This is a genomic window from Asanoa sp. NPDC049573 (genome assembly GCF_040676615.1).
In the GTDB taxonomy this organism is placed as follows: domain Bacteria; phylum Actinomycetota; class Actinomycetes; order Mycobacteriales; family Micromonosporaceae; genus Asanoa.
Window position 1 is genome coordinate 231,881 of sequence record NZ_JBFAPI010000001.1, and the last position, 113,100, is coordinate 344,980.

Annotated in this window: 107 protein-coding genes and 2 pseudogenes (2 of these 109 only partly in view); 70 read left to right on the forward strand and 39 right to left on the reverse strand. The window is 70.8% G+C overall.

Features of this window, described 5'->3' with window-relative positions:
- The 3 genes from AB0J74_RS01065 to AB0J74_RS01075 form a co-directional block, all read right to left on the reverse strand.
- A protein-coding gene (locus AB0J74_RS01065) for a TIGR04222 domain-containing membrane protein (protein ID WP_363442937.1) crosses the window boundary here: on the reverse strand, positions 1-235 show its beginning. 698 nt of this gene lie to the left of the window's left edge; 235 of the gene's 933 nt are visible here — the first part of the coding sequence; the start codon lies at positions 233-235; its stop codon lies off the left edge, out of view.
- 76 nt (positions 236-311) lie between these two features.
- Complete coding sequence (locus AB0J74_RS01070; protein ID WP_363442939.1) at positions 312-893, reverse strand: helix-turn-helix domain-containing protein; 582 nt, start codon at positions 891-893, stop codon at positions 312-314.
- A 62-nt stretch (positions 894-955) separates the two neighbouring features.
- Positions 956-1,750 carry a thioesterase family protein gene (locus AB0J74_RS01075; RefSeq protein WP_363442941.1) on the reverse strand — a complete coding sequence of 265 codons (795 nt, stop codon included), beginning with the start codon at positions 1,748-1,750 and terminating at the stop codon, positions 956-958.
- Between the two features lie 29 nt (positions 1,751-1,779).
- Here AB0J74_RS01075 and AB0J74_RS01080 point away from each other — a divergent pair, with 29 nt between their 5' ends.
- The 6 genes from AB0J74_RS01080 to AB0J74_RS01105 all read left to right on the forward strand — a co-directional run bounded on the left by AB0J74_RS01080 (position 1,780) and on the right by AB0J74_RS01105 (position 6,516).
- A complete protein-coding gene (locus AB0J74_RS01080) occupies positions 1,780-2,631 on the forward strand; it encodes a carbon-nitrogen hydrolase family protein (RefSeq protein ID WP_363442943.1) in 852 nt (283 codons plus the stop codon).
- Between the two features lie 84 nt (positions 2,632-2,715).
- Complete coding sequence (locus tag AB0J74_RS01085; protein WP_363442945.1) at positions 2,716-3,075, forward strand: GntR family transcriptional regulator; 360 nt, start codon at positions 2,716-2,718, stop codon at positions 3,073-3,075.
- The gene (locus AB0J74_RS01090; RefSeq protein WP_363442947.1) at positions 3,072-3,950 is read left to right on the forward strand and encodes an ABC transporter ATP-binding protein; all 879 of its coding nucleotides are present in this window, start codon (positions 3,072-3,074) and stop codon (positions 3,948-3,950) included. Before AB0J74_RS01085 ends, AB0J74_RS01090 begins: the two co-directional genes overlap by 4 nt.
- Positions 3,947-4,645, forward strand: a complete 699-nt coding sequence (locus tag AB0J74_RS01095) for an ABC transporter permease (protein ID WP_363442949.1) — start codon at positions 3,947-3,949, stop codon at positions 4,643-4,645. The genes AB0J74_RS01090 and AB0J74_RS01095 overlap by 4 nt, the downstream gene beginning before the upstream one ends.
- A 121-nt stretch (positions 4,646-4,766) precedes the next feature.
- Positions 4,767-5,411: an HAD family hydrolase gene (locus AB0J74_RS01100; protein ID WP_363442951.1), complete on the forward strand. Its 645-nt coding sequence runs from the start codon at positions 4,767-4,769 to the stop codon at positions 5,409-5,411.
- Between the two features lie 175 nt (positions 5,412-5,586).
- A complete protein-coding gene (locus AB0J74_RS01105) occupies positions 5,587-6,516 on the forward strand; it encodes an RIO1 family regulatory kinase/ATPase (protein ID WP_363442953.1) in 930 nt (309 codons plus the stop codon).
- A 295-nt stretch (positions 6,517-6,811) separates the two neighbouring features.
- Here the strand turns inward: AB0J74_RS01105 and AB0J74_RS01110 are convergent.
- A pseudogene (locus AB0J74_RS01110) lies at positions 6,812-7,513 on the reverse strand (hypothetical protein); the annotation flags it as partial.
- Positions 7,514-8,072: 559 nt separating this feature from the next.
- Positions 8,073-8,927, reverse strand: a complete 855-nt coding sequence (locus AB0J74_RS01115; RefSeq protein WP_363442955.1) for a hypothetical protein — start codon at positions 8,925-8,927, stop codon at positions 8,073-8,075.
- Between the two features lie 129 nt (positions 8,928-9,056).
- On the opposite strand from AB0J74_RS01115, the gene AB0J74_RS01120 reads away from it, so the two are divergent.
- On the forward strand, positions 9,057-9,833 hold the full coding sequence (locus AB0J74_RS01120) for a cyclase family protein (protein ID WP_363442957.1): 777 nt from the start codon (positions 9,057-9,059) through the stop codon (positions 9,831-9,833).
- Positions 9,834-9,835: 2 nt separating this feature from the next.
- Complete coding sequence (locus AB0J74_RS01125; protein WP_363442959.1) at positions 9,836-11,461, forward strand: thiamine pyrophosphate-binding protein; 1,626 nt, start codon at positions 9,836-9,838, stop codon at positions 11,459-11,461.
- Positions 11,462-11,467: 6 nt separating this feature from the next.
- Here AB0J74_RS01125 and AB0J74_RS01130 read toward each other — a convergent pair whose 3' ends face one another.
- Both AB0J74_RS01130 and acnA read right to left on the reverse strand, forming a co-directional pair.
- Positions 11,468-11,713 (reverse strand): DUF2630 family protein, encoded by a 246-nt coding sequence (locus AB0J74_RS01130; protein ID WP_363442961.1) that lies wholly within the window; start codon positions 11,711-11,713, stop codon positions 11,468-11,470.
- 56 nt (positions 11,714-11,769) lie between these two features.
- On the reverse strand, positions 11,770-14,544 hold the full coding sequence (gene acnA, locus AB0J74_RS01135; RefSeq protein WP_363442963.1) for an aconitate hydratase AcnA: 2,775 nt from the start codon (positions 14,542-14,544) through the stop codon (positions 11,770-11,772).
- Positions 14,545-14,690: 146 nt separating this feature from the next.
- Between acnA and AB0J74_RS01140 the strand changes: the two genes are divergently transcribed.
- Positions 14,691-15,200, forward strand: a complete 510-nt coding sequence (locus AB0J74_RS01140; RefSeq protein ID WP_363442965.1) for a hypothetical protein — start codon at positions 14,691-14,693, stop codon at positions 15,198-15,200.
- Here the strand turns inward: AB0J74_RS01140 and AB0J74_RS01145 are convergent.
- Complete coding sequence (locus AB0J74_RS01145; RefSeq protein WP_363442967.1) at positions 15,193-15,348, reverse strand: hypothetical protein; 156 nt, start codon at positions 15,346-15,348, stop codon at positions 15,193-15,195. The two genes, AB0J74_RS01140 and AB0J74_RS01145, sit on opposite strands and share 8 nt — an antisense overlap.
- Before the next feature lie 18 nt (positions 15,349-15,366).
- Here AB0J74_RS01145 and AB0J74_RS01150 point away from each other — a divergent pair, with 18 nt between their 5' ends.
- Together AB0J74_RS01150 and AB0J74_RS01155 are read left to right on the forward strand one after the other, a co-directional pair.
- Complete coding sequence (locus AB0J74_RS01150; RefSeq protein ID WP_363442969.1) at positions 15,367-16,023, forward strand: hypothetical protein; 657 nt, start codon at positions 15,367-15,369, stop codon at positions 16,021-16,023.
- Positions 16,020-17,279: an alpha/beta fold hydrolase gene (locus tag AB0J74_RS01155; protein ID WP_363442971.1), complete on the forward strand. Its 1,260-nt coding sequence runs from the start codon at positions 16,020-16,022 to the stop codon at positions 17,277-17,279. The genes AB0J74_RS01150 and AB0J74_RS01155 overlap by 4 nt, the downstream gene beginning before the upstream one ends.
- Positions 17,280-17,489: 210 nt before the next feature.
- Here AB0J74_RS01155 and AB0J74_RS01160 read toward each other — a convergent pair whose 3' ends face one another.
- On the reverse strand, positions 17,490-18,725 hold the full coding sequence (locus tag AB0J74_RS01160) for a hypothetical protein (protein ID WP_363442973.1): 1,236 nt from the start codon (positions 18,723-18,725) through the stop codon (positions 17,490-17,492).
- Between the two features lie 62 nt (positions 18,726-18,787).
- On the opposite strand from AB0J74_RS01160, the gene AB0J74_RS01165 reads away from it, so the two are divergent.
- Positions 18,788-19,177 carry a hypothetical protein gene (locus AB0J74_RS01165; protein ID WP_363442975.1) on the forward strand — a complete coding sequence of 130 codons (390 nt, stop codon included), beginning with the start codon at positions 18,788-18,790 and terminating at the stop codon, positions 19,175-19,177.
- A gap of 28 nt (positions 19,178-19,205) precedes the next feature.
- Positions 19,206-21,836: pseudogene (gene pulA, locus AB0J74_RS01170) on the forward strand (pullulanase-type alpha-1,6-glucosidase); the annotation flags it as partial.
- 195 nt (positions 21,837-22,031) lie between these two features.
- On the opposite strand, the gene AB0J74_RS01175 reads toward pulA, so the two are convergent.
- The 5 genes from AB0J74_RS01175 to asnB all read right to left on the reverse strand — a co-directional run bounded on the left by AB0J74_RS01175 (position 22,032) and on the right by asnB (position 28,804).
- On the reverse strand, positions 22,032-23,915 hold the full coding sequence (locus AB0J74_RS01175; RefSeq protein ID WP_363442977.1) for a hypothetical protein: 1,884 nt from the start codon (positions 23,913-23,915) through the stop codon (positions 22,032-22,034).
- Positions 23,916-23,920: 5 nt separating this feature from the next.
- Positions 23,921-24,499, reverse strand: a complete 579-nt coding sequence (locus AB0J74_RS01180) for a LemA family protein (protein WP_363442979.1) — start codon at positions 24,497-24,499, stop codon at positions 23,921-23,923.
- Between the two features lie 60 nt (positions 24,500-24,559).
- Positions 24,560-25,033, reverse strand: a complete 474-nt coding sequence (locus AB0J74_RS01185) for a hypothetical protein (protein WP_363442981.1) — start codon at positions 25,031-25,033, stop codon at positions 24,560-24,562.
- A gap of 8 nt (positions 25,034-25,041) precedes the next feature.
- Positions 25,042-26,784, reverse strand: a complete 1,743-nt coding sequence (locus AB0J74_RS01190) for a RyR domain-containing protein (protein WP_363442983.1) — start codon at positions 26,782-26,784, stop codon at positions 25,042-25,044.
- Between the two features lie 76 nt (positions 26,785-26,860).
- Positions 26,861-28,804 carry an asparagine synthase (glutamine-hydrolyzing) gene (gene asnB / locus AB0J74_RS01195; RefSeq protein WP_363442985.1) on the reverse strand — a complete coding sequence of 648 codons (1,944 nt, stop codon included), beginning with the start codon at positions 28,802-28,804 and terminating at the stop codon, positions 26,861-26,863.
- 155 nt (positions 28,805-28,959) lie between these two features.
- Here asnB and AB0J74_RS01200 point away from each other — a divergent pair, with 155 nt between their 5' ends.
- From AB0J74_RS01200 to AB0J74_RS01225, 6 genes are all read left to right on the forward strand, one after another.
- On the forward strand, positions 28,960-30,441 hold the full coding sequence (locus AB0J74_RS01200; protein ID WP_363442987.1) for an aminopeptidase P family protein: 1,482 nt from the start codon (positions 28,960-28,962) through the stop codon (positions 30,439-30,441).
- Positions 30,442-30,603: 162 nt separating this feature from the next.
- Entirely contained in the window at positions 30,604-31,428 is an 825-nt protein-coding gene (locus AB0J74_RS01205) for an SIR2 family protein (RefSeq protein ID WP_363442989.1), read from the forward strand.
- Complete coding sequence (locus AB0J74_RS01210) at positions 31,373-32,014, forward strand: GTP cyclohydrolase II (protein ID WP_363442991.1); 642 nt, start codon at positions 31,373-31,375, stop codon at positions 32,012-32,014. Before AB0J74_RS01205 ends, AB0J74_RS01210 begins: the two co-directional genes overlap by 56 nt.
- Positions 32,015-32,024: 10 nt before the next feature.
- Positions 32,025-32,468, forward strand: a complete 444-nt coding sequence (locus tag AB0J74_RS01215) for a rhodanese-like domain-containing protein (RefSeq protein WP_363442993.1) — start codon at positions 32,025-32,027, stop codon at positions 32,466-32,468.
- A gap of 27 nt (positions 32,469-32,495) precedes the next feature.
- The gene (locus AB0J74_RS01220) at positions 32,496-33,476 is read left to right on the forward strand and encodes a phosphoribosyltransferase family protein (protein WP_363442995.1); all 981 of its coding nucleotides are present in this window, start codon (positions 32,496-32,498) and stop codon (positions 33,474-33,476) included.
- Positions 33,477-33,670: 194 nt separating this feature from the next.
- On the forward strand, positions 33,671-36,523 hold the full coding sequence (locus AB0J74_RS01225; protein ID WP_363442997.1) for an SUMF1/EgtB/PvdO family nonheme iron enzyme: 2,853 nt from the start codon (positions 33,671-33,673) through the stop codon (positions 36,521-36,523).
- Between the two features lie 10 nt (positions 36,524-36,533).
- Here AB0J74_RS01225 and AB0J74_RS01230 read toward each other — a convergent pair whose 3' ends face one another.
- Genes AB0J74_RS01230 through fabG form a run of 4 tightly spaced genes read right to left on the reverse strand, consistent with a single transcriptional unit; the run spans position 36,534 to position 39,887 of the window.
- Positions 36,534-37,313, reverse strand: a complete 780-nt coding sequence (locus AB0J74_RS01230; RefSeq protein WP_363442998.1) for an HAD-IIA family hydrolase — start codon at positions 37,311-37,313, stop codon at positions 36,534-36,536.
- Positions 37,310-38,350 (reverse strand): ferrochelatase, encoded by a 1,041-nt coding sequence (locus AB0J74_RS01235; RefSeq protein ID WP_363443000.1) that lies wholly within the window; start codon positions 38,348-38,350, stop codon positions 37,310-37,312. The genes AB0J74_RS01230 and AB0J74_RS01235 overlap by 4 nt, the downstream gene beginning before the upstream one ends.
- 22 nt (positions 38,351-38,372) lie before the next feature.
- Entirely contained in the window at positions 38,373-39,155 is a 783-nt protein-coding gene (fabI, locus tag AB0J74_RS01240; protein WP_363443002.1) for an enoyl-ACP reductase FabI, read from the reverse strand.
- A gap of 27 nt (positions 39,156-39,182) precedes the next feature.
- Positions 39,183-39,887 (reverse strand): 3-oxoacyl-[acyl-carrier-protein] reductase, encoded by a 705-nt coding sequence (gene fabG, locus AB0J74_RS01245; RefSeq protein WP_363443004.1) that lies wholly within the window; start codon positions 39,885-39,887, stop codon positions 39,183-39,185.
- 167 nt (positions 39,888-40,054) lie between these two features.
- Here fabG and AB0J74_RS01250 point away from each other — a divergent pair, with 167 nt between their 5' ends.
- The 4 genes from AB0J74_RS01250 to AB0J74_RS01265 all read left to right on the forward strand — a co-directional run bounded on the left by AB0J74_RS01250 (position 40,055) and on the right by AB0J74_RS01265 (position 44,242).
- Positions 40,055-41,320, forward strand: coding sequence for a sensor histidine kinase (locus AB0J74_RS01250; protein WP_363443006.1), 1,266 nt, complete (start codon positions 40,055-40,057; stop codon positions 41,318-41,320).
- Positions 41,317-41,982: a response regulator transcription factor gene (locus AB0J74_RS01255; RefSeq protein ID WP_363443008.1), complete on the forward strand. Its 666-nt coding sequence runs from the start codon at positions 41,317-41,319 to the stop codon at positions 41,980-41,982. The genes AB0J74_RS01250 and AB0J74_RS01255 overlap by 4 nt, the downstream gene beginning before the upstream one ends.
- A gap of 83 nt (positions 41,983-42,065) precedes the next feature.
- Positions 42,066-42,953, forward strand: a complete 888-nt coding sequence (locus tag AB0J74_RS01260) for an alpha/beta hydrolase (RefSeq protein WP_363443010.1) — start codon at positions 42,066-42,068, stop codon at positions 42,951-42,953.
- Positions 42,950-44,242, forward strand: coding sequence for an acyltransferase family protein (locus AB0J74_RS01265; protein WP_363443012.1), 1,293 nt, complete (start codon positions 42,950-42,952; stop codon positions 44,240-44,242). Before AB0J74_RS01260 ends, AB0J74_RS01265 begins: the two co-directional genes overlap by 4 nt.
- Before the next feature lie 253 nt (positions 44,243-44,495).
- Here the strand turns inward: AB0J74_RS01265 and AB0J74_RS01270 are convergent, their stop codons facing one another.
- The 3 genes from AB0J74_RS01270 to AB0J74_RS01280 all read right to left on the reverse strand — a co-directional run bounded on the left by AB0J74_RS01270 (position 44,496) and on the right by AB0J74_RS01280 (position 47,691).
- On the reverse strand, positions 44,496-45,446 hold the full coding sequence (locus AB0J74_RS01270) for a VWA domain-containing protein (RefSeq protein ID WP_363443014.1): 951 nt from the start codon (positions 45,444-45,446) through the stop codon (positions 44,496-44,498).
- Positions 45,443-46,375: a DUF58 domain-containing protein gene (locus AB0J74_RS01275; RefSeq protein ID WP_363444015.1), complete on the reverse strand. Its 933-nt coding sequence runs from the start codon at positions 46,373-46,375 to the stop codon at positions 45,443-45,445. Before AB0J74_RS01275 ends, AB0J74_RS01270 begins: the two co-directional genes overlap by 4 nt.
- 167 nt (positions 46,376-46,542) lie before the next feature.
- A complete protein-coding gene (locus AB0J74_RS01280) occupies positions 46,543-47,691 on the reverse strand; it encodes a MoxR family ATPase (protein ID WP_363443016.1) in 1,149 nt (382 codons plus the stop codon).
- Positions 47,692-47,966: 275 nt separating this feature from the next.
- On the opposite strand from AB0J74_RS01280, the gene AB0J74_RS01285 reads away from it, so the two are divergent.
- The 5 genes from AB0J74_RS01285 to AB0J74_RS01305 all read left to right on the forward strand — a co-directional run bounded on the left by AB0J74_RS01285 (position 47,967) and on the right by AB0J74_RS01305 (position 51,481).
- Entirely contained in the window at positions 47,967-48,164 is a 198-nt protein-coding gene (locus AB0J74_RS01285; protein ID WP_363443018.1) for an acetone carboxylase, read from the forward strand.
- A 19-nt stretch (positions 48,165-48,183) separates the two neighbouring features.
- Positions 48,184-48,696: a PH domain-containing protein gene (locus AB0J74_RS01290; protein ID WP_363443020.1), complete on the forward strand. Its 513-nt coding sequence runs from the start codon at positions 48,184-48,186 to the stop codon at positions 48,694-48,696.
- An 18-nt stretch (positions 48,697-48,714) separates the two neighbouring features.
- Positions 48,715-50,100, forward strand: a complete 1,386-nt coding sequence (locus tag AB0J74_RS01295) for a PH domain-containing protein (protein WP_363444018.1) — start codon at positions 48,715-48,717, stop codon at positions 50,098-50,100.
- A gap of 74 nt (positions 50,101-50,174) precedes the next feature.
- Complete coding sequence (locus tag AB0J74_RS01300) at positions 50,175-50,594, forward strand: hotdog domain-containing protein (protein ID WP_363443022.1); 420 nt, start codon at positions 50,175-50,177, stop codon at positions 50,592-50,594.
- Positions 50,591-51,481, forward strand: coding sequence for an MBL fold metallo-hydrolase (locus AB0J74_RS01305; protein ID WP_363443024.1), 891 nt, complete (start codon positions 50,591-50,593; stop codon positions 51,479-51,481). Before AB0J74_RS01300 ends, AB0J74_RS01305 begins: the two co-directional genes overlap by 4 nt.
- Positions 51,482-51,524: 43 nt before the next feature.
- Here AB0J74_RS01305 and AB0J74_RS01310 read toward each other — a convergent pair whose 3' ends face one another.
- Positions 51,525-52,586 carry a lytic polysaccharide monooxygenase gene (locus AB0J74_RS01310; protein WP_363444021.1) on the reverse strand — a complete coding sequence of 354 codons (1,062 nt, stop codon included), beginning with the start codon at positions 52,584-52,586 and terminating at the stop codon, positions 51,525-51,527.
- A 242-nt stretch (positions 52,587-52,828) separates the two neighbouring features.
- Here AB0J74_RS01310 and AB0J74_RS01315 point away from each other — a divergent pair, with 242 nt between their 5' ends.
- Genes AB0J74_RS01315 through AB0J74_RS01325 form a run of 3 tightly spaced genes read left to right on the forward strand, consistent with a single transcriptional unit; the run spans position 52,829 to position 55,073 of the window.
- Entirely contained in the window at positions 52,829-53,761 is a 933-nt protein-coding gene (locus tag AB0J74_RS01315) for a carbohydrate kinase (protein ID WP_363443026.1), read from the forward strand.
- Positions 53,758-54,402 (forward strand): hypothetical protein, encoded by a 645-nt coding sequence (locus tag AB0J74_RS01320; protein ID WP_363443028.1) that lies wholly within the window; start codon positions 53,758-53,760, stop codon positions 54,400-54,402. The genes AB0J74_RS01315 and AB0J74_RS01320 overlap by 4 nt, the downstream gene beginning before the upstream one ends.
- A 53-nt stretch (positions 54,403-54,455) precedes the next feature.
- Positions 54,456-55,073: a hypothetical protein gene (locus AB0J74_RS01325; RefSeq protein ID WP_363443030.1), complete on the forward strand. Its 618-nt coding sequence runs from the start codon at positions 54,456-54,458 to the stop codon at positions 55,071-55,073.
- Here the strand turns inward: AB0J74_RS01325 and AB0J74_RS01330 are convergent.
- The gene (locus AB0J74_RS01330; protein WP_363443032.1) at positions 55,070-56,044 is read right to left on the reverse strand and encodes an aldo/keto reductase; all 975 of its coding nucleotides are present in this window, start codon (positions 56,042-56,044) and stop codon (positions 55,070-55,072) included. The two genes, AB0J74_RS01325 and AB0J74_RS01330, sit on opposite strands and share 4 nt — an antisense overlap.
- Before the next feature lie 124 nt (positions 56,045-56,168).
- Between AB0J74_RS01330 and AB0J74_RS01335 the strand changes: the two genes are divergently transcribed.
- The 5 genes from AB0J74_RS01335 to AB0J74_RS01355 all read left to right on the forward strand — a co-directional run bounded on the left by AB0J74_RS01335 (position 56,169) and on the right by AB0J74_RS01355 (position 59,426).
- A complete protein-coding gene (locus AB0J74_RS01335) occupies positions 56,169-56,915 on the forward strand; it encodes an SDR family oxidoreductase (protein WP_363443034.1) in 747 nt (248 codons plus the stop codon).
- A gap of 90 nt (positions 56,916-57,005) precedes the next feature.
- Complete coding sequence (locus AB0J74_RS01340; protein WP_363443036.1) at positions 57,006-57,434, forward strand: hypothetical protein; 429 nt, start codon at positions 57,006-57,008, stop codon at positions 57,432-57,434.
- Entirely contained in the window at positions 57,428-57,661 is a 234-nt protein-coding gene (locus AB0J74_RS01345) for a helix-turn-helix transcriptional regulator (RefSeq protein ID WP_363443038.1), read from the forward strand. The genes AB0J74_RS01340 and AB0J74_RS01345 overlap by 7 nt, the downstream gene beginning before the upstream one ends.
- Positions 57,658-58,632 carry an NAD(P)-dependent alcohol dehydrogenase gene (locus AB0J74_RS01350; RefSeq protein WP_363443040.1) on the forward strand — a complete coding sequence of 325 codons (975 nt, stop codon included), beginning with the start codon at positions 57,658-57,660 and terminating at the stop codon, positions 58,630-58,632. Before AB0J74_RS01345 ends, AB0J74_RS01350 begins: the two co-directional genes overlap by 4 nt.
- Before the next feature lie 41 nt (positions 58,633-58,673).
- Entirely contained in the window at positions 58,674-59,426 is a 753-nt protein-coding gene (locus tag AB0J74_RS01355) for a maleylpyruvate isomerase family mycothiol-dependent enzyme (RefSeq protein WP_363443042.1), read from the forward strand.
- Here the strand turns inward: AB0J74_RS01355 and AB0J74_RS01360 are convergent, their stop codons facing one another.
- Positions 59,427-60,209: a hypothetical protein gene (locus AB0J74_RS01360; protein WP_363443044.1), complete on the reverse strand. Its 783-nt coding sequence runs from the start codon at positions 60,207-60,209 to the stop codon at positions 59,427-59,429.
- 162 nt (positions 60,210-60,371) lie between these two features.
- Between AB0J74_RS01360 and AB0J74_RS01365 the strand changes: the two genes are divergently transcribed.
- The gene (locus tag AB0J74_RS01365) at positions 60,372-61,175 is read left to right on the forward strand and encodes a DUF3097 domain-containing protein (RefSeq protein ID WP_363443046.1); all 804 of its coding nucleotides are present in this window, start codon (positions 60,372-60,374) and stop codon (positions 61,173-61,175) included.
- On the opposite strand, the gene AB0J74_RS01370 is transcribed toward AB0J74_RS01365, so the two are convergent.
- Positions 61,172-62,515, reverse strand: coding sequence for a serine hydrolase domain-containing protein (locus tag AB0J74_RS01370; protein ID WP_363443048.1), 1,344 nt, complete (start codon positions 62,513-62,515; stop codon positions 61,172-61,174). The two genes, AB0J74_RS01365 and AB0J74_RS01370, sit on opposite strands and share 4 nt — an antisense overlap.
- Positions 62,516-62,643: 128 nt before the next feature.
- Here AB0J74_RS01370 and AB0J74_RS01375 point away from each other — a divergent pair, with 128 nt between their 5' ends.
- The 3 genes from AB0J74_RS01375 to AB0J74_RS01385 all read left to right on the forward strand — a co-directional run bounded on the left by AB0J74_RS01375 (position 62,644) and on the right by AB0J74_RS01385 (position 67,643).
- Positions 62,644-63,117: an NfeD family protein gene (locus AB0J74_RS01375; RefSeq protein ID WP_363443050.1), complete on the forward strand. Its 474-nt coding sequence runs from the start codon at positions 62,644-62,646 to the stop codon at positions 63,115-63,117.
- A 2-nt stretch (positions 63,118-63,119) separates the two neighbouring features.
- Complete coding sequence (locus AB0J74_RS01380; RefSeq protein WP_363443052.1) at positions 63,120-64,232, forward strand: SPFH domain-containing protein; 1,113 nt, start codon at positions 63,120-63,122, stop codon at positions 64,230-64,232.
- Between the two features lie 201 nt (positions 64,233-64,433).
- Positions 64,434-67,643 (forward strand): hypothetical protein, encoded by a 3,210-nt coding sequence (locus AB0J74_RS01385; RefSeq protein WP_363443054.1) that lies wholly within the window; start codon positions 64,434-64,436, stop codon positions 67,641-67,643.
- 59 nt (positions 67,644-67,702) lie between these two features.
- Here the strand turns inward: AB0J74_RS01385 and AB0J74_RS01390 are convergent, their stop codons facing one another.
- Positions 67,703-68,395 carry an SDR family NAD(P)-dependent oxidoreductase gene (locus AB0J74_RS01390; RefSeq protein WP_363443056.1) on the reverse strand — a complete coding sequence of 231 codons (693 nt, stop codon included), beginning with the start codon at positions 68,393-68,395 and terminating at the stop codon, positions 67,703-67,705.
- A 7-nt stretch (positions 68,396-68,402) separates the two neighbouring features.
- The gene (locus AB0J74_RS01395) at positions 68,403-69,320 is read right to left on the reverse strand and encodes an NADP-dependent oxidoreductase (RefSeq protein WP_363443058.1); all 918 of its coding nucleotides are present in this window, start codon (positions 69,318-69,320) and stop codon (positions 68,403-68,405) included.
- 105 nt (positions 69,321-69,425) lie between these two features.
- Between AB0J74_RS01395 and AB0J74_RS01400 the strand changes: the two genes are divergently transcribed.
- Together AB0J74_RS01400 and AB0J74_RS01405 are read left to right on the forward strand one after the other, a co-directional pair.
- On the forward strand, positions 69,426-70,034 hold the full coding sequence (locus AB0J74_RS01400) for a helix-turn-helix domain-containing protein (protein WP_363443060.1): 609 nt from the start codon (positions 69,426-69,428) through the stop codon (positions 70,032-70,034).
- Between the two features lie 43 nt (positions 70,035-70,077).
- Positions 70,078-70,878 (forward strand): RNA methyltransferase, encoded by an 801-nt coding sequence (locus AB0J74_RS01405; RefSeq protein WP_363444024.1) that lies wholly within the window; start codon positions 70,078-70,080, stop codon positions 70,876-70,878.
- Here the strand turns inward: AB0J74_RS01405 and AB0J74_RS01410 are convergent.
- The gene (locus AB0J74_RS01410) at positions 70,875-72,218 is read right to left on the reverse strand and encodes a hypothetical protein (RefSeq protein WP_363443062.1); all 1,344 of its coding nucleotides are present in this window, start codon (positions 72,216-72,218) and stop codon (positions 70,875-70,877) included. The two genes, AB0J74_RS01405 and AB0J74_RS01410, sit on opposite strands and share 4 nt — an antisense overlap.
- Before the next feature lie 60 nt (positions 72,219-72,278).
- On the opposite strand from AB0J74_RS01410, the gene murD reads away from it, so the two are divergent.
- From murD to AB0J74_RS01470, 12 genes are all read left to right on the forward strand, one after another.
- Positions 72,279-73,616, forward strand: coding sequence for a UDP-N-acetylmuramoyl-L-alanine--D-glutamate ligase (gene murD / locus AB0J74_RS01415; RefSeq protein ID WP_363443064.1), 1,338 nt, complete (start codon positions 72,279-72,281; stop codon positions 73,614-73,616).
- A gap of 36 nt (positions 73,617-73,652) precedes the next feature.
- Positions 73,653-74,945, forward strand: coding sequence for an aspartate aminotransferase family protein (locus tag AB0J74_RS01420; protein WP_363443066.1), 1,293 nt, complete (start codon positions 73,653-73,655; stop codon positions 74,943-74,945).
- A gap of 330 nt (positions 74,946-75,275) precedes the next feature.
- A complete protein-coding gene (locus AB0J74_RS01425) occupies positions 75,276-76,202 on the forward strand; it encodes a MurR/RpiR family transcriptional regulator (protein WP_363443068.1) in 927 nt (308 codons plus the stop codon).
- Positions 76,203-76,237: 35 nt separating this feature from the next.
- A complete protein-coding gene (locus AB0J74_RS01430; RefSeq protein ID WP_363444027.1) occupies positions 76,238-76,984 on the forward strand; it encodes an SIS domain-containing protein in 747 nt (248 codons plus the stop codon).
- 30 nt (positions 76,985-77,014) lie between these two features.
- Entirely contained in the window at positions 77,015-78,442 is a 1,428-nt protein-coding gene (gene ngcE / locus AB0J74_RS01435) for an N-acetylglucosamine/diacetylchitobiose ABC transporter substrate-binding protein (RefSeq protein WP_363443069.1), read from the forward strand.
- Between the two features lie 14 nt (positions 78,443-78,456).
- Positions 78,457-79,398 carry a sugar ABC transporter permease gene (locus tag AB0J74_RS01440; RefSeq protein ID WP_363443071.1) on the forward strand — a complete coding sequence of 314 codons (942 nt, stop codon included), beginning with the start codon at positions 78,457-78,459 and terminating at the stop codon, positions 79,396-79,398.
- An 8-nt stretch (positions 79,399-79,406) separates the two neighbouring features.
- Positions 79,407-80,360 (forward strand): carbohydrate ABC transporter permease, encoded by a 954-nt coding sequence (locus tag AB0J74_RS01445; protein WP_363443073.1) that lies wholly within the window; start codon positions 79,407-79,409, stop codon positions 80,358-80,360.
- Between the two features lie 78 nt (positions 80,361-80,438).
- The gene (locus AB0J74_RS01450; RefSeq protein WP_363444030.1) at positions 80,439-82,064 is read left to right on the forward strand and encodes a bifunctional 3'-5' exonuclease/DNA polymerase; all 1,626 of its coding nucleotides are present in this window, start codon (positions 80,439-80,441) and stop codon (positions 82,062-82,064) included.
- Complete coding sequence (locus AB0J74_RS01455; protein WP_363443075.1) at positions 82,061-82,831, forward strand: alpha/beta hydrolase; 771 nt, start codon at positions 82,061-82,063, stop codon at positions 82,829-82,831. Before AB0J74_RS01450 ends, AB0J74_RS01455 begins: the two co-directional genes overlap by 4 nt.
- Positions 82,828-83,499: an HAD-IA family hydrolase gene (locus AB0J74_RS01460; RefSeq protein ID WP_363443077.1), complete on the forward strand. Its 672-nt coding sequence runs from the start codon at positions 82,828-82,830 to the stop codon at positions 83,497-83,499. The genes AB0J74_RS01455 and AB0J74_RS01460 overlap by 4 nt, the downstream gene beginning before the upstream one ends.
- Positions 83,500-84,273: 774 nt before the next feature.
- Complete coding sequence (locus AB0J74_RS01465) at positions 84,274-84,876, forward strand: nucleotidyltransferase family protein (RefSeq protein ID WP_363443079.1); 603 nt, start codon at positions 84,274-84,276, stop codon at positions 84,874-84,876.
- Positions 84,877-84,908: 32 nt separating this feature from the next.
- Positions 84,909-85,118 (forward strand): hypothetical protein, encoded by a 210-nt coding sequence (locus AB0J74_RS01470; protein ID WP_363443081.1) that lies wholly within the window; start codon positions 84,909-84,911, stop codon positions 85,116-85,118.
- Here AB0J74_RS01470 and AB0J74_RS01475 read toward each other — a convergent pair.
- Positions 85,115-86,098 (reverse strand): MBL fold metallo-hydrolase, encoded by a 984-nt coding sequence (locus tag AB0J74_RS01475; protein ID WP_363443083.1) that lies wholly within the window; start codon positions 86,096-86,098, stop codon positions 85,115-85,117. The two genes, AB0J74_RS01470 and AB0J74_RS01475, sit on opposite strands and share 4 nt — an antisense overlap.
- A 26-nt stretch (positions 86,099-86,124) precedes the next feature.
- Positions 86,125-88,779 (reverse strand): glucosidase, encoded by a 2,655-nt coding sequence (locus tag AB0J74_RS01480; RefSeq protein ID WP_363443085.1) that lies wholly within the window; start codon positions 88,777-88,779, stop codon positions 86,125-86,127.
- A 226-nt stretch (positions 88,780-89,005) separates the two neighbouring features.
- On the opposite strand from AB0J74_RS01480, the gene AB0J74_RS01485 reads away from it, so the two are divergent.
- The 5 genes from AB0J74_RS01485 to AB0J74_RS01505 all read left to right on the forward strand — a co-directional run bounded on the left by AB0J74_RS01485 (position 89,006) and on the right by AB0J74_RS01505 (position 94,382).
- Positions 89,006-90,340: a glycosyltransferase family 4 protein gene (locus AB0J74_RS01485; protein WP_363443087.1), complete on the forward strand. Its 1,335-nt coding sequence runs from the start codon at positions 89,006-89,008 to the stop codon at positions 90,338-90,340.
- A 104-nt stretch (positions 90,341-90,444) separates the two neighbouring features.
- Positions 90,445-92,118, forward strand: coding sequence for a serine/threonine-protein kinase (locus AB0J74_RS01490; protein ID WP_363443089.1), 1,674 nt, complete (start codon positions 90,445-90,447; stop codon positions 92,116-92,118).
- A complete protein-coding gene (locus AB0J74_RS01495) occupies positions 92,118-92,693 on the forward strand; it encodes a hypothetical protein (RefSeq protein WP_363443091.1) in 576 nt (191 codons plus the stop codon). Before AB0J74_RS01490 ends, AB0J74_RS01495 begins: the two co-directional genes overlap by 1 nt.
- Positions 92,694-92,796: 103 nt before the next feature.
- Positions 92,797-93,669 (forward strand): hypothetical protein, encoded by an 873-nt coding sequence (locus AB0J74_RS01500; RefSeq protein ID WP_363443093.1) that lies wholly within the window; start codon positions 92,797-92,799, stop codon positions 93,667-93,669.
- Positions 93,666-94,382: a hypothetical protein gene (locus tag AB0J74_RS01505; protein WP_363443095.1), complete on the forward strand. Its 717-nt coding sequence runs from the start codon at positions 93,666-93,668 to the stop codon at positions 94,380-94,382. The genes AB0J74_RS01500 and AB0J74_RS01505 overlap by 4 nt, the downstream gene beginning before the upstream one ends.
- Here AB0J74_RS01505 and AB0J74_RS01510 read toward each other — a convergent pair.
- Positions 94,363-94,698 (reverse strand): hypothetical protein, encoded by a 336-nt coding sequence (locus AB0J74_RS01510; protein WP_363443097.1) that lies wholly within the window; start codon positions 94,696-94,698, stop codon positions 94,363-94,365. The genes AB0J74_RS01505 and AB0J74_RS01510 overlap by 20 nt on opposite strands.
- Before the next feature lie 114 nt (positions 94,699-94,812).
- On the opposite strand from AB0J74_RS01510, the gene AB0J74_RS01515 reads away from it, so the two are divergent.
- From AB0J74_RS01515 to rox, 3 genes are all read left to right on the forward strand, one after another.
- The gene (locus AB0J74_RS01515; RefSeq protein WP_363443099.1) at positions 94,813-96,078 is read left to right on the forward strand and encodes an MFS transporter; all 1,266 of its coding nucleotides are present in this window, start codon (positions 94,813-94,815) and stop codon (positions 96,076-96,078) included.
- Between the two features lie 91 nt (positions 96,079-96,169).
- Positions 96,170-96,718 carry a hypothetical protein gene (locus AB0J74_RS01520; protein WP_363443101.1) on the forward strand — a complete coding sequence of 183 codons (549 nt, stop codon included), beginning with the start codon at positions 96,170-96,172 and terminating at the stop codon, positions 96,716-96,718.
- A gap of 159 nt (positions 96,719-96,877) precedes the next feature.
- Complete coding sequence (gene rox, locus AB0J74_RS01525; protein ID WP_363443103.1) at positions 96,878-98,302, forward strand: rifampin monooxygenase; 1,425 nt, start codon at positions 96,878-96,880, stop codon at positions 98,300-98,302.
- 174 nt (positions 98,303-98,476) lie between these two features.
- On the opposite strand, the gene AB0J74_RS01530 is transcribed toward rox, so the two are convergent.
- On the reverse strand, positions 98,477-99,328 hold the full coding sequence (locus tag AB0J74_RS01530) for a sigma-70 family RNA polymerase sigma factor (RefSeq protein ID WP_363443105.1): 852 nt from the start codon (positions 99,326-99,328) through the stop codon (positions 98,477-98,479).
- An 83-nt stretch (positions 99,329-99,411) separates the two neighbouring features.
- On the opposite strand from AB0J74_RS01530, the gene AB0J74_RS01535 reads away from it, so the two are divergent.
- Positions 99,412-99,861 (forward strand): carboxymuconolactone decarboxylase family protein, encoded by a 450-nt coding sequence (locus tag AB0J74_RS01535; protein WP_363443107.1) that lies wholly within the window; start codon positions 99,412-99,414, stop codon positions 99,859-99,861.
- A gap of 125 nt (positions 99,862-99,986) precedes the next feature.
- Here the strand turns inward: AB0J74_RS01535 and AB0J74_RS01540 are convergent, their stop codons facing one another.
- Both AB0J74_RS01540 and AB0J74_RS01545 read right to left on the reverse strand, forming a co-directional pair.
- On the reverse strand, positions 99,987-101,000 hold the full coding sequence (locus AB0J74_RS01540) for an alcohol dehydrogenase catalytic domain-containing protein (RefSeq protein ID WP_363443109.1): 1,014 nt from the start codon (positions 100,998-101,000) through the stop codon (positions 99,987-99,989).
- Positions 101,001-101,039: 39 nt separating this feature from the next.
- The gene (locus AB0J74_RS01545) at positions 101,040-102,176 is read right to left on the reverse strand and encodes an erythromycin esterase family protein (RefSeq protein WP_363443111.1); all 1,137 of its coding nucleotides are present in this window, start codon (positions 102,174-102,176) and stop codon (positions 101,040-101,042) included.
- Positions 102,177-102,235: 59 nt separating this feature from the next.
- On the opposite strand from AB0J74_RS01545, the gene AB0J74_RS01550 reads away from it, so the two are divergent.
- A complete protein-coding gene (locus AB0J74_RS01550) occupies positions 102,236-102,928 on the forward strand; it encodes a MerR family transcriptional regulator (protein WP_363443113.1) in 693 nt (230 codons plus the stop codon).
- Here AB0J74_RS01550 and zwf read toward each other — a convergent pair.
- Both zwf and pgi read right to left on the reverse strand, forming a co-directional pair.
- A complete protein-coding gene (gene zwf / locus AB0J74_RS01555; RefSeq protein ID WP_363443115.1) occupies positions 102,925-104,304 on the reverse strand; it encodes a glucose-6-phosphate dehydrogenase in 1,380 nt (459 codons plus the stop codon). The two genes, AB0J74_RS01550 and zwf, sit on opposite strands and share 4 nt — an antisense overlap.
- 5 nt (positions 104,305-104,309) lie before the next feature.
- On the reverse strand, positions 104,310-105,929 hold the full coding sequence (gene pgi, locus AB0J74_RS01560) for a glucose-6-phosphate isomerase (RefSeq protein ID WP_363443117.1): 1,620 nt from the start codon (positions 105,927-105,929) through the stop codon (positions 104,310-104,312).
- Between the two features lie 427 nt (positions 105,930-106,356).
- Between pgi and AB0J74_RS01565 the strand changes: the two genes are divergently transcribed.
- A complete protein-coding gene (locus AB0J74_RS01565) occupies positions 106,357-108,162 on the forward strand; it encodes a DUF262 domain-containing protein (protein ID WP_363443119.1) in 1,806 nt (601 codons plus the stop codon).
- Entirely contained in the window at positions 108,162-109,184 is a 1,023-nt protein-coding gene (locus AB0J74_RS01570; RefSeq protein WP_363443121.1) for a CBS domain-containing protein, read from the forward strand. Before AB0J74_RS01565 ends, AB0J74_RS01570 begins: the two co-directional genes overlap by 1 nt.
- A 427-nt stretch (positions 109,185-109,611) precedes the next feature.
- Here the strand turns inward: AB0J74_RS01570 and AB0J74_RS01575 are convergent, their stop codons facing one another.
- Both AB0J74_RS01575 and AB0J74_RS01580 read right to left on the reverse strand, forming a co-directional pair.
- Entirely contained in the window at positions 109,612-110,220 is a 609-nt protein-coding gene (locus tag AB0J74_RS01575; protein WP_363444033.1) for a CatB-related O-acetyltransferase, read from the reverse strand.
- A gap of 29 nt (positions 110,221-110,249) precedes the next feature.
- A complete protein-coding gene (locus tag AB0J74_RS01580) occupies positions 110,250-110,462 on the reverse strand; it encodes a DUF2007 domain-containing protein (protein ID WP_363443123.1) in 213 nt (70 codons plus the stop codon).
- 204 nt (positions 110,463-110,666) lie between these two features.
- Here AB0J74_RS01580 and AB0J74_RS01585 point away from each other — a divergent pair, with 204 nt between their 5' ends.
- Entirely contained in the window at positions 110,667-110,960 is a 294-nt protein-coding gene (locus AB0J74_RS01585) for a hypothetical protein (RefSeq protein ID WP_363443125.1), read from the forward strand.
- A gap of 4 nt (positions 110,961-110,964) precedes the next feature.
- Positions 110,965-111,783, forward strand: coding sequence for an enoyl-CoA hydratase/isomerase family protein (locus AB0J74_RS01590; RefSeq protein ID WP_363443127.1), 819 nt, complete (start codon positions 110,965-110,967; stop codon positions 111,781-111,783).
- Positions 111,784-111,811: 28 nt separating this feature from the next.
- Here the strand turns inward: AB0J74_RS01590 and AB0J74_RS01595 are convergent, their stop codons facing one another.
- Entirely contained in the window at positions 111,812-112,405 is a 594-nt protein-coding gene (locus AB0J74_RS01595) for a CGNR zinc finger domain-containing protein (protein ID WP_363443129.1), read from the reverse strand.
- 56 nt (positions 112,406-112,461) lie between these two features.
- On the opposite strand from AB0J74_RS01595, the gene AB0J74_RS01600 reads away from it, so the two are divergent.
- Both AB0J74_RS01600 and AB0J74_RS01605 read left to right on the forward strand, forming a co-directional pair.
- Positions 112,462-112,851, forward strand: a complete 390-nt coding sequence (locus tag AB0J74_RS01600; protein WP_363443131.1) for a RidA family protein — start codon at positions 112,462-112,464, stop codon at positions 112,849-112,851.
- 188 nt (positions 112,852-113,039) lie between these two features.
- Positions 113,040-113,100 carry the beginning of a GNAT family N-acetyltransferase gene (locus tag AB0J74_RS01605; protein ID WP_363443133.1) on the forward strand. Its footprint extends 869 nt past the window's final position, so the window shows 61 of its 930 coding nt (coding positions 1-61); it begins with the start codon at positions 113,040-113,042; the stop codon falls past the right edge of the window.

Sequence of the window (113,100 nt, forward strand, 5' to 3'; positions counted from 1 at the left end):
CGATCGCCTCGGCCCGCCGCAGCGCGGCCAGGGCGGCGTACACCGCGAGCCGGCGGCCGCCGGCGAGGAACGCCAACCGTCGCGGGTCGAGGCCGTCGAGGTCAGGAGTGGTGCCACCGCGCCTGATCGCCGCGCGCACCCACCGCGTGGCCAGGACCGCGGTCGCGGCCAGCGCGACGTACCCCACCAGGAAGGCGGGTCCGGGAATCCCCCAGGTCGACGCGGCCATCACCATGGCGCCCATTGTGGAGTTGCCGCACCACCGTGCGTAAGGCCGCTGGGAGCCGCCGGAGGTAACGGCGACGTGACCGCTAGGGCCGGCTGGCCCGGCGGACCGCCTCTTCGACCAGGTCGAGCACCCGGCCCAGGTCGCCGGCCGGCCGGCCCATGGCCAGGTGCAGCACCAGGCCGTCGTAGGCCAGCTCGAGGAACTGGGCCAGCACGTCGAGGTCGACGTCGTCGCGCAGCACGCCGGCGGCGCGCTGGCGGGCGAGCCGGTCGCGGGTGGCCTCGGCGATCGCCGCGGAGTGCACCGCCCAGCGCTTGGCGAACTCGGGGTCGGTGCGCAGCCGGCGGGAGACCTCGAGCTGGCTGCCCAGCCAACCGGTGGTGTCGGGCGACGCGGCCTGGTCGAGCAGGTCGCGCATCACCTGGACGAGGCCGTTGCGGGCGACCGTCGCGACCATCGCGGCGGCGTCGTCTTCCGCGACGGCGAGAAAGAGGGAGTCCTTGTCACGGAAATGGTGGAAGATCGCACCCCGGCTCAGCCCGGTTTCCTCTTCCAGCCGCCGCACCGTGGCACCCTCGTAGCCATAGCGCGCGAACGCGGCGCGCGCCGCCGTCAGGATCTCGTGGCGGCGGGCGTCGAGCTGGTTCTGGCTCACGCGGGGCACGTGTCGATCGTGTCAGGTGGCCCTCGGTCATGCAATCCGTACGTACGGCTTGCGTGTCACGGTCATGGCCGCGGACCGACCAGCAACGCCTGTGCCCCCTGCCCGACCGGGCCGTGGTCGTCGTAGAGCAGGGTGGTCGCCAGCCCGGTGCCGCCCTCAGAGAGCGTGGTGCGGGCCCGCACACAGACCCAGTCGCCCACCGGCGGCCGGTGCAGGTGCACCGTCAACTCGGTGTTGATGAACCACCAGGTGGCCATGTCGAGCACCCGGCTCAGCCCGTTGCCCGAGTCGGCGAGCGCCACCAGTCGCTGCGCCGGTGACATCTTCTCGCCCGCCACCAGCGCGATCCTCGGCCGGGCCCACACCAGGGCGGGCCCGGGCTTCTCGAAATGCCCGGAGATGAACCGCCACTCGACCGCGCCGAGATAGCCGATCCGCCACGCCGGGTCGGTGAACGCGGTGGCCACCGACGGGCGCATCGGGGCCTTCTCGTGGTGTGGCAGCGCCGGGCGCGGCAGGTCGAGGTCGGTGCGCCGGATCCGCCAGCCCCGCGCGACCATGACCGGCCGGCCGCCGGCCGACGCGGCCGCCTCGACCAACTCGACCGAGCGGCCGGGCCGCAGCACCGTGGCGGTGACCGTCAGTTCCTCGACCGGCACCGCGCCCAGGATGTCGACGGTCAGCCGGGCCAGGTGTGCCTCGCCGGAGACGGTGCTGGGCAGCGCCTCGATCGCCCGGACGAGCAGCGCCGACGGCGGACCGGCGTGTTGCAGGCCGGGCCCCCACGGCCCCTGGGTGTGCTGGGTCGACTCGAACCGGGACGGGTCGCCGGTCGGCCGGTAGAACGAGTCATCCACGGCACCGATTCTCGCCGTAGGATGCCGCCGTGGACACCCCGCCGGCGACTCCGTTGACGGTTGCCGCCGTGCAGGCGACGCCGGTGCCTGGCGAGATCGCGCACAACGCGTCGCTGGCCGCCCGCCTCGTCGGCCAGGCCGCCGACGCCGGCGCCCGGCTCGTGGTCCTGCCCGAACTGTTCCTCTGCGCCTACCACCCACCGACCCTGCACGCCGATCCCGCGGCGAGCGACCTGCCCGCGACCGAGGCCGGCGGGATCAGCGACGGCCGCCTCGACCCGTTGCGGGCCGCGGCGCGCGAGCACTCCGTCGTGGTCGTCGTCGGCGCGTCGGTGCGCCACGTCGACGGCCGGCGGACCTGCTCGGCGGTGCTGGTGGAGCGGACCGGGAACACCGTTTCCGCGTACGACAAGCAACTGCTCTGGGGTCCCGAGGAGAACGCCCTGTTCACGCCCGGCACCAGCGGCGCCACGCTGCTGGTCGACGGCTGGCGGCTGGGTCTGGGGATCTGTTACGACGGCTGCTTCCCGGAGCACGGCCGGGCCGCCGCCGACGACGGTGCGCACGGCTACCTGGTGCCCAGCGGCTACGTGGTCGGCTCGGCGCACCGGCGCGACGTCTACTACGCCGCCCGGGCCCTCGACAACACCATGTACGTGGTCTTCGCCAACTCGGTCGGCGGCGACCGTGACTGGTCGTTCAACGGCGGCGCGGCGATCTACGACCCGGAGGGCCGGCCGCTCGTCCGGGCCGCCGACGAGGGCGAGACGGTGGTCGTGGCCACCCTCGACCCGGCCGAACTGGCCCGCGTGCGGGCCGCCCACACGATGCTGCTCGACCGTCGTGAGCTGGGCGAACGCCGCATTCTCGCGGCCAACTGACCCACCGCGTGATGCCAACCACTTGACTTCCCGGGTTTGTTGGTTGCATGGTTAGTTACATGAGTAATGAACCAACGAGGCCCGATGGATGACGACCGCCCGATCTTCGTACAGATCGCGGAGCTGATCGAAAACTCGATCATCGACGGGACGCTCGCCGAGGAGACCCAGGTGCCCTCCACCAACGAACTCGCGGCGTTCCATCGGATCAACCCGGCCACCGCCGCCAAGGGGATCAACCGCCTGGTCGATGACGGAACTCTCTACAAACGCCGGGGGATCGGAATGTTCGTGGCCACGGGGGCACGCGAAACGCTCCGGGAGCGTCGCCGGCTCGACTTCTCCACCCAGTACGTGCGTCCGCTCATCGAGGAAGCCCGGAAGTTGGGCATCGGCACCGATGAGCTCAAGAAGCTGATCGAAACGTGGGAGGACGTGCGATGACCGTGGTGACGGCATCCGGCCTGACCAAGCGGTACGGCGACGTGACCGCGCTCGACGACGTGAGCTTCACGCTCACCGAGAACGTCATCTACGGCCTGCTCGGTCGCAACGGCGCCGGCAAGACCACGCTGATGCAGCTGATCACCGGTCAGAACGCGGCGACCTCGGGAGAGCTGCGGCTCTTCGGCGAACACCCCTACGAGAACGAGCGCGCTCTGTCGCATGTGGCCTTCGTCAAGGAGAGCCAGAAATACCCGCAGGCCTACAAGGTCTGGCACGTGCTCAGCCTGGCGAGCCACCTGTTCCCCAACTGGGACAGGGACTTCGCGGAGTCCCTTGTCGACGAGTTCAAGCTGCCCCGCAAGCGCGACGTGCGCAAGCTGTCCCGCGGCATGCTCTCCGCGCTCGGCGTCACCGTCGGCCTGGCCGCCCGGGCGCCGCTGACCTTCTTCGACGAGCCCTACCTCGGCCTCGACGCGGTGGCCCGGCAGCTGTTCTACGACCGGCTGCTGGCCGACTACGCCGAGCACCCCCGCACGGTCGTGCTCTCCACCCACCTCATCGACGAGGTCGCCGACCTCATCGAGCACGTGCTGCTGCTCGACGGCGGCAAGCTGGTGCTCGACGCCGACACCGAGGAACTGCGCGGCGAGGTGATGGACGCGACCGGCCCGGCCGCGGCGGTCCAGGACCTCGCCGAAGGCCGCGACGTGCTGCATCGGCAGCGACTCGGCGGCACGGTCCGCGCGACGATCCGCGGCACGTTCGACAACGCCGAGCGGCTGCGGGCCAAGAAGCTCGGCGTCGATCTGGAGCCGGTCTCGCTCCAGCAGGCGGTCGTGCGCCTGACGATGGAAAGGAACGCCGCGCGATGAACCGCATCCTGGACGCGACCCGGCTGCACACGATCGTCTGGAAGCAGACCATGCTGTGGCCCTGGGCGATCATGGGCATCTCGTTCGTCGTCAACATCCTGATCTTCGCCTCGATCGGTGACGCCGGGCGGCCCGGTGGCAACACCACCGGCGGGCTCGCCAGCATCTACTCGGTCGTGGCGATCGTCGGGGCGATCGCGATCAACCAGGTGTTCCCGTTCGCGCTCGGCATGGGCATCACCCGGCGCACCTTCTACCTCGCGACCGCGCTGGTGATGGTGTTCCAGGCATTCGCGTACGCCATCGTGCTCTATCTGTTGAAGTTGCTCGAAGGGGCGACCGACGGGTTCGGGGTCGACCTGCGGTTCTTCCGGGTCCCGTTCGTCGACGTCCACAACGGATTCCTGCAGATCCTGGTCTTCGCCGTGCCGTTCCTGTTCGTCAGCTTCCTGGCCATCTTCGCGGCGACCACCATCGTCCGCTGGGGCGCCAACGGGTTCTTCGCCGCCGGCGCGGCCGCCCTGCTGCTCGTCGGCCTGCTCGCCGCGCTGATCACCTGGCAGGACTGGTGGCTCGCGATCTGGCACTGGCTGAGCGACCAAACGCCCACCAGCCTGCTGGTCGGCTGGCCCGCGTTGGTCGCCGGGATCGCCGCCGTCGGGGGGCTGGTGGTGATCCGTCGGGCCAACGCCTGACGCCCGCCACCACGGCGATCGCCGGTCCGCGCCCGCGGCCCGGCGATCGTTCGTCGCCGGCCCAAGATTGTTTACATTGCGGGGGTTTTGAGAGATCGGCGCTGTCCCGTACTGTGCGCGGGTGCCCCTCATGTTCCTCGACGTGGACAACACTGTTCTGGACCGCACAGGCGCCTTCCGCACCTGGGCCGAGGGGTTCCTGACCGGGATCGGCGCGCCGCCGCCCGACGTCGACTGGCTGCTGTCCGTCGACGCCGACGGCCTCACCGACCGCTGGGACGTCGCCGACCAGATCCGCGAGCGCTACCGGCTCAGCACCTCGTCCGTCGACCTCGTCGACGAGATGCGCGAGGGTGTCGTGGCCAACAGCAAGCTCGACCCGCTGGTCGCCTGCGCGCTGCGGATCGCCGACGACGCGGGCTGGGTGCCGGTGCTGGTGACCAACGGGGCCACCCGGCAGGAAGACACCACCATCCGGCGTACGGGCCTCGACCGCTACGTCGCCGATTGGGTGATCTCCGAGGAGGTCGGGGTCAGCAAGCCCAACCCGCGCATCTTCGCGCTCGCCGCCGAGCGGGTCCGGATGCGGATGCGCGGCGCCTGGGTGGTCGGCGACAGTCCCGAGACCGACATCGGCGCGGCTGCCGAGATGGGCCTGCCCAGCGTGTGGCTGCACCGCGGCCGGCGCTGGATGGAGTCGCGCTTCGAGCCGACCGCGACGGCGGGCGGATTCCTGCCGGCGATGGCCGCGGTGCTCGCCGGATAATTCGGTTGCGTCGCCGGCTTCGCGCCGGGAGACTCCCGATCTAGTTGGAACCAGACCTGGCCGCGCCTGACCCGCGCCGGCCGGTCGTCGAGATGGAAGGGGTGAGTTCTGTGGCTGTCGTTGTCGCTTACTTCTCGCGGCCTTCTTCTTCCTTCTCGATCCAGGAGTTCCTCCGTTGCGTGAGCACGATTCCGAGCCGGCACCGCGTGGCCGTTCCGGCAAGCGTCGTTTCGACGACGACGATCCGCAGTTCCTGAAGCGCGCGCGGCACCGCACGCCCGTCGCCTTCGACACCAACGCCGACACCGACGTCCCCGAGACCGGCGACGCCTGGTCCACCTGGGACGACGCCCTGCACGGGCCGTTGCCGCGGCCTGACTGGGTGGTCACCGAGCTGGCCGCCGTCGACGTCGAGCTGGGCATTCTCAAGACCGGCAAGGAAGCCGACGTCTACCTGGTCCGGCGCGGCATCCCCGACACCGACCGCAGTTGCCTGCTCGCGGCCAAGCGCTACCGCGAGCCGGAACACCGGATGTTCCACCGCGACGCCGGCTACCTGGAAGGGCGCCGGGTGCGGCGATCCCGGGAGAACCGGGCCATGTCCGGGCGTACGTCGTTCGGCCGGCAGCTGATCGCCGGCCAGTGGGCGGCCGCCGAGTTCGACGCCCTGTCCCGCCTCTGGGAGGTCGCCACCAGCTACGGCGCGATCTCCGTGCCCTATCCGGTGCAACTGCGCGGCACGGAGCTGATGCTCGAGTTCATCGGCGACGCCGCGGAGGGCCTGGCCGCCCCGCGACTGGCCCAGCTACGCCCGGAGCCGGCCGAACTCAAGTCGCTGTGGGACCAGCTGCTGGACGCCCTGACGGTGCTGGCCCGCGCCGGCTTCGCACACGGCGACCTGTCGCCCTACAACCTGCTGGTGCACGACGACCGGCTGGTGGTGATCGACCTGCCCCAGGTGATCGACGTGATCGCCAACCCCAACGGCCCGGCACTGCTGGCCCGCGACGTCAAGAACGTCACGACCTGGTTCGCCGCCCGCGGCCTACCCCAGGACCACGACGAGATCACCCGCCGCCTCCTCGACGAGGCCGGCGTCCGTTGACGGCCGCCGCCGCTGGGGCCGCTTCCCGCACGACCGGGAAGCGGCCCGCGCCGCGCCCGCTCAGGTCCGGACGGCGGCCGGTCGGGCTAGCCTGGCCCAGGCCGTTGTCGGTGATCCGCTAGGAGGAAACGATGGGCGCCATCCGCCCGTGGCACCTGGTCGTCCTGTCGTTCTGCTGCCTGGGCTCCACCGCCATCATCGCCGCCGTCGTCCTGCTGGTCGCCCGCCGCCGCAAATAACAGACGTGGGTGGCAACGGCACACGGCGACCGCGACCCTCGGCGATGGCGGCTGGATCAACCCATGACGGCCGCGTCGGTCGCGTCGACCAACACCACGCCGGCCAACCCTGACCACCGCTCGAGAGTGCGTAGGTCGCGACGAAACCATGCCTCGATTTGGGGCGGCGGTTCTTCCGCCGGTGGTGGACCTGCATCTGGCCGGTCGGCGTCGTCGGTCAGCGCTGCCGTCAGGCTCCGCCAGAGTCCACGGACGCCGGCTGCAATGCCGTTGATCGGTGCGTGACAGACCAGCTGGTACGACGGCGCCCCGGCGGCGAGGATCGCCGCGGTGCGGAACTCTCTGCGGCCCAAGAAGTCCAACGCCGTTTCCGCCGGCACAATGGCGCATCCCCATTGGGCGAGATCGACGGGCCCATGCGGACACGGCCCCGGCCGAGCGGCGCCGAGCCGCCATGTCGTCTGAGCATCGCTGTAGACGCAGTAGAAACCCGCGATGCGATCAGAACGGCAACGGTCGGCAAAGACCTCGACCTGGTATCCAGAGGAAGTGTTGGATGCCGCCTGTTGGTCGAGGCGGACGCGTCGCGTTGTGGGGTCTGCCCGCTTCGCCTGGATACGGAATCCGACATATCCGCGTTCGTCACGGATCCACCACTCCCAGTCCGCGCCGGTTTCTGCCTCGCCGCGGGAGGCGAATCGCTGGATCTTCATCTGTCTCCGGTGGCTGATGGCGAGTTGGAGCAGGGCGTTGTCGGTGAAGGTCGTCTCCTAAGGCGTAAGACCTAGGTCTCGGCCTTGTTGAGTGCGCCAGGTGACATCTGTGGCGATCGATCGGAATGTGGGACACAAGAACGGGTCTCTGCGAGCGCGCAATGCGTTCGACTCGCGCTCACCTTCGGGGGTCAGCGTCCAGACCCCTCGCCCGGAAATGGCGGGTGGAAGAAGCAATCCTTCGCTGGCAAGGCGGAGCCGGGCGAAGTCCGCCTTGTTTTCCTAAGCGATGTCGCCGCGGCTCGGTCGTCGTGCAAGGTCGTCGACTGTCAACCGGCCCGCGAGCTTGCCGCGCATGACGCGAAGAACTTCTACCCTAGAGCTGGCCCCACCGAGTTCCCCAAGGCCACCAAGATCCAAAGGGCAAGTTCACCTTGGTCGATCATGTCACGTCCATTCCGCTACTCGCGCTCTAAGGGGCCGGGCTCGACCGTGACCGCGAACTCGCCGTGCGGGATTCTGGCGACGAAGGCGGTGCCCGCTCGCCGGCCGAGAAATCAGCTTCCACCTTCCCAACCTCGATCGCGAAGGTGGAGCGGCATTTTTAGCGGGTGACGAGCGGGCGCAGGGTGTCGAGGATGACCCGGTTGCTCACCTTGGCGTAGATTTTCTTGTCGGGGCCGTACAAGGTCACGAACGGGCAGGTCTGGTCGTCGCCGCTCATGCGCTTGTCGAGCAGCTGGCGCCGGGTGGCCGCCTCGAACACGCGGAGGCGCCAGGTGGATCGGTGCAGCGCCAGGGTGTCGGGGTTCGGGTCGTCGAACTTGCAGGAGCGGATCTTCGTGCCTTTGCCGGCCTGGTCAAGGCAGGCGACCAGCTGGACCTTTCGCGGGTCTGGCGCGGCCCAGGTCTGCTTGTCCTGGTTGGACAGACCCTCGTCGTAGTAGTAACCCTCGTCCTGCGTGCGCAGGCCCGGGGTGTCGGATACGAGCAGCACGACCGGGTGCGGCGCCTTACCCGCGCGCTTGGGCGACTGTGGATAGTAGACGTCTTCGTCGCAGACCCGCTCGAGATCGCCGCGCTTCGTCGCCGGGTAGGCGCTGGCTTGCGGCCCGTCTTCCACCGGCTCCTCGCCGGCGGACGGCTCCGCGATCGGGTTGCGGCCGGACGACGGCCGCGACGCCGCGTCGGACGCGGTGCCGGCGGGCGCGGGGGTGTCGTCGGAGCGCAGCGCGAGGACGGTGCCGCCCACACCGAGACAGGCGCCCAGCAGTAGCACCGCCGCGACGGCCGCCGCGATCAGGCCGGCGCGGCCCCGCCGCGGCTTCTCCGGCGGTGGTGGCGGGTAGTAGCCCGGCGTGATGGCGGACCATCTGTCGCCCGCGGGCGGTGGCGGCGACGGCACCTCCGGTGTCGGGTCGAGTGGTCCTGGTGCAGATTCGGCCCCCGTGCCGCTCATCCGCATTCCTTCCGATCGAAGCGAAGCGCGAATCTATCAAGACATTCGTCTTTCCTGGGGGGTGGTTATCGCGGCCCGTGGTGGCAGGATGACGCGCATGACCAGAAAGATCATCGAAGGGCGCCTGCCATGACTTCTGTCGCAGATCTGGTCGCCGCGCTCGGGTCCGGCGCGATCCGGGTCGTCGATCTCACCAACCCGCTCTCGGCCAGCACGCCGACGCTGCGGCTGCCGGAGCCGTTCGCCAACCTGGTCGACTTCAGCCTCGAGCAGGTGAGCGCCTACGACGCGCCGGGGCCGTTCTGGAAACACCACAACATCAGGACCGGCGAACACATCGGTACGCACCTCGACGCGCCCGTGCACTGGGTCACCGGGCGCGACGGGCACGACGTGTCGCAGATCCCGCCGAGCCGCCTCGTCGGCCCGGCCGCGGTCATGGACTTCACCACCGAAGCGTCGGCCGACCCCGACTTCCTCCTCGACGTCGACCACGTCGAGGCGTGGATCGCCGAGCACGGCGCGCTCGCCGAGGGCACCTGGCTGCTCTACCGCACCGGCTGGGACAAGTACGCCCACTCACAGGAGCAGTTCCTCAACGCCGACGAGAACGGGTCACACACGCCCGGCATCACCGCCGCCTGTGCCGAGTGGCTGGCGAAGAACACCCCGATCTCCGGCTTCGGCGTGGAGACCGTCGGCATCGACGCGGGCAACGCGGGCGGGCTCGAGCCGCCGTTCCCGGCCCATTTCCACCTGCTCGGCAACGACAAGTACGGCATCACCTCGCTGCAGAACCTCGCCCAACTGCCGCCAACCGGCGCCCTGCTCGTCGTGGCGCCGCTGCCGATCGTCGGCGGCACCGGCAGCCCGACCCGGGTCCTGGCCCTTGTGGATGGTCGATAGCGATGACCGGCACCGTCGCCGACGTGGTCGGCCAGACGCTGGCCACGCTCGGCGCGGGCCACTGCTTCGGTGTCGTCGGCAGCGGCAACTTCCGGGTGACCAACGCCCTGCGGTCCGGCGGCGTGCCGTTCACCGCCACCCGGCACGAGTCCGGCGCGGCGACGATGGCCGACGCGTACGCCCGGATGTCGGGTCAGGTCGCCCTGCTCTCCGTGCACCAGGGTTGCGGCCTCACCAACGCCGCGACCGGGATCTGTGAGGCGGCCAAGAGCCGCACCCCGCTGGTCGTGCTGGCCGCGGAGGCGGGCGGCCGCACCTCCAACTTCGCCATGGACCAGTCCGGTTTCGCGCAGAGCCTCGGCGCCATCGCCGAGCGTGTCCACAGTGGTGAATCGGCGGTCGACGACACCGTCCGGGCCTGGCGTCGGGCCCGCGACGAGCGCCGCACCGTCGTGCTCAACCTGCCCTTGAACGTGCAGGCACAACAGGCCACCGGGGGGCCACGGCCGGCGGAACCGCGCCCGGCACCGGTCCAACCGGCGAGCGAGGCGGTGGCGGCGCTCGCGGCACTGTTCCAGAGCGCGCGAAGGCCGGTCATCGTCGCCGGCCGCGGCGCCCGGGACGCCGGACCGCAGCTGCGCCGGCTGGGCGAGCTGACCGGTTCGCTGCTGGCCACGTCGGCGGTGGCGAACGGGCTGTTCCACGACGACCCGTACGCGCTGGGCATCTCCGGCGGGTTCGCCTCGCCCACGGCCGCGAGCCTGATCTCCCAGGCCGACCTGATCGTCGGCTTCGGGTGCGCCCTCAACATGTGGACGATGCGGCACGGCCGGCTCATCGCCGACGACGCCACCGTCGCCCAGGTCGACCTCGACCCCGCCGCCCTCGGCGTGCACCGCCCGATCCACCTCGGCGTCGTCGGCGACAGCGCCGCGACCGCCGACGCACTGGTCGCGCGGCTGGGCGAGAACCACGGCTACCGAAGCGACGAGATCCGCGACCGCATCGCCCGCACCGGCCGCTGGAACGACGAGCCGACCGAGGACCTCTCGACCGGCGACCGGATCGACCCCCGCGTGCTGAGCCGCGAACTCGACGCCATCCTGCCGGCCGAGCGGATCGTCGCGATCGACTCGGGCAACTTCATGGGCTACCCGAGCGCCTACCTGCGGGTGCCCGACGAGTTCGGCTTCTGCTTCACCCAGGCCTTCCAGTCGATCGGCCTGGGCCTGTCGACCGCGATCGGCGCGGCGCTGGCCCGACCCGACCGCCTCCCGGTGCTCGCCTCGGGCGACGGCGGCTTCCTCATGTCGATCGCCGAACTCGAGACCGCCGTGCGCCTGCGCCTCCCGCTGATCTGCGTCGTCTACAACGACGCGGCCTACGGCGCCGAGGTGCACCATTTCGGCCCGGACGCCGACCTGGGCACGGTGACGTTTCCGGACACCGACATCGCCGCCCTGGCGACCGGCTTCGGCGCGGGTGGCGTGACGGTCCGGACGACCGAAGACCTACACGGCATCACCGACTGGCTCCGGGAAGGGCCGAGCCGGCCGCTCGTCGTCGACGCGAAGATCGTCTCCGACGGCGGCTCGTGGTGGCTCGCGGAGGCCTTCAAGGGCCACTGACGTGGGTTACTGCAGGTAGCCCTCGACCTCGGAGACGGGCTCCGCGTTGACGGCGTCGGGGTCGGCGCCGGCCGCGCGGGCGGCCCGGCGGCGGCGGAGCAGGTCCCAGCACTGGTCCAGGGACTCCTCGAGCTCGCGCAGTCGCTGGCGCTCGTCGTCGGAGGAGATCTTGCCGGACTGCACCTGGGTGCGGAGCTGGTGCTCCTCGGTGACCAGGTCGTTGATCCGGCTCATCACGGTCTTGTCGTCCATAGCACCGAGCCTTGCACAGCGAAGGGCCCCCTGCGATCCAGGGGGCCCCAGCCGGTTCAGCTCGCCAGCATCTTGCGCAACACGAACTGCAGGATGCCACCGTGCCGGTAGTAGTCGGCCTCGCCCGGTGTGTCGATCCGGACGACCGCGTCGAAAGTGACGCCGGTGTCGGTGGTCACCTTCACCGTGCGCGGGGTCGATCCGTCGTTGAGCGCCTCGACGCCGGTGAACTCGAACGTCTCCGTGCCGGTCAGCCCGAGCGACTCGGCGGTCTGGCCCTGCGGGTACTGCAGCGGCAGCACGCCCATGCCGATCAGGTTGGAGCGGTGGATCCGCTCATAGGACTCGGCGATCACCGCGCGCACGCCGAGCAGCATCGTGCCCTTCGCGGCCCAGTCACGGGACGAGCCCGAGCCGTACTCCTTGCCCGCCAGCACGACCAACGGCACACCCGCTTCGGCGTACGCCACGGAAGCGTCGTAGATGGTGGTCTGCTCGCCCGTCAGGTGGTTGACCGTTGCGCCGCCCTCGACGCCGGGCACCAGTTGATTCCGCAGCCGGATGTTGGCGAACGTGCCGCGGATCATCACCTCGTGGTTGCCGCGCCGCGAGCCGTACGAGTTGAACTCGTGCCGGGCCACCCCGTGGTCGGCGAGGTAGCGGCCCGCGGGCGAGTCCGGCTTGATCGAACCGGCCGGCGAGATGTGGTCGGTGGTCACGGAGTCGCCCAGCTTGGCCAGCACCCGCGCGCCGTGGATGTCGGCGACCGGCTGCGGGTCGCGCGCCATGCCCTCGAAGTAGGGTGGCTTGCGCACGTAGGTCGACTCGCCGTCCCAGGCGAACGTGTCGCCGCTCGGGGTCGGCAGGCTCTGCCACTGCTCGTCGCCGGCGAACACGTCGGCGTAGTCGCGGGTGAACATCTCGCTGGCGATCGCCCGGCCGATGACCTCTTCGATCTCGGCGGCCGACGGCCAGATCTCGCTCAGGTAGACGTCCTTACCGTCGGCGCCCACGCCGATCGGCTCGTTGACCAGGTCGACGTCCATCGAGCCGGCGAGCGCGTAGGCGACCACCAGCGGCGGCGACGCCAGGTAGTTCATCTTGACGTCGGGGTTGATCCGGCCCTCGAAGTTGCGGTTGCCGGAGAGCACCGAGACCACCGAGAGGTCGTGCTCGGCGACGGCGGCCGAGATGGTCTCCGGCAGCGGGCCGGAGTTGCCGATGCACGTCGTGCAGCCGTAGCCGACCAGGTGGAAACCGAGCTTCTCCAGGTAGGGAGTGAGGCCGGCCCGCTCGTAGTAGTCCATGACCACCTTGGAGCCCGGCGCCAGCGTGGTCTTCACCCACGGCTTGCGGTTGAGGCCCTTGTCGACCGCGTTGCGGGCGAGCAGTGCCGCGCCGATCATCACCTGCGGGTTGGACGTGTTGGTGCAGGAGGTGATCGCGGCGATCACGACGGCGCCGTGGTCGAGCTCGTATTCCGTGCCGTCGTCACCGGTGACCCGCACCGGCTTCGAGGCCCGCCCGTCGGCGCCGCGCGCGGCCGACTCGTAGTCGGTCGGCTGGTCGGCAGGGTCGTCGACCTCGTTGGCCGGCGGGTCGCTGGCCGGGAACGACTCCTCGGACGCCTCGTCGGCCGGCCCGCTCTGCCCGACGTAGTCGGTCAGCACCGAACGGAAGATCGGCTTGGCGCTGGCCAGCGGGACGCGGTCCTGCGGGCGCTTGGGGCCGGCCAGCGAGGGCTCGATGGTGCCCAGGTCGAGCTCGAGGCGCTCCGAGTAGGCCGGCTCGCGCTCCGGGTCGTGCCAGAGGCCCTGCTCCTTGGCGTACGCCTCGACGAGCGCGACCTGCTGGGCGTCCCGGCCGGTCAGCGTCAGGTAGTTGATCGTCTCGGCGTCGATCGGGAAGATCGCGATGGTCGAGCCGTATTCCGGGCTCATGTTGCCGATGGTTGCCCGGTTGGCCAGCGGCACGGCGGCCACGCCGGGGCCGTAGAACTCGACGAACTTGCCGACCACGCCGTGCTTGCGCAGCATCTCGGTGATGGTCAGCACCAGGTCGGTCGCCGTGGTGCCGGCCGGCATCTCGCCGGAGAGCTTGAAGCCGACCACCCGCGGGATCAGCATCGACACCGGCTGGCCGAGCATCGCGGCCTCGGCCTCGATGCCGCCCACACCCCAGCCGACGACGCCCAGGCCGTTGACCATCGTGGTGTGCGAGTCGGTGCCGACGACCGTGTCGGGGTAGGCCTGGCCGTTGCGCTCCATGATCGTACGAGCCAGGTATTCGATGTTGACCTGGTGCACGATGCCCGTCCCGGGCGGCACGACCTTGAACTCGTTGAACGCGGTCTGGCCCCAACGGAGGAACTGGTAGCGCTCGCGGTTGCGCTGGTATTCGAGCTCGACGTTGCGGGCGAACGCGTCTTCGCGGCCGAACAGGTCGGCGATCACCGAGTGGTCGATGACCAGCTCGGCCGGCGCCAACGGGTTGACCTTGGTCGCGTCGCCGCCCAGGTCGCGGACCGCCTCGCGCATGGTGGCCAGGTCGACCACGCAGGGCACGCCGGTGAAGTCCTGCATCAGCACCCGGGCCGGGGTGAACTGGATCTCCACGCTCGGATCGGCGTCGGCGTCCCAGCCGGCCAGGGCCCGGATGTGGTCTTCGGTGATGTTGGCGCCGTCTTCGGTCCGGAGGAGGTTCTCCAGCAGGATCTTGAGGCTGTAGGGCAACCGCTCGTGCCCGTCGACCGTCGTGATCTTGAAAATCTCGTAGCTCGCGTCGTTGACGCGCAGCTGGCTCTTCGCACCGAAGGTGTCGAGGCTCGCCACGTCGTACTCCTTCTCCGCCTGTGTATGCACCAGTGTTTCGCAGCTGGCTACGCGGGGCGCCCTTAGGTTCGGCTAACCGCATTCATTTAAACCGTACGTCCGTCTTGTTTTCCGGTCAACCCGGGGCCGGTGATATCGTGCGGCCCGTGACCGACGTGCATCTTCAGGCCCAGCCGCGCATCGACGTCCTGGTGACGGACTTCGAGACCGAAGACCGGCGACTGCGCACCGACTATGTCGGCGTGGCCTGGATCGGCGACGAGCCCGACCCGGAGACCGGCCGGATGGGCGGCGAATACTCCCGCCGGCAGGTCGACACCCGGCTGTTCCTGCCCGACACCCACTGGTACGACGGCGACCAGCTGGACAGCGTCGAGGTGCAGGTCACGGCCGGCGTGCTCCAGGTCGCGCTCACCGAGCGCGGCACACAGGGCCTGCTCGGCGCGCTCAGCAGCCCCGAGGTCGAGTTCTACGAGCACCCCGAGGGTGAAGACGGCGTCGGCGTCTGCCTGTGGATCCGGGGCGAGATCCTCTCCAACGTCGCGCTGTCCTACCGCGTGACGGTGGTCTGCGACCCGATCGCCCTCAAGCGCAAGGGTGCCGTCGACGAGGGCGACCTGGCCGACGACCTCGAAGGCGTGCCGGCGGTCAGCTGACCTCGGTCTCCGCGAGCCTCTGTCGCAGCCGCTCGCGGACCTCGTCGGGCGTGTAGGCCCGCCGCTTGCGTTCGGCCCGCGCCAGCACCACACCGGTCGCCGCGACTCCGACCAGCCCGGCCACGCCCAGCACCTTCCACCACCGCATTCCACATAGGGTAGCGGGATGGCCATCACCCTCGATGCGGCGGTGGAGCTCGCGCGTACGGGCGACGTGTGGCTGTTCCGCGGCAGCTCCGTGCCCGACCGCGCGATCCGCATCGCCACCAACAGCCCGGTCAACCACGTCGGCATGTCGGTGGTGATCGAAGACCTGCCGGCCCTGATGTGGCACGCCGAGCTGGGGAAATCGCTTCGCGACCACTGGACCGGCGGCTTCCAGCGCGGCGTCCAGCTGCACGACCTGCGGGCCGCGGTGCTGCTCTGGGGCCGCCGCTACGGGCAGCGGGCCTGGCTGCGCCAGTTGCGTACGCCGGTCACGGCCGACATGGAGAACGCGGTGCTGCGCACGGTCGCCCGGCTCGACGGCACACCCTTCCCGTCGACGGCCCGGCTGGCCTGGCGCTGGGCCCGTGGCCGGGCGCCCGACCTGCGCACCGGCTTCTTCGCCGGCGACAAGCAGATCGCCGGCCCGGAGCGCGACGCCCGGCTGGAGACCGCCTACTGCGCCGAGGTCGTCGCGGTCACCTACGAGGCGATGGGCCTGCTGCCCGGCGGGAAGCGCCCCAACTGGTACGACCCCGGCCGGTTCTGGAGCGGCGACGAGTTGCGCCTCGAGGGCGGCGCCGAACTGGGCGACGAGATCGCCGTGGAGATACCGTGACGCGCGTACCCGGCCTGGTGCTGACCGACCACACGTTCACCGTCCCGCTCGACCACGCCGACCCGGCCGGCACGACGATCGAGGTCTTCGCCCGCGAGGTGGTGGCCACCGACCGGGCCGGCGACGACCTCCCCTGGCTGCTGTTCCTGCAGGGCGGCCCGGGCGGCAAGTCACCCCGGCCGTCGGCGCCCGACGAGCGGTGGCTCGGCCGGGCACTGAAGACCCACCGGCTGCTGCTGCTCGACCAGCGCGGCACCGGCCGCAGCACGCCGATCAGCGCGCGCACGGTCGCCGGCATGACCGACCGCGCGCTGGCCGACTACCTGCGCCTGTTCCGGGCCGACAGCATCGTCCGGGACGCGGAACTGATCCGGCGCCGGCTGCTCGGCGACGTGCGGTGGGAGACGCTCGGCCAGAGCTATGGCGGTTTCGTCACGCTGACCTACCTCAGTCTCGCACCGGCCGCGTTGCGGGCCTGCTACGTCACCGGCGGGCTGCCCGGGCTCTCGGCAACGGCCGACGACGTCTACTCGCGCACCTACCCGCGGGTGGCGGCGAAGAACGCCGGGTACTACGCGCGCTATCCCGACGACGTCGCCGCGATCCGGCTCCTGGCCGACGTGCTCGCGTCGTCCGACGTGCGGCTGCCCGACGGCGACCGGCTCACCGTCGACCGGTTCCGGGTGCTGGGCAACGCGTTCGGGATGGGCGACGGCTACGAGCGCGTGCACTGGCTGCTCGACGACGCCTGGCACGGCGACGAGCTGTCGGACCTGTTCCGGCACGAGGTGATGGCCCGCACCGGGTTCATCGACAACCCGCTGTTCGCGTTGCAGGAATACTGCTACGGCCAGTCCGGGCGGCCGACGGGCTGGGCCGCCGACCGCGCGATCCGCACCCGTCCGGAGTTCGCCACCGACGCCACCCCGCTGCTGCTGACCGGCGAGATGATGTACCCCTGGATGTTCCGCGACATCGCCGCGCTGCGCCCGTTCGCCGGGGCCGCCGACCTGCTGGCGACCGACGACTGGCCCGACCTCTACGACCCGGCCCGGCTGGCGGCCAACGAGGTCCCACTGGCCGCGGTCGTCTACTTCGACGACATGTACGTCGACGCCGACCTGTCGCTGGAGACGGCGCGCGCGGTCGGCAACACCAGGGTCTGGGTCACCAACGAGTACGAACACGACGGCAGCGCCGCCTCCCGCGGCCGCGTCCTGGCCCGCCTGATGGACATGGCCGCCGGCCGCATCTGAAGGCCAGCCTCGTCCATTAGTCTGATTGAGATGCGCGCTGTATTCAAGGAATGGCGAGATGAGATAACGCTTCTGCGTGACCTCGGAATCGTTAATTAGTCCAATGCCGTCGAGTGATTCGTGTTAGTGGAGTTCTGTGGATGGAGCGCACTAGCTGTGGACAGCCGCGGCCTATTGGGAGCAGGCGATTGTTGGTCCAGTTGCAGCGGTCTAATGCGCCTCGGCGGGTTCGGCGACCCAGGCCGAGAAGACCGGCAGGCTCATCCATGCCGCGCCCTCGGCGGTGTCGGGTTGCCAGCCGTCGCGCCAGGGGCGGTCGGCGACCGCGACCACCGCGTAGGGATGCCCGAACCGCAACTCCGCCGTCCGCCGCAGCCCGTCCTGCGGGATCGGCATGCTGACCCCGGCCATCATCGCCGAGACGGCCGCCGCCTCGAAGCCGAGGCGGGTGTAGCGGGCCATCGCCACCTGTGACGCCTCGTGCCAGCCGTCGGGGATGCCCAGCGCGTGCTTGGCCGCCGTCGCCGCGGCCGGGATGCCGAGGTCGGGGCGGTTGAGGTCGTGCCGGCTGAAAACCGACCAGGCCGGCAGCACCGCCCGGTGCACCTCTTCGCGGCCGCGCGGTGCCGCCGTCCGCACCTGCTCCTCGGTGATCGTCCACAGCGGACCCTCGCCGAGCGGCAGGTCGAAGAGCGAACGCCGGTCGACCGTGCCCCGGGTGGCCGAGGCGACCGCGAGCTCGTACGCGGCGGCGATCACGTCGACGGGCGCCGTGCCGGACGGTGCGATCACCGACGTGACCCGCAGCCCCTCGGTGGCGTAGCCGGTGTGCACCGCCACGTCGCCGATCGCGGGCACCCGGGCGACGAACGTCTCGTGGCCGTGCGAAGGGGTCTCCAGCACCTGCTCGACCGCGCCGAGCCACGGCGACGCCGCGCCGAGCCGGGCCGCCGGGGCCAGCGTGAACGGCCACGCCCAGGAGACCCGGGTCGCCAGCGCGGTCACCAGCAGCAACAGCGTCTCGGGGTTGATCTCGAGCGGCAGCTTCTTGATCAGGCCGAGCGTGTGCTCGTCGGCCCACGCGTCGGCCTCGGACTGTGACGGCAGTGGGCCCGTCTCGACCGACGCCGGCAGCTCGGCGATCCACTCGTCGACGGCGGGAATCGGCGGACCGGCCAGCCAGAGCGCGCCGGCCGAGAGCACCGCGGGGTGCGGGTCGTCGAGCAGCGCCGTCGCCACCTCGCGGGCGCTGATCAGGTCGACGCCGAGCGCGTCCTCCAGCTCCCGGGCGACGTCGCCGCCGACGGTGGCGGCCGGGGGAGCGCAGAGGGCGGCGAGCAGCCACGCACCGAGCGGGGAGGCCACGTGATGGTGGTCGCCGGCGGCGGCGTGCAGCCGTCTCGCGTAGCGGACCAGCGGCGCGCGCAGGTCGACGGCGGTGGTCATGCTGACCACTCTGCCAGGCGTGGCGGGTTTGCGCGGGCGTCGTACCGGCAACTTATCGGTCCGTGAACGCCAAGACCGACCTTGACGTCCTGTCCGACTTCTTCGACCGCTACGGCTCGGCCCTGACCACGGGCGACGTGGCCGCGCTGGCCGGCTGTTACGCGCTGCCGGGCAGCGTGGTGGCCGACGCGTACACGTTCACCTTCTCCTCTCCTGCCTCGGTCGCGCTCTCCTTCATCGGTGCCGCGCCCGACTATCAGGAGCGCGAGTTGATCGCGGCGCACGCCGGGATCGACGACGTCCAGCGACTGAGCGCGGCGCTGGCGCTGGTCACCGTCGAATGGGAGTTCCTCGACAGCCAGGGGCGCTCGGTGCCGGGGGAGCGCTACGTCTACCTGGTCCGCACCACCGCCGAGGGACCGGCCATCTGCACGGTCATCCACGCGGCCTGAGGGGCCCCGCGGGTGAGAGGATCTTCGGATGGATCTGACCCGGCAGCGGGCCTATTGGATCGACCGGTCCACGCTCGTCTGGCGCTTCGAGGGGCCGGTCGGCGACCGCCGCTGTGACCTGGTCTGGTCGCCGGACGCCGCGCTGGAGATCATCGACGGCGCGCTCACCGGGCCGCACGAGACCGTGCCGCTGCGGGTCCGGCCCGGCGGGCTGAGCACCCAGCAGCGCGCGGCATGGCCGCACCTCGCCGACCACACCGCGTTCACCGTCGAGGCCGACGTCGACACGATCAAGACGGCGCTGCGCGGCCAGGTCGTGGTCACCGCGCGCGACGAGGGCGGCTGGCTGTTGGTCGCGACCGGGGCACAACTGCCAGGCGTCCTCGACGACGTGTACGCCGACGCGGTGCACGCCGACCTCGGCTGCCGCTTCCACGACGACGGCGGTGTCACGATCTCCGTCTGGGCGCCGACGGCCCACTGGGTCGCCCTGGAGTGGTGGCCACCGGGCGGCACCGGCGCCGACCCCGAGGTGCTCGGCATGTGGCGCGACGACCACACCGGCGTCTGGCGGGTCGACGGCGACTGGGGCTGGACGGGCCGGCGCTACCGCTTCCGGGTCGAGGTCTACCACCCGGCGACCCAGCGCATCGAGACGATGAGCGTCACCGACCCGTACTCCGTCGCTCTGACCGCCAATTCCACCCACAGCGTCGTCGCCAACCTGCTCGACCCCCTGCTGATCCCGGCCGACTGGTCGGCGCTGCGCAAGCCGCGCGCGGTGACCCCGGCGCGGGCCCAGGTCTACGAGGTCTCGGTCCGCGACTTCTCGATCTACGACCAGACCGTGCCGGAGCCCAGACGCGGCACGTTCGCGGCGTTCGCCACCCCGAACAGCGCCGGCATGCGACACCTGCGACGCCTCGCCGACGCCGGCGTCACCCACCTGCACCTGCTGCCCGCCTTCGACTTCGCGACCGTGCCGGAGATCCGCGCCGACCAGGCGGTGCCGGCCGGTGACCTCGCGGCGCTGCCCCCGGACTCGGCCGACCAGCAGGACCGGATCGCCGAGGTCCGCGACCGCGACGGCTACAACTGGGGTTACGACCCGCTGCACTACTCGGTGCCAGAGGGCAGCTACTCGACGGACCCCGACGGGCCGCAACGGATCACCGAGTTCCGCGAGATGGTCGCCGCGCTCAACGGCGCGGGCCTACGCGTGGTGATGGACGTGGTCTACAACCACACGGTCGCCGGCGGGGTCAACCATCACGCGGTGCTCGACCGGATCGTGCCCGGCTACTACCACCGCCTGCTCGCCGACGGCCGCGTCGCCGACTCGACCTGCTGCGCCAACACCGCGCCGGAGCACGCGATGATGGGCAAACTGGTGGTCGACTCGGTGCTGCGCTGGGCGGTGGACTACAAGGTCGACGGCTTCCGCTTCGATCTGATGGGCCACCATCCGAAAGCCAACATCCTCGCCGTACGCGCGGCGCTCGACCGCCTGACCCCACAGCACGACGGCGTCGACGGCCGGGCGGTGCTGATCTACGGAGAGGGCTGGGACTTCGGCGAGGTGGCCGGCAACCAACGTTTCGTCCAGGCCAGCCAGCATCAACTCGCCGGCACCGGAATCGGCACCTTCAACGACCGCATGCGCGACGCGGTCCGCGGCGGCCAGGCGTTCGAGACCAACCCCCGAGCACAGGGGTACGCGACGGGCCTGTTCACCGACCCCAACGGCGACGGTGTCAACGGCCTCCCGGAGCACCAGCGGGCCCGCCTGCTCTTCCAGCAGGACCTGATCAAGATCGGCCTGACCGGAAACCTGTCCGCCTACCATTTCGTGGCCAGCAGCGGCGTGCAGGTCTCCGGCGGAACGTTCTATTACAACGGCTCACCCGCCGGCTACTGCGCGTCGCCGGGGGAGTGCGTGTCCTATGTGGATGCCCACGACAACGAGATCCTGTTCGACACGCTCGCCTTCAAGCTCCCGCCGTCCCTGTCTTCCCTGGACCGGGCCCGCATGCAGTTGCTGGCCCTGTCCTTCACGGTGCTGGGCCAGGGCATGGGCTTCCTGGCGGCGGGCTCCGAGCGCCTGCGCTCGAAGTCCCTGGACCGCAACTCCTTCGACTCGGGCGACTGGTTCAACGCGATCCGCTGGGACCCGTCCGAGGGCAACGGTTTCGGCCTGGGCCTACCGCCTGCGTGGGACAACCACGACAAGTGGCCCTTCGCGGCCCCGCTGCTGGCGGACCCGTCGCTGATCCCTTCGCCGGACGTGATCGAGTGGACGGTCGAGCGCTATCTCGAACTGCTGCGCATCCGCCGCGACTCACCGCTGTTCGGCCTGGACACGGCCGTAGAGGTGCAGGACCGGGTCTCGTTCCCGCTGTCCGGCCCGGCCGAAACCCCAGGCGTGGTGACGATGCGCCTGTCCGGCGTGGAAGACCTGGTGGTCGTCTTCAACGCCGTACCGGCCACCGTCACGCAGAAGATCCCCCGCCTGCGCGGCGGCGCCTTCGCCCTGCACCCGCACCAACGCGCCGGCGCCGACGAACGCCTCCTCCAGTCGGCCTTCGACCCGGCAACCGGCATCTTCACCGTGCCGGCCCGCACGGTGTCCGTCTTCACCGGCACGTCGCTGCGGGGGTAGGTGTCTCTCGGCGCCTACATGCCAAAACATGTCGCCACACGCTTTGGCATGTACGCCGTGTGCGCACCCTCCCCCCGGGGCGCGCGGCTCACGTCAGCCGTCCACCCGTCGCTCCAGGCCGTTGACAGGGAGTGGTCCGGGCCGCGCCCGCGGATTCGTCCCGCCGAGAGGCGGGCGCGGGCGGCGGGTGTTTGGTCAGAGTCGGGTGGCGACCTGGCCCATCAGCCACGGCAGGTGGGGTGCGGCCGCGCGGCCGCTGCGGTGCAGCACCAGGATGACGACCGCGTCGCCGCGGCGGATGGCCGCGCCCGACTCGCTCAGATAGGCCTCGTCGCCCAGGCCCGGCAACGGTGTGCCACGCTTCGCCGCCGCCCACCACAGCTTCGCCATCGGGCCGCGTTGCATCTGGATCATCGCTACCGGCTTGCCGTCCAGGGTCTCGTACAGGCCGTTGATGGGGCCGATGTCGCGGACCTGGATCGGGGCGCCAACCGCACGCGCGACCTCGTCCGCGGTGAGGACCGCGGTGGCGACCTGGGTGCGCAGCGCGACCGGCGCCTTCCTGCCCTCGCCCAGCGCCTCCGCGACCAGGTTCTCCGTGTTGTCCTCCGTGTCGAACCCGCGGTGCAGGGCGTGTCCGCCGCCCTCGCGCAGGACCTTGATCTCGGTCACCCGGCGGGTCCACCGGCGCACCGAGATCCGCACCAGGTCGCCCGGTGACGAGCGGCTCGACCACTCCGAGGGCAGGCCCCAGGCCACCGTGCGGTCGGTCGTGCCGTCGTCGACGGCCAGGTGGTGCAGCCACGGGATGGACGGGCGGTCTTCGCCCTGCGAGGCGGTCTTCCATACCGAGACCCAGAGCACCTCGCCGGTGATCTCCACCGGGGTGTAGTGATCGACGGCGGCGCGGATGATCCGGTAGAGGCCCCAGACGATCAGCAGGGTGGCCAGCAGCGCGGCGCCGAGGCGGGTCGGCGAGGTGAAGGTCGAGATGTCTTCGCCGGCCCAACTGCTGTTCAGGGCGCCGACCTTGTCCGGCACCGCGTCGGGCAGGGTGCGGCTGACGAGCGCCAGGCCGAAGCCCAGCGCGAGCCGCCACACGCCGCCCTTGACCAGGGTGCCGGTCGCTTGGCCGTAGCGGTCGAAGAAGCGCGGGTAGCGCACCTTGACCCGGCGCCAGGAGCCGCCGTAGGAGGACCAGACCAGGTACTTCGAGCCCATCCCGAGGTCGAGGGCCGCGGTGGCGGCGTGCGCGACGTGCACGGCGGCGCCGTACCCCAGGTAGCGGTCCCAGACCATCACCGCTGCGGGCGGCAGGTCGGCGAACGCGTCGTGGCCGGCCAACCAGTCGCGGACGCCGAGCCAGCGGGCGGCGGCCTCGCGACCCGCGGGGGTGGAGCGCTCACCGCGGTAGCGGCCCGAGAAATAGCCGAACACCGAGATCAGGATGGGAACGACCGCGAACATCGAGCCATAGCCGCCGCCCTTGTCCTCCGGCGCGGCGCTGCGCTCGATCTGGAGGGCGAGCGCGAACGCGAGCGACAGCGCCGGCGCGATGGAAGCGGTGGTCAGCAGCGTCACCTGGGCCTTGCTGATCCGGCGCCGGGACAGGCCCAGGCGGCGGGCGTGCGCGACCACCTCGGCGTTGAACCGGCGGGCCCAACCCTTGGCCTGGCCGGCGTCGCGGAACGTGAGCGCGGTCAGTGGGACCACGCCGCCGACCGCGGCGGCCCGGATGCGCGACAGCAGGCGCTGCTCGAAGGGCAGCAGGTCGGGGCCGGCCGGCGGCTGGGGGTTGACGTGGATGGTGCTGTGCACCGGGTCGTCGGACGCCTGCCGGATCTCGTAGTAGCGCCGGCCGGCCAGGTCGAGCAGGGTCGCCTCGGCGGCGTCCTCGTCAGGCCGGCCCCAGCGGTTGGCGAGCAGGTTGACCACGGCCGGCGGCTCGGGGCCCAGGTCCATGGTGGCCGGCGCCGGCGAAGGGAGCGACGACCGGGTGAACAGCAGGATCAGGCCGTAGAGGCCGGCCCAGGCCGCCGTCGCCAGGACGGCGACGGCGATGGCGATGGTGAGCGACATGGAGGTCAGAAACGGACCTGAACCGGGGCCTGCTCGGCGCCCGAGGCCTGGAAGTAGCCGGCCGGCTTGATCCCGGCGATGGGGGCCACGAACATGCTCGGGAACGAGTGCGCGGTGTTGTCGAGCGTCTGTACGGCCGTGTTGTAGAACTGCCGGGCGTACGCGATCTTGTCCTCGGTGTTGGCCAACTCGCTCTGCAGGTGCAGGAAGTTCTGGCTGGCCTTGAGGTCCGGGTAGGCCTCGACGAGCGCGAACAACCGGCCCAGGCTCTGCGTCAGCAGGCCCTCCGCGGCGGAGCGCTGCTCGACCGACGGGCTCGCACCGGCCGCCATCGCGCCGGCCCGCGCCGCCACCACCGCCTCGAGCGTCGCGCGCTCGTGGCCGGCGTACCCCTTGACGGTCTCGACCAGGTTTGGCACCAGGTCATGACGGCGCTTGAGCTGCACGTCGATCTGCGCCCAGGACGCACGGACCTGGTTGCGCTGGCGGATCAGGACGTTGAACGTGTGCACCGCCCAGAACAGGACCAGCACGGCGATGACAGCGACCACGATGATCGCGATGACCAGGGGACTGAGGTTCATGGCGCATGGTGAACCGGGTTTCATGAACAAGGGGCAAACCTGTCAGGCAACTGACAGAAGTCACCCGCGCCGTGCACCTTCGGGCCAGAGCACGGTCACCGGCAGGCCACGCGCCCGAGCGGCGCGCACCACGTTGGCGGTGCTGCTGACCACGTCGGACGGTGCGCCGTCCCAGACCGCGATGAGCAGGTCGACCCGCCCGAGCAACTCGGCGCTGGCGGCGAAGTAGGCGTCGGGCCCCGACTCCGGAAAAGGCAGGTAGTCGACCCGGATCGCCTTGCCCAGCAGGTCGTCGAAGGCTTTCGGGTCGGCCACCATGCTGCGGTAGTCGGCGGCCGGCAACACGACCTCGTAGGTGCCGCCGAGCGCGGCGACCGCCCGGGCGAAGAGTTGGTCGGCCCCGTCGGCAAGGCAGGTGACACCGTGCGGCGGCGAGTCCCCGTGTGCGGCGAGGGCTGCGGTGAGGCTGGCGTAGACCAGCTCGGCGGTGCCAGCCGCGAGCCGAACGTGCCCGGTGACCCCGATGCGGGGCATGCCTCCTCCTACGTCCGCAGCCGGACTATGCGGAAGCCGGCATCCGCGAGAATAGCCGGCAACTGCCGGATCTCGTCGAGATTGCGGTCGCGCATCTCGTCGTGGAGTGCGGGCCAGCCGGCCATCGCGGGGTGCAGCTTGTGCTCGTCGTCGCGGACGGCCGCGAAGCGCCAGCCGTTGGCGGCCCGGTCGGTGCGCCAGCGCTCGTGCTCCATGATGGCCAGCCGCTCGACCTCGTCGTCGTCCAGCGTGTGCTCGCGACCCGGCCCGACCCGGGGCGATAGCGTGCAGCCGATCGCGCGCAGCTTGCGGCCGATGTCGTCGGCCTGCGCCCGGTTGGTCACCCGCAGCCGGTCGGGCAGCTCGTGCCAGGGCACCAGGGCCGGGTTGTCGTCGGGCCGGGCGCCGCGGCGGACGAGGTCGAGCACGTAGCGTTCGTGGATCACCCGGGCCAGCCGCTCGACCAGGTCGTCACCGATCAGGGCCGGATCACATGCCGCGTGTACGACGCCGAAGAGCCGCAACGTGCCGGACAGCTCGTCGAGCACCCGGTCGCCGCCGTCGAACGCCTCGCGCAGGCTGGCCAGCCGGTCGAGCCGGACGACCACCGAGCCGGGCTCGCCCGGCCACACCTGCTCGGCGGTCAGGGCCGCCTTGAGCGCCTGCTGCTCGTCGTCGTAACAGATGAACACCCGGTCGGGCACCGGCCCGTCGCTCGGGGTCGCCAGCAGCCGGTCGAAGCCGACGTCATGCGGCGTGATCTTGCAGACCTTGGTCAGGAACGGGTAGCGGTCGGTCAGGTGGGTCACGGCGGCGGCCGCCTCCGGGTCGACGATCTCGATCGGCAGCGGCTGGGCCGCCGGGTCGCGGATCCGCCACTGGCGGGCCAGTTCGACCAGGACGGCACGGCCGAACGCGGTGGCGCCGAGGATGGCGATGGTCGGCGGCCGCTCCCCGGGCAGCGCCAGCGGCTCGCGGGCCACGAGGTGGCGGGCGGCGAGGTCGTCGATGTTGAAGAAGTCGAGCCGGGTGCCGCGCGGGGTCGGCGCGCTGAGCAGCCGGGCCTGCAGGGCGGCGCAGACTTCGGGGTCGGCGACCTGGGCGTACACGGCCAGGGTGTCGCCGTTGCGCCGCGGCCGGGCGGCGGCCAGCGCGATCGCGGTGTTGGCGGCGCTGTCATCGGTGCAGGCGTAGACCGCCTTGGCCCGCCCGACGCTGGCGGCCCGCAGGATGTCGGGGTCGCGCGCGGCGCCGGCGACCCGCGGCGCCGGCCCGGTCTCGGCGACCCGGCTCGGCACGGTCACCACCTGACGGCCGGCCTGCCGCAGCCGCCGCGCCAGCGTGGTGGCGACCAGGGTGTCGCCGACGACGATGACATGGCCGCGGGCCGTGCGCGCCTTGAGCCGCTTGATCTCCGCGGCGAAGAGCAGGCGAGAGGCTTCGATCAGGGCGTACGCGGTGACGGTGGGCGCCGCGAACCGGGCGAAGTCGAGGATCGTCGGGAACGGCCCGCCCGCGTCGAGGGGCGGCGAGCCGAGCACGAACAGTTGCAGCGCGTAGTAGAGGACGTCGAGCGGCTGGCCGCTGTAGCCGAGGTCGGGATTCTCCCGGAGGTATTGCTCGAGCCCGATCAGCCCGCAGCCGAACGAGATGACGGCCAGGATCGCGAAGGCGAGCCAGAGCACGGGCGCGACCGGCGGCCGGGGCAGGTCACTCAACCCGCCGGTGCCACTCCCGCTCCGGCCCGCCATGCCGCCATGTTATCGGCCACAGTAGATGTTGATCGCATTCACTCAACGCGTTGTGTGCCTCCGCGGGTCCGGTCGATCAGGCCACCATCGAGCCGACGACCGGCTTGGTCAGCAGGGCCGACTGGTTGCGCTGGATGCCCGGGTCCAGGGTGCGGGCCACGTAGATGGCGTGCCAGATGCAGAAGACCAGGACCGTCCAGACCTTGCGGCTGTAGTCGACGTCGCCCTTCTTGTGTTCGTCCAGCAGGCGTAGCGCGTAGTTGAGGTCGATCAGGTCGCCGGCGCCCGAGGTGGCGATGATGTGGCGGGCCCACTCGTACATCTCGCCGGCCAGCCAGACCCTTGTCGGGGTCGGGAAGCCCAGTTTCTTGCGGTTGACGATCGCCGGCGGGACGACGCCCTGCAGGGCCTGGCGCATCGCCCATTTCGTCGCGTCGGAGCGCGGCGGGAGCTTCAGGTCGACCGGCAGGCGGGCGGCCACGTCGAAGACCTCGCGGTCCAGGAACGGGACGCGCACCTCCAGCGAGTGGGCCATCGAGATGCGGTCGGCCTTGACCAGGATGTCGCCACGCAGCCAGGTGTAGAGGTCGATGTATTGCATCTTCGTGACGTCGTCCAACTCCGCCGCCTCGGCGTAGAACGGCGCGGTGACGTCCGTGTAGCGCACCGACGGGTCGTACCGGCGGAGCAGGCTCTGCTTCTCTTCCTCGGTGAACATCCGGGCGTTGCCGTAGTAGCGCTCCTCGATCGGCGTCGTGCCCCGTTCCAGGAAGCTCTTGCCCTTCACGCCCTGCGGGATGACCTTGGAGACGGCCCGCAGGCCCTTCTGCATCGGGTCGGGCAGGGAGTTGACCGCGTTGAGGGACAGCGGCTCGCGGTAGATCGTGTAGCCGCCGAAGAACTCGTCGGCGCCCTCGCCGGACAGGACCACCGTGACGTGTTCGGCGGCCTTGCGGGCCACGAAGTAGAGCGGCACCAGGGCCGGGTCCGCCACCGGGTCGTCGAGGTGCCAGATGATCCGGGGCAGGGCCTCCATCATGTCCTGCGGCCCGATCTTGGTCGGGATCGTGGTCACCTCGAGGTGCCGCGCCGAGTCCTGGGCGACCTCGATCTCGGAGTAGCCGGGTACGTCGTACCCGACGGTGAAGGTCAGGATGTTGGGGTTGAACTCTCTGGAGAGCGCGACCACCGCGGTGCTGTCGATGCCGCTGGACAGGAACGCGCCGACCGGCACGTCGGAGCGCATGTGCAGGCGCACGCTCTCGCGGAGCGTCTCGCGGATCTCGGTGAACACCCGCTCCTGGTCGGAGACCGGCGCCGGGGTGAAGACCGGGCGGTACCAGCGGCGGATCTCGGGCTGGTAGCCGGGCGTCCAGGTCAGGTACTCGCCCGAGCCGATCCGGGAGATGCCCTGGTGGAGCGTGCCGGGCTCGGGCACGTACTGCAGGGTCAGGTAGTGCGACAGGTTGGCGGTGTCGACGCCCGCGTCGCCGGCGTGCGCGGCGGGGGCGAAGGGGAGCAGCGCCTTCTTCTCGGAGGCGAGGTAGATCCCGTCGACCGTCTGCAGGAAGTGCAGCGGCTTGATGCCGAAGTAGTCGCGGGCGGCGAACGCCCGCCGCTCCTGGCGGTCCCAGATCACGAACGCGAACATGCCGCGCAGGCGGGTGAGCACCTTCTCGCCCCAGAAGTGATAGCCGGCGGCGATCACCTCGCCGTCACCCTGGGTGGCGAAGGTGGCGCCGTAGTCGCGGGCCAGCTCCTCACGCAGCTCGATGTAGTTGTAGATCTCGCCGTTGAAGGTCAGCAGGTAGCGCCCGCCCGCATAGGGCAGCGGCTCGTGGCTGAACGCCACGTCGATGATCGACAGCCGCTTGTGGGCGAACACCGCGTCGTTGCCGATGACCTCGACGCCGGTCTCGTCAGGGCCACGGTGGTGTAGGCACTCCAACGCGCCGGCGATCGCGTCGCGGTGGGCGCCGGCCGCCCCGTGCGCGCTGAAGAAGGCCAGGATTCCGCACATGGCGGCCATCTTTTCATGGGTCGCCCAGTGGCCGGCCGCCTCCCATCGGATTGGGCTGGCGTGGCGAGGTAGCTTGTCTGCTGGAGCGCGATCAATGGGGAGGCGTGATGGGTGAGTCTGCGGCGGCTGTGGGTGGGGAACCGACCGAGCCGGTCATGAGCGAGAGCACCGCGAAGGTCGAGGCGCACGACCCAGCCTTCCCGGCCAAGTTCCTCGAGTTCATGCGCACCGGCTGGGCCGAAGACTCGCTCGCCGTCCAGCCGTCGCCGGGCACGCCGCGCTATGCCGAGCGCCGGGCCGCGCTGTCGGCGCAGTTCCCCGGTGAGACGTTGATCATCCCGACCGGGCGTGAGAAGACCCGGGCCAACGACACGGAATACCCGTTCCGCGCGGGCAGCGACTTCGCCTACCTGACCGGCGACCTCGACCCCGACAGCGTGCTGGTCTTCCACCCGGTCGGCGACGGCCACGACGCGGTGCTCTACACGAAGCCCCGTAACTCGCGGGAGACCGACGATTTCTTCCGCAGCCGCGACGGTGAGCTGTGGGTCGGCCGCCGGGCGACGCTGACCGAGAAGTCGGCCGAGCTGGGTGTCGAGACGACGGTGTTGACCGACCTGGAGCGGGTGCTGGGCGACTGCGCACCGCGCCGCACCCGGGTGTTGCGCGGCTTCGACCCGGAGGTCGACGCGGCCGTCCGACCGTGGACAGAACGGGACGAGAAGGATCAAAAGGCACGAGACGGGCGTACGCGCGATCAGGAGCTGGCGACCGCGATCTCGGAGCTGAAGCTGGTCAAGGACCCGTGGGAGATCGAGCAGCTGCAGGACGCGATCGACGCGACGGTGCGCGGTTTCGAGGACGTCGCCCGGATCCTGCCGGCCGACCGCGGGGTGCGGGAGCGCCTGATCGAGGGCGTCTTCGGGCTGCGGGCCCGGTACGAGGGCAACGACGTGGGCTACAGCTCGATCGTCGGCGCCGGCCGGCACGCCACCACGCTGCACTGGGTCCGCAACGACGGCGTGACGGTGCCCGGCGAGCTGCTGCTGATGGACATGGGCGTGGAGAACCGCAACCTCTACACGGCTGACGTGACCCGGACGGTCCCCGTCTCGGGGTCGTTCAGCGCGTTGCAGCGCGATGTCTACGACATCGTGTACCGCTCGCAGCAGGCCGGCATCGACTTCATCAAGCCGGGCGTCAAGTTCGAAGACATCCACCTGACCTGCATGCGGGTGCTGGCCGAGGGCCTGGCCGACCTGGGTGTGCTCCCGGTCAGCGTCGACGAGGCGATGGACAAGGAATCGACGATCTACCGCCGCTGGACGCTGCACAGCTTCGGCCACATGCTCGGCATCGACGTGCACGACTGCTCGAACGCCCGCAAGGAAAACTACCGCGACGGCGTGGTGGCCGAGAACTACGTGCTCACCGTGGAGCCGGGCCTCTACTTCCAGGCGGAGGACGAACTGGTGCCGGCTGAGCTGCGCGGTATCGGCGTCCGCATCGAAGACGACGTCCTGGTCACCGCGACCGGCACCCGGGTGATGTCAGAAGGGCTGCCCCGCTCGTCGGCCCAGGTCGAGGAATGGATGGCCGCCCAGCGCGCCGCCGGCCCCCGCCTCCCTGGCGCCTGATCAGCCCCGGTCGACGATTCGACATTGACCTGTTGCCGGCGAGTCTGTGCAGACGTCCCCGGAGCGGCAAGTCAAAAGGCAGGTGTGTCGAAGCATGTGATCAAGCGATGACGACCTATAAGATGACGCCTGAGCATCCGGCCCATGGGCGGAGGAGGCGTCGTGACAAAAGACGTGATCCTTAAGCGCATGGCGGCCGAGATCAAGCAGAACAACTTGGTCCTGTTCGTCGGAGCCGGCATGTCGGCAGGCGCCGGACTGCCCGGCTGGGCCGACCTTATTGGTCCGCTCGCCGTCGATATCGGCCGAGCCGTGCCCGTCCCAGGTCCCGGATTCGGGGAACAACTGTTAGAGATAGCGGCCGAATTCGAAGCGTCGCATGGCAGAAACGCGCTAGTTCGTCATCTGCGACAAGAGCTCGCCGGGCCACTTCCTCTGCCGACAACAACCCACGAATACCTACCCAGGCTCTTGCCTAGGGGAGTGCTTGTTACCACGAATTACGATGAACTAATCGAACGTGCGTACTTCAATGCGACGGTGCCCGCGCAAACGATGATCTCGGATTCAGACCTTCCTTACTGGAACGGGGCCGGTGCACAACTGATCAAGCTACGAGGGGACATCAACCGGCCGGAGGGGCTGGTAGTCACCCGTCGCGATTACGACAATCACCCGCTGAAACAGCCGGTCCTACACCAGCAACTCACGGCCATTCTGGCCACGCGCACGGCACTATTTGTTGGATACAGCCATTCCGACCCTGACACCACAATGCTACTCCATCGGTTACAACACCAGCTTGGTGTGCACATGCGTACGTGGTACACAGTTCAGTTCGACATAAGCACGACTGCGGCCCAAGCATGGTCGCGGAGCCACCAGGGAGTTCTTCCATTCGTGCTAAGCAGTTCCGGATCCACGAGAACCGATGCCCTGTGCAGCTTTCTGTCTGACCTCCACGACGAAGTCAAGAAGGGTCCCTGACGTGGACGCATCTCCGACGGCTCGGTTTCACACGCGATTCGGCGAGTTCAGCCTCGCCGCGTTCCGCGGAGGCACAGACGATGTACACACTGCCATGTGGACAGGAGAACTGGCTACTGCGGATCCCGTAACGCTTCGAGTCCAGTCGAGTTGTATCACAAGCACCGCACTGCTGGGCGACGTCTGCGACTGCGCTGAGCAGATCGGATTGGCCTTGAGCTACATCGCCAGACAAGGCCGAGGCATCTACATCTACCTGGATCAGGAGGGAAGGGGGCTGGGGCTGTACGAGAAGGTCACCGGGATTGCCCAGATGAACGCGGGAGCAGATACGGTAACAGCCTATACGGACCGCGGGTTCGCGCCGGACGCGCGCACCTACGAAGACGCCGCGCAAATTGTTCGGGCTTTGGGGGTGCACTCGGAGCTTCTGTTGATGACAAATAACCCGCACAAGCTGCGCGCCTTCGCTGAGGAGGGTTTCTCGGTGCAGCGGGTGCCTCTTGAAGTCAATCCAACGGCACGTACGCGCGCCTACCTTTCCAGCAAGAAGACGAAGCTTGGTCATTTGCTCGACCTCGTTTAGAGGAGATATCGTGACTCGACCAGACGAAGGCCTGTTGGCGGCCTGTCGCAGCTTCCTGTCGCGCATCCCGCAGAACCTCAACTACCTGACGGCCCCCGAGCTCCAGGATTTGCTTGAGGCTCGGCCCGAATCGGTGTTTCTTCTCGACAACCGCACTCCTGAGGCGTTCGCGCGCGGCCATATCCACGGCGCCGTCAACATCTGGATCAAGGAAGCCTTGACTGACGAGAACATTGCAAGGATTCCCACGGACCGCACAATCGTAGTTTGTTGCTGGGTCGGCCACACTGCCAGTCAGCTGTTAACGGTCCTCCAGCTGCTTGGGTACGACGCGATCGGGCTCAAGTACGGAATGGGCGAGCCCGCCAATCCGAGCGAGCCTCGGCTCGGCTGGACCGACTACCAGTTCGACACGGATCGGCTGGAACCGGCTCAGACTAATGACGAGCCCTGACTTGGGTGCCTAGACAGGAGATGAAGGTTGGATTCATATGAAGTTGGAATCGGTGAGTTGCGGCGACGCCTGCCGATCCGCGAACTGAACTCCAGGACACGGATCGCCTACGTTCAGCTTCACGGAGACATCGAGTTGTGCGAAACCGCAGCCCGTGCCCTTGCTAAGCGCGCGGCGGGGCCCTGTGACATGATCGTCGCGCCCGAGTCGAAGGCCATTCCACTCGCCCACGAGGTCGCCCGGCTGATTGACCGGCCTTATATTGTACTCCGGAAGGCCGACAAGCAGTACATGGACGCAGCCATGACCGAACCCGTCCAAGCGTTTACGTCGAGGACGAGAGAGGGCCTCTGTCTCGACGCTGCAGACGCTGAGAGGTTGCGCGAAATGCGCGTGTGGATCGTCGATGACGTGGTGACGACGGGCAGCACGATGCGCGCCGCACGTCGACTGGTTGAGCGCGCCGGCGGTGCCGTGGTCGATCAACTTGCGATTTTCAAAGAGGGCACATTGTCTGTCTCCGACAGAGTCTCGGTGCTAGCCGAGCTTCCCATCTTCCAGTCTCCGACGCCTATGCAAGCTGAGAGCTTCGTGGATTCGGGCTTTCACCACAACGCACTCAAGCTGCGCGACGAATGGCCGACAGTATATACCGCTCTTTCGAAGCACAGCTTTTGCTATCGGGTTTTTGTCACGAAGTACGTTCTTGATGGCCAGAGGGTGCCCTTGAATCCCGCGATGAACTTTGACTTCGCGTTTCACGGTTTGTCCGAGAAGTCAGAGGTCATAACCGCTAACAACAACCTGATCAGGCTCGCTGACGAGGTGTGGGTCTTTGGCCCGATAAGCGATGGCGTGCTCGCGGAGATTCTTATTGCAGAAGAGCTCGGCAAGCCGGTCCGCTTCCACCGCGTGGGGTTCGAGGTGGCGGAGATATCGCGGGATGACTGCGACTACGAGGACGACGTCGCGCCTTACGTGCGAAAGTCGGATCTTACGGTGAGTTAGGAATCATTGGCGTGTCCCGAAAAACGCGCAACGTGGATAGCTCCGTTCGTCGGCAAATCGCGACGGAGATTAGTCGTGACGGGTGCATTTTTGTAATAGGCGATCTGATCTACCAGGGTTCCGGGGTACCCACCCGCGGGGATTTGGCCGAGCATCTTGCCCAACTGTCGGGTGCGCCCAACAGTCTGACGACGATGCCAGACGTGGCTCAATTCTTTGCGACCGAGCTCGGTGACGTTGAGCTGCGTCGAGAGGTCCGGGCCTTTTATAACGAAGCCGCCCAGAAGGTTGCCGCCGTGCCGCCCGTACTGAGGGCGATCGCCGAGCTTCCGGGGTCTGTGATCGCCACCACCAACGTCGACGGCATGCTCGACCGGGTCCTCGGAGCGGGCAGCTTCGACAGTATCGTCGGCAATACCGATGTGGCTTACCACGAGCTGATGAGAAAGCTCGTTGTGCCATTACACGGCAAGCTGGAGCGACCTGAGTCCCTGACGCTCACACGCGACGACCACTACAACTTCGTAGAGCGCTACGAGTTGCTCGATGAGGTGCTCCGCGCTCACCTCGTGCTGCGGACGCCGATCTTAATCGGTTGCGACCTGCAGGACCCGTTCCTTGCACCGTTCTATCGTAGAGTCGCCAAGGGGATGGGCGAACACGCTCGCCGAGCATACGCGATCCAGTCAACAATCCCACCGCATGAAGAGAAATACTGGCGAACCCAAAACCTTGTCGTGGTCCGAGAAGACCCAGCATCTTTCCTCGAATCGATTAGGACGATGGTGGGCGCTGGCAGGAATCCGGCGAATGGTGGTGTGGCGTCGGAGCCCAGTGTGCAGCGTCAGATTTTCAAGTTCTTGGCTCCCTTTGAAGAGACCGACGCGGAGCGGTTCTTTGGGCGGAGAGTCGAAGTCGATGCAGTCATGCAAAAGATTGCGTCGCGCAGCTTCGTCGTGTTGCATTCACGCAGCGGCGCCGGAAAAACGAGCCTGATACGCGCCGGTTTGATCCCCAACCTCGTGCGCCAACAGTATAGGGCCGTCTACCTGACAGCGTGGCGGGACCCGATCGCCCAGTTGGCCGAGGTCCTCGCGGCTAATAGGAACGGAGGTCGTGCGGCGCTTCGGCGCCGGGTCTCTGACGAACTAGTCAGATTGAGCTCAGCCGGTACCCACGTAGTTATATTCATCGATCAATTCGAGCAATTCTTTCTTTCGACGAACATTACTGAGCAGCAACGGGCGGACCTCACTGCGTTGTTGGAAGACTGCGTGTCGGGCAGGCTTGCCAATGTGCGCTTCGTGGTCTCAGTACGCGAAGATTTCCTCGCGGATCTCCATGACCTTCAGCAAACGCTGCGGACCACGTTTGCGAACTACTATCGGCTCGGTAACCTGAGCTCAGTGCAGGCCCGGGAGGCGATCGAAGGTCCGCTTGGTCTCGCGGGGATCAAGGCGCCTTCGGCGCTGGTTGAGCAAATTCTTGACGAATTGCAGCAAGGCGCTGGGCAGATCTTTCCTCCGCAATTGCAGATAGTCTGCGATCGCCTCTTCAGTCAGGAGCGCGACGCGGGGTGGGTTGCAACGCAAGTCCCAGGCGACCTGGAGGCTCTTGGTGGGGTGCGTGGAATCCTTGCCAATTATGTAAGCGACGTGCTTCGCTCGATGACCGCAGTGGAGCGGAGCGGCGCTCAGACCGTCTTGAAAGCGCTGGTCTCATCGCGAAAGACCCGCTCGAAGGTGGGCTTGGAAATCCTCGCAGCGCGCACCGAAGGTGCTGTGGACCTGCGGCATGTATTAGAGGCGCTGGAGGATCATCGTTTGATCCGGCGCGACGACGAGGCGGGCGCCCTCCACTTCGAGCTGACTCACGAATACATGATTGACGAGATTTCGAGCTGGATCACCGAGGACGAGTACAACACTCGGCGAGCACAGGAGTTGGTTGAGCGAGAGTTCTTTAACTGGATGGAGGACCCCACCGTCCATATGACAGTCGAGCGCTTCGCATTTATCAATGGCGAACGGTCGGCGCTTCAGTTGACGCTACGCCAGCGCGAGTTTCTGCTAACGACGTCATTGAATGTTCAGTCGGACATCGGATATTGGCTGGATCAGGTTGATCTGGGCGCGGCCGAGATACAGGATCGATTGGCAACGGATCTCGCGTCGCCAAGCGCTGGGCAACGTAGGAACGCGGCTGTGCTACTTCTGGTCCACGGCGCGCGGTCTAGCAATGATAGGCTGCTGTCTGAGGTCCTAGCCGTGCTGGCAGCGGTCGGCAATCCACGCACGCTGGAGCTGCTGTCGGAGGTGCCGATCAGCGGGGGGATCCGAGAAGAAGTCGCAAGGGTTGTTCGCGAGCGGTATCGCTCGGGAATGGCCTCCGTCGAAGCAGGGCCGTTCGTCATGGGCAGCACCCCTGCAGAAATTGACTGGGTCTCCGGCCACTTCGACATACCACGTGGCTGGATCGAGAAAGAAATGCCGCAGAGTAGGATTAATCTTGAAACCTACCTGATCGATCGCCACCTGACGACCAATGGCGAATTCGTTGAGTTCGATCCCTCTCATCGTTTCCCGGCTGGCCAGGATGACCATCCGGTAGTCAACGTGACCTGGAGACAGGCGGGTGATTACGCAGCGTGGGTGGGCAAACGTCTACCTACCGAGGCTGAATGGGAAAAGGCCGCGCGTGGTGTAGATGGACGGCGCTACCCCTGGGGAGACCAGTTCGACGTCCAGTTAGCGAACAGCAAAGAGTCGGGTATCGGGACAACCACGCCGGTCGGCTCGTTCCCAGAGGGCGCGAGCCCGTACGGTTGCCTGGACATGGCTGGAAATGTTTTCGAATGGACGAGCACGTTAGCCGCTCCCTATCCCTACGAAGTCGATGATCGGGAGGATCCCGATCGCGCTGGTGTACGGATTCTTCGCGGAGGCGCTTTCTCATATAACTACAGCTTGTTGCGTTGCGCTCTTCGCTATGACTATTACGACCCTACCCACGCGAGCACTAGCCTTGGCTTTCGGTGCGCGGCTTGACTGAGACCCGTCAGAGCTCGTCGATCAGGTCGGCGACCGAGTCGACGATCCGGCTGGGGCGGTAGGGGTAGCGTTCCGCCTCGGCCCGGGTGCTGATGCCGGTCAGCACCAGGATCGTCTCCAGACCGGCCTCCAGGCCGCACAGGACGTCGGTGTCCATGCGGTCGCCGATCATGGCTGTGCTTTCCGAGTGGCCGGCGATCGTGTTGAGGGCCGAGCGCATCATCATCGGGTTGGGCTTGCCGACGAAGTAGGGTGTGACGCCCGTCGCTTTTTCGATCATGGCGGCCACTGAGCCCGCCGCCGGCAGCGCGCCCTCGGTGGATGGGCCCGTCGGGTCGGGGTTGGTGCAGATGAAGCGGGCGCCGTCGTTGATCAGGCGGACGGCCTTGGTCAGGGCCTCGAAGCTGTAGGTGCGGGTTTCGCCCAGGACGACGTAGTCGGGGGCGTAGTCGGACAGGACGTAGCCGACCGCGTGCATCGCCGTGGTCAGGCCGGCCTCGCCGATCACGTAGGCCGAGCCGCCGGGGCGCTGGTCGCTGAGGAACTGGGCCGTGGCCAGGGCCGCGGTCCAGATCGACTCCTCGGGCACGTGCAGGTCCATCCGGGCCAGGCGGGCCTGGAGGTCGCGCGGCGTGTAGATCGAGTTGTTGGTCAGCACCAGGAACGGCTTGCCGCTCGCGCGCATCCTGCGCAGGAACTCTGGCGCGCCGGGGACCGGCTGGCCCTCGTGAATGAGCACGCCGTCCATGTCGGTCAGCCAGCTCTCGATCGCCTTGCGGTCGCTCATGACGGTCTCCTGGCTGGTGGCGTGCAGCAGTCGGCGGGACAGGTGTCCCAGAAGGGAAGGCTACCGAGCCGCGGCCGGGTCTCGGCGCCCTCGACCCGCTCCAGCACCAGCTCGCGGACCATCGCCACGAAACGGGGATCGGTGCCGGGGGTGGCGGCCCGGACGAAGTCCAGGTTGCGGCTCTTCGCCGTCGCCGCGGCCTCGTTGTCGAGGTCCCAGATCACCTCCAGGTGGTCGGAGACGAACCCGATCGGGCTGACCACCACCCCGGTGACCCCGGTGTCGGCCAGCGCGGCCAGGTGGTCGTTGACGTCGGGCTCCAGCCACGGCACCTGGGGCGGGCCGGAGCGGCTCTGCCAGACCAGGTCCCACGGCAGGTCGGGTGCGGCCGCCGCCGCGACCAGGGCGGCCGTCTCGCGCAGTTGGGCGACGTAGCGGCCGGGCGGGGCCACCGGCGGCGGGCCGGCCGTGACGGCCATCCCGGTCGGGATCGAGTGGGCGGTGAAGACCAGGCGGGTGGTCGAGCGGCGGGCCGGGTCGAGCGTGCCGAGCGCGGCGCGGACCGCGTCGGCGTGCGGCTCGACGAAGCCGGGGTGGTCGGCGAAGTGCCGCAGCTTCTCGATCACCGGGGCGCCGGGGCCGACGGCGGTGCGGGCCCGGGCGATGTCGTCCTGGTATTGCCGGCAGGACGAGAAGCCGCCGTACGCGCTGGTCACGAACGCCAGCGCGTGCTCGACGCCGTCGGCCTTCATGGTCGCGACCGTGTCGGTCAGCATGGGGTCCCAGTTGCGGTTGCCCCAGTAGACCGGCAGGTCGAGGCCATGGGCCGCGAAGTCGGTGCGGATCGCGGCCAGCAGCTCACGGCACTGCTGGTTGATCGGGGAGACCCCGCCGAAGTGGTAGTAGTGCTCGGCGACCGCGGCGAGGCGTTCCGGTGGCACGCCCCGGCCCCGGGTGACGTTCTCCAGGAATGGAATCACGTCTTCCGGGCGTTCCGGGCCGCCGAACGAAACCAGGACCAATGCGTCGTACGGCATCAGACGATTGTGCCTTGTGGGTCTAGACCGGTGCGCTCTCGGCACCCAGCGCGTGATATCCGCCATCGACGTGGATGATCTCGCCCGTCGTCGCCGGGAACCAGTCGCTGATCAGCGCCAGCACAGCCCGGGCGGCCGGCTCCTGATCCTGCAGGTCCCAGCCGAGCGGGGCCCGCCTCGTCCAGGCGTCTTCGAACTGCTCGAAGCCGGGAATGGACCTGGCCGCCATCGTGCGCAGCGGCCCCGCCGACACCAGGTTGCTCCGGATCCCCTGCTTGCCCAGGTGCAGCGCCAGGTAACGGGACGCCGACTCGAGGCCGGCCTTGGCGACGCCCATCCAGTCGTAGACCGGCCAGGCCTTGGTGGCGTCGAAGGTCAGCCCGACCACCGACGAACCCCGCCGCATCAGCGGCAGCGCGGCCATCGCCAGCGACTTGTAGGAGTAAGTGGAGACGTGCAGCGCGGTCGCCACGTCTTCCCAGGAGGTCTCCAGGAAGTTGCCACCGAGCGCGGTCGCCGGGGCGAAGCCGATCGAGTGCACCAGGCCGTCGACACCGTCGATGTGCTTGCCGACCTTCTCGGCGAGCGTGTCGAGGTGCTCCTGATTGGTCACGTCAAGCTCGATCACCGGCGCCTCGGCGGGCAGCCGCTTGGCGATCCGCTCGACCAGCGACATCCGGCCGAAACCGGTCAGCACCACGGTCGCGCCGTTCTCCTGGGCCAGCTTGGCCACCGAGAACGCGATCGACTGGTCGGTGATCACGCCGGTGACCAGGAGTCGCTTGCCCTCCAGCAGTCCTGCCACGGTGCAGCCTCTCTCTTGATTCGAAGATCAGTGACCCATGCCCAGGCCGCCGTCGACCGGGATCACGGCGCCCGAGATGTAGCCAGCGTGGTCGCTGGCCAGGAAGGTGACCGCCGCGGCGATGTCGTCGGTCGCACCGAACCGGCCGGCCGGGATCGACTCGACGTATTTCTTCTTGAGGTCGTCGGGCAGGTTTTCCGTCATGTCGGTCGTGATGTAGCCCGGCGCGACCACGTTGGCGGTGATGTTGCGCGTGCCCAGCTCGCGGGTGATCGAGCGGGCGATGCCGACCAGCCCGGCCTTGCTGGCCGCGTAGTTGACCTGGCCCGGGTTGCCGGACAGCCCGACCACGGAGGAAATGAAGATCATCCGGCCGAAGCGGGCCCGCAGCATCGTCTTCGAGGCGCGCTTGGCGACCCGGAACGCGCCGGCCAGGTTGGTGTCGACGACGCTGGTGAACTGCTCCTCGGTCATCCGCAGCAGCAGCGTGTCGGCGGTGATGCCGGCGTTGGCGACCAGCACCTCGACCGGGCCCAGCTCCTGCTCGACCTGGGCGAAAGCCTCGTCGACCGAGTTGGCGTCGGTGATGTCGCATTTGACGCCGAGGACCCCTTCGGGCGCGCCCGTGCCGCGGTGCGTCACCGCCACCTTGTCGCCCTGCGCGGCGAAGGCCAGCGCGATGGCCTTGCCGATGCCGCGATTTCCGCCGGTCACCAGCACCGTGCGCGCCATCTCAGATCTCCCCACTGCCAACTCCGTCAACGGATGGGACATTACGGCCTACCCGGGGGTACGGCTAATTCGCCTCGCCCGGTGTGATTCTCATACCCCGGTATGACACCCGGGATGGCTCCCCAGCGGCACGCGCCCGGTCGTACGGGCCGCGTAGCGTCCTGGTGGTGACCGACAGCCTCGCCCGCACCAGCCCGCGCGACCTGGCCCGGGTGCTGATCGGGAAGGACTTCCCGCCGCCGCCCGAGCGGCGTCCGCTGGCGCCCCGGCTCGACCGCTGGTGGCGGCGCTGGCGCTCGCTGGTCGTGCCGCTGATGGTGCTCGCCGTCATCGGCCTCGGCGCGGCCGCCACGCAATACCTGATCGGCGCCCGCCACATCCAGGGTCAGGTCGCGGTCCTGCTCGGCTACGCCACCGCGCTGCCCATCCTGCTCGCCTACCACCGCCCGCTGTGGGCCTGGCGGCTCTCGTTCGTGATGCTGTTCTTCGGCACCATGCAGGCCCCGCCGACCGACGGCTGGCCGTGGAACCCGGTGCAGATCTTCTTCTTCCTGATCGTGCTGCTGGCCCTGGCGCTGCGGGCACCTTCCGGCGTGGTGGCCTGGGCCGGCCTGTTCACGCTGATCCCGGTCCTCCTCTACGTCAACAGAGCCAACGCCTGGGGTGTCTCGGTCCTGTTCCTGCTCGTGCTGATCGTCGGCGACCAGATCCGCCGCCAGCGCGAGCGCTCCCGCACGCTCACCGCCCAGCTCGCCGAGCAGGAGGAGCAGTCCGAGCTGGAGAAGGCCCGCCGGGCGGTGCTGGAGGAGCGCACCCGGATCGCCCGCGAGATGCACGACGTGGTCGCGCACCACATGTCGATGATCGCCGTGCAGGCCGAGACCGCGCCGTTCCGGCTGCCGGGGATGGCCGAGCCGGTGCGGGGCGAGTTCGTGTCGATCGCCGGGTCGGCGCGGGCCGCGATGACCGACATGCGCCGGCTGCTCGGCGTGCTGCGCAGCGAGACGGCGCCCGCACCCACCGCGCCCCAGCCGGGCCTGGCCGACATCGCCGAACTCGTCGAGACCGCCCGCCGGGCCGGGGTCCCGATCACCCTGCACGGCACCGTCCCCGACGAGGAGGGCCCGGTCGCGCTGGCCGCCTACCGGATCGTCCAGGAGGCACTGGCCAACGCGGCCCGGCACGCACCCGGCGCCGCCGTCCGGGTCGCCGTGACCCGCGACGCCGGGTCGGTGGCGCTGCGGGTGGAGAACGACCCGCCGGCGACGCCGACCGAGCCCGGCGAGGGCCACGGGATCGCCGGCATGCGCGAGCGGGCGACGCTGCTCGGCGGCACGTTCGAGGCCGGGCCTACCGTGTTCGGTGGGTTCGCGGTCGCCGCGACACTGCCGGCGATGGCCCGCGAGGTGATACCGGAAGGGCAGGACGCGTGATCAAGGTCCTCATCGCCGACGACCAGGCGATGGTCCGCGAGGGATTCGGCGCGTTGCTCGCGGCCCAGGCCGACATGGTGGTGGTCGGCGCGGCCGCCGACGGGGCGCAGGCGGTCGCCGAGAGCCGCCGGCTCGACCCCGACGTGGTGCTGATGGACATCCGGATGCCGGTGCTCGACGGCCTCGAAGCCACCCGCCGGCTGCTCGACGGCCGGCCGCCGGGCGCGCCGCCCCGGGTGCTCGTGCTGACCACCTTCGACCTCGACGACTACGTCTACGACGCGCTGCGGGCCGGCGCCAGCGGCTTCCTGCTCAAGGACGCGCCCGCCGCCGACCTGGTCAACGCGGTGCGGGTGGTCGCCGGCGGCGAGGCGCTGCTGGCACCCTCGGTCACCCGGCGGCTGATCGCCGAGTTCACCGCCCGCCCGGGCCGGGCCCGGCCGCGGCCGACCGCGCTGTCGGCCCTGACGCCGCGGGAGACCGAGGTGCTCCGGCTGATCGCCCGCGGCCGGTCCAACCAGGAGATCGCCGCCGACCTGGTCGTGGCCGAGCAGACGGTGAAGACCCACGTCGGCCGGATCCTGGCCAAGCTGGCCCTGCGCGACCGCGCCCAGGCGGTGGTGCTGGCCTACGAGACGGGTCTGGTCGCCGCGGGGGAGTAGCCCCCGTCAGACCCAGGTAGTACGAACAAGACCACGCTCCGGTACGACGATTCACCACCGTCCACACCGGCATCGTTCGCCGCATGATGCGACGGACACTCATCTACGGCGGCATCGCCGCGACGCTCGGCGCCGGCCTGCTGGTTCCCACCTCGACACCGGCCGTCGCCGCGCCCGCGGCCGGTGCGACCCCCGCGGCGGCCTACCCGGCGGCAGCGAGGGCGATGACGACGGCCGGCGGCCCGTACGCCGCCTGGGTCCGGGCCGGACGGCGGTTCCTCGAGTTCGACCCGAGCGGCGACGGCACCGCGGTCGAGGTGGTCGGCGACCTGGCCACCGCCGACCGGATCGCCGTCGTGGTGCCCGGCGTCGACACCACGCTGGCCACGTTCACCAGCGGGCTCGGCGGCGTCGAGCGGCGTGCACCGGCGACCCAGGCCCGCGAGGTCTACGCCGCCGCCCGTGCGGCGGACCCCGACGCGGACGTCGCGGTGGTCGCCTGGCTCGGCTACGACCCGCCGGAAGGCATCGGCCTGGAGGCGGCCCGCGAGGTGCGGGCGAAGGCCGGCGCGCGCAACCTCGACGCGTTCACCGGCTGGCTGGCCGACCGCCGGCCGGACGCCCGGATCACGCTGATCGGGCACAGCTACGGCGCGGTCGTGGTCGGGCTCGCCGCGCGGCACCTGCCGCCGCAGGTGACCGCGCTGGTCGCGCTCGGCGCACCGGGCATGGGCGCCGACGACGTGGCCGGCCTGCACACCCGGGCGGCCGTCTACAGCGCGCTGGCGCCCACCGACTGGGTCCGCCGGCTGCCCCAGGTGCGCCTGCTCGGCCTGGGCCTGGGCACCCGCCCGTCGAGCGGGTCGTTCGGCGCCACCGCGCTGCCGACCGCGGGAGTGGACGGGCACGACTACTACTTCTCACCGGGTACGGCCAGCCTGGCCGCCGTCGCCGCGGTGGTGACCAGGTGACCGCCCGCCGGGACGCCGGGATCGACGCCGTGCGGGCGATCGCCATCGCCGGGGTGGTGCTCGGGCACTGGCTGGTCACCGCGCTCGTGCTCGGCGACGACGGCGCGCTGCACGTGAACAGCCCGCTGGCCGCCCTGCCCGCCCTGCAACCGGTGAGCTGGCTGTTCCAGACGCTCGGCCTGTTCTTCCTGGCCGGCGGGTATGCCGCCGCGGCGTCGGCCGCCCGCCCGAAAACCGTCCCCGCGCCGTCGAGCCCGGTGCCGGCAGCCCGCCGCCGCTTCCCGCCGCTGCCGCGCCGCCTGCGCGCCCTCGGGCTGCCGGTGCTCGCCCTGCTGGCCCTGCTCGGCCTCGCCCTCACCGCCGGCGCGCTGGCCGGCGTGCCGGAGGCCACCCTGCGTACGGTCGGCAAGCTGGTGCTGAGTCCATTGTGGTTCCTGTTGCCATTCCTGGTGTTGACCGCGCTGGTCGGCCCGATCGCCCGGCTGGTGCGCCGGTTCGGCCCGGTGCCCCCGGTCGCGGCCGCCGCGGCGGTCGTGCTCGCGGCCGACGCCGGCTTCGGCTTCCTGCCCACCACCCTGGTCGCGGCCTGGTCGGTGCCGTTCGTGCTCGGCGTCGCGCTGGCACAGGGCCGGCTGGGCGGCCGGCGCACCGGCTGGGCGCTGCTGGCCGGCGGCGCGCTCGCGGTGGCCGCGCTGGTCCTGTTCGCGGGCTACCCGGCCAGCGCGGTCGGCGTGCCCGGCGCGGGACGCTCCAACCTGGACCCGCCCTCGCTGGCCGCGCTGGCGCTCGCGTTCGCGCAGACCGGCGCCGTGCTCCTGCTGCTGCCCCGGCTGCGCCGCCTCGGGGCACGGCGGCCGGTGCGCGCGCTCAACCAGGCCGCCCTGCCGGTGTACCTCTGGCACCAGGCCACCATGATCTCCGTCACGGTCCTCGTCGCCTGGCTCGCCGGCCGCCTGCCCGGCCTGCTCGTCGCGCCCGGGGGCTACGCCTGGGCGGCGGCCCGGTTCGCCTGGCTTCCGCTGTTCGCGGCCGCTCTCGTGCTGGTCGTCCGCCTCACGCGGGTCGGACCGGGCCGGCCGGCCGCCGGCGCGCCCCAGCGTCCGGCGGGCGGTCGGCGGCGGCGACCATATCGGACGGTGCCCGGCCAACCTTCCGGCCTATGGCACGGCAGCGGCGGGCACAGGATAGAATCAGCGACGGTTCGTGTGCCCGGCCGACGTGTGGAGGTGATCGCCGTGCGAGACAGCGATCCTCCGAGTCGCAGCCGGGCCGCCGTCCGGTCCCGCTGACCCGCGACCGACGACAGCCAGAAATCCGCCTGCCGGCACTCCGCCGTGCCGTGCCCGCTTCGGGCCCGGCCCCGGCGTGACGCCGTCCGGCTGCGACTCTCCTCCGCCGCGATTCCCCGCACTCCCAGTCCCACCGTCGCATCGGAGAGCAGTGATGAATGGTCGTCTGATGGCCCCGCTGGGCTTCACCCTCGCCGCCGTCTGGGTTGTCGTCGTCGTGATGCTCGTCAACAACACCGCGAGTTGACGAGCATCAGGGCAGCCGCGACGACCAGATCAGGCTGAGGCCGGCCGCGATCAGGCCGAAGAGCAGCGCGAAACCCGCATACCAGTGGGTGACCTCGCGCGGCTCGACCCGGTGGCCGATCGAGCTGCCCATGTCTTCGTAGACCCGCTTGAGCTCGGCCACGCTCGCCGCCTCGTAGAAGAACCCGCTCGTCGACTCGGCCAACTGCGCCAGCGCGAGGCGGTCGACCGGCACCCGCTGGAGCTGCCCGCCGATGTCGACGGTGCCGTTGTCGGTGCCGAACGCGATCGTCGACACCGGCACGTTGGCCGCCTGCGCCGCGCCGGCCGCCTCCTCCATCGGGCGGCCCGTGGTGCGGTAGCCGTCGGAGAGCAGCACGATGCGGGCCGGCGGTGCCCCGTTGGCGCCGTCGGCGGGCACCGTGCGGATCGCGTCGAGACAGGTGAACACCGCCTCGCCCGTCGCGGTCGCCTCGGCCAGGGTCAGCCCGTCGATCGCCGCGGTGATCGCGGAACGGTCCTTGGTCGGCGCCACCAGCACGTTGGCCGACTTGGCGAACGAGACCAGGCCGAGGTTGTAGGTCGCCGGCAGCTCCTCGACGAACTGCTTGGCCGCGACCTGGGCCGCCTCCAGCCGGGTCGGCGCCACGTCGCTGGCCTCCATCGACAGCGAGACGTCGATGGCCAGCATGATCGTGGCGCGTTCCAGCGGCAGCTCGCGGTCGACCGACGGCCGGGCCATCGCCAGGGCCAGCGCCAGCAGGCTGAGCAGCAGCGCGCCCGCCGAGACGTGCTTGCGCCAGCCGAGGCCGCGCGGCGCGAGCGACCGGAGCAGCTCGACGTTGGTGAACCGCAGCGCGTAGTCGCGGCGGCGCAACTGCCGCCAGACGTAGGCGGCGGCGACCAGCGCGACCGGCAGCAGGGCGAGCAGCCACCAGGGTTGCAGGAAACGGATCATCGTGTCGTACCCCGGGTGCGTGCGTGTCGCTGTGCGGCGACGAACCTGACGATGTCGAGGAGCCAGTCGGAGTCGGTGCGCAGCCGCAGGTGTTGGGCGCCGGCGGCGCGCAGTTCGTAGGCGATCGCGGAGCGCTGGGCGGCGGCGCCGGCGGCGTAGCGGGCGCGCAGCTTGGCGTCGCCGGTGTAGACCTCGTGCAGCGCACCGGTCTCCGGGTCGGCCAGCACGAGCACGCCGACGTCGGGCAGTTCCAGCTCGCGCGGGTCGACCACCTCGATCGCGAGCACGTCGTGCCGGACCGCCAGCTTGCGCAGCGGCCGGCCCCAGTCGGCCGGCGGCGCCATGAAATCGGAGATCACCACGGCCATACCCCGGCGGCGCGGTGGGCGGTTGAGCATGTCGATCAGGTCACCCAGGTCGGTGCGTCCGGGCTTGATGGGTGTACGCGCGACCGCGCGCAGCAGACCCTGCGCCTCCTTGCGGCCGGGGCGGGCCGGCAGCCGGGCCGTGTAGCCGCCGCCGGTGCCGACCACCGCGCCGATCCGGTTGCCGCCCCGCACGGTCAGGTGGGTGACCGCCGCGGCCGCCGCCACCACCAGGTCGCTCTTGAGCATCTGGGCGGTGCCGAACGAGAGGCTGGCCGACAGGTCGATCGCGAGCCAGGTCTCCAGCTCGCGGTCGGCCACCGTCTGCCGGGTGTGCGGCACGGTGGTGCGGGCGGTGACCGGCCAGTCCATCCGCCGCACGTCGTCGCCGGGCCGGTATTCGCGGGACTCGCCGGGCTCGGTGCCCGGCCCCGGCAACAGCCCGATGTAGTCGCCCTGGAGCAGCCCGTCGAGCTTGCGGGTGATCAGCAGTTGCAGCCGGGAGAGCACCTGCTCGGCCCGGGCCGTCGCGACACCGCCGCTGGCGCCCGCCGCGTCGTGCACGCCGGCCGTGTCGGCGATCCGGTCGGCCCGGGTGCGCCCGGAACCGGACCGCCGCGGCGCGCCACCGGCCGCACCGGTCGACGGTGACCCCGGCCCGGCCGGGCCGGACCACGACGCCGGCCCGGCAACCCCCGGCTCGCCGTGGCCGAGCGGTTCGGCGGGTGCGGTCACGGCAGGCGGCCAGGCCAGGCACCGGCGGGCTGCGCGGGCGGCTGCGGTTGCGGGCCCGCCGTCGCGTGCTGGCGGGGCGCCACCGAGGGCAGCGGGACGGCCTGCATCAACCGCGCCACGATCTGGTCGGCCGGCACGTCGTCGGCGAGGGCGTCGTAGCTGAGCACCAACCGGTGCCGCAGGATGTCGGGCGCGATGTCCTGCACGTCGTTGGGCAGCACGTAGTCGCGGCCGCGGAGCAGGGCCAGCGCCCGGGCGGCGCGGACGATGCCGAGCGACGCGCGCGGGCTGGCGCCGTACTGGATCAGTTGCGCGACGTCGGGCACGCCCGACTCGGTCGGGTTGCGGGTGGCCAGCACCAGCCGGACCGTGTAGTCGACCAGCGCGTTGTGCACGAACACGCCGTCGGCCTTGGCCTGCAGTGCCACCAGGTCGGCGGGGCTGAACACGACGGCCGGCTGGGGCGCCTTGACGCCCATCCGGTAGACGATCTCGCGCTCTTCGGCGTCGGACGGGTAGCCGACCAGGATCTTCATCAGGAACCGGTCGCGCTGCGCCTCGGGCAGGGGGTAGACGCCCTCCTGCTCGATCGGGTTCTGGGTGGCCATCACCAGGAACGGGTTGGGCACCCGGTGTGTCACGCCGCCGATCGAGACCTGCTGCTCCGACATCACCTCGAGCAGCGCCGACTGCACCTTGGCGGGCGCCCGGTTGATCTCGTCGGCGAGCAGGAAGTTGACGAACACCGGGCCGAGTTCGACGTCGAACTTCTCGCTCGACTGCCGGTAGATCCGGGTGCCGATCAGGTCGGCGGGCACCAGGTCGGGGGTGAACTGGACCCGGGCGAAGGTGCCGCCGACGACGGTGGCGAGCGTCTCGACGGCGAGCGTCTTGGCCACACCGGGCACGCCCTCCAGCAGGCAGTGGCCGCGGGCGAGGAGCGCGACGAACATCCGCTCGACCATCCGGTCCTGCCCGACGATGACCCGCTTGACCTCGAAGAGCGCGCGTTCGAGCAGCGTCGCGTCCTGCGCGGGGGTGGTGGCCGGCGGGTCACCGGGCTGCCCACCGGTCGGCATGACCGGGCCCGCGCCGTTGGTGACGGCTTCGGGTTGCGGGGAGTCGGGTGCGGTCGGCTGGGCCACGGGTCCTCCACAGACGCGTTGCGTGGGTCGGCGGCGGCGCCCCCGGCGGGTCGCCACGCCAGAGTCTGGCGGTCGAACCTGGGAACGCCGCAACAAGCCTTGCATGCCGGCCGGCGCGGCGTGCGCGCAGAACCGGATTCGCGTCGTGAATGCCGCTCCGCGACGCTCGGCAAACACGGGTAGACAAGCAGGGGAACGTGACGTGTACGATTCCTCCACGCCGGGCGACTTCCCCCGTGGTCGCCCGGCCCTACCTCGCTCGTAGACTTCGGCGGGTGGAAGCCGAGATCGAGCCCGTGTGCTCGGCCAAGGGCTGCCGCCGCGAGGCCAGCTACGAGATCCGCTGGAACAATCCCCGGATCCATCCGCCCGAGCGGCGCAAGGTCTGGCTGGCCTGTTCGGAGCATCGCGAGAGCCTCGCCGACTTCCTCGACCGCCGCGGCTTTCTTCGCGAGGTGGCGCCGTTCCGGTGATCCCCTACGCTCTACAGACGTGGATATCGCCGCGGCCGAGCCGAGCAGCCCTCTTGAACCGTGGCCCGAGACCGTGCGGTGGCAGCCGGTCTCGCGTGACCTGATCTGGGTTGAGCTGATCCGGTGGGGCGCGTCCGCCGCGATGCTGCTGCTCCCGCTCGGCATCCTGTGGGCGATCTTCGGCGGCTGGCCGCTCGGCCTGGCCTTCGGCGTCGTGCTGGTGCTGATGTTCTGGCGGTTCTGGGCGATCTTCCGAGCCGTCCGCGCGTGGGGCTACGCCGAACGCGACCACGACCTGCTCGTGCGCCACGGCCTGCTGGTCCGCCGGCTGTCGATCGTGCCCTACGCCAGGATGCAGTTCGTCGACGTCAGCGCCGGCCCGCTGGAGCGCGCCTTCAAGCTGGCCACCGTGCAACTGCACACCGCCGCGGCGGCCAGCGACGCCAGGGTGCCGGGGCTGCGGCCGGCGGAGGCGTCGCGGTTGCGCGACCGGCTGACCGCGCTCGGCGAAGATCGCGCCGAAGGGCTCTGAGCCGTGGCCACCCCACCGATGGCGCCGCCGCCCGTGGCCACCCCGCCGGTGGCGACCGCGGGCGGGGAACCGCGCCGCCGGCTCCATCCGCTCAGCCCGCTGCTGCACGGCGCGCGGGCGTTGGTGGTGATCGTCGCCGCGCTGTCCTGGTCGTCGTTGCGCGAGTTCGGGCTCGGCTGGTTCGCGCTGGCGGTGCTCGTGCTGGCGTTCGGTGCCACGATCTGGTCCTTGATCAGCTGGGCCAACACCGGCTACCACGTGGTCGGTCACGAGCTGCGGGTGTACGAGGGCCTGCTCTGGCGCCGCACCCGGGCCATCCCGCTCGAACGCTTGCAGTCGGTCGAGGTCGTGCGCCCGCTGCTGGCGCAGCTCACCGGCCTGGCCGAGCTGCGGCTCGAGGTGGTCGGCGGCGGCAAGACGGAGGCGCCGCTGGCGTTCCTGTCGGTGGCCGACGCGGTGGCGCTGCGTGACCGGCTGCTCGCCATCGCGGGCCGGTCGGCTCCCGCCGCGGAGGCCGCACCGGCCGGCAGCCCCTCCTTGGTCGAGGGCGCCGCACCGCCGCGCGTATCCGATGAGCTTCTGGCGGTTTCCAATCGGGATCTGGTGATCAGCCAGTTGCTCACGCCCCAGGCGATCTCGCTGCCGATCGGTGTCGCGTTCGTGGTGCTCCAGTTCGGGTTCGACCCGTCGTGGTCGTTCATCGGCGTGGCCAGCACGCTGACCGCGATCGCCGGGGTGCTGCTGCAGCCGGTCCGGCGGGTGCTCAGCGACTGGAACTTCCGGCTGGCGCGGGACGCCAGCGCGCTGCGCCTGCGCTTCGGGCTCACCGAGACCCGCGCGCAGACCGTGCCGGTCCACCGGGTGCAGGGCGTGACCGCGACCTGGCCGTTGCTCTGGCGCACCCACAACTGGCTGCGGCTGACTCTCGACGTGGCCGGCGTCGCCGGCGAGGGCGGCGCCAACCGCGCCGAGACCGACCGGTTGCTGCCGGTCGGCACGCCCGAGGAGGCGGACGTGGTGGCCGCCGCGGTGCTGCCCGGCGTGCTGCTCGGCGCGCTGGTTTTCGCGCCCCCGCCGCCGCGCACCCGCTGGTTCCACCCGCTGGCCCGGCCCAAGCTCGGCGTGACGCTGACCGACCGCGTCGTCGCGACGCGGGAGGGGCTGCTGACGCGAACCGTGCTGATGCTGCCGTATGCCCGGATCCAGAGCGTCCGGGTCGTTCAAGGCCCGCTGCAACGCCTGCTCGGTGTCGCCACGGTGTATGCCGACTCCGCCCGCGGGCGGTCGGCCGCCCTGCGCGACCGCGACCTGGCCGAGGCCTGGTGGCTGGCCGGCGAGCTGGCCGAGCGCGGCCGGGCGGCCCGGCTGGCCGCACCCGACCGCGGCCCGTCGGTCAGGGTCTAGCTGCGCATTCACGGTTATCCACAGGTTGGCGGGGCTCGTAGCTTGAGCGTGGTCGAGCGCCTACGCTGAGAGTCATGGAGCAGCAAGCAGACGCGCCCTTCGCGCCGGGCTTGAGTGCGCGGGTGGAGCTGACGGTCACCGACTCCGACACCGCACAGGCATTCGGCTCCGGCGACGTGCCGGTGCTCGCCACCCCGCGGGTGTTGGGGCTGGTCGAGACCGCGACGGTCGCCGCGACGGCGACCCGCATGCCGGCCGGCATGACCACCGTCGGCACCCGGGTCGAGCTCGACCACAAACTGCCGACCGCGATCGGCCGCACCGTCTACGCGGTCGCCACGCTGGCCAAAGTCGACGGTCGCAAGCTGCTGTTCGAGGTCACCGTCACCGACGCGCCCGGCGGCGAGGCCGCGGCCGTGGTCGCCGAGGGCCGAGTGGAGCGGATCTTCCTTGATCGGCACCGGTTCGTCGAGCGCGCCGTCGGCGGGTCATGACCCAGTCCCAGCCCGGCTTCGTCGAGGTCGCCGACCGCGTCTTCCTGCTGCGCTACCCGGTCTACGACGTCAACGTGACGCTGATCGTCGGCGACGAGGCGGCCGTCGTGGTCGACACGCTCTCGACCGCCACCCAGGCCGCCGAGCTGCTCACCGCCGCCCGGCGGGTGACCGGCGCGCCGTGGGCCATCGTCAACACCCACCACCACTTCGACCACGCGTTCGGCAACGCCACCCTGGCCCGCCAGTTGCCGCCGCCGGCCGAGCAGTTCCCGGTCTTCGGTGACCCGGCCGCCGCGGCGGTCGCCGAGACGCGGATCTGGGCCCACGAGGAGACCGCCCGGCTGCTCGGTCACGAGGAGACGGCCCGCCGCGAGGCGTGGGAGGCGGTGCAGGCCGGTTCCTGGCCCGAGCTGGCCGACGAGGTGGCCAAGACCGAGCTGCTGCCGCCCAACGCGATCGTGCTCACCGACGCGGCTCTCGACCTGGGCGGCCGGGTGGTCACGCTGGCCCACTTCGGCCGCGGCCACACCGCCGGTGACCTGGTCGTGCACGTCCCCGACGCCGACGTGGTGATCGCCGGCGACCTGGTCGAGGAGAGCGGCCCGCCCGCGTTCGGCGACGCGTTCCCGCTGGAGTGGCCGGGCACGGTGGCGGCGCTGTTGCGGCTCACCACGCCGCAGACGCTGGTCGTCCCGGGCCACGGTGCCCCCGTCGGCCAGGGCTTCGTCACCGGCCAACACGAAGAGCTGACCGAGCTCGAGTGGCTGATCCGCAACGGGCACGCCGAGCGGGCCCGGGTCGACGACCTGGCCCGCCGCGCCCCGTTCGGCGACGCCGCGCACATCGCCATCAAGCGCGCCTACGCGCTCCTCGACGGCGAGTGAGCGGTCCCGGCGACGCGCTCGCGCCGCCGGGACACGCCCTTCTTCAGGAGCCGACGCAGCTGACCACCGGGATGGCGTTGGTGCTGCCGGTGTAGGTGCCGAGGAAGCCGAACGTCGTCGTGCCCTCCGGCGCGATCGTGCCGTTCCAGGTGGCGTTGCGCACGGTCACGTTCGTTCCCGAGCCGCCGGAGGTGCCGTTCCAGACCTGCGCCAGCGTCTGTCCCGACGGCCAGGCCCACGAGGCGGTCCAACCGCCGTACGTGCGGGTGCTGTGGTTCATGATCGTGACCTCGCCCTGGAAACCGCCGCTCCACGCGCCGACCACCCGGTAGACCGCCATGCAGTCACCGCTCGGTGCGGGCGTGGTCGGGTTGGTCGTGGGTCCGGTGGTCGGGCCGGTGGTCGGGCTCGGGCCCCCGGGGTCGCCCGGGTTCTCGCTGCCCGGACCGACGCCGGTGACCTGGCCGGTGCCGCCGTCGAAGACCACGTCGGAGCAGCCGAAGAAGTTCTCGTTGCTGTCGGAGCGGACCCAGCGCGAGTAGATCAGGTGCCGTCCGCTCTTGCCGGCCGGCAGATTGCCGCTGAAGTAGTAGTGCCCCTCGGTGGTGCCCGGCCCGCCGCTCTGCGGCGGGTTGGTCACCGTGAGGAACGGCTGCGTCTCCAGGTCGGCCCAGGCCAGCGGCCGGGTCGGGCTCCAACTGTCGCGGGTGACGTAGAAGTAGAAGGTGCCGGGATGGTGCGCCCAGTTGCTGTACTTGAAGTCGAACCGGGCGCCCGAGGTCAGGTGGGTCAGTGGCCAGTCGTTGCGGGCCTGGTTGTAGGCGGCGAAGGTCGGGTTGCCGCCGCCGCACAACTCACCGTCGTTGATGAACCCGACGGTGCGGCCCGCGGCGTCCGAGCGCAGCACGCTGAACCAGTTGTAGAGCGGGTTGGTGCCGCCCTGCTGGACCGCGGCCGCGCAGGCCGGGTTGTGCGGTTGGATGTCGCCCTGCGGTGACAGCCCGTCCTTCCAGCACAGGTAGGTGCGGCTGCCCGGTGCGATCGGGGTGCCGTGCCCTTCGGCGGGCAGTTGGCTGACCACGGTGACGAGGCCGGCGGCGAGCATGGCGGCGGCGCCGAGCACCGCGGCCCTGCGGATGAGTCTCACGATTGCTCCTCGGGTTAGGCACGCCCATGGGCGTGCCGTCGTCGACTCGGGGAGCGCGGGCTCGCGGGCGTGCCGCGGCGCGCGCGTGACCCACCTGTGCCTCCACCTGGTGGGCGGCGCCAATCGCGAATTGCCCGGCATCGATATCGCACCACGACGGGGTGCGCGGCGGCAAGAGCGGCGCTGATTAGATGCACAGCATGGGATACGCGGTGGTGCTCGGTGAGGCGTTGATCGACCTGCTCGACGGCGAGTGCGCCGGCGACCGGGTCTTCCGGCAGGCGATCGGGGGCGGGCCGTTCAACGTCTCGGTCGGCGTCGCCCGACTCGGCGGCGAGGTGTCGTTCGCGGGCTCGATCGGCGACGACGCGCTCGGCACCCGCATCGTCGACTTCCTTACCGCCGCCGGTGTCGACGGCCGGGCCGTGGTGCGCGCTGCGGTGCCGACCACCCTCGCGGTGGTCACGTTCGCCGGGGCCGATCCCGAGTTCCGCTTCTACGGCTCGCCGCCGTCCTACTCGCTGCTGACCGAGGTGCCGCACGACCTGGTGGCCCGCTCCGCTGTCGTCTACTGTGGATCGATCGTGCTGCTGCACGCCGAGTTTCTGGCCGCGGCCCGGTCGGCCTGGTCGGCGGCCGGCGGCCTGCGCGTCTTCGACCCCAACGTGCGACCGTCGCTGCTGCCCACGCCCGCCGACGTCGACCACCTGCGGTCGGTGGTGGAGGAGTTCTGCGCCACGGCCGACCTGGTCAAGCTCAGCCACGCCGACGCGGCGGTCCTCTACCCGGGCCTGTCGCTCTCGTCGGTCGCCGGCGACCTGCTCTCGCTGGGCGCCGGCGCGGTGGTGGTGACCCGCGGCGCCGCGGGCGCGCTGGTCGCGTTCGGCGACGCGCGGGTCGAACTGCCGGCACCGGTGGTCGAGGCGGTCGACGCGACCGGCGCCGGCGACTCGGTGATGGCCGCGCTGATCGCCGGCCTGCTGGCCGAGGGCCGCCCCGGCGACGTCGAGACCTGGTCCCGGCACGTGTCCTTCGCGCTGCAGGTCGCCGGCCTGGTCTGCGAGCGGCCCGGGGGAGCGGTGGCGATGCCTGACCGCGGCGAGGTGGCCGCGCGCTACGGTGCGCAGGTATGAACCAGTCCCTGTTCTCGGATCCCGGCCCGCACGCGGCGCTCCTCGACGACCTGCCCGGCGACGTGACCACCGTGGTCGGTGCCGCCGGCCCCGACTGGCGCCGGGTCGCCGACCTGCTCGATGCCGACCAGCGCCGCCATCCGGGCCGGCCGCTGAGCGCGCCGCGCACCCGTCCGGTCGGCGCGTCGACCCGCGCGGCCGCCCTGCTGACGGTGGCCGCACTGCGCCGGCGCGGCGTGCCGGCCCGCTGCCGGGTCGGTTTCGCACCCCGCCTCGGCTACGCGCCGCGGGTGATCGCGACCCCGCTCGCGACCGACGACGACGGTTTCGTGCTGGCCGGCGAGGTCTGGTTGGCCTACCGCGAGGGCGTGGTCGACGCCGCCCGCTACGGCGGCGGCGCCGCGGTCCGCGACGCCGTCCTGCGCGACCTGGCCCACGCCAACGCCGACGAGGTGCCGCTGGCCGAGACCTGGGGCCCGATGGGCCCGGACCTGGTCGGCGATCTCGACGTGGTCGACGAGGTGGCGGCCCTGCTGGTCGCCACCTTCCTGGGCGACGAGGTGGCCGAGCGGGAACTGGCCGAGCGCTACGCCAGCGACCACCGGATCAGGCCGCCCGGCGCGACAGCCCGGGCGGCCTAGCGGGCCCGAACGGGGGACGCGCCGCACTGCCGCATCAGCGAGGATCTGATTCCGTGGACCTCCTCTGCCGGCTGGGCTGGCACCGCTGGGTCAGCGCCGACGGCCGCGTCGGCTGCCCGCGCTGCCACGCGGTGGCCGTCGCGGAGCGACCCTTCCAGGTGCGGATCGTGTGGTGGCTACTGGTCGGCATCGCCGTCGCGTCGGTCGGGCGGGCGCTGGCTGCGCTGGCCGTGCGCGACGACGTGGAGGCGTTCGCCGCGCGGTGGTGGCCGCTGCACGTCTACCGCCAGCAGATCGCCGACGCGCGGTCGGTTGTCTCCTACAGCATCGCGGTCGGCCTGACCCTCGCCGTCGTGCTCGTGCCGCTCCTCGTCGCGCTGCGCGGGCCGCTGGGCCGGGCCCGCTGGACGGCGTTCGGGGTGCTCTGCGCGTCGCTGCTGTCGCAGGTGGTCTACATCAGCAGCGACGTGTCCGAGGCGACGCCGGGCTGGTACCCGCTCACCCAGCAGGGACTCGAGTTCCTCGTGCTGGCGGCCTCGGTCGCGGTGCTGGTGCTGCTGCTGCAGGGCTCGAGCGCGCACTACTTCGACGAGGGCGTGGGCGTCCGCGCCGCCGGCGACGACGCCTTCGACCGCGCGGTGGCCGCCATCCGCCGCCAGCGGCAGGCCTAGCGCGGCCCCTCCGGTGTCGCACCCAGAACGGGGACGGCGCCGGCGGTGATCTTGTCGAGTTCGGTCAGGTCCTCGTCGGTCAGCGTGAGGTCGGCCGCCTCGGCCGCGGCCTGGATGTTCGCCGGCCGGCGGGCGCCGACGATCGCCACGTGTACGCCCTCCTGCGCCAGCACCCAGGCCACCGCGAGCTGGGCCACCGTCATCGACCGGCGCGCCGCGAACGCCGCCAGGTCGTCGACGATCGCGAGGTTGCGGGCGAAGCTGTCGCCGATGAACGCGGTCGCGTCGGCCCGCCAGTCGGACTCGGGGAACCGGGTTGACGGGTTCAGCGCGCCGCTGAGCATGCCGCTGCCCAGCGGGCTGTAGGCGAGGAAGCCGATGTCGAGGCCGCGGGCGTACGGCAGGATCTCGTCCTGGACCTCGCGCTGGAACAGGTGCAGCGGCGACTGCAGCGTCTCCACCGGCCGCACCGCCTCGAACGCGGTCAGCTCGGCGACGCCGTAGTTGGACACGCCGACGTGCCGGATCTTGCCCTCGTCGACCATTCGCTGCAGCGCGGTCGCGGTCTCCTCGGCCGGCGTCGCCGGGTCGGGCCAGTGCACCTGGTAGAGGTCGATGTGGTCGACGCCGAGCGCCCGCAGGCTCGCTTCGACACCGGCGCGCAGGAAGCCGGCGCGCGCGTCGCGGGTCCGTTCGCTGTTGGGGTTGATGCCGCCCTTGCTGGCTAGCACCACCGAGTCGCGGTCGGTGCGCAGGGTCGAGCGCAGCGCCCGGCCGAGCAACTCCTCGGCGCTGCCGAAGCCGTACCCCTGCGCGGTGTCGAACAGGTTGATCCCGAGGTCGTGCGCGCTCCGGATCGCTTCGATGACGGCGGACTCGTCGAAGTCGCCCCAGTCGCCGCCGAGCTGCCAGGTGCCGTAGGCGACCCGGGAGACGTCCAGCCCCGACCGCCCGAGTGTCGTGGTCCGCATCAACCCAGCCCACACCCGCGCCGCCCGGCCGGTGACCCGTTCACGGGTATTGAGAAGCAGATCACCGAACGCGACGTCCGATCGTCGCCAGACGCGGCTGCCCCGGCCGACCAGGCTCTTGGGCATGGAAGACAACACACTTGATGGCAAGGTGGCCCTGGTGACCGGCGGTAGCCGCGGGATCGGAGCCGCGGTCGCGGTGCGGCTGGCCCGGGAGGGCGCGGCGGTGGCGCTGACGTTCCAGCGCGACCAGGAACGCGCCGACGAGGTGGTCCGGGAGATCACCGCCGCCGGCGGGCGGGCCACCGCCGTGCGCGTCGACAGCGCCGACCCGATCGCGCTGATGGCGGCCGTCGACCGGGTGGCGAAGGAGCACGGCCGGCTGGACATCCTGGTCAACAACGCCGGTGCGTTCCTGCTCGGTGCGCTCGACGAGCTGAGCCTGGCCGAGTTCGACCAGACCGTGGCGGTCAACGTCCGGGCACCGTTCGTGGCGTCGCAGGCCGCGGCCCGGCACATGGCCACCGGCGGCCGGATCATCAACATCGGCAGCAACATGGCCGAGCGGGCGGTCTTCCCGGGCTTCGCGCTCTACTCACTGAGCAAGACCGCGTTGATCGGGCTGACCAAGGCCCTCGGCCGCGAACTCGGTCCCCGGGCGATCACCGTCAACCTGGTCAACCCCGGCCCGACGGACACCGACTCGAACCCGGCCGACGGTCCCAACGCCGCCGTCATCAACGGCTTCACCGCCCTCGGCCACTACGCGGCGCCGGCCGACGTGGCGGCTGCGGTCGTCTTCCTGGCCGGCGGGGGAGGCCGCTACATCACGGGCGCGACGGTCAACGTCGACGGCGGGTTCACCATCTGAGCGATGTAAAACATTCTCGACATGAGGTCAAAGATTTGCTACCTTCGTGGTGTCAAAGATTCTTAACACACACCTCGAAGGAGCGGGTCGATGACCCTCGAACAGCGACGAGCCTGGATCAGGTTGGTGGTCGCGGTCCCGGCCTACGCCGCCTACCTGATCGTCGTGCTCAGCCAACTCGGCGGCCGCCCGCTGGCCGACGCCGACTACACCGGGCCGCTGCTCTGGACCGTCGGGGCGGCCGTGCTCGCCTCGATCATCGGCGAGATCGTGGTGGCCGCCCTCAACCCGAAGGCGAGCCAGGTCAAGGACGACCGCGACAAGGAGATCGGCCGCCTCGGCGACCAGGTCGGCCAGCCGTTCGTGGTGATCGCCGCGGTCGCCGCGATGCTGATGGCGCTGGCCGACTGGGCCCCGTTCTGGATCGCCAACGTGATCTACCTGGGCTTCGTGCTCTCCGCGGTGGTCGGCGGCGTGGCCAAGGTCGTCGTCTACCGCGCGGGCGTCCCCGAATGGTGAAGGCCACCCGGGTCACCAACCGCATCCGCGCGCTGCGCTTCGCCAACGCCGAGATGACCCAGGCCGACCTGGCCGACCGGATCGGCGTGACCCGGCAGACCGTCATCGCCATCGAGCAGGGGCGCTACTCGCCGTCGCTGGAGATGGCCTTCCGCATCGCACACGTTTTCAAGGTTCCGCTCGACGACGTCTTCCAATACCCCGACCAGGAACAGGAGACCCGATGAAGGCGATCGCACAGACGGTGTACGGCCCGGCCGACGTGCTCGAACTCCGCGAGGTGGCCCGACCGGCCATCGGCGCCGGCGAGGTGCTGGTCGAGGTCCGGGCGGCCGGCGTCGACCCCGGCGTGTGGATCGCGATGACCGGCCGGCCCTGGGGCGTCCGGGTCGCGTTCGGGCTGACCCGCCCGAAGGTCCAGGTGCGCGGCCGGGCGCTGGCCGGCGTGGTCGCCGCCGTCGGCGCGCAGGTCACCGGCTTCGTTCCCGGTGACGAGGTCTACGGCACCTCCAGCACCGGCACGTTCGCCGAATACGTCGCCGCGAAGCCGGGGCGGCTCGCCCGCAAGCCCGCCGGCCTCACCTTCGCGCAGGCCGCCGCGGTGCCGATCTCGGCGGTGACCGCGCTGGAGGCGGTCCGCGACGGCGCCCGGGTCCGACCTGGACAGAAGGTGATGGTGATCGGCGCGGCCGGCGGCATGGGTGCCTACGCCGTGCAGATCGCGAAGGCCTACGGCACCACGGTGACCGGTGTCTGCGGCGCGGGCAAGGCCGCGCTGGTGCGCTCGCTCGGCGCCGACGACGTCATCGACTACACCCGGGCCGAGGTCGACCGCGACGGCGGGGTCTACGACGTCATCGTCGACACCGCCGGCTGCCGGCCGCTGTCGCTGCTGCGGCGCGCGCTGACCCCGCGCGGCACCCTGGTCATCGCCGGCGGCGGCCATGACAGCCCGGGCCCGGTGGGCGGCTACACCCGGCAGATGCGGGCCCCGTTCGTCTCGCTGTTCACCAGCCAGCGGCTGCGCGGGATCACCTCGAAGGAGCGGGCGGCCGAACTCGACGACCTGACCCGGCTGATCGACGACGGCGTGGTCACCCCGGTCATCGACCGCACCTACCCGCTCGCGTCGGCGGCGGATGCGATCCGCTATGTCGCCGAGGGCCACGCCGCCGGCAAGGTCGTCGTCACGGTCTGACGGGCCACCACGTCGCGGTCGGCGGGCGAATAATGCGCCGCATGGAGAACTCCCGCTATCTCGACTGTCTCGCCGCCGATTTCGGCCGGCTCCGGGCGGTCGCGGGGATCGATCCCGCGGCCTCGGTCCCGACCTGTCCGGGCTGGACGGTCGCCGACCTGACCCGCCACGTCGGCGAGGTCTACCTGCACAAGACGCTCGCCATCCGGGAAGGCGCCGAGCCCGAGCCGTGGCCGCCGGCGGCGCTGGCCGCCGAAGAGCCGATCGCGCTGCTCGACCGGGCCTACGCGGCCCTGCGCCACGAGCTCGGGTCGCACGCGCCGACCGACCCGGCCGGCTCGTGGTACGCACCCGACCAGACGGTCGGCTTCTGGATCCGCCGGATGGCGCAGGAGACGGTGATCCACCGCATCGACGCCGAGCTGGGCGCCGGCCAACCCGTCGCGCCGCTCCCCGCCGACCTGGCTGTCGACGGCGTCGACGAGCTGCTGAAGATCTTCGTCGGTTACTGCGTCGGCGTGTGGACCGACGACTTCAAGGAGATCCTCGACGCCTCGCCCGGCCGCAGTTACGCGCTGCGCACCGACGGCGCGGCGTGGCGGGTGCGCATCGCGCCCGGCACGTTCACGGTGGAAGACGGCGACGCGGCCGACGCCGACGTGACGGTCGGCGGCCCGCCCGCGGCGTTGCTGCGCTGGGTCTGGCACCGGCAGCCCGGCGGCGAGGTGACGGTCGACGGCCCGGCCGGCGCGCTGGACCAGCTGCACGCCTGCATCACCAAGGCGACCCAGTAGCTAGATGAGTGGGGCGTTGCAGGCGGCGACCAGCGCGCCGCGGCACGCCGCCGCCAGCGGGCGCAGCGCCGCGTCGCGGGCCTGCGCCTCGAACCCGTTCACCGCGCCGCCCGGCGCGACCTCGTCGGCCAGGGCGAGCACCCGGTCGAGCACGCTGGCCCGGGCGTAGAGCCGGCGCGACCGTGGGTCGAACCCCGGCGGCAGCTCGTTGGCGCTGTCGGGCCGGCGGATCGCGGCCAGCGCGCCGGCCAGCTCGGGCCGCCACTGTGCGATGTCGAGCCGGGCGAGCGTGTTGGTCGCCTCGGCCAGCACCAGGTTGAGCTCGCCCTCGGCCTCGCTGACCGTGATCGGCACCGCCGGCGCGCTGCCGGCCGGCAGCGGGAAGACCCGCCACAGCACCGTCTCGAACGTCATGCCGGAGCCCGACGTGTGGCTGCGCACCTCGGGGATCAGGCCCAGCTCACCGGCGATCACGGCCTCGCCCGCGATCAGCGCCGCGCCGGTGAAGTCGCCGGGGCCGGGCAGGCCGCGCGGGTCGCCGGGCGCCGGCAGCACCAGCCGGATCTGGTCGGGGGTCAGTTTGGAGAAGGCCGTCAGGCCCTCGCGGAGCGGGACATCGGTCCAGGCCCCGGGGGCATCGGCGACGAGGTGCTCCTCGTCGCGGGCGACTTCTTCGGCGACCTCGTCGTAGGGGACCAGGCCGGCGCGCCACGAACGCACCCAGGCCACGAGCCGGCTGGACCGGCGCGTCGCGAGGGTGGTGGCACCCGCTGCGGTGGACATGCAGGAAAGGGTACGTGCTGACCGCGCCGCTGTCTCGATCGTGCGGGGTGCGCTACCCGCGAGGAACACCACAGCAGGCCGACCTGGACACCTACCCCGGAACGGGTCGATCCGGCGCGTCGGGTGAGGACGGTGCCGGCCGGGCGGCTAACGTCCGGACGCATGTATGGGGAGGACGTGCTGGCGGGCGATTGGCGCCGCCGGAAGGTGACACCCGAGGTCGACGCCGAGCCCGACCTGGTCGTCGAGGACGCCGATTCCGGCTTCTGCGGCGCCGTGGTGGGCTTTGAGATGGGCGCGGTCGTGCTGGAGGACCGGTTCGGCAAGCGCCGCAACTTCCCGCTGCTGCCGGCCGCCTTCCTGCTCGACGGCCAGCCCGTGACGCTGCGGAGGCCGGCGCCGGCCGCCGCGGCGCCGAAGCAGGCCCGCACGGCCAGCGGCTCGGTCGCGGTCGCCGGCGTCACCGCGCGGGTCGCCCGGGCCAGCCGGATCTGGGTCGAGGGCATCCACGACGCCGCGCTGGTCGAGCGGGTCTGGGGCGACGACCTGCGGATCGAGGGCGTGGTCGTGGAGCCCCTCGACGGCATCGACGCGCTGGCCGCCGAGGTCGCCGCGTTCCGGCCCGGCCCGGGCCGCAAGCTCGGCGTGCTGGTCGACCACCTCGTCCCCGGCTCCAAGGAGAGCCGGATCGTCGCCGGGGTCACCTCACCGCACGTGCTGGTGACCGGCCACCCCTACGTCGACATCTGGCAGGCGGTCCGGCCGGCCGCGGTGGGCATCCGGGCCTGGCCGGTGGTGCCACCGGGACAGCCGTGGAAGGAGGGCATCTGCGCGGCCCTCGGTGTCGCCGAGCCGGCCGACATGTGGCGCCGGATCCTGCGCACGGTCCGCTCGTACAAAGATGTCGAGACGCCCTTGATCAACTCGATGGAGCGGTTGATCGACTTCGTGACGGTCGACGACTAGGGCCCCAGCCGGTCGGGGTGCCGGGTGAAGATGAAGGTGGCGATCTCCAGCGCCGCCGGCACGCCGTGCTCGTCGCGGCGCACGGTCAGCACCTCGCCGTCGTTGGGGCCGCCGCGACCGCGCCACCGGTCGGTGCCCTCGGCGGTGAACCGGGTCGGCCGGGGCGCGCCGGTGCGCAGTTGCGACAGCACCAACTCGCTGGTCTCGTCCTGCCATGCCAGGTCGTACTCGATGCCCATCCACCACCAACGGCCGGTCAGCGGCGCGAGCGGTGGCGGTGGCGCGCCGGCCGGGCGCCACGGCTCCGGCAGGTCCGGCTCGCGGTCGAGCACGTCGGTCAGCACCGCCCGGCCGAGTTCGCTGATCGAACCCTGCCGGAAGCTGTAGGCGTTGGCGAAGCTGACCACCCCGGTGCGCGACTTCCGGTGCACGGCGAGGCAGGCCAGGTAGCCGGGCATCGAGCCGCCGTGTCCGACGTAGACCCGCTCGCCGACCCGGTAGAGCTCCAGCCCGAGGCCGTGCCCGGCGGTCCACGCCTCCAGGTCGCTGATCACCACCGGCGCCGACATCTCGGTCATCGTCTCGGGCGCCAGCACCTCGGGGCGCGGCGCCGCCAGGAAGGCGGCCCAGCGCGCCAGGTCGGTCACCGTCGACCAGAGCTGCCCGGCGGGCGCCATCGCGCCGGTGTCGGTCCGCGGTTCCTCACGCAGGGTCGACGACCACGGGTGTACGACGTAACCGCGCGCGAACGGCTCCACCGGATGGTAGGTCGTGGCGCGCATCCCCAGCGGATCGAAGAGCCGCTTGGTCAGCAGCGTCGTCCAGTCCTCACCGGTCGCCCGGCGCAACACGGCACCGAGCAGCCCGTACGCCAGATTGGAGTAGTGATAGGTGCGGTGCGGCGGGAACGCGATCTTGTCGGGGGTGAGTCCCGCGAGCAGCGCGTCGATGTCGTCGCCCTCGTGCCGCTCCCACCAGGAGCCCTCCGGCTCGCGCTGCAGCCCGGCGGCGTGCCCGAGCAACTGGCGCAGCGTCACGCTGCCCACCGGCGTGCCGGGCAGGTGCCGGTAGAGCAGGTCGTCGAGCGCCAGCCGGCCCTCGTCGCGCAGTTGCAGCACCAGCGTCGCGGTCATCGTCTTCGAGATCGAGCCGATCCGGTAGCGGGTGTCGGGGCCGGGCGGCGCGTCGCCGGGCGCGGCCGGGCCGCCGGCGGTCGCGACGTGCACGAGTTCGCCGTCACGGACGACGCCGAGGGAGATCGATGGGACCCGGCCGGCGGCCTGGGCGTGTGCGACGGCGGCGTCGACCGCGCGGGCGGTCTCCGGCAGCAACGACGTCATCTCGGGTGGGCTCCTCGGACTGGCGGCGGGGCGGTTCCGGAGGGTCAACTGCTGCCCTCGTCACGACGTTACCGTCGTGGGACCCGCGCCCTGTCGCAATGGGTGCGCCGCCGTGACACGCTAGATGTGTGGATGTGGTTCTCTGGGTCGTTCTGGGAGTGGTGCTCGCGGTGGCGGAGATGTTCACCGCGACCCTTTTCCTCCTGATGATCTCGGTGGGTGCGCTCGCGGCGGGGGCCTCGGCGGCACTGGGCGCGCCCGCGATCGTGCAGGCGATCGTTTTCGCCGCCGTTTCGGGGCTGACCGTTTTCGCGGTTCGCCCCGTTATCCAACGGCACCGGCTTTCGGCCGCGGACAGCAGTTCGGCGCCGATCGGCCTCGAGGCACTTGAAGGTTCGAGCGCCCTGGTGCTCGAGCAGGTCGACGCCGAGCAGGGCGTCGTCAAGATCGACGGAGAGACGTGGCGTGCCCGTTCGTACGACTCGCTTCAGGTGTTCGCGCCAGGAGAGCGCGTACGCGTGATCGAGGTGAAGGGTGCTACCGCCATGGTGTGGCGGGATGAGGTGCCACACGGGGACAACACCGGAGAAAAGGTGAACTGAGGATGGAAATTGCCATTGCGGTCGTGGTAGCGGCGATTGTGCTCGTCGCGATCATCACGATCGTGCGCTCGGTGCGAATCGTGCCGCAGCAGCGGATGGACGTCATGGAGCGGCTCGGCAAATACAAGCGGACGCTGTCGCCCGGGCTGAATCTGCTGGTGCCGTTCATCGACGCCGTCCGCACCAAGGTCGACATGCGGGAGCAGGTGGTCAGCTTCCCGCCCCAGCCGGTGATCACGTCCGACAACCTGGTCGTCTCCATCGACACCGTGCTCTACTTCCGGGTCGTCGACCCGGTCCGGGCCACCTACGAGATCGCCAATTTCCTGCAGGCGATCGAGCAGCTCACCGTGACCACGCTGCGAAACGTAATCGGCTCCCTCGACCTCGAGAAGGCGCTGACCAGCCGCGAGGAGATCAACCGCCACCTGTCCGGCGTGCTCGACGAGACCACCGGCCGCTGGGGCATCAAGGTCACCCGGGTCGAGATCAAGGCCATCGAGCCGCCGCCGAGCATCCGCGACTCCATGGAGAAGCAGATGCGCGCCGAGCGTGACCGGCGGGCCGCGATCCTCAACGCCGAGGGCCACAAGCAGGCGGCGATCCTGACCGCCGAGGGTGAGAAGCAGTCGCTCGTGCTCCGCGCCGACGGTGACCGGCAGTCCCGGATCCTCCAGGCCGAGGGCCAGGCGAAGGCGATCCGCACCGTCTTCGACGCGATCCACACCGCCAACCCGAGCCAGAAGGTGCTGGCCTACCAATACCTGCAGGCGCTGCCGCAGATCGCCAACGGCTCGGCCAACAAGGTCTGGATCATCCCGACCGAGCTGACCAAGGCGCTCGAAGGCATGGGCGGCGCGCTGGGCGGGCTGGCCGGCATGGTCGGCGACCAGCCGACGCAGGGTGTCGACTCGAGCGCCGTCGAGCGCGAGGCCGACGAGGCGGCGAGGGCTGCCGCGGAGGCCGCGGCAGCGGTCAACCACGAGGTACGCGCCGCGGAGGAGCAGGTCTCCGGCACGTCCGGTCTCCCGCCGCAGACGCCCGGGATCACCGCCGGGGAACCGGTGCCACCGTCCACGGTGCTCGGCGAGGAACGCGACCGCGAACGCGGTTAGCACGCAACGGGAAGGGCCCCTTCTGGTATGGAAGGGGCCCTTCCTGGCGTCCAGTGAAAGTTCCTCACGGTTTCTCCGATCCAACGCGAAAGCCCCTCGCAAGCTGTCACGATTCGCGTAGGTAACGCACGGTCACCCTTCGCGCGCGTTCCGCCGCCCGGGTGATCGTGGTCCGTTCCGCCGAGAATCGAGGTGACGGCGATGGGTCACGTGGCGAAGCACTCCGCCGGCGCGGGTTCCAACAAGGACCGCTCCGAGCCGGCGAGCAAGCCGGGCGAGCCCGCGGAGACACCGGCCGAGCCGGTCGCGGTCAGACCCGGCGACCGGCCGGCCGATCCGGCCGAGTCCGTCGTGGGCGAACCGATGGACGAGCCCGCCGCTGAGCCCGCCGCTGCGCCCGAGAGCCCAGCCCGGCCCCGCCGCGCCGACCCGCCGCCGGCCCGCCCGGCCGCCGCGGAGAACCTGGTGGTCCGCCCGAAGATGCCCGAACGCAGCGGCCGCCGCTGGTGGAGCCTCGGGCGCGACGACGACGAGCAGCGCCCGGTCTCGCACGCCGCCGGGGCGCGGTCGCGTCCCAGGCCGGACGAACCCCGCTCGACCGACCGCGACCCGGCGCCGGGCGCGCCGGACGACCGCCCCCGCAAGGGCATGGGCTGGGAACGCGGCCCGGACGCCGCGGGCGGCCGCGGCGCCGAACCGGACGCCTCCGCCTGGAGCCGGTCCGGTTCGCGCGGCACGGGCTCGCGCTCGCGCGATCCCGTCGCACCCACCGCGGGCGCCGGACGTCCGGACGGCGCCGCTGCGGACCGCTCCCGGCCCGCGGACGACGGCGCACCGCACGGCAATCGTGCTGCCGCTGGCTCGGGGACCGGAGGCCTGGAAACGTTCCGCGGTGACCGGTCGACGCACGACCGCCCCGGTCCCGCCGCGTCGGGATCGGCGTCCCACCCGGAGCGGCCCGAGAGCGCCCGGTCCGGCTCCGCCGCCGAACGCCTCGACGCCCTTCGCGACCGGTCGGGCGACGACCGTCCCGCCGCTGCCGGGGCGAGCCTCGACGCTCTTCGGGATGGGTCGGGCGAGGACCGTTCGGGCGCCGTCGGGGGAGGCTCTGACGTGGTGCGGGATCGGTCGGGCGAGGACCGTTCCGGTGCCGTGGGGGGAGGCTTTGACACCCTTCGGGGTCGCTCGGGCGAGGGCCGTTCCGGCGTCGCCGGGGGAGGCTTTGACGCTGTGCGGGATCGCTCGGGCGAAGATCGTTTCGGGCCCGCCGGGGCGGGCGTTGACGCGCTGCGCGCGGATCGGGCCGGGATCTCGTCGGGGCCGTCGCATGGGGACCGGGCCTGGGCGGATGGTGCTGAATCTGGCCGGCCCAAGGGCGCGTCGATGGGTCCGGAGCCGGCGCCGTCATGGGGCGCTTCGCCTGCGGCCGGCACCGCGTCGGAGGCCTCCTGGACCGCTGCGAACGGTGCGGGAGTGGACATCTTCGGCAGCGACGCGAGCCTGACCGACACGGCGGAGCACGCCCTGGTGGCGAGCGGCCCGGCGGGCCTGACGACAGCCGAGCCCGACGTCGACGATGGCAGGTCGACGTTGCGGCCGACGGCGCCGCTCGGGACGCCGACCTACGAGGGCACCGCTGCCGACGACACGGCGCGGCTGCCGAAGATCGGGCACGCCATCCAGGCCGAACGGATCTGGACCACCCGGCCCGAACCGGAGACGACCGAGACCGAAAAGGTCAAGGACGACAAGAACGGCAAGGACAACAAGGGCGACAAGAACGTTAAGCACGCCAAGAAGATCGACGTGACCAGCCTGACCGACGTGGGCATCAAGCTGCTGCCGGAGATCGAGCCGAAGGCGCCGGACGGGCCGATCACCAACGCCCGCTGGGCCGCTCTGGTACGCGCCGTCTCACGCCGCCTCACCTGGACCCTGCCGGCCGCCGGCGTGGTCGCGGCCGCCGCGTCGATCGGCGCGATGGTGCGCGGGGGCCCGGCGTACTACCTCGACGGTGGCGCACCGTTCCGCCTGTTCGCCTGGGTGGCCAGCGTCTGGCTCGGCGTGACCGCGATGGCCTGCCTGGTCGGCCTGCTCGCCGCGGTCCGCAGCCGAGGCGCCGCCTTCACCGGCCTGCTGCTGGGCATCTTCGGCGGCATCTCGATGCTGATGTTCGCCGCGGTGCCACCGGCCACCCCGCTCTGGGGCCTGAGCGCGAAGACCCTGGCGCTGACCTGCGCCGGCATCTACAGCGCAGGCTGGGTGGCGGTGGGCTGGGCGGTCTTCCGGTCCCGGATGTTCAGCCGCGGTGACGGCCTGATGCTGGTCATCTGCGGTCCGATGGTCGGCTTCGCCGGTCTCTGGCTGTCGCCGTTCCACACGGCCGGTGCGTTGCTGATGATCGCCGCCGGGCTCGGCATCGCCTGGAAGTCCAACAGCACCCTGCGCGCCGTCCGCGCCGGGCGCGAGCAGGATGCCAACGCCGGCGGGGGCGACGGCGCCGACGAGTCGCGCCTGGACGACCTGGTCGTCCTGCGCCGCCAGGCCAGGGAGCGCGACGCCAAGGACCGGGCCGCCAACGACGCGGGGGACCGAGACGCGAAGGCCCGCACCAGGAAGGGGCGCGCCGGCCGGCGCCGCGACGCGAAGGACAACGCCGCGAGGGGTCGCGGCGCCAAGGACGACGCGAAGGGTCGTGGCGCGAACGACGACGCCGCGAGGGGCGCGAAGGAGAACGCCGCGATGGGCCGCTACCCGAGGGAGAACGCCGTGAAGGGCCGCGACTTGAACGGCCGCGACGCGCAGCAGCGCGTCGCGCACGACCGGGACCCGAACGGTTGGGACGGGAAAGCCGCGGACGCCCGCGGCTGGGACGGCAAGGACCGCGACGCGCGCGGCCGTGACACCGCCAACCGGAACGCGAACGCCCACGGCTGGGACGGCAAGAACGCCGACCCGCGTGGCCGGGACGGTAGGAGCGCCGACCCACGTGGCTGGGACGGTAGGAGCGCCGACCCGCGTGGCTGGGACGGTAGGAGCCGGGACGGTAAGGGCGCCGACCCGCGTGGCTGGGACGGCCAGGACGCTGACCTGTGCCGCTGGGACGGTAAGGGTGCCGACCCGTGCGGGTGGGACCGCAAGGGTGCCGACCCGCACCGCTGGAACCCCAAATACGTCCAGCCGCGCGGGTGGGTGGTCGAGCCGACCGCCGCCAAGCCGCAGCGTCGCCGGCTGGGCTGGGGGAGGAAGGCAGCCAAACAGGCCGACCAGCCCAACCCGGCCAAGCCGGCCAAGGACGAGCAACCGCCGGCGGCACCGCGCCGCCCCGGCAAGCGCCGGCTCCGGATCGGCGCCCTAACCGAGGACGACAACCGGTCAGCGACCACATCGGACAAGAAGCCGAAGCGCTGACGCCCACCGACCCGGGCACAGCCGGCACCGCCCACCCGGCGCCGGCTGTGCCCGCCGTCTCAGGCCTCTTCGGTCCGCGGCGCGGAGCGCAGCACGTCGCCGGACAGCAGGTGCTCGGCGCCCTCGCCGCGGGTGTGCAGGTCCCAATAGTGCGGCGCGACCGTCTCGGGGTCGGCCTCGTCGGCCGACAGGGACAGCGGCACGTGCGCCGCGTACACCCCTTTGCCGGCCAGGCTGTCGTGCAGGTTGAGCACCCAGTTGCGCAACGCGGCGCCGGCGATTCCGACGTTGCCCATCGCCGGTGACGGCACCACCGACGAGAGTCCCGTGGTGAACAGCAGGGTGCCGGTGCCGCGCTCGATCATGTCGGGCAGCACCTGGCCGGTCGCCGTGATGGCGCCGTGCACGTAGAAGTCGATGTGCGGCTGCACGTTGGCCACGCTCACGTCGAGCGGCCCGGCCAGGACCATCCCGGCCTGTGGGCCGCGCGGCGCCGGGGAGAACTCGAGCACGTCGACCGGGCCCTGGCCGGCCGCGATGTCCTTGAACGCCTGCACCAGGCTCGCCCGGTCCATGATGTCGGCCTGGTAGCCGGCCGCGGCGATCTCCAGCTCACCGAGCCATCCGACCAGTTGGTCCAGCCTGGACCGGTTGCGGGCGATCAGGGCCACGTCGTAGCCGTGCGCCCCGAACACCTTGGCGATGGAGAAGCCCAGGCCGGGTCCCGCGCCGACGATCGCGATGGTCGCCATGGGACGCTCAGCGCCGTGTGTCGACCACGAGCTTGCCCAGCTTGTGGCCGCGGAAGTCGGCGAGCGCGCGGGGCGCCTCCGACATCGGGTAGGTGTGCGTGATCGGCACCTGGAGCGAGCCGGCGGCGATCGCGTCGAGGATCGCGCTCACCGTGGCGGGCGGCGCCGTCGAGGTCACCGGCGTGACGGTGATGTCGGTGCGGCCGACCGCCTGGGCGGTGGCGCCGACGGCCGAGGCGAAGCGGCCGCCGGCCGGCAGCAGGGCGGCCAGCGCGGCCGGGTCGCCGGCGGCGTGCACGATGGCGGTCAGTCCGGGCAGGGCCGCTACGCCGTCGGTGTAGTCGACCGTGTCGGCTGCGCCGAGCGCGCGGATGAATTCGGCGGGCTCGCCGGGCCGGGCGGTGGCGTACACGGTGGCGCCGGTCGCCCTGGCCAGTTGCACGGCGAAGACACCGACGCCGCCGGTCGCGCCGGCGACCAGCACGGTGTCGGAAGCGGTCAGCGCGAGCACGTCGACCAGGGCCTTGGCGGTGACGGCGGCCAGGCCCGCACCGGCCGCCTGCTCCTCGCTGATGCCCGGCGGAAGCGGTGCGACGCCGCGGGCGTCGAACACGATCGTGTCGGTCAGCGCGCCCCGGGCCAGCGACATTCCGGTGATCACGCCGGCCACCCGATCGTGCGGCCGGAGGTTGTCGACGCCGGGGCCGATCCGCTCGACGGTGCCGGCGAAGTCGCGGCCGAGCACGACGGGGAACTGATGCGGTACGGAGTCCCAGAGCAACCCGGCGCCGGTGGCGGCGTCGATGCCGTTGAGCGAGGCGGCTTCCACCGCCACCCGGATCTGGCCCGGTCCGGGGTTGGGCACGGACACGTCCATGACCGTCGGGTTCTGGTCGCGGGCGGCGACCGCCAGTGCTCGTGCCATCGCGAGACCACCTCACCTAACCGGGGGATTGTCCCTGCTTAGCTCCTTCTGCGACGCTAGCACGACCGGGGATCAACCCCCGGTTACCGCCGTAAGGTATCTGCCATGTCTCCCGGGAGCCTGCGGGCCGACGCCGAGCGCAACCGCCGCCAACTCGTCGACGCCGCCCGATCGGTGTTCGCCGCCCGCGGCCTCGACGCACCACTGGACGACATCGCCCGCCACGCCCGGGTCGGCAACGCGACCCTCTACCGGCGTTTCCCGCGCCGCCGCGACCTGGTCGGCGCCGTGTTCGTCGAACCGCTGCGCGAGGTGGTCGCCGCCGCTCGGGCGTCGCTCGACGACCCCGACCCGTGGGAGGCGTTCGCCGGCCACCTGACCTACCTCTGCGAGTTGCAGGCCGGCGACCGGGCGCTGGCCGAGTTGCTGACCGCCCGGATGTCCGAAGTGGACGAACTCGATGACCTGCGCGACATCGCGTTCGACTGCCTGACCGCGCTGATCGACCGGGCCCGGGCCGCCGGTGCCGTGCGGGCCGACGTCACCCACGCCGACGTGGTGCTGATCCTGATGGCCAACGCCGGGCTGGTCGAGCGCACCGTCGCCAGCGCGCCGGACGCCTGGCGCCGGCACCTGAGCTACGTGCTCGACGGCCTACGCCGGGCGGAGGCGCCGGCGGTGACACCACCACACCACTTCGCCGGGGCCGGCTGACCCGCGGCGGCACCGCCCAGCAGGGCAGCGGACAATGGCCGACGTGCCGGTCACCATGATCACCGAGCCCGGAGACGAGCGGCTCGCCGACTACCGGGCGCTGACCGACGTCGAGCTGCGCACCCGCTGGGAGCCGCCGCACGGCCTGTTCATCGCCGAGGGCGAACTCGTGCTGCGCCGCGCCCTGCGTGCCGGCTACCGCCCGCGGTCGTTCCTGGTCGACGAGAAGCGCATCGACCAGTTCGCCGACCTGATCGAAACCGCGCCGGTGTACGCCGCCGGCCAGGCCGTCCTCGAACAGGTGACCGGCTTCCACGTGCACCGCGGCGTGCTGGCCAGTTTCCACCGCCGCCCGATGCCCGAACTGGGGACCGTGCTGGCCGAGGCCCGCCGGCTGGCCATCCTCGAAGACGTCAACAACCACACCAACGTCGGCGCGATCTTCCGCGGCGCGGCCGCGCTCGGCGTCGACGCCGTGCTGCTCTCGCCGACCTGCGCCGACCCGCTCTACCGGCGCAGCGTGCGGGTCAGCATGGGTGAGGTGTTCGCGGTGCCCTACGCGACCCTGGCGCCCTGGCCCACCGCCCTCGAGCAGGTGCGCGAAGCCGGCTTCACGGTGATCGCGATGACCCCGGCCCCGGACGCGGTCCCGCTGCAACGCCTCACCGACGCACAGCGGCAGAAGGCGGCCCTGCTGCTCGGCGCCGAGGGCCCGGGCATCACCCCGGCGGCGATCCGGGCCAGCGACGTGCGGGTCGCCATCCCGATGCGCAACGGCGTCGACTCGCTCAACGTGGCCGCGGCCGCCGCGGTCGCGTTCTGGGAGTTGGGCCGCGAGGACTAGGCCGGCAGCAGCTTGGCGTAGGTGGCCGGAACGAAGTGCGGGCCACCCGGGGTGAACACCTCGGAGTCGGAGGCGGCCGCCCACGCCTCGGGTGGAACGGCGCCGACCAGCGCCATCACCACCGGTGTGCCGGCCCAGGCCGGCTGGCGGGCCAGCAGGCCGAGCGCGACCAGCGACTCCTCGACCTCGCCGACGCACTCGAACGGCTTGTGCCCGTCGATGCCGAGGATCTCCAGGTAGCCGGGGATCTGTGCGGGGTCGGCGAACAGGTCGGTGCCGAAGATCCGGACCAGCCGCTCGGGCGACATGAACGGAGCCATGGCCAGGAAGACGAACCGGCATTTCGGGCAGTGGCCGCACCAACGGGCGGTCGCGTTGCTCAGCTTGAACGCCTGGTTGCAGCTCGTCACCACGTCGTCGTAGCCGGTGAACCCGGCGAACAGCTTCGCGATGTGCAACTCCGAGAGGGTGCGCAGCAGCGAGAAGTAGGGGTCGACCAGCCCGGCGTGTGCGGCCAGCGCGTCGCGCAACAGCCCCTCGGCCTCGACGCCCTTCGACCACTGGTGGTTGATCTCGTGACCGTTCCAGATCAGATTCGGATCAGACGCGGAGCGCTCGTTGGACATCACCACCGGGCCCAGCCCGCGGAGCACCGCGGTGGCCACCGCGATCAGCGAATTGATCGCGGTGACCGGGATGTGGCCGTTGCGCGCACCCTCGGCGTTGAGCTCCAGCAGCAGCGGGTCGAGCCTGCGCCGGGCGGCCAGGGCGGGTGCGCCGGAGGCCGCGTTGACCGACTCGATGATCGGGTTTGGGTTGACCGAGAACGGCACCGGGTCGAACCCCCCGGCGCGCAGCGTCTCCAGGGTGACGATCGAGTCCTTGCCGCCGCCGACCGCCGACAGCGGCCGCCCCTCGGTCAGCTCCGGCGCCGCCGGCACCGGCGACGCGGTTCCGGGCACGACCGGGACCAGGGAGAGCACGTGCGGCAGGTCGTTGCGGTACGCGTACTCCGCGAGCCCCTTGGTGTAGATCGCCGTGATGTAGTCGACCACCGCGCCGGCGACCGGGGCGGGCAGCTCCAGCCGCGGCGGCGCGGCCGCCTTGTAGTAGCTGACGCCGGCGACCAGGTGCAGCAGCGACAGCACCCGGTGGAACGCCTCGAGGCGGGCCGCGGTGGGCGCCACCGCCGGCACCGGGAAGGTGACGGTCTCCGTGAACGTGAGCGTCCCGGTCGGGCCGTCGAGCTCATAGTCGAAGGAGGCCACGCCGGTGGTCGGGTCGAACGACGAGGACGGGAACCGGAAGGTCGCCATCTGGCCGAGCTGGTCGTTGCGCACACGCCATACTAGGTCGGCGCCCGCCACCGGGCGGCTCGACACCACGAGGAGCGCACCATTATGAGGCTCGCCGACCTGCAGGGACGCCGGGTGGCCGTGTGGGGCACCGGGCGCGAGGGGCGCGCCGCCGTGCTAGCCGTCGCCGCGCACGGTCCGGCCGACCTGGTCGCCGTCGACGACAGCGGCAACTTCCTCAGCCTGCCCTGGGAGGGCCCGCTGGCCGCGGCCGCCCCGCTCACCGACCGTTACGAGGCGCTCGCCGCGGCCGACGTGGTGGTCCGGTCGCCGGGCATCCCGCAGACCCACCCCTGGATGCGTGACCTGCGCGCGGCCGGCGTCCCGGTCACCCAGGGCACCGCGCTGTGGATGGCCGACCACGCCGACCGCACCGTCGGGGTCACCGGCAGTAAGGGCAAGAGCACCACGTCGAGCCTGATCAGCCACCTGCTCACCGCGGTCGGCCGGCCCAACGTCTACGGCGGCAACATCGGCGTGCCGGTGCTCGACCTGCCCGTCGACGCCGACCGCTACGTGCTCGAGCTGTCCAGCTACCAGTGCAGCGACCTGACCGACTCGCCGCGGATCGCGGTGCTCACCGCGCTCTTCCCCGAGCACCTCGACGCGCACGGCGGCGAGGAGCAGTACTACCGCGACAAGCTCAACCTGATCGCCCACGGACCGAAAGCGATCATCTACAACGCCGTCGACGCCCGGCTCGCCGAGCGCGTGCGCGACCGGCCCGGCGCGGTCGCGGCCAACGACCCGGCGGGCTTCCACCTCGACGGCGACGACGTGGTGGCGCCCGACGGCACGGTGCTGTTCCCGCGGGCCGCGCTCAACCTGCCGGGTCGGCACAACGCCGGCAACCTCTGCGTCGCCCTGGCGGTGCTGACCGCGCTCGGCGTCGACTGCGTCGCCCGGGCCGATGAGCTGCGGGAGGGGGCAGCGAGCTTCCAGCCGTTGCCGCACCGGCTGGCCGAGATCGCCGACCCGTCCGGGCTCACGTTCGTCGACGACACGCTGGCCACCAGCCCACACGCGACAACACACGCGATCGACGCGTACGAGGGCAAGCCGTTGACCGTGATCGTCGGTGGCAACGACCGGGGCGTCGACTACACCGTGCTGCGTGAGCACCTGGAGCGGCTCGACGCGATCACCGTGCTCGGCATCCCGGACAGCGGCCCGCGGATCGTCGACGCGCTCAAGGGCCTCGACCACGTGCGCGCCGAGGTAGTGGACGACCTGGCGGCGGCCGTCCGCCGGGCCCGCGCGCTGACCCCGCCGGGCGGCGTCGTGCTGCTCTCGCCGGGCGCGCCGAGCTACGGCCGGTTCCGCAACTTCGAGCACCGCAGCGCCGCCTATGCCGAGGCGATCAGGGATTCCGCACCTGCCTGAGCCCCGTCCCAGGTCGTGGTGTGCTAGACCGTGAGGATGACCGACGACCTGTTGGCCCGGCACCGTGCCGTGATGCCGAGCTGGATGCCGCTTTACTACGCCGAGCCGCTCGAGATCGTGTCCGGTTCCGGGCGGCGGGTGACCTGTTCCGACGGCCGCACCTACCTCGACTTCTTCGGCGGCGTGCTGACCACCATGGTCGGCTACGACATCCCGGAGATCCGCGAGGCGGTCGAACGCCAGTTGCGCACCGGGGTCGCGCACACCTCGACGCTCTACCTCATCCGGTCGCAGGTCGAGTTGGCCGAGAAGATCGCCCGGGTGTCCGGCATTCCGGACGCGCGGGTGTTCTTCACCAACTCGGGCACCGAGGCCAACGAGGCCGCACTGCTGATGGCCACCAACCATCGGCGTTCCAACCAGATCCTGGCGGTGCGCAACAGCTACCACGGGCGCTCCTACGCGGCCATGGGGATCACCGGCCACCGGAGCTGGTCGTCGAGTTCGTTGAACCCGTTGCAGGTCAGCTGGCTGCACAGCGGCGACCGGCTGCGCGGCCTGATGTCCCGGCTCGACGACGACGACCAGGTCGAGGCGGCCGTCGACGACCTGCGCGAGGTGCTCGCGACCCAGACCGCGGGCGACGTGGCGGCGCTGATCGCCGAGCCGGTGCAGGGCGTCGGCGGCTTCGTCTCCGGCCCCGACGGGCTGTTCGGCGCCCTGAAGAAGGTGCTCGACGAGACCGGCATCCTGCTCATCTCCGACGAGGTGCAGACCGGCTGGGGCCGCACGGGCGAACACTTCTGGGGCTACCAGGCCCACGGCGTGGTCCCCGACCTGCTCACCTTCGCCAAGGGCATCGGCAACGGCTTCGCGCTCGCCGGCGTCGTCGGTCGGGCGGAGGTGGTCAACCAGGTGCCGGCGATCTCGTTCTCCACGTTCGGCGGCAATCCGATCTCCACGGCCGCCGGCAACGCGACGCTCGACTACGTGCTCGACCACGACCTCCAGGGCAACGCCGCCCGGGTCGGCGCGATCCTGCGCGAGGGGTTGAAGACGGCCGTCGGCGACAACCCGATCGTCGGCGAGATCCGCGGCCGCGGCCTCATGCTGGCCATCGAGTTCGTCCAGCCGGGCACCACCGTGCCCGACGTGCCGGCCACCGTGCGGGTCTTCGAGGAGTGCCGCAAGGGCGGCCTGCTGGTCGGCAAGGGCGGCCTCTACAACAACGTGCTGCGGATGGGCCCGCCGCTGACGCTGACCGAGGACGAGGCCCGCGAAGCCCTGGAGATCCTGGTCAACGCGATTGGATCGGCAGCCGCCGCTTAGGGCCTCACCTGCGGATCAGGGTGGCGCTCCGCCGGGCCCAGACGCCGTCCGACCGCACGCGGAGGCCGGCCGGATACAACACCGGTATCCGACCGGCCTCCGCGCACGCCCGGACACCGTCTGGACCTCGCCGGAGCACCACCCTGATCCGCAGGTGAGGCCCTACCGTTACCGCATCGAGAACCCCGCCGGAGAGCATCTCCGGCGGGGTTTCGCGTCCATGTCGGCGCGTAACAGTTTGAAAACTTCACCCAAAGTCTTGACACGAAGGGGGGTTCAGTAAGAACTTTTACCACTAACAGTTAACACTCCTTTTTGAAAGGCGGGACCATGATCGAGCGCGAGGCCGACTCGACCGCCACCGCGGTCGTCGATGCCTCGCCCGCCGACGGGGTCCTGCTCCGGGTGCGTGCGGGTCTTCCGGAGTTCACCGGTGCGTTGCAGCGGGTGGCCGAGCAGGTGCTCGCCGACCCGGCCGCGGCCGCCCGCGCGACGATCGTCGAGCTGGCCGAGCGCAGCGGCACCTCGCCGGCCACGATCACCCGGTTCTGCCGGGCGCTCGGTTTCGACGGTTACGCCGACCTGCGGCTGGGCATCGCCGCCGAGACAGGGCGGGCCCGCTCGGCCGGCTGGACCTACGACATCGGGCGCGAGATCCAGCCGACCGACCCGCTCGACCGGGTGCTCGGTCAGATCATGGCCGCCGACACCCGGGCCATGCACGACACCGCCGCGCTGCTCGACCTGGCCGAGGTCGAACGGGCCGCCGAGGCGATCGCGGCCGCCACCCGGGTCGACATCTTCGGCGCCAGCGGCAGCGCCCTGGTCGGCGAGGAGATGCAGTTCAGCCTGCATCGCATCGGCATCGCCGCGTGGGCCTGGACCGACGTGCACAACGGGCTGGCCAGCGCCGCGCTGCTGCGCTCGGGCGACGTCGCACTGGGCGTCAGCCACAGCGGCGGCACCCGGGAGACCATCGAGATGCTCGCCGAGGCCGGCAGCCGGGGCGCGACGACCATCGCGCTGACCAGCTTCCCGCGCTCGCCGCTGGCCGAACTCGCCGACATCGTGCTGCTGACCGCGGCGCAGGCGACCACGTTCCGCCCCGACGCGCTCTCCGCCCGGCACCCGCAACTGGTGGTGCTCGACCTGCTCTACATCGCGGTCGCGCAGCGCACCCACGACCGGGCGCACGCCTCGTTCCAGCGCACCGCGCAGGCGGTCGAGGGACACAAGACGGCGAAGGGGGCAGCGTGACAACGTCGAATGCGCCGTTGCCGGCCAAGGCGGGCGTGTCCGCCCGCGGCTACGCCGACGCCGTACTCCCACTGCTGGACGGTCTGCTCGACGCGCAGGCCGACGACCTGGCGCGGGCCGCGGACCTGATCGCGGAGAGCCTGCGGGCCGGGGGAGTGCTCCAGGCGTTCGGCGCCGGCCACTCCGCCGCGTTCGCCGCCGACCTGGTCGGCCGGGCCGGCGGGCTGGTGCCGACCAACCGGCTCGACATCCACGACCTGGTCCTGCACGGCGACGCACACCGCGACGTGCTGGGCGACCCCAAGCTCGAACGCGACCCGGGCATCGCGCACCAGATCTACGCGCTGGCCCGGCCGCAACCCCAGGACGTGTTCGTGGTGGCCTCGCAGTCCGGGATCAACGGCTCGGTCGTCGAGCTGGCGGCCCTGGTGAAGGAGCGCGGTCACCACCTGATCGCGGTCACCTCGGTGGCGCACACGACACGGGTGGCACCACGCCACCCGTCCGGTCGGCGGCTGGCCGACCTCGCTGACGTCGTGCTGGACAACGGCGCGCCGTACGGCGACGCACTGCTGCCGACGCACGACGGCGGCACGGTCTGTGCGGTCTCGTCGGTCACCGCTGCGCTGCTGGCGCAGTTGTTGACCGCCGAGGTCGTACGACGGTTCCACCAACTCGGAGAGGTGCCCCCTATCTACCTCTCCGCCAACGTCCCCGGTGGGGACGCGCACAACCACGCCCTCGAATCGCGATATGCCGGGCGCCTCCGGCGTACCGCTTGACCCCGATCTCTCATGAATCGAGGAGACAAGATGTCGCAACTCCCCGACAGCACGTCGGACCTCAGTCGCCGTTCGCTGTTGCGCGGTACGGCGGCCGCCGGTCTGCTCGCCACCCCCGCCGTCGCCCTGCTCTCCGCATGCGCCGGCAGTTCCAGCGGGGACGACAAGGCCGACACCGGGGCCAAGACGGACGACAACCCGCTCGGCGTCGCCGACAGCGGCAAGGTCGACGTCGTCGTCTTCAACGGCGGCCTGGGTGACGCGTACGCCAAGTACGACGTGACCGTGTTCAACAAGAAGCACGCGGGTGTCACGGTCAACCTGAGCTCGACGCAGAAGATCAAGACCGAGCAGCAGCCGAAGTTCAGCACCACGCCCGCCGACCTGATCAACAACGCCGGCGCCGACATCATGGCGCTCGACACGCTGGTCAACGAGGGTGCGCTGACCGAGCTCACGCCGCTGCTGGACGCGCCGAGCTGGGACGACCCCAGCAAGAAGGTGCGCGACACCCTGCTGCCGGGCACCGTCAACGACGGCACCTTCGACGGCAAGGTGTTCGTGCTCAACTACGCCTACACCGTTTTCGGCATCTGGTACAACCAGGCGCTCTTCGACAAGAACGGCTGGACCGCCCCGACGACCTTCGACGAGTTCTTCGCACTCGCGCCGAAGATCAAGCAGGCCGGCATCGCTCCGTTCGCGTTCGCTGGCAAGTACCCGTACTACATGCGCTGGGCGATCATGAGCTGGATCTGGATGTCCGGCGGCAAGCAGGCGGTCGTCGACATCGACAACCTCAAGCCCGGTTGCTGGAAGACCCCCGAGGTCATGGCCGCCCTCCAGGCGACCGAGAAGCTGGTCAAGGACGGTTACACGCTGACCGGCAGCGCGACCCTGAGCCACACCGAGTCGCAGCAGGCGTGGCTCGACGGCAAGGCCGCTCTCCTGCCGTGTGGCACCTGGCTCGAGAACGAGATGCGCCAGACCATCCCGTCCGGCTTCCAGATGAAGCTGTCCAACTTCTGGAGCGTCAGCGCCAACGACAAGGCCAAGGGCGCGGTGTACGCCGGTTCGGGCGAGAACTGGATCGTCCCGAAGAAGGCGGCCAACGCGGCGGCCGGCATGGAGTTCCTCCGGGCCATGCTCTCCGTCGAAGGTGCCGGCAAGTTCGCCGAGCTCACCAGCTCGCTCTCGTCGCGGGCCGGCTCGGGCGACAAGGTCACCAACTCGACGGCGCTGGTCTCGGCCGGCGAGGTCATGAAGAAGGCCAGCGGTGACCTGATCTCCTTCAAGCACCCCGACTGGTATGCCGACATCGACAAGGCCGAGCAGAACGCGATCGGCGAGCTGATGGCAGGCCGGATGACCGCGGCGAAGTTCGCCGATACGCTCCAGACTGCCACCGACAAGGTAGCCAAGGACAGTTCCATCAAGAAGTTCACCCGCGACGCCTAGAACGGACAGTCGAGATGCGGCACGGTAAAGCCCGCTTCGTCGCGAGTTTCCTGGCAGTGCCCGTGGCCCTGTACGCGTACTACGTGCTGTGGCCCTATATCCAGGACATCTACTACTCGCTGACGAACTGGGGCGGCTACTCCGACACGCAGGATTTCGTCGGGCTGGACAACTACGTCCGGCTGATCCATGACGAGCTGATCCGCAAGGCCTTCTGGCATAGCGTGTTCTTCCTGGTCACCGTGCCGATCTTCACGATCGCGCTGGCCCTGCTCTTCGCGTTCCTGCTCAACGTGGGCGGACGCGGGAGCAGGGCCGGGGTCCGCGGTGTGTGGGGCTCCAACGTCTACAAGGTGGTCTTCTTCTTCCCGCAGGTGCTCTCGCTGGTCCTGATCGCCATCATGTGGGGGGCGATCTACCGCGGTGACGGGCAGGGCCTGCTCAACGGGCTGCTGATCAAGATCGGCCTGGTCGACGCCGACAAGCCGTTGGCGTTCGTCGCCGACCCCACACCGTTCCTCGGCGTACCCGCGGTGCTCTGGTGGTTGCTCCTGATCGCGGTCTGGGGCGGCACCGGTTTCTACATGGTGTTGTTCTCGGCCGCGATGCAGTCGATCCCGAAGGACATCTTCGAGGCGGCGACGCTCGACGGCGCCTCAAGGGTGAAGACCTTCTTCCGGGTCACGCTGCCGCTGCTGCGCGATTCGGTCTCGGTCGCCTGGGTCTATCTGGGCTTCATCGCGCTCGACATGTACGCGCTCGTCTACGTGATGACGCCGAACCAGGGTGGCCCCGACAACGCCAGCGAGGTGTTCGCCTCGGTCATCAACTTCACCGCTTTCAGCAAGGGCCAGTTCGGCTACGCCTGCGCGATCGCCGTCGCCCTCGGCATCTTCACTCTGCTGCTGGCCGCCGTGCAGCTGCGGGTCACCCGCCGCGAGCGGATCGAGTACTAGGAGTCGGCATGAGTACGGTCACCACGCCTCCCACGCCCGGCACCGCCGGCGTGAAGCCGGCACCGGCCGGCAAGCCCCGCCCCGCCGGCACTCGCGCCTCGGCCAGCGACGTGGCGCTCAGTGGTTTCTCGCACCTGTTCCTGCTGGTGTGGGGCGCCATGGTGGTGCTGCCGCTGCTGTGGGTGGTCATGTCGTCGCTCAAGTCCGACTCCGAGATCATCAAGAATCCGTTGTCGTTGATCCCGGACTCGCTGCACTGGGACAACTTCTCCCGGGCCTGGACCAAGGGCGGATTCTCCGGCGTCTTCCTCGACACGATCATCATCGTGGGCGGCGGCGTGCTGCTCACCATGCTGCTCGGTTCGATGGCGGCGTACGTGCTGGCGCGGTACGAGTTCCCCGGCAACCGCCTGATCTACTACCTGTTCCTGGCCGGCCTGACGCTGCCCGTCTACATGGCCGCGGTGCCGCTCTTCAAGGGCACCGAGTTGCTCGGCAAGTCGATTCCGTTCCTCGGCTACAACCAGTACGTGATGCTGATCCTGGTGTACGTGGCCTGGTCGCTCTCGTTCACGATCTTCTTCATGCACTCGTTCTTCCGCACCCTGCCCACCACGGTGGCGGAGGCGGCGCTGGTCGACGGTGCCTCGCACACCTCGCTGTTCTTCCGGGTCATGCTGCCGATGGCCAAGCCCGGCCTGATCAGCATCGGCATCTTCAACGTGATCGGGCAGTGGAACCAGTGGTACCTGCCCGTCCTGCTGATGCAGCCCGCCGGCGGCGAGGAGAAGCACGCGCCGATCGCGCAGGCCCTGATCGGCCTGTCGGTCAACCAGGGCTACAAGTCGGACTGGTCGGGCATGTTCGCCGGCATCACGATGGCGATGCTCCCGGTGCTCGCGGTCTACGTGATCTTCCAGCGTCAGGTCCAGGCGGGCCTCACCGGCAGCATCACGAAATAACGTCTTGTCGTACGCGTCGGGTTGAATAGGCCCGTGCTGGTCGCGGCGGTTCCGGGGGAGGGCGGTTCGGGTCGGCTCCTGCCGCTCGACGACGGGGGCCGCCCAGCCGGCGCCGCCGCGACCGTGCCGTCACTGGCCGCCGCGGTGGCCTCCTGGGAGGCCTCCGCCAAGCCCCGGTGGATCTGGCCGTCGACCATGGCGATCTACCCGCCGCTGCTCGCCGCGGGCGTCCGGGTCGAGCGCTGCCACGACGTCGAACTGACCGAGGCGCTGCTGCTCGGCTCCGCGGGCGCCTGGGGAGCGCCGCGTTCGGTCGCCGCCGCAGTGGCCCGGCTGCGCGGCACGCCGGTCCCACCCGACCCGCCGCCGGTCGCGGCCGAGCCGCCGGGTGGCGGTCAGGACGCGCTGTTCGCGGCGCCGGCGGCCGCCCCGTCGGTCACCCTCGAAGACCTGCTCACGGTTTACGCGGACCAGCGCGCCCGGATGGCGGCCGTCCCGTCGTCGCCCGCCCGGTTCCGCCTGCTGGTCGCCGCCGAGTCGGCCGGCGCCCTGGTCGCGGTCGAGATGGGCGCGGCCGGCCTGCCCTGGCGGGCCGACGTGCACGACGCCCTGCTGCGCGAACTGCTCGGCCCCCCGTCGGCGGTCGGCGGCCCGCCGGCCCGCCTGGTCAGCCTGGCGGCCGAGATCGCCGCGGCCTTCGGCGTGCGCCACCTGCACCCGGAGTCGCCCGGCGAGCTGCTCAGGGCCTTCCACCGCGCCGGCGTCGACGTGCCCAACACCCGGTCGTGGACCCTGCAAAGGGTCGACCACCCGGCCGTCGCGCCGCTGCTGGCCTACAAGGAGCTTTTCCGCATCTGGACGGCACACGGCTGGGCCTGGCGCGACGCCTGGATCAAGGACGGCCGCTTCCGCCCGGAGTATGTGCCCGGCGGCGTCGTCTCCGGCCGCTGGGCCAGTCGCGGCGGTGGCGCGCTGCAGATCCCCAAGGTGGTCCGCCGCGCCGTGATCGCCGACCCGGGTTGGCGCCTGGTGGTCGCCGACGCGGCCCAGTTGGAGCCCCGCGTGCTGGCCGCGGTCTCGGGAGACGCCCGCCTGGCCGCGGCCGGCCAGGCCGGCGATCTCTACGCCGCGCTGGCGGCCGACGCTTTCGGCGGCGACCGCGCCAAGGCCAAGGTCGCCCTGCTCGGCGCGATGTACGGCCAGACCGGCGGCGCCGCCATCCCGGCCCTGGCGGTGCTGCGCAGCAACTACCCGACGGCCTTCGACTACGTCGAGAGCGCGGCCCGCACCGGCGAGGGCGGCGGCCTGGTGCGTTCGTGGCTGGGCCGCACCTGCCCACCGTCGTCGGTGTCGGTCTCCCTGGCCGAGTCGGGCTACGAGTCTGGAGACGGCGGCGCCCCCGACAGCGGCCGCTCGCGGGCCCGCGGCCGCTTCACCCGCAACTTCGTCATCCAGGCCACGGCGGCCGAGTGGGCCCTGGCCCTGCTGGCGACGCTGCGCACCGCGCTGGCCGGCACTCCGGCCGAGTTGGTCCTGTTCCAACACGACGAGGTGCTGGTCCACTGCCCCGCCGACCAGGCCGAGGCGGTCATCGAGGCGGTCCACCTGGCCGGCGCCCGGGCCACCGCGGCCCTGTTCGGCGACACCGAGGTCCGCTTCCCCATGGAGGCCTCGGCGGTCGAGTGCTACGCGGAGGCCAAATGACCTCGTTCCTGGTGCGGTCGGAAGACGGCACACCCATCGCTTTCACCCGCACCGGCACGGGCCCGCCGGTGGTGCTGGTCGGCGGCGGCCTCGACGACGGTGCCGAGAACGCCCCACTCGCGGCGGCACTGTCGCCGTGGTTCACGGTCGTCAACTACGCCCGGCGCGGTCGCGGTGCCAGCGGCGACACCAAGCCCTACGCGGTCGAGCGCGAGCTCGACGACCTGGCCGCGCTGCTCGCCACGGTCTCCGGGCCGGCGCACCTGTTCGGTGCGTCGTCCGGCGGCGCGCTGGCGCTGCGGGCCGCGGCGGCCGGGCTGCCGGTGGCGCGGGTCGCGGTCTACGAGGTGCCCTACCTGGTCGACCCGGCCGTCCGCGCCGCATGGCTGTCCTATGTAGACGAGCTGGAGCGGTTGCTGTCGGCGGATCGGCGCGGCGACGCGGTCGCCGCCTTCATGAGGCTGGCCGGCTCGGGTGAGGCGGAGATCACGGCTGCCCGGGCGGCTCCGGTCTGGCCGGCGCTGGAGGCACTGGCGCCGACGCTGGCCTACGACGCGGCCTGCCTGGGCGACGGCCGGGTGCCCACGACGCCGCTGACCCAGCCGGTCCTGGTCGCCACCGGCGCCGCCGACCCGTTCTTCACCCCGGCGGCCGACGCACTGACCGAAGCCCTCCCGTCGGCGACGCGCCTCGTCCTGAACCATCCCGGCCACGTGCCCGACCCGACGCTCCTGGCGCCGCTCCTGCGCGACTTCTACCTGTCGTGACCGCCTTCGCTGCGGTCGTCTTCGACTTCGACGGCCTGTTGATGGACACGGAGTCGACGCTGGTGGCGGCCTGGCGGTCCGAGTTGTCCCACCACGGCCTGACCCTGGCCCTTGACGCGTCTTTCTGGCCGGGCCACGGCGGTGACGTCACGGACCACCGCCTCGACCGCCTCGGCGCCCTGGTCGGCCCAGGCTTAGACCGCGCGGCCAGCCACGCCCGCTTCCTCGCACACCGCGAGCGCCTGCACCGCTCGCTGGGCCTGCGCCCCGGAATAGCGGCGTGGCTGTCCGAAGCCCGCGCCGCCGGCCTGGCGTGCGCGGTGGCCAGCAGCTTGCCACGTGCCTGGGTTCAGGCCCACCTGTCGCGGGCAGGCGTCCTGGCCAGCTTCGACGCGATCGCCACCGGCGACGAGGTCCTCACCCACAAGCCCGACCCGGCCGTCTACCACCTGGTGCTGGCCCGATTGGGCCTGCCACCAGCATCGGCGGTAGCCGTCGAAGACACCCCACACGGCATCGCGGCGGCCCACGCGGCGGGAATGCCAACGGTGGCCATCCCCAACCCCTTCGTCGCTGCGGCCCAGCTCACTTCGGCGAACCTCGTCCTCGCGAGCGCCACCGACCTACCGCTGGCCGAAGTGCTGCTTCGCCTGAGTCCCGAGAGCTGACCCCGGAACCAACCGCGACGCCCCGCCGCGCTCAAGCACCGCGGTCTCGCGGCGCACGGCGGTCGCCTCGGGCACGCCGTCGGCGCAGAAGGAACGGCTCGGCGGCGACCGAATCGACCTGGCTGGCCCGCGGGCGCCGGCCGCTGGCGTGCCGCCCGCTGCGGATCCCGGCGCGTGCCGCCCGATACCGGGAATTCGCGCAAGCGAATCTCGCAGGTTCGCGCCGAGTGCCTGCCGCGAACGGCGACATCCTTAGCTCCATCCGGCCATCCTGGTGCCTTGCGAAGCCCGAAGACCCGGCCGCGTTCGCGCCGCACCCTGTTGGGAGCGTCCCGGCGGGATCCGTCGGCACCGCCCGCACCTGAGCGAGGCCGGCGGCGGTGTGGTCGGGGTGGGTTGCTCGCGGCGGGGGCCGGCGGCGGCGTGGTCGGGGTGGGTTGCTCTCGGCGGGGGCCGGCGGCGGCGTGGTGGGGCGGGTTGCTCGCGGCGGTGGCGGACCGCGTGGTGGGGCGGGTTGCTCGCCGCGGCGGCCAGCAACGGCGGGTCGGGCGTGTCGCTCGCCGATGGGGTAGTCCCGCACCGCCATACATGTTTTCGCATGTGCCTACATGCCAAAACATGTACGCGAGCGAGACACCCCCCGCTCCCGGGCGACACGCCCGGGTGGGCGGCGCGGACCGGGTGGCGTCGGATTGGCGACTGGCGGGGTGTGTGGGGCCCGTGGGTGTGGTGAGACTGAGTCGTATCGATTCTGCTCGCCGTGCGGAGGCTGGCGTGGCTCGGATCGCAGGACTTGTCATTGCCGCCAGTGGGGGTCGGCGCATCGGCGGGCCGGAGGCGTTGCTGCAACGGGGCGACGCGCTGCTGGTCGACGCCGTCTGCGAGGTCGCGCGCGAGGTGGGCTGTGCGCCGCTGGTCGTGGTGCTCGGCGCCGCCGCCAATCAGGTGCGCGGCACGGCCGCGCTCACCGGGGCGACCGTCGTCGTCGACAAGGCGTGGGGGACCGGGCTCGGCTCCAGCCTGCGCGTCGGGCTCGAAGCCCTCGACGACCTCGAGGCCGACGCCGCGCTGGTGCTCACCGTCGACATGCCGGGGGTCACCGTCGAAGCGGCCCGGCGGGTCGCCCTGCTGCCGCACCCGGGCGCGTTGGTGTGCGCCACCTACGGCGGGCTGCGCAGCTTTCCGATGCTGCTCGGGCGGCGGCACTGGGCGGGCCTCGCCACGCTGGCGAAATCAGACGTCGGGGCGCGGCCCTACCTGCTCGCGCACAAGGACGAGATCGTCGACATCGTCTGTGACGCCATCGCCGACGGGAACCGGCTCGACAACCCTGATCTGGTGGCGGCGTTCGGGCTCACCCGGCCCGCGGGGGAATGATTTCTCCGGCTCACCCGGGGTAGATGAAGCCCATGGGTGAGCCAGAGAACGACAAACCAGAAGAGCCCAACGAGCCCAACGAGTTCGGCTTCTCCGGGGCCGCCACCGGGCCCGAGCCGAACCTCACCGATGACGACGTCTCCGAGGGTGAGGAGATCGCCGTGCCGGCGGGTGACATCACCGGGGCCATCGTGAGCGCGATCGAAGGCGACCGCGGGCGCGACGAAGAAGACAACGGCTAGAGCTCGAAGCGGGTGCCCACCGTGTTGGGCCGGGTCGCCGCGGGCATCGCGGTGGCCAGGGCCTGCTGTGCCTGCCACGACGTGCAGTGCGAGGGGACCAGCAGCGCCGGCGCTTCCACGGCCAGCGCGGCCACCGTCTCGTCGACCACGGGCCCGGCGCGGAGGTGGAAGCCGCCCAGGACGGCGTACACCTGGTCGATTCCGGTCAGGCGTTTCGCGTAGCGGACGATGTTGACCACCCCGGCGTGACCGCAGCCGGTCAGGATGACCAGGCCCTTGCCCGCCACGTGCAGGACCATCGCCTGGTCGTCGTGGATCAGGGGGTCCGGCTGCCAGGAACCGTCGACGAACGCCTGGTGGTTGGGGATGCCCTGTTCGAAGGGGACCGTGCGGTCGACCTCTCCGGTCACCAGCAGCATGCCGTCGAGCAGGTAGGACGGCTGGCGGCCCTCGATGATCTCGAAGCCGACTCCCTCGATCGCGGCGCGCGAGGGGATCGGCATCTCGAACGCGCGGTCCGGACCGCTCACCAGCCGGCGCGCGCGCCAGAAGTCGGGGTGCAGATAGACGGGCATGTTGGTCGAGCCCAGGCGGCGGGCCACCCCGTCGAGGCCCATCACGTGGTCGAAATGGCCGTGGCTGAACACGATCGACTCGAACGAGTCGGGGCGCAGTTCCAGGCGGTCGAGGTTGCCGATCAGGCCGTCGGGCGTCACGCCGGCGTCGAACAGGATGCGCCGCGCGGCACCGTCGACACGCAGTTCGACCAGCGCCGAGAAGCCGTGCTCGGCCCGCAGGCCGTCGACCGCCTGGCCGGTCACCGAGATGGAGTCGGGCACCGGCGCGGCGCGGCCGCCGGTGCCGGCCGCTCCCCAGCGGCGGATCGGGCCCTCGTCGGGCAGCAGCACGTCGGTGTAGTTGTCGATCAATGTCGTGACGTGCACGCCATCGACCGGCCGCAACGCGACGGAGGCCTCCATGCGACCATCATGCCCGCACGAAAGGCTCAGGACCGCCGTACGGTGAGAATCAAATCGGCCACCAGCGCGGTCCAGCCGGTCTGGTGCCAGGCGCCCAGGCCGGCGCCGTTGTCGCCGTGGAAATACTCCGGGAACGAGATCAAATCGCGCCAGTCCGGATGGGTCTGGAACAGCTCGCAGGCGCCGTAGATCGGCCGCCGGCCGGAGCGGTCCCGGGTGAACAGGCTGATCAGTCGCCGGGACAGGTCGTCGGCGATGGTGTGCAGCGGCAGCTTGACGCCGGAACCGGTCGGGTATTCGACCAGCAGGTCCGAGCCGAAGAACGCGCCGAACTCGCGGAGCGCGCCGATCAGCAGGTAGTTGGTCGGCAGCCAGATCGGGCCGCGCCAGTTGGAGTTACCGCCGAACAGGCCGCTGGTCGACTCGGCCGGCTCGTAGCCGACGGTGAACTCCTGACCGCCCAGCGAGACCGTGAACGGCTTGTCGAGATGCTGACGCGACAGCGTGCGCAGGCCGTAGGGCGAGAGGAACTCCGTCTCGTCGAACATCCGGGCCAGCATGCGTACGAGTTGCTCCGGCGCGACCATCGCCAGCAGCCGCTGCTGCCGCCCGTCGCCGGAGCGCCGCCGGGTGCCGACGACCAGGCCGTACTCGGGGCGGTTCTGCAGGAACCAGCGCAGCCGCAGGGACAGTTCGGGCAGCCGGTTGATCATCAGGCCGGACAGCGAGGCGGTCGCGGCCAGCGGCAACAGGCCGACCACCGAGCGCACCTTCAGCGGCACCCGCGAACCGTCCGGCAACCGCAGCACGTCATAGAAGAAGGCGTCTTCGGCGTCCCACAAACCCTGCTCGTACGCCCCGGCGGCGATGTATGCGAAGTGCTCGAAGAACTTCGTGGCGATGTCCTCGTACGCCGGATCCCGCACCGCCAGGGTCAGCGCCATGTCGAGCAGGTTCAGCGCGTACATGCCCATCCAGCCCGTGCCGTCGGACTGTTCGAGCACGCCGGCGACCGGCAGCGCCGCGGACCGGTCGAACGGGCCGACGTTGTCGAGGCCGAGGAAGCCGCCCTCGAAGACGTTGTTGCCGGCGACGTCTTTGCGGTTGACCCACCAGGTGAAGTTGAGCAGGAGTTTGTGCATCACCCGGGCCAGGAAATCGACGTCCCGCCCGCCGTCGATCTCGAAGATCCGCAGCGCGGCCCAGGCGTGCACGGGCGGGTTGACGTCGCCGAACGCCCACTCGTACGCCGGGATCTGGCCGTTGGGGTGCATGTACCACTCGCGGAGCAGCAGGAGCAGTTGCTGCTTGGCGAACGCGGGATCGACCCGGGCCAGGGTGACGCAGTGGAAAGCCAGGTCCCAGGCGGCGAACCAGGGGTACTCCCACGGGTCCGGCATCGAGATCACGTCGAAGTTGGTCATGTGCCGCCAGGCGCTGTTACGCCCGTGCCGGCGGCCCGGCGGGGGTGCCGGCGAGCCCGGGTCGCCGTCGAGCCACTGCCGCACGTCGAAGTGGTAGAACTGCTTGCCCCACATCAGCCCGGCGATCGCCCGCCGGAGCACGGCGGCCTCGTCGGCCGAGGCGCCGCGCGGCGTGAGCGTGGAGAAATAGGCGTCGGCCTCGGTGCGCCGGTCGGCGAACACCGCGTCGTGCTCGTGGCCCAGCGCGAGGGCCGGCGCGGGGCGGCGGGGGCCGCCGGGCGGCCCGGTCGCGCAGAGCCGCAGCCGGATCGTGACCGCCGACCGCGCCGGCACGTCGAGCACGTAGTGCAGCGCGCCCTTGGTGCCGGTGCCGGCCGGGTTGACCGTCGGCGCGCCCTGCACGACGTGGTCGTTGATGCCGTCCTTGGGGTAGCGGGTCCCGCCCGGCAGGCCCCAGAGGCGCTTGGCGTTGGACTCGTTGTCGCAGAGCAGCGGGACCGGTGCGCCGTCGCCCTCCAGCACCAGGTCGCCGAGCACCCAGTGGCTGCCGACCAGCCGGTTGTCGCCGTCGGCGGCCAGCGTCGGCACCGCGTCGCGCCCGGGCAGGCCCCACGACCAGGTGTTGCGGAACCACAGGGTGGGCAGCACGTGCAGGATCGCCTGGTCGGGGCCGCGGTTGGCGGCGGTGATCCGCACGCACATGTCGGTCGGGCCGGCCTTGGCGTATTCGACGGTCACCGCCCAGAACCGGTCGTCGTTGAAGACGCCGGTGTCGACCAACTCGTATTCCGGCTCGTCCCGGCGGCGCAGGGCGTTGACGGCGACCAACCGGTCATAGGGGAACGGCGCCTGCGGATAGTGGTAGCGCCAGCGCATCGCGGAGTGGGTGGGCGTGGACTCCTCGTACCACCAGTATTCCTTGACGTCTTCGCCGTGGTTGCCGCCGTCGCCGCCGAGGCCGAACATGCGTTCCTTGAGGATGGGGTCGACGCCGTTCCAGAGCGAGAGCGCGAAGCAGAACGTCTGCCGGTCGTCGCAGATCCCGGCCATGCCGTCTTCGTTCCACCGGTAGGCCCGGGACCGGGCGTGGTCGTGCGGGAAGTAGTCCCAGGCGGTGCCGTGCTCGCTGTAGTCCTCGCGTACCGTGCCCCAGGCCCGTTCTGCCAGGTAGGGACCCCAGGATCGCCACGGCCGGGCGCCGCTGTCGGCCTCCGCGAGCCGCGCCTGCTCGGCCAGCACCTCGGGGGTCACCTCCATGCCACTGATCTTCCCTGACCATTCTGCGACGGCCGTGTTACGACCCGGGTCCACTTGGGACCCGCGCATCCTCCCCCATGGCGCGCCGGTAAACGACATATTTCGCGGCATTGAGGCGCATTTCGATCAGATTGCCCTAGGCTCCCAAACGACCCACTTGGCGCGCCGGCACCCGCTCGGGTGCCTATTGCCGTATGTCCAGGGTTGACCGCGAGGGGGCCGGGCCATGAAACGCACCGCCGACGTTCTCGACAACGGACCGGTCACCGGTCCGGGCATCAGGCGCGTTCTGATGCTGTCCTGGGAATACCCGCCCGTGGTGGTCGGCGGCCTCGGCCGGCACGTGCACTCCCTGGCCACCTCGCTCGCGGCGGCGGGCCACGAGGTCACCGTGGTCACCCGGCACGCGGCGGGCGCGCCCCTGGAGGAATACATGGAGGGGGTCCGGGTGGTCCGCGCGCCCGAGGACCCGCCCAACTTCCCGCTGGCGACGCCCTCCCTGCTGGCCTGGACGATGGCGTTCAACCACACGCTGACGCGGGCCGCGCTGCGGGCCACCGAGACCGGTGAGTACGACGTCATCCACGCTCACGACTGGCTGGTCACGCACACCGCGGTCACCCTCAAGGAACACCTCGACCTGCCGCTGGTCGCCACCATCCACGCCACCGAGGCCGGCCGGCACCAGGGCTGGCTGCCCGACGAGATGAACCGCTGCATCCACAGCGTGGAGTGGTGGCTGGCCCGCGAGGCGTGCCGGATCCTGGTCTGCTCTTCCTACATGAAGTGGGAGGTGTCCCGCCTGCTGGAACTGCCGGCCGAGCGGGTCGAGGTGATACCCAACGGGGTCAACGACCGGGTCTGGCGGGCCGGGCCGCGGGCGGTCGCCACCGCGCGCAAGCAGTTCGCCGGCGACGGACCGCTGGTCGGTTTCGCGGGCCGACTGGTGTACGAGAAGGGCGTCCAGCACATCATCCGGGCCGTGCCGCGGCTGGCGTCGCAGCACCCGGGCCTGCGCGTGGTGATCGCCGGCGACGGCCCGTTCCGCGGCGAACTCGAGTCGGAGACCCACCGCCTCGGCATCCCCGACAAGGTCAGCTTCGTCGGCTTCCAGAGCGAGGCCACCCTGCCCGCGCTGCTCGCGGCGACCGACACGACCGTGGTGCCCAGCCTCTACGAGCCGTTCGGCATGGTCGCCCTGGAGGCGGCGGCCGCGGGCGCGCCGCTGGCCGTGGCGGCCACCGGGGGTCTGGCCGAGATCGTCGAGTCCGGCGTCACCGGCGTGACCTTCCCGCACAGCGACCCCGACGCGCTCGCCGGCGCGGTCGACTCGCTGCTCGGCGACGCGGTCTTCGCCCGCAAGGTGGCCAAGAAGGCCCGCACGATGGTGACCAAGCGCTACGGCTGGTCGACGATCGCGGCCCGCACGGCGGCGGCCTACGGCAGCGCGATCCGCGAGTCTCCGTCGTTCCTCACCCAGGAGGCCGCGGCCCGGATGGCCTATGGGCAGCCGAAGCTGGTCGTACCCCCCGGTAACTTGTTGGGTCTCGACGTCGCGTAGCGGCTCGGTCCCGTCCGCGGGACAATCACCCCATCGACCGGGGGCTTCATCAACTCGGCTCCGGTCACTATGGTTGAGACGCGGACCAAGAGGGATCGGACGGTGTGCACCGGCTACTGATCGCCGAGCGTTACCGGCTGCTGGAATCGGTGGGCAGCGGGGGGATGGGTCGTGTCTGGCTGGCCCGCGACGAGATGCTGCATCGCGACGTCGCGGTCAAGGAGGTCCAGCCGCCCGACTGGATGAGCGCCGCGGAGCGTGACGAACTCGGTCAGCGCACCCTGCGCGAGGCCCGCACCGCGGCCCGGCTCAGCCACCCCAACGTCGTGCAGATCTACGACGTGGTCTACGCCGAGGGCAGCCCGTGGATCGTGATGGAATACGTCCGCTCCCGGTCGCTGCACCAGGTGATCGATAGCGAGGGCCCGCTGAAGCCGGCGCGGGTGGCCGAGATCGGGCTCAAGATCCTCGACGCGCTCTGCGCCGCGCACGCCCGCGGTGTGCTGCACCGCGACGTCAAGCCGCACAACGTGTTGATCAGCGACGACGGCCGGGTGGTGCTGACCGACTTCGGGCTGGCCACGTTCGACGGCGACAGCGCGGTCACCCGGGCCGGCCTGGTGATGGGCTCCCCGCAGTACGTGGCACCGGAGCGCGCCAGCGACGGCGCCTCGACCGTCGAAGCCGACATGTGGTCGCTCGGCGCCACCCTCTACGCCGCCGTCGAGGGGCGCTCGCCGTTCTACCGGCGCACCACGCTGGGCACCTTGACCGCCCTGGCGACAAGCCCGCCCGACCCGGCCAAGCTGGCCGGCCCCCTGCGCCCGGTGCTGACCGGCCTGCTGCGCAAGGATCCACGGCAGCGGCTCACCGCCGACGAGGTCGACCGCCTGCTGCGCCGGGTCATCGACCCCAGCGTCAAGCCGCGGCCGCGCCGGCTGCCCCGCCCGCGCCGCCCGGAGAGCCCGGAGCAGGTCGAGCCCTCGTCGGCGCCGACCGTCGCGCTCGACGCCGACGGCCGGCCGCGGGCGACGGCCTGGTTCAGCCGCGGCATCACCGAGCACCTCGGCACCGGCACCCGGGGCCGGCGCCGGACCCTGGTGATCGGCGCCGGCGCGCTGATCGCTCTGCTGGTCGCCGGCGCCGCGTGGGCGATGAACCGCCCCGGCAGCGACACCGTGGCCGATGGCGATCCGCCATCGGCCAGTGCGAGCGCCCGGGTCGGAGGGGTCGGCGGCGGGATGTTCCGCTGTCAGAACCCTGGCGACGCGGTCACCGACCAGGTCCGCGGCGGGCTCGCTCCGCCCAACGAGCTCGGCCTCGGGGCGGGGTTCACCTGGTACAGCGCGGCGCCGGCCGGTTACCGCTTCGCGGCGCCGATGGGCTGGCGCGTCTACACCGAGGGCGCCACCACCACCTGCCTCTACGACGGCGACTTCGAGCGGATGATGAGCGTCGAGGAACTCGCCGTGCCGCCGAAGAACCCGGTCGCCTTCTGGACGACCATGGCCGCCGACGAACAGGCCGACGGCGTGCTGCCCCACTACGAACAGATCACGATCGAAGCGCTCGACGTGTTCGACGGTGCCGCCGAGTGGCAGTTCTCCTTCACCCCCGACACCACACCCCTCACAGCGGCCCGATGGCTCTACAAATACCGCGGCCGGGCGTTCATCCTCACCTGGGTCTGCCCGGCCATCGACTGGAACTCGCGGTTGCTGCCGATGATCAAGATGAGCTTCCGGCCGCCCGGCTTCACGCCCCGGATCGTCGGCTGATGCGGTTCGAGCAACGGCTGCGCGACGGGATCGCCGACGGCACGATCACCGCCGCCCTGCGCCGCTGGCGCCGCCCGCAGGTCGTGGTGGGCGGCCACTACCGCACCGGCCAGGGCATGGTCGAGATGCTCGCCGTCGAGCCGGTCAGCCCCTCGAAACTGCGGGCGGCCGACGCCCGGGCCGCCGGCTTCCCGACCATCGCGGCGCTGCTGGCCGACGTACCCGATGGCGAAGGCCGCCTCTATCTGTTGCGGTTCCGCCGCCTCGACACGCCCGACCCGCGCAGCGTGCTGGCCGCCGACGCCGACCTCGACGACTCGGCCCGCGCGGCTCTCGACGCCCGCCTGGCCCGCCTCGACAAGGCCAGCCCGCGCGGCCCGTGGACCGGCGTCACGCTCGGCCTGATCCGCGACCATCCGGGCGTGCGCGCGCCCGACCTCGCCGCGTCGATCGGCCGCGACACCCTCTCGTTCAAGATCGACGTGCGCAAGCTCAAGGCACTCGGCCTGACCGAGAGCCTGCCCGTCGGCTACCGCCTGTCGCCACGTGGCCGGGCCTACCTCGAGGCGAGCTAGGCTCGGAAGAGGGACAAACCGGACGAACGGCCAAGGTCGGGCCCGGTGGCCGGCCCCCGGGTTACGGTCGATGAAGGAAGGCGCCCCGGGGGGAGGATGCGCCATGTCCGATGTGGAAGGTCATGGCCCGGCGTTGACCGGGCAGGAGACCGAGCAGGTCCGGACCCGCGTACGCCTGTTGATCGAGCTGACGTCCCGCACGAACGAGTACCGGCGTGGCCTGAGCGCGGCTGCCCGCCGGCTCAGCCCCGAGGAGGCCGCGGTCCTGGTCGACCTGGAGAAGCACGGCATGCAGGTGCCACAACTGCACGACGTGCTGTGCGGCGGCCACGTGCTGGTCGACAACCCCCAGCTCTACGAGGAGTGGCGGCACGCCAAGGGCGCCCGGGAGCGGATCTCCAGCCACCACAAGCAGATCGACAAGAAGCGCTGGCCCGACATCGGCATGCGCGGCTCGGTGGTCCGCGAGAAATTGCACGGCCGCACGGCACAGGGCACCTGGGTGCAGTTGGAGAAGACCCCGGCCGCGTTCGGCAAGAAGAAGCTGCCCAACATCGACGACCTGCGGCACCTGGTCGACTACGTCACCTACAAGATCACCCGGTCCAACGTCGGGCCGTGGGGACTGTCGCGCAAGACCGAACGCCGGCCGATGTACCTGTCGCCCGACGTCGCCATGCCGCAGAACCTGCCCGACGCGGTGGCCGCGGCCCTGGGCAACGCCCTCAAGAAGCTCGAGGAGGGCGACGACACCACGGCGATCTCGGAAGACCTGGCCCACCTCTTCCCGCCGCCGGAACGCGAGGACCCGGCCGACGAACTCGGCCGCTCGATGGCCAACGGCGCCGGTCGCGGCCTGTTCGGGAACTCCAACGTCTGGATCTCCGAAACCAGAACCGGTACGGCAGCCGCGATCCGCCGCCGAGATCGCGGGCACGCGCCGGAGTCGGTGCTCGCGGAGATGGGGTTGTCGTGAGAGCAGCAGCCGTTCCTGGCAATCTGGTGTCCTCGGTGGTCGACCTCGTCGACACCGGCCCGGTCCTGCTCGGCGCCTACACCTCGGCCGAGTTGACCGCCGTCGACGCGGTGGTCGACTTTCTCGAAGCCCGCCCGTCCGACGACGTGCTGGCCGAGGCGGTCCGCTCGCTGGCCGCCCGCGAACTGCTGGTCGCCAGCGACGGTGACGAGCAACTGCAGGTGCGCGGCGACCTGGGCATCGCGGTCGCCTTCCAGCAGCGCGCCCGGCAGGTGCTGGACGCGCGGGTCACCGGCACCGGGCCCGGCGAGCCGTGGCGGATGCTGATGCTGCCCCAGCCCGAGCCGATCACGCTGCTGATCCGGATCGACGCCCTCGGCGTACACGATCTGGGTCTGTTCCCGGCCGATGACGCCCTCGACCAGTTGGTCGACTGGTTGCCCCGCGGCGACTACGAGAAGGGCGGCGACGCGGCCGAGGTACTGGCCGCCAGTTCGCGGTCGGCGCTGGTGACGGTCACCGACTACACATCGGAGGGTTCGGCCGAGACGGCGGGGGAGAGCGAGGACCTGGTGCTGGCCCGCCGCGGCGGCGACCTCTACGCCTTCGGCCGCGACGAGGCCGACCGCGCACACCTGGTGCCGCGGCGGCTGGAGGACAACAAGGTCGACGAGACGATCAAGGCGATGCTCGCTATCGGCGCGGGCGCCTGACCGGTGCCCGCGCAGGCGTGCGCGGCAGCGGCGGCAGCGGTTGCTCCTGGCGGCGTCTCACCAGGCTGTTGAGGTAGAGCAGGGCGAGGCCGAGCACGCCCATGTCGTCGAGGTAGATCGGGTCGGGCAGCAGGTCGACCGGGAAGATCGTGAAGATCAGCGCGCCGTAGAAGGCGACCTTGCCACCGAAGCCCAGGGCGCCGAGTTGGTTGCGCACCCGGACCAGCCGGATCGCGAGCACGATAGTGCCGATCAGCGCCGCGATCAGGATGACGACCCCGACCGCGATCACCGCAATCCACGCCTCGCGTGACATAGCGCCACGGTAGCAACGGACCCCGGCCGCCGCCGGTTGACCAACCGTCGGTTGTGGCTCGCCGGCCGCGCCGTTGTTTGATCCGGGCTCCCGCCGCTTGCTTGGATCACCGCGATGACTTCACTGGGACGCCGGTTCGGCTGGCTCTGGGCGGCGTACGCCGTGAGTGCCTATGGCTCCGGGTTGGGTTTCGGCGCGTTTCCGCTGATCGCGGTGCTTGTGCTGGACGCCAGCCCGGCGCAGGTGTCGGCGCTGGCCGCGGTCGGGCCGGCGGTCGGTGCGCTGATCGCGCTGCCGCTCGGGCCGTGGGTCGAGTTCCGCCGCAAGCGGCCGGTGATGATCGCGATGGACCTGGCCCGCTTCGCGGTGATGATGACCATTCCCATCGGGTACGCGCTGGGCCGGCTCACCTTCGTCCAGTTGCTGCTCGTCTCGGCCGTGGTCGCGGCCGCCAGGATCGCGTTCGGCGCGGCCAGCGGCGCCTACCTCAAGGCGCTCGTCCGCCGCGAGGACCTGCTGGTGGCCAACGCCCGGTTCGAGTCGACGACGTGGAGTTCGATCGCGGTCGGGCCGCCGCTCGGCGGGGCGGCGATCGGCCTGTTCGGGCCGGTGACCACGGTGGCCGGTGACGCGCTGAGCTACCTGCTGTCGGCGGTTGGCATCCTCGCGATCGGCGGCCCCGAGGACCGACCACGGCGGGTGGCGCCGCGCCGGCGCGCGGACCTGCTCGACGGCTGGCGGCACATCCTTGGCCATCGCGACCTGCGCGCGCTGTTCGTCAACCAGTTGCTGGTCAGCGGTCTGATCATGGCCACCGAACCGCTGCTGGCCGTACTCCTGCTCGGCGACCTCGGTTTTCCGCCCTGGCAGTACGGCCTGGCCTTCGCGGCGCCGTGCGTCGGCGGCCTGATCGGCTCGCGGCTGGCCCGCCGAGTCGTCGCGCGCCACGGCCAGCACCGGATCCTGCGCGTGGTCGGCACGCTGCGCGCGGTCTGGCTGATCGGGCTGGCCTTCGTCGGCCCCGGCACGACCGGCCTGCTGACGGTGATGGTGGTCGAGCTGGCGATCATCATCAGCATGAGCCTGTTCACCCCCGTGCTGGCCACGTACCGGCTCGAACACACGCCCCCGGACCGCGTCGCCCGCACCCTGACGGCGTGGTCGATCAGCAGCAGCGCGACGATCGCGCTGTTCAGCCTCCTCGGCGGCGTGCTGGCCACCGCGACCAGCCCCCGCACAGCGATCGCGGTCGCCGGTTCGCTGATCCTGGCCAGCCCGTTGCTCCTGCCCCGCCGCGACCTAGAAGTCCTCCCACCGCACCCGCCTGGTGAGCCCGCCGGTGCCGACATAGTGCCGGACCGCGTGGCGGGCCAGCGCTGACCCGATCCAGTATCGACGGAGGCGGCGTAGGGTCGAACGCGTGACCCGGGTCGACCTGTGGGCCAACAGCGAGTGGGCCGGCGGCTAGGCCGTGGACCGGCTGTCGATCGACTATGCGAGCCTCGTGCCACCGGACATCGGGCGGCGGATCCTTGACGCGCTCGCCGCGCGATACGAGCGACACCATCCCGACTGCTCCCTTGTGGAGTTCGAGCAGTCCGGCGCCACCTATCTGTTCGACCTCGCCAGCGGCGTCGGCGCGGCGCGCGAAGACCGGACCGTCGCGGCCTGGACGTTGACGCCGGCGTCCGTCGCCAAGCGCGATGTCCATTACCAGCGCGGCTTTCCGCTGCCGCCCGATCCGGACGGCACGCCCGTCGACCGCGGGCATCTGATACCGCACCTGTCGGGCGGCGAGTTCGGGCCGAACATCTTCCGGCAGCAGCGGGCGCTCAACCGGGGCTGGTCCGGGGAGGGAAAGCGGTTCCGTGCCCTGGAGCGCGAGGCGGCCGCCGCGCCCGGCACGTTCTATTTCGGGCATCTGCTCTACCGCGACGACAGCGCCTATCCGGTGGCGATCGAGACCGGATTGCTCAGGGGTGGCGCGCTGCACGTGGAGAGGTTTCGCAACCGCACATGACAAAGGCAGGGAATGCACTCGCTCCCTGCCACTTCCAACATATACCGCAGCGGGGGGCTTGCGGCAAGGCCCGGGTCATGGCGCAGAATCTCCGGCTGACGCCAGAAGCTGGGGATTCGCACGCTTTGCGCCGGGGCCGGCGTACCACATGGGGGTTTCATGATTGACGTGATCATCGTCGGCGCCGGGCCGACCGGCCTGATGCTGGCCGCCGAGCTGCGGCTGCACGGCGTGCGGGTGGTCGTGCTGGAGAAGGACGCCGAGCCGACCCCGGTGGTCCGCGCCTTGGGCCTGCACGTGCGCAGCATCGAGGTGATGGACCAGCGCGGACTGCTGGAGCGCTTCCTCGAGCACGGCAAGCAGATCCGCTCCGGCGGCTTCTTCGCCGGCATCTCCAAGGAATGGCCCGAGCGGCTCGACTCGGCGCACGCCTACGTCCTCGGCATCCGGCAGCCCGTCGTCGACCGCCTGCTGGCCGAGCACGCCGCCGAACTCGGGGCCGAGATCCGGCGCGGCGCCCAGCTGGTCGGGCTGAGCCAGACCGACGACGGCGTGACCGTCGACCTGGCCGACGGCACGAGCCTCCGCGCGCGCTATCTGGTCGGCTCCGACGGGGGCCGCAGCACGGTGCGCGGGCTGCTCGGCGTCGGCTTCCCCGGCGAGCCCAGCCGGGTCGAGACGCTGATCGGCGAGATGAAGCTCGACGTTCCACTGGAGACACTGACCGCGGTGATGACCGAGGTCCGCAAGACCCACCTGCGGTTCGGCGCGATGCCGCTCGGGGACGGCTTCTACCGCGTCATCGTGCCGGCCGAGTCGGTGTCCGAAGACCGCGACCCGCCGACCCTCGACCGGTTCAAGCAGCGGCTGCGGGCGCTGGCCGGCACCGACTTCGGCGTGCACTCGCCGCGCTGGCTGTCACGGTTCGGCGACGCCACCCGGCTGGCCGAGCAATACCGGACTGGCCGCGTGTTCCTGGCCGGCGACGCCGCGCACATCCACCCGCCGACCGGCGGGCAGGGTCTGAACCTCGGCGTGCAGGACTCGTTCAACCTCGGCTGGAAGCTGGCCGCCGCGGTCGCCGGCTGGGCGCCGGAGGGGCTGCTGGACAGCTACCACACCGAGCGGCACCCGGTCGCGGCGTCCGTGCTCGACAACACCCGCGCGCAGATCCAACTGATGTCGCTCGAACCCGGCGCCCAGGCGGTCCGCCGGTTGCTGTCGGAGCTGATGGACTTCGACGACGTCAACCGACACCTGATCGAGAAGATCACCGCGATCGGCATCCGGTACGACTTCGGCTCGGCCGACGATCTCGTCGGCCGGCGCCAGCGCGACGTGGCCCTGAAGCGCGGCCGCCTCTACGAGCTGACACGCGGCGGCCGCGGGTTGCTGCTCGACCAGACGGGCCGGCTGTCGGTGGCGGGCTGGGAGAACCGGGTCGACCACGTCGTCGACGTCAGCGAGGAACTCGACGCGCCGGCCCTGCTGCTGCGCCCCGACGGCCACGTGGCCTGGCTCGGCGACGACCAGCAGGCGTTGCTCGACCACCTGACCCGGTGGTTCGGCGCGGCGGCCGGCTGATCGGGGCTGTCTCCGCCCGTGAACACGGCGCGGGTGTCGGCGATCCGGACCACCGGCGGCACGGTGCCACCGCGGGTCCACGGCACCAGAGGTCCGCGGTCGCGGCGGAGGCGCGTTGTTCGACCGGCTCCCGTCCCATGCCGCGGGACGCACCGGTGACCAACCATCCGTTGGTCATACCCCGGACAGGCCGAGTTTCGTCAGCTTCGCCGGGTCGGCCACGCCCTGGATCTCGGTGATCCGGCGGTCGACGACGGTGAACACCAGCATCGCGGCCGCGGTTCCGTCCGGTCGCCAGGAGACGACCGCGGGCCGGCCGTTGACGAGCGCCAGCCGCCCGTTCGTCGCCGCGCCCGCGGCCAATTGCGCGCCCGCGGCCACCTTGGTGGCGCCGAGCACGACGACCGGGCCGCCGGGGGTGTCGACGGTCAGCTTCACCTCGGGGTCGAGCACCCGCAGCAACGCCTCGAAGTCGCCGCCGCGGGCCGCCGCCAGGAAGGCCCGGACGACACCCTGCTGCTCGCGGCCGGCACCAGCCGGGGGCTCGGACGAGCGCACCTTCCGCCGGGCCCGGCTGGCCAGCATCTTGGTGGCCGCGGTCGACCTGCCGAGGATCTGCCCGATCTCGTCGAACGGCACGGCGAACAGGTCGTGCAGCACGAACGCCAGTCGCTCGCTCGGCCCGAGCGACTCGAGGACCACGAGCAGGGCGAGCCCGACCGAGTCGGCGAGCGCCGCGTCGTCGTCGGGGGCCGGGCTGTCGTCGAGCGTCACGACGAACTCGGGCAGCGCCGTCTCCGGCCGGGCCTGGCGGGCGCGCAGCACGTCGAGGCTGATCCGGCCGACCACGGTCGTCAGCCAGCCGCCGAGGTTGTGGATCGTCGCCGGGTCCTGCCGGGAGAGCCGCAGCCAGGCTTCCTGGACGACGTCCTCGGCGTCGGCGTGCGACCCCAGCATGCGGTAGGCCACCGCCCGCAACCGGTCGCGCTGGGCTTCGAACGCTTCGACCATCGGGTCTGTCGACATCTGGTTACCTTCCTCGGCCTTGCTCCGTCATGGGTGATGACGGGCCGCGAGGGGCTCGGGTAACCGACGAAGGAGCATGTCCGATGGAAGCACGGATGAAGAGCGCGGCGAACCCTGATGTGATGACCGCGATCCGGCACCTGCACAAGGCGATCGCCGCCGGGGGCGTCGACGAGCGCCTGCTGTCGCTGGTGCACCTGCGGGCCAGCCAGGTCAACGGTTGCGCGCCGTGCGTCTTCGCCAGCGTCGCGAGCGCGAAGAAGGCCGGCGAGACCGACGAGCGGCTGCACAGCGTGGTCGCCTGGCGCGAGACGCCGTTCTTCACCGACGAGGAGCGGGCGGCGCTCGCCCTGACCGAGGCCGCCACCCGGCTCCAGGACGGCGCGCCGGGGGTGACCGACGAGATCTGGGACGCGGCCGCCGACCAGTTCAGCGAGCAGCAACTGTCGGCGATCATCCTGGAAATCGCGCTGACGAACTTCTTCAACCGCATCAACCGTACGATCCGCGAGCAGGCCGGCACGACCTGGTAAGCAGCACCGACCCCGTCGTGCTCGTCACCCGGCGGGTGGCCGGCACGTCGCTGACGGCCGGCCCCTGACGGCCTGGATCGACGACCTCGCGGGCCGGTTCCGTGAAATCGGGATCGACGCCGCCGTCAGTCGAAGGTGATGATCGATCGCCGGCCCGACTGGCCGTGTGCCATCGCGTCGAGCGCCGCGTTGGCGTCGCGTAGGCCGATCGGCGTGAAGTCGGGCAGGATGCCGTGTGCGGCCGAGAACGCCAGGGTCTCGCGGGCGTTGTGCGGCGATCCGGACGGGTTGCCCATGGCGTGCAGCCGGCTCAGGGCCAGCGGACCGGTGGCCAGGCTCAGCGGTTCGGGCCCGTAGCCGCACAGGACGAGCGTGCCGTCGGGTGCCAGTCCCTCGAACGCCGCCGCGGCGGCCGCGGTCGACGGCGCCGCGTTGAGGATGATGTCGGCACCGCCCTCCCAGGCCCGGAGGGCCTGCGCCGGGTCGGCGTCCGCGGTGGCGACGAACCGCTCGGCACCCAACTCGCGGGCCGCCGCTTCGCCCCGGGTGGACCGGCCGATCGCGGCCACCCGCGCACCCATCGCGACGGCGTAACGGACCGCGAGCGTGCCCAGCGTCCCGCTGGCGCCGACCACCGCGACGCGCGAGGTGGGCCTGATTCCGGCCTGCCGCAGCCCGTTGAAGGCGGTCAAGCCGGCGCACATCAGCGGGGCCGCCGCGACGGGGTCGAGCGCGTCCGGCAGCGGCGACACGAACCCGGCCTTGAGGGCCGCGTACTCGGCGTATCCGCCGTCGAAGTCGATGCCGGTGAAGCGCTTCAACGGGCACAGGATCTGTTCACCGCGTACGCAGTAGTCGCAGTGACCGCACGAGTCGCCGAGGATCTGCGCGCCGACGGAGGCACCGACCGGCGGCCACGAGACGCCGGGGCCGATGGCCGCGACGACACCGGTGATCTCGTGACCGGGGATGTTGGGGAAGCGGGCGTTGGGCCAGTGGCCGCGGAGCACGTCGAGGTCGGTGTAGCAGACCCCGCACGCCGTGATCTTGACGAGCACCTCGCCCTGGCCGGGTTCGGGCACCTCCCGCTCGGCGAAGGTGAGCGGCTCGTCGACCCCGGTCGCGATGGCAGCCTGCATGGGCGCCCCCCGTCTCCATCACGCGCCGTGATGATCGTATTACGCGTCCTTGACGAAGACGATGCCGTCGGTGCGGGACGCGTATGCCGGGTCCAGCGGCGCGTAGCCGAACCACGCGGACGCCCGAGGTGTCAGGCCGGCCGCCAAGCGGCGGGGGTCGACGACGCAGGGGTCGTCGGGGAGCGCGTACAGCCGGCCCTCGATGGTGTCCGCCGGCGGGGTGTCGACTCCCTGGTCGCGGATCGTGCCGAGGGCCGTGGCCAGGAAGGCGTACTCGTGGCCCAGCCGGGCGTCGACGATCGCGCCGGCGCTCCACCACTGCGGCCGCAGGTCGCCCATCATCCGCATCGAACTCCGGTGTCGCTGCAGGTGGGCGTTGTGGGCGCTGACCAGCACCGGTCCGCGGTCGGCGAGCGCGAGCAGGTTGGCGGCCATCATCGAGTCGCGGACGCTGAGCAGCCACGCCATCCGGTTCGGCGACGGGTCGGCCATCCACCGGTGGTAGCGGAGCAGCCCGACGGCGGTGCGGGCGTGCAGGCGGGCCCGGTCCCACCCGGGCGTCGTGATCAACTCGGGTGTCCGCGCGTTGAGCAGGGCGACCAGGTCGTCGGCGAGTAGGCGCAACCGGTCGGCATCGGGCGTCCGCCCGACGGACTGCGCGGGGTCCATCATCGCGGCGGGGTTGGTCCAGCGGTCGTCGGCGCCGAGCAGGCGCTGCACGGTCTCGGCGGTGCAGGGCAGCAGATCACCGACCGCTTCGAGGTACGCGTGGAGCCCGGTGAGCGCCTCTCGCGGGCTGGCGGCGGCGGTGATCTCCAGCGGCCCGTCGAATCCCGCGAAGCGCACCTGCTCGGCCGCGGGCCGACCGTCGTTGTGGGCCCGCATCCAGCGCACCAGGTCACGATTGCCCGGGAAGGCGCCCCACTCGTGGCTGAAACCACGAGCCAGGACGTCGTCGAGGTCGCCGAGGCCCGAGGTGACGTAGTCGTCGACGACCGCGCCGGTCAAGCAGTCGCTCTCGATCGCGATCGTCCGGTAGCCGTGCTCCTCGACCAACTGCCGGAACAGGTCGTTGCGCACCGCGAGCAACGGCTCCCGGCCGTGGGTGGGCTCGCCCAGAGCGAGCAGCCGCGGCCGTGCGGGGAGCAGGGCCAGGACGTGGGAAGCAAGAGTCATACCCATAAACGGTATCGTTGAACCGACGGTTGAGACTTCTCAGCAAGAGTGAGCGGCGGGTGGCGCAGAACCTTCAACTGAGGCCGGTCGACCTGGCCCGCCCGCACGGCCTGTCCACCCAGGCGGTCCGCAACTACGAGGAGGCCGGGATCCTGCCGGCGGCCGACCGCACCCCGAGCGGCTACCGCACCTACACGCCACGGCACGCCCAGGCCCTGCACGCCTTCCTCGCGCTCGTGCCCGGCCATGGCCACCGGACCGCGACGGCGATCATGCGAGCGATCAACGCGTACGCCGTGGAAGAGGCACTGACGCTCGTCGACCGGACCCACGCCCAGTTGCTCGAGGACCGCGGCACCCTGCGGGCCGTCGAGGCCGCCCTCCGCGACCTCGCGCCCGTCGCGCGGGAGCGCGCCGACACGTTCGTCGGCCCGCTGGCCAGGCGGCTCGGCGTTCGCCCGGCCACCCTGCGCAAGTGGGAACGGGCCGGCCTGGTTCAGCCGCGCCGCGACCGGCGCACGGGCTACCGGGTCTACACCGCGGCCGACGTGCGCGACGCACAGTTGGTCCACCAACTCCGGCGCGGCGGCTACCCGTTGGAGCGGATCGCCCCGCTGATCGCCCAGGTCCGGTCGGCCGGCGGCGTCGCACCGCTGGAGTCGACCCTGCACGACTGGCACGCCCGCCTCGCCGCCCGCGGCCGCGCGCTGCTCGCCGGCGCCGCCGCCCTGGACGCCTACCTCGGCTCTTAGCTCGCTGACGCCGCCGGGTCGCTCCAGCCGCCGTGGCTGGCCGTGAGCTTCTGGGCCTCTTCCGGGCCCCAGGTGCCGGGCTCGTAGATGTGCGGAGCCGTCCGGTCGTCGAGCACCGGGTCGACCACCGACCACGACGCCTCCACGCCCTGCTCGGTGGCGAACAACGAGGCGTCGCCGGCCAGGGCATCACCCAGCAGGCGCTGGTAGGGCGCCAGGTCGGGCTTGGCCGGCCGCTTCAGGGCGGCCAACTCGACGTCGTCGCCGCTCATCGTCTCGCCCGGCGCCTTGACCGTCACGCCGAACGAGATCGCGCCCTCCGGGCTCAGCCGGAACCGCACGAAGTTGGGCGGGTGGCCGCGGTCGGCGCCGGTCAGTGCCGCCGGCGGCCGGCGCAGCCGGATCACCGCCTCGGTGGCGGTCACCGGCAGCTTCTTGCCGGCCCGGATGAAGAACGGCACCCCGGCCCACCGCCAGTTGTCGATGCGGGCGCGCAGCGCGATGAAGGTCTCCACAGTGGAGTCGGCGGCGACGCCGTCCTCGTCGGTGTAGCCGGCGAACTGGCCGCGGACCACCTCGTTGTGGCGCAGCGGCGGCATGGCCCGCAGCACCTTGGCCTTCTCGGGGCGGATGTCCTGGTGGCCGTAGCCGCCGGGCGGTTCCATCGCGAGCAGGCTGACCACCTGGAGGAGGTGGTTCTGCACGACGTCGCGGATCACGCCGGTCTTGTCGTAGAACGCGCCCCGCCCGGCGACCCCGAACTCTTCGGCCATCGTGATCTGCACGCAGTCGATGTAGAAGCGGTTCCAGAACGTCTCGGGGAAGGCGTTGGCGAACCGGAAGTAGAGCAGGCCAAGGACGGCGTCTTTGCCGAGGAAGTGGTCGACGCGATAGATGGCGTCTTCGGGGAAGATCCGGTGCAGCAGGTCGTTGAGCTCGCGCGCCGACGCCAGGTCGTGGCCGAACGGCTTCTCCACCACGACCCGGCCGCCGTTCGCGCAACCGGACTCGTGGAGCGCGGTCGCCACGGTGCCGAACAGCGCCGGCGGGATGGCCAGATAGAACAGCGGCGCCCTGGCGGAGCCCAACTCGGCCTTCAGCGCCTGGAACGTCGCCGGGTCGCGATAGTCGCCGTCGACGTAGCGCAGCGCGCCGACCAGCCGGCCCACCGTATCGGCGTCGGTGACGCCCTGCTCGGCCAGGCTCTCCCGGGCCCGCTGGCCCAACTGGTCGCGGGTCCAGCCGGCCTTCGCGACACCGATCACCGGTATGTCGAGCCGGCCCTCGGCGATCAGGCCCGCGAGCGCCGGGAAGATCTGCTTGTAGGCCAGGTCGCCGGTGGCGCCGAAGAACACGAGCGCGTCGGAGTTGCCCACCCGGGTCAGCCTTTCAAGGCCCGATAGCGGCGGATCAGCGCGGCGGTCGAGGAGTCGAGGTCGGCGGCGATGTCGCCGGTGCCGGTCAGTTCGGGGATGATCCGCACGGCGAGGACCTTGCCGAGTTCGACACCCCACTGGTCGAACGAGTCGATGCCCCAGATCGTGCCCTGGGTGAACACGCTGTGCTCGTAGAGCGCGACCAGGGCGCCGAGCAGCCGCGGGCTGAGCCGCTCGGCCAGCAGCACGTTGCTGGGCCGGTTGCCCTCCATCACCCGGTGTGGCACGACGTCGTCGGCGGTGCCCTCGGCGCGTACCTCCTCCTCGGTCTTGCCGAAGGCCAGCGCCTGTGCCTGCGCGAACACGTTGGAGGAGAGGATGTCGTGGTGGTCGCGGAGCGGGTTGAGCGTCTTGCCGAACCCGATCAGGTCGACCGGGATGAGCCGGGTGCCCTGGTGGAGCAGTTGGTAGAAGCTGTGCTGGCCGTTGGTGCCCGGCTCACCCCAGTAGACGGGGCCGGTGTCGTAGTCGACGCGCCGGCCGTCGCGGGTGACGTGCTTGCCGTTGGACTCCATGGTCAACTGCTGCAGATAGGCCGGGAACCGTTTGAGGTATTGCTCGTAGGGCAGCACGCCGACGCTCTGCACGCCGAAGAAGTTGACGTACCAGACGGTCAGCAGGCCCATCAGCGCCGGCAGGTTCTTCTCCAGCGGCGCCGTGCGGAAGTGCTCGTCCATCTCGTGGAACCCGGCCAGCAGGTCGGCGAAGCCCGCCGGACCGACAGCGATCATGGTGGACAGCCCGATGGCCGAGTCCATCGAGTAGCGGCCGCCGACCCAGTCCCAGAAGCCGAACATGTTGGCGGTGTCGATGCCGAACTCGGCGACCCGGTCGGCGTTGGTCGACACCGCGACGAAGTGCTTGGCGACCGCGGCCTCGTCGCCGAGTTGGCCGACCACCCAGTCGCGCGCGGAGTGCGCGTTGGTCAGCGTCTCCAGCGTGCCGAACGTCTTGGAGGAGACGATGAACAGCGTCTCCTCGGCCGACAGGTCGCGGGTCGCCTCCACGAAGTCGGTCGAGTCCACGTTGGACACGAACCGGAACGTCAGGTCGCGCTGGGTGTAGCTGCGCAGCGCCTCGTAGGCCATCACCGGGCCGAGGTCGGAGCCGCCGATGCCCACGTTGACGACGTTGCGGATGCGCTTGCCGGTGTGGCCGCGCCAGTCACCGGAGCGGACGCGGTCGGCGAACGCGGCCATCCGGTCGAGCACCTCGTGCACCTGCGCCACCACGTCGACGCCGTCGACCACCAGCGAGGTGCCCTTGGGCATCCGCAGCGCGACGTGCAGCACCGAGCGGTGCTCGGAGGTGTTGATCGGGGCACCGGCGAACATCAGGTCGCGCCGCTGCTCCACCTCGCACTCGCGGGCCAACTGGACGAGCAGCCGCAGCGTCTCGTCGGTGATCCGGTTCTTCGAGTAGTCGAGATAGAGCCCGGCGGCCTCCGCGCGCAGTCGCTCGCCGCGGCCCGGGTCGTCGGCGAACAACTCGCGCAGGTGCCGCCCGCCGACCTCGGCGTGGTGCGCGGCGAGGGCCCTCCAGGCGGGGCGCTCGCGGAGCGGCATCGTCGACATCGTTCCCCCGATCGGGTCGGACGGCTGAGTCGGTCTGGGGCAAGCGCGCGCTCTCCCCGCGAGGCCCGATGTTACCGGCGTGCCAGGTCGGCCCCGGCGGTTCGCCACGCCGACGGGCGGAGGGGGCCTGGCGTCGCCGCATGGGCGCATGCCTTCGATCTTTTTGGCATCGGTGGCGTGCGCCGGTGGTTACTCGTAGCGCCGCAGCGCCTGACGCCGCTCCATTACGAGGTGATGGTGCACGCGGGCCTGCGCACGACACGGGTATGCGATCCTCGTCGAGCTGACCCGCGCTGAGCCAACTGACGGTCGCCCATGCTCGGCGGCAGACAGCGCTTCCTCTTCCCTTGACTCGGTCTGAAACCGATCGATATTCTGACCGGTCGCTCTCTTGCCAGATTCTCAGGGGGAACGCCCGGTGGCTCTCGACAGTCCAAAGCTCCAAAAGGTCTTAGAAGACATCAAGTCCGGAGTGCTGCAGCTACCGGACTTTCAACGTGAATGGAAGTGGGACGACCAGCGTATCCGTGAGCTGATCGCGACGGTGACCTTGGACTACCCCCTCGGTGTTGTCATGACGTTAGAGACTGGGGGTAAGAAGCCGTTTCGGCCCCGGACGCTTACGGGTGCCGAGACCGCCCGATCTGTCACCCCGGATCTATTGCTGCTGGATGGTCAGCAGCGGTTGACCTCGCTGTTCCAAGCTTTGCATCTCGATCAGCCCGTGCGGACCGTCGACGAACGTAATAAAGAGCTCGAGCGCTGGTACTACGTGGATATACCCAAGGCTATCGGCGGATCGACGGATCGAGACGAGGCGATTGTGTCCGTCCCGAAGGAAAGGGTCCTTCGGTCAAACTTCGCTCGAACAGTGGATCTTGATCTCAGGGGTCGGACCTTGGAGTGCCAAGCGAAGTACTTCCCGCTGAGCGCTGTCTTTGACAGCGACCGGGTGACGGCTTGGCAGAAAGAGTTCGTCCTCATGGACGACGCCAACTGGGGCCTGTGGGCCCAGTTCGATCAGCGGATCCTGCACAACATTCGATCGTTCCAGATCCCGATGATCAAGCTCGCGGCCACGACTACCAAGGACGCGGTTTGCTCCGTGTTCGAGCGGGTGAACACCGGTGGTGTTCCCTTGAACGTTTTTGAGTTACTGACTGCTACTTATGCCGGTGACGGCGATTACGAGGACGCCCACGGCGACTACTACCGGCTGCCGGATGCTTGGCAGGATATCAAGAAAAGTTTGGTCACTTCGTATCCCGTCTTCGGGCGCATCGAGCAGGGGGTCGAGGACGGGCTTAGTAGTAGCGATTTTCTACAGGCAGTCACGCTGGTCAATACCTGGGAACGCAAGCGGGAGAGAGTGGCCACGGCCGTGTCCTGCAAGCGCCGCGAGCTTCTGAACCTGCCCCTAGCTGACTTCATCCGGATCGCTCCGCGGGTGGCGAACGCGTTCGAGTGGGTCGGAGAGTTTCTCGGCGAGCAGTGCATCGTGCGCCAGACCGACTTGCCCTACCGGACTCAACTCGTGCCTATGGCGGCGGTGCGGGCGATTCTCGGCGAGCAGGTGGACGAGCCGAGCACTCGCGACCTCATGACCCGCTGGTACTGGTGTGGCGTATTGGGAGAAATGTACGGCGGAGCTACAGAGAGCCGCTTCACTCGTGATGTCGAGCAACTCGTCGCCGCGGGCGAGGGCGGAACGCGCGCTCTGCCGGACACCGTTACTGAGGCGGCCTTCCTCGCCGACCGCCTGGACACCCTTACTACCCGCAACAGTGCGGCCTACAAGGGAATTTACGCCCTACTCGTCAAGCAGGGTGCGGTCGACTGGTTCCACAATGAAGGACCCCTCACTGCTGGCGGCCTTCTGCAACATGGCGTCGACATCCGGCAGGTGTTTTCGAAGGCGTGGCTCGCTCGGCACGCCACTGGCGACTACAGAGGAAACTCCATCGTGAACAAGACCCCGCTGTCATATCGTGCGAGTAAGAGCTTGGTCGGCTCACCGTCGAGTTACCTCCGTATGCTCGCCCGGGAGACCGGGACGCCGCCAGAGTGGTTCGACGATGTGGTTGCCACCCATGTGATGAACCCAGCTCTCCTCCACCAGGACGACTTCGATAGCTTCTACGTGGACCGTTCTGCGCGACTGGTCGAACTGGTCAACGAGGCCATGGGCAAGCGAACTGTCTTTCGCGACGAGTCGGACCGTTGATGATGAGCGGAGCCCAGCGCCCCAGTCGCCGTCAACTGCTTGCGCTGAAAGGTCAGACCCTACGAGTCTCCGAACTGCTTGCGCTGTTCGGCGAGCGAGTGCGCAACTATCAAACGGTGCCTCTGATTCAGGAGGCGCTACAAGAGGTAGGGCTCGATACCCATCCGTCGTTCACGACTTGTGGACTAATGACGGACATGTTGGTCGTCGCGTATAACCCTGCGCCATTAGCTGACGACGCGGGCGACGATGAAGTTCCGACCGGAACATTGCCGCAGCAGTCCTTCAAGATTGGCGACATCCCTTCGGCTCGCGAGGGCATCGTCGCGGTCAAATCCACAGCCTTGCTTAGTAACGCCACCCACACGATGCGCCAGAAGAACTATTCGCAACTACCGGTGATTGACGGCCTTGCCGACCTTAAAGGCGTCATCACATGGAGCTCGATCACTGCCCGGTATGAAAAGGGCGAGACGCCAACCCTTGCGAACTCGATGGTCAAGGACTCGATTCCGTTGGCAGAGGTCCATCAGGAGCTCTTCACACACCTGCCCGAGCTCCGACAGTATGGGTATCTGCTGGTGCGAGAGAACAGCGGCAACTTCGTGGGCATCATCACCGCAGCAGACATCACCACCCGATTCCACACCCTTGCATTGCCGTTTTTCCTTGTTGGCGAAATCGAGTTTCGCCTGCGCGTCTGCCTCGGCCCAAAATTGACTGGCGATCCAGTTCGAGTTGTCAAGGGGCCAAGTCATTCGGGAGACTTCTCGAAGTTGATGTTTGGGGAGTATATTAAATTGCTTGACGGGGATCAGTCGAACGAGAACCTTCGACTAAGCGCCAATGACAACTGGAAGGCCCTAGGTTGGGGCGGAGTTGACCGAGCGCAGTTCGTTTCCCAACTTAATAGGGTCCGGGTGATACGCAACCAGATTGCGCACTTCGATGAAAAGCCGCTCGACATGCTGCAGATTGACGAGTTGAGAGAGTTTTCTGGTCTCCTAAAACAGCTTCTTTAAGAGTGTGTCGAGTCGTCCCGCGCAGGTCCGGAAACAAATGCTGGCGCGGCCATGAACGAGGCGATGGGCTACGGAGATGAGGCCTCGAGGGTCACCCTGCCACGATCTCGTGCCGCATGTGAAGGCACCCTGGGCGAATGATGGGCGGTCCGGGTTATCGGCGCCGGCCGAGGCCAGGTGACCCGCCGCGCCATGTGCGCGTGTCACGACCCGGGCCGAATTCGATGTCGTCGGTCGGCGGCCGGTCTTCCAGTTCCGCCTTCGCGAGCTCGATCCGATCGGCTCGGATCCGGGCGTCACGGCGCTCGCGTCGTTCGACGACCTCGTCGCTCGGCTGACGCGGGCGGCCCTTTGCGCTGGCGCTCATAGCTGGTGAGCCTTGCATTTCGAGGGGATCTGTTCAAGGCGGACTCGCGCGACAGGCGCGCTACCGAAGCGGCGGTGCGGCCGCCTCGAGGTCGTCGATGGTGCCCGACATGATGGTGCGGACGTGCGCGGTGATGTGCTCGGTCGGCCAGTCCCACCAGGCAAGGGCCAGCAGGCGGGCCACGGTCTCGTCGTCGTAGCGGCGGCGGATGAGTTTCGCCGGGTTGCCGCCGACGATGCCGTAGTCGGGGACGTCGTCGACGACCACCGAGCCCGTCGCGATGATCGCGCCGCTGCCGATGCGTACGCCTGGCATGACCATCGCCTGATACCCGAACCAGACGTCGTTGCCGACCACCGTGTCGCCCCGGGCGGGTAGGCCGGTGATGAGGTCGAAGTGGTCGGCCCAGCCGCCGCCCATGATGGGGAAGGGGAACGTCCGCGGGCCGTCCATGCGGTGGTTGGCGCCGTTCATGATGAAGCGCACGCCCTCGCCCAGCGCGCAGAACCTGCCGATGACCAGCCGCTCCGGCCCGTAGTGGTAGAGCACGTTGCGGGTCTGCCAGGCGGTCGGGTCGTCCGGGTCGTCGTAGTAGGTGAACTCGCCGACCTCGATCAGCGGCGACTTGACCAGCGGCTTGAGCAGCACGACGCGCGGCTGGTCGGGCATCGGATGCAGGACCGTGGGGTCGGGCGCGGTCACTCGAGGTCCGCGAGGATGCGCCGGGCCTCGGCCTCGTCTTCAGGAGCGACCAGCACGCGTACGCCGTCCTGCTGCAGTTGCGGTTCCAGCCCGCCCACGTCGTCGGCGATGAAGGCGGCCCGCAGGCCGTGGCCGCGCAGCAGGCCCACCGCCAGCTCCGCCTCGATGCGGCTGGTGACGATCGCGACCGTGACCGGGGCACTGTCCACCCCACCGACCCTAGGTCGGGCACCCGGCCGGGCCCAAACCGCGGGTAGGGCGCCGGCGTGTCCGGTGCACCGGCCGGCTCGTGTTCACCCTGCCCGCGGCACCGACGTGGCGCCCGACGACATCCTCCACTCCGTCGGGCCCACCTCGAGACCGTCTAGCGCGATCGCGACAGAACGGGACGATTTTCGCGTACGCTCGGCGACGTGATCGACACCGACGAGCTGGTGCGGCCCAACGCCGCGTTCGCCGGCAGCGGCGCGTTCGTCGATCTTCCGCTGCGCTCCGACCTGGCGGCCTTTCCCGAGCTGCTGGCCGAGTTCTTCGAGATCCAGGTCGCCGAGCTCGACTCGAAGGCCGTGCTCGACCCGCGCACCGCGGTCGCCATCGACGGCGACATCATGCGGCGCGCGCAGCCGCCCGGAACCCCGGTGGTGGGCCTGGTCTACGACGTACACACCGGACTCGTCGAGGTCGCTGGCCCGCACACGGAGCGGTGACCCGGTGCCACAGTTCGAGATCACGCACGAGTCGCCGTCGTTCTGGCGCGTCGCGTTCGACAACCCGCCGGTCAACGTCTTCGGCGGAGCGGCCATCATCGAGCTGCGCGCCCTGCTCGACGCGGCCGAGAACGACCCCGAGCTGACCGTCATCGTGTTCGAGAGCGCGAACCCCGACTACTTCATCGCGCACTGGGACCTGACCGACGACCTCGCCCGCCTGGCCGACGAGCCGCCGCCGGTCACCGGCCAGCAGCCGTTCGTCGACATGCTGATCCGCCTGAGCAAGCTCTCGGTGCTGACGATCAGCAAGCTCCGCGGCCGGGCCCGCGGCGCCGGCAGCGAGTTCCTGCTCGCGACGGACATCCGCTTCGCCAGCCGCGAGCGCACCCTGATCGGCCAGTTCGAGATGGGCGCGGGCAGCGTCCCACCGGGCGGCGGCGCCCCGGCCCGCCTGCCGCGGCTGGTCGGCCGCGGCCGCGCACTGGAGATCCTCGTCGGCGCCCAGGACTTCGACGGTGACCTGGCCGAGCGCTACGGCTACGTGAACCGCGCGGTCCCGGACGCGGATCTCGACGCGTTCGTCACGGCGTTCGCGACGCGGGTCTCGGCGTTCGACCGCTCCTCGGTGGCGGAGCTGAAGTCCTGGGTGGACGCCATCACGCTGCCCGACAACGGCGAGTTCCCGCAGCAGGCGGCCGCGTTCGCCGCCCACCTGGGCGGGCCGCGCTATCAGAGCTGGGCCGCCCACGCCTTCGAGGCCGGCCTACAACAACCGGGCGACCTGGAAGAAAGGCTCGGCGCGCGCTCGGTCGAGTTCTGACCTCGCTCCGGGCAACTCAGGCGGCGGCTCAGGTGGTTCGCCGCGCGCGGAGGGCGCGCAGTTTGTGGCGGTTGCCGCAGCGTTCCATCGAGCACCAGCGGCGGGCGCCCGGGCGCGACGAGTCGACGAACACCAGCGGACAGTTGTCGCTGGCGCACTCGCGGATGCGGTCGGCGAGCGGCCCTGACAGCAGCTCGATCATCTCACGCGCCATAGTGGACAGTGCCTGCGTCGCACGGACCGGCGGTGCCCACGTCGCCGTCGTGTCGGTGGTCAGTGCGGGCTGCAGCGGTGCCGCCCTAGCGGCCCGGTTGATGGCCGCCACCGCGGCGGTCGGCAGGGGTTGGCCCGCCGCGCGGGCGTGTGCCGCCTCCCAGATCGCCTGGCGCAGCGTGCGGGCCGCCGTGAGGTCGGCGGGGGACACCGGCACCGTGAGCACCGCGCCCAGCGGCGGCGCGGACAGCCATTCCGCGAGATCCGCCGGCTCGTGCAGGGTTTCGAACACCGCATAGCGGCCCTCGCCACCACTGTGCGCGAAGTCGAGGCAGACGGCGCCGGCGTCGTACCAGAACGATCCGCCCTTGGGGTCGTTCAACAGCCGTCCGGTTGCGCTCCCTCGCATGACACCACTATAACTGGTGTTGGACAGGCACCGCTATCCACCGAGGAGGCACGGCAATGGGTGTACGGCACATCAACCCCGAAGGCATGCACCGCAGCCCCGCGTTCAGCCAGGCGGTCGTGGTCGAGCGGCCGACCAAGACGATCTACATCGGCGGGCAGAACGGTGTCGACGCCGACGGCAAGGTCGTCGGGCCGACCGTGGGGGAGCAGTCCCTCCAGGCGTTCCGCAACCTCGCCACGATCCTGGAGAGCGAGGGCGCGACCCTGGCCAACATCGTGCACTGGCGGATCGCGACCGTGGAGGGGCACTCGTTCGACGAGGGTGTCGCGGCGTTCCAGCAGATCTGGAACCGGGCCGACCCGCCGCCGGCGATCACCGTGCACGTCGTCGCCGGCCTGGCCGCCGGGGTGCTGGTCGAGATCGACGCCGTCGCCGTCGTCTGAAAACCGGGTTGCGGCGCGGTCGTCCGGTCCGGTATCTCTATGCGTCGAAAGGCTCCGCACGTGCGAGCCGCCTGAGACGAGAGGAGGACGAGCAGATGAACGCCATCGTCGTGCCCGTGCCTTCGCTCGCGTCGCCGCCGCGCTGACGTGAGTTCCGGAGACGGGCACACCACGCAAGGAATGTGCCCATGACTGTGCTCCTGCGCCCGATCACCGGGCCGGACGAGCTGCCACTCTTCCGCCAACTCA

Excerpts from the sequence above, each read along its gene's own strand:
- AB0J74_RS01085 (WP_363442945.1), top strand. The coding sequence starts at position 2,716 with ATGGATGACGACCGCCCGATCTTCGTACAGATCGCGGAGCTGATCGAA.
- AB0J74_RS01090 (WP_363442947.1), top strand. The coding sequence starts at position 3,072 with ATGACCGTGGTGACGGCATCCGGCCTGACCAAGCGGTACGGCGACGTG.
- AB0J74_RS01095 (WP_363442949.1), top strand. The coding sequence starts at position 3,947 with ATGAACCGCATCCTGGACGCGACCCGGCTGCACACGATCGTCTGGAAG.
- AB0J74_RS01115 (WP_363442955.1), bottom strand. The coding sequence starts at position 8,927 with ATGAGCGGCACGGGGGCCGAATCTGCACCAGGACCACTCGACCCGACA.
- AB0J74_RS01120 (WP_363442957.1), top strand. The coding sequence starts at position 9,057 with ATGACTTCTGTCGCAGATCTGGTCGCCGCGCTCGGGTCCGGCGCGATC.
- AB0J74_RS01125 (WP_363442959.1), top strand. The coding sequence starts at position 9,836 with ATGACCGGCACCGTCGCCGACGTGGTCGGCCAGACGCTGGCCACGCTC.
- AB0J74_RS01130 (WP_363442961.1), bottom strand. The coding sequence starts at position 11,713 with ATGGACGACAAGACCGTGATGAGCCGGATCAACGACCTGGTCACCGAG.
- AB0J74_RS01145 (WP_363442967.1), bottom strand. The coding sequence starts at position 15,348 with ATGCGGTGGTGGAAGGTGCTGGGCGTGGCCGGGCTGGTCGGAGTCGCG.
- AB0J74_RS01150 (WP_363442969.1), top strand. The coding sequence starts at position 15,367 with ATGGCCATCACCCTCGATGCGGCGGTGGAGCTCGCGCGTACGGGCGAC.
- AB0J74_RS01160 (WP_363442973.1), bottom strand. The coding sequence starts at position 18,725 with ATGACCACCGCCGTCGACCTGCGCGCGCCGCTGGTCCGCTACGCGAGA.
- AB0J74_RS01175 (WP_363442977.1), bottom strand. The coding sequence starts at position 23,915 with ATGTCGCTCACCATCGCCATCGCCGTCGCCGTCCTGGCGACGGCGGCC.
- AB0J74_RS01180 (WP_363442979.1), bottom strand. The coding sequence starts at position 24,499 with ATGAACCTCAGTCCCCTGGTCATCGCGATCATCGTGGTCGCTGTCATC.
- AB0J74_RS01185 (WP_363442981.1), bottom strand. The coding sequence starts at position 25,033 with ATGCCCCGCATCGGGGTCACCGGGCACGTTCGGCTCGCGGCTGGCACC.
- AB0J74_RS01190 (WP_363442983.1), bottom strand. The coding sequence starts at position 26,784 with ATGGCGGGCCGGAGCGGGAGTGGCACCGGCGGGTTGAGTGACCTGCCC.
- asnB (WP_363442985.1), bottom strand. The coding sequence starts at position 28,804 with ATGTGCGGAATCCTGGCCTTCTTCAGCGCGCACGGGGCGGCCGGCGCC.
- AB0J74_RS01200 (WP_363442987.1), top strand. The coding sequence starts at position 28,960 with ATGAGCGAGAGCACCGCGAAGGTCGAGGCGCACGACCCAGCCTTCCCG.
- AB0J74_RS01210 (WP_363442991.1), top strand. The coding sequence starts at position 31,373 with ATGCCCTGTGCAGCTTTCTGTCTGACCTCCACGACGAAGTCAAGAAGG.
- AB0J74_RS01225 (WP_363442997.1), top strand. The coding sequence starts at position 33,671 with ATGCCAGACGTGGCTCAATTCTTTGCGACCGAGCTCGGTGACGTTGAG.
- AB0J74_RS01230 (WP_363442998.1), bottom strand. The coding sequence starts at position 37,313 with ATGAGCGACCGCAAGGCGATCGAGAGCTGGCTGACCGACATGGACGGC.
- AB0J74_RS01235 (WP_363443000.1), bottom strand. The coding sequence starts at position 38,350 with ATGCCGTACGACGCATTGGTCCTGGTTTCGTTCGGCGGCCCGGAACGC.
- fabG (WP_363443004.1), bottom strand. The coding sequence starts at position 39,887 with ATGGCGCGCACGGTGCTGGTGACCGGCGGAAATCGCGGCATCGGCAAG.
- AB0J74_RS01260 (WP_363443010.1), top strand. The coding sequence starts at position 42,066 with ATGATGCGACGGACACTCATCTACGGCGGCATCGCCGCGACGCTCGGC.
- AB0J74_RS01270 (WP_363443014.1), bottom strand. The coding sequence starts at position 45,446 with ATGATCCGTTTCCTGCAACCCTGGTGGCTGCTCGCCCTGCTGCCGGTC.
- AB0J74_RS01295 (WP_363444018.1), top strand. The coding sequence starts at position 48,715 with ATGGCGCCGCCGCCCGTGGCCACCCCGCCGGTGGCGACCGCGGGCGGG.
- AB0J74_RS01300 (WP_363443022.1), top strand. The coding sequence starts at position 50,175 with ATGGAGCAGCAAGCAGACGCGCCCTTCGCGCCGGGCTTGAGTGCGCGG.
- AB0J74_RS01305 (WP_363443024.1), top strand. The coding sequence starts at position 50,591 with ATGACCCAGTCCCAGCCCGGCTTCGTCGAGGTCGCCGACCGCGTCTTC.
- AB0J74_RS01310 (WP_363444021.1), bottom strand. The coding sequence starts at position 52,586 with ATGCTCGCCGCCGGCCTCGTCACCGTGGTCAGCCAACTGCCCGCCGAA.
- AB0J74_RS01315 (WP_363443026.1), top strand. The coding sequence starts at position 52,829 with ATGGGATACGCGGTGGTGCTCGGTGAGGCGTTGATCGACCTGCTCGAC.
- AB0J74_RS01320 (WP_363443028.1), top strand. The coding sequence starts at position 53,758 with ATGAACCAGTCCCTGTTCTCGGATCCCGGCCCGCACGCGGCGCTCCTC.
- AB0J74_RS01330 (WP_363443032.1), bottom strand. The coding sequence starts at position 56,044 with ATGCGGACCACGACACTCGGGCGGTCGGGGCTGGACGTCTCCCGGGTC.
- AB0J74_RS01335 (WP_363443034.1), top strand. The coding sequence starts at position 56,169 with ATGGAAGACAACACACTTGATGGCAAGGTGGCCCTGGTGACCGGCGGT.
- AB0J74_RS01340 (WP_363443036.1), top strand. The coding sequence starts at position 57,006 with ATGACCCTCGAACAGCGACGAGCCTGGATCAGGTTGGTGGTCGCGGTC.
- AB0J74_RS01345 (WP_363443038.1), top strand. The coding sequence starts at position 57,428 with ATGGTGAAGGCCACCCGGGTCACCAACCGCATCCGCGCGCTGCGCTTC.
- AB0J74_RS01350 (WP_363443040.1), top strand. The coding sequence starts at position 57,658 with ATGAAGGCGATCGCACAGACGGTGTACGGCCCGGCCGACGTGCTCGAA.
- AB0J74_RS01355 (WP_363443042.1), top strand. The coding sequence starts at position 58,674 with ATGGAGAACTCCCGCTATCTCGACTGTCTCGCCGCCGATTTCGGCCGG.
- AB0J74_RS01360 (WP_363443044.1), bottom strand. The coding sequence starts at position 60,209 with ATGTCCACCGCAGCGGGTGCCACCACCCTCGCGACGCGCCGGTCCAGC.
- AB0J74_RS01365 (WP_363443046.1), top strand. The coding sequence starts at position 60,372 with ATGTATGGGGAGGACGTGCTGGCGGGCGATTGGCGCCGCCGGAAGGTG.
- AB0J74_RS01370 (WP_363443048.1), bottom strand. The coding sequence starts at position 62,515 with ATGACGTCGTTGCTGCCGGAGACCGCCCGCGCGGTCGACGCCGCCGTC.
- AB0J74_RS01380 (WP_363443052.1), top strand. The coding sequence starts at position 63,120 with ATGGAAATTGCCATTGCGGTCGTGGTAGCGGCGATTGTGCTCGTCGCG.
- AB0J74_RS01385 (WP_363443054.1), top strand. The coding sequence starts at position 64,434 with ATGGGTCACGTGGCGAAGCACTCCGCCGGCGCGGGTTCCAACAAGGAC.
- AB0J74_RS01390 (WP_363443056.1), bottom strand. The coding sequence starts at position 68,395 with ATGGCGACCATCGCGATCGTCGGCGCGGGACCCGGCCTGGGCTTCTCC.
- AB0J74_RS01395 (WP_363443058.1), bottom strand. The coding sequence starts at position 69,320 with ATGGCACGAGCACTGGCGGTCGCCGCCCGCGACCAGAACCCGACGGTC.
- AB0J74_RS01400 (WP_363443060.1), top strand. The coding sequence starts at position 69,426 with ATGTCTCCCGGGAGCCTGCGGGCCGACGCCGAGCGCAACCGCCGCCAA.
- murD (WP_363443064.1), top strand. The coding sequence starts at position 72,279 with ATGAGGCTCGCCGACCTGCAGGGACGCCGGGTGGCCGTGTGGGGCACC.
- AB0J74_RS01420 (WP_363443066.1), top strand. The coding sequence starts at position 73,653 with ATGACCGACGACCTGTTGGCCCGGCACCGTGCCGTGATGCCGAGCTGG.
- AB0J74_RS01425 (WP_363443068.1), top strand. The coding sequence starts at position 75,276 with ATGATCGAGCGCGAGGCCGACTCGACCGCCACCGCGGTCGTCGATGCC.
- ngcE (WP_363443069.1), top strand. The coding sequence starts at position 77,015 with ATGTCGCAACTCCCCGACAGCACGTCGGACCTCAGTCGCCGTTCGCTG.
- AB0J74_RS01440 (WP_363443071.1), top strand. The coding sequence starts at position 78,457 with ATGCGGCACGGTAAAGCCCGCTTCGTCGCGAGTTTCCTGGCAGTGCCC.
- AB0J74_RS01445 (WP_363443073.1), top strand. The coding sequence starts at position 79,407 with ATGAGTACGGTCACCACGCCTCCCACGCCCGGCACCGCCGGCGTGAAG.
- AB0J74_RS01455 (WP_363443075.1), top strand. The coding sequence starts at position 82,061 with ATGACCTCGTTCCTGGTGCGGTCGGAAGACGGCACACCCATCGCTTTC.
- AB0J74_RS01470 (WP_363443081.1), top strand. The coding sequence starts at position 84,909 with ATGGGTGAGCCAGAGAACGACAAACCAGAAGAGCCCAACGAGCCCAAC.
- AB0J74_RS01475 (WP_363443083.1), bottom strand. The coding sequence starts at position 86,098 with ATGGAGGCCTCCGTCGCGTTGCGGCCGGTCGATGGCGTGCACGTCACG.
- AB0J74_RS01480 (WP_363443085.1), bottom strand. The coding sequence starts at position 88,779 with ATGGAGGTGACCCCCGAGGTGCTGGCCGAGCAGGCGCGGCTCGCGGAG.
- AB0J74_RS01485 (WP_363443087.1), top strand. The coding sequence starts at position 89,006 with ATGAAACGCACCGCCGACGTTCTCGACAACGGACCGGTCACCGGTCCG.
- AB0J74_RS01495 (WP_363443091.1), top strand. The coding sequence starts at position 92,118 with ATGCGGTTCGAGCAACGGCTGCGCGACGGGATCGCCGACGGCACGATC.
- AB0J74_RS01500 (WP_363443093.1), top strand. The coding sequence starts at position 92,797 with ATGTCCGATGTGGAAGGTCATGGCCCGGCGTTGACCGGGCAGGAGACC.
- AB0J74_RS01510 (WP_363443097.1), bottom strand. The coding sequence starts at position 94,698 with ATGTCACGCGAGGCGTGGATTGCGGTGATCGCGGTCGGGGTCGTCATC.
- AB0J74_RS01515 (WP_363443099.1), top strand. The coding sequence starts at position 94,813 with ATGACTTCACTGGGACGCCGGTTCGGCTGGCTCTGGGCGGCGTACGCC.
- rox (WP_363443103.1), top strand. The coding sequence starts at position 96,878 with ATGATTGACGTGATCATCGTCGGCGCCGGGCCGACCGGCCTGATGCTG.
- AB0J74_RS01530 (WP_363443105.1), bottom strand. The coding sequence starts at position 99,328 with ATGTCGACAGACCCGATGGTCGAAGCGTTCGAAGCCCAGCGCGACCGG.
- AB0J74_RS01535 (WP_363443107.1), top strand. The coding sequence starts at position 99,412 with ATGGAAGCACGGATGAAGAGCGCGGCGAACCCTGATGTGATGACCGCG.
- AB0J74_RS01540 (WP_363443109.1), bottom strand. The coding sequence starts at position 101,000 with ATGCAGGCTGCCATCGCGACCGGGGTCGACGAGCCGCTCACCTTCGCC.
- AB0J74_RS01545 (WP_363443111.1), bottom strand. The coding sequence starts at position 102,176 with ATGACTCTTGCTTCCCACGTCCTGGCCCTGCTCCCCGCACGGCCGCGG.
- pgi (WP_363443117.1), bottom strand. The coding sequence starts at position 105,929 with ATGCCGCTCCGCGAGCGCCCCGCCTGGAGGGCCCTCGCCGCGCACCAC.
- AB0J74_RS01570 (WP_363443121.1), top strand. The coding sequence starts at position 108,162 with ATGATGAGCGGAGCCCAGCGCCCCAGTCGCCGTCAACTGCTTGCGCTG.
- AB0J74_RS01575 (WP_363444033.1), bottom strand. The coding sequence starts at position 110,220 with ATGCCCGACCAGCCGCGCGTCGTGCTGCTCAAGCCGCTGGTCAAGTCG.
- AB0J74_RS01595 (WP_363443129.1), bottom strand. The coding sequence starts at position 112,405 with ATGCGAGGGAGCGCAACCGGACGGCTGTTGAACGACCCCAAGGGCGGA.
- AB0J74_RS01600 (WP_363443131.1), top strand. The coding sequence starts at position 112,462 with ATGGGTGTACGGCACATCAACCCCGAAGGCATGCACCGCAGCCCCGCG.